Source organism: Streptomyces sp. NPDC002309, assembly GCF_053593375.1.
This window is the reverse complement of the sequence record NZ_JBSFCI010000034.1, coordinates 1-92,950: the sequence shown is the minus strand read 5'-3', so window position 1 is coordinate 92,950 and position 92,950 is coordinate 1. Positions and strand designations below refer to the sequence as shown.

The 92,950-nt window shown below is 72.2% G+C and carries 75 protein-coding genes and 6 pseudogenes; 36 read left to right on the top strand and 45 right to left on the bottom strand.

What is annotated here, in order from left to right:
* The 16 genes from ACWCPM_RS26190 to ACWCPM_RS26115 all read right to left on the bottom strand — a co-directional run.
* On the bottom strand, positions 1 to 276 hold a 276-nt coding region (locus tag ACWCPM_RS26190; protein ID WP_450978710.1), incomplete at its 3' end, for a flavodoxin-dependent (E)-4-hydroxy-3-methylbut-2-enyl-diphosphate synthase.
* Between the two features lie 4 nt (positions 277 to 280).
* Complete coding sequence (gene hpnH, locus ACWCPM_RS26185; RefSeq protein ID WP_450978709.1) at positions 281 to 1,303, bottom strand: adenosyl-hopene transferase HpnH; 1,023 nt, start codon at positions 1,301 to 1,303, stop codon at positions 281 to 283.
* A gap of 5 nt (positions 1,304 to 1,308) precedes the next feature.
* Positions 1,309 to 1,950 carry a phosphorylase family protein gene (locus tag ACWCPM_RS26180; protein WP_450978708.1) on the bottom strand — a complete coding sequence of 214 codons (642 nt, stop codon included), beginning with the start codon at positions 1,948 to 1,950 and terminating at the stop codon, positions 1,309 to 1,311.
* Positions 1,947 to 3,977: a squalene--hopene cyclase gene (gene shc, locus ACWCPM_RS26175; protein WP_450978707.1), complete on the bottom strand. Its 2,031-nt coding sequence runs from the start codon at positions 3,975 to 3,977 to the stop codon at positions 1,947 to 1,949. Before shc ends, ACWCPM_RS26180 begins: the two co-directional genes overlap by 4 nt.
* A gap of 119 nt (positions 3,978 to 4,096) precedes the next feature.
* Positions 4,097 to 5,161 (bottom strand): polyprenyl synthetase family protein, encoded by a 1,065-nt coding sequence (locus ACWCPM_RS26170; protein ID WP_450978715.1) that lies wholly within the window; start codon positions 5,159 to 5,161, stop codon positions 4,097 to 4,099.
* Positions 5,162 to 5,229: 68 nt separating this feature from the next.
* On the bottom strand, positions 5,230 to 6,630 hold the full coding sequence (hpnE, locus tag ACWCPM_RS26165; RefSeq protein ID WP_450978706.1) for a hydroxysqualene dehydroxylase HpnE: 1,401 nt from the start codon (positions 6,628 to 6,630) through the stop codon (positions 5,230 to 5,232).
* On the bottom strand, positions 6,630 to 6,767 hold the full coding sequence (locus tag ACWCPM_RS26160; protein WP_450978705.1) for a DUF6380 family protein: 138 nt from the start codon (positions 6,765 to 6,767) through the stop codon (positions 6,630 to 6,632). The genes hpnE and ACWCPM_RS26160 overlap by 1 nt, the downstream gene beginning before the upstream one ends.
* The gene (gene hpnD / locus ACWCPM_RS26155; RefSeq protein WP_450978704.1) at positions 6,767 to 7,717 is read right to left on the bottom strand and encodes a presqualene diphosphate synthase HpnD; all 951 of its coding nucleotides are present in this window, start codon (positions 7,715 to 7,717) and stop codon (positions 6,767 to 6,769) included. Before hpnD ends, ACWCPM_RS26160 begins: the two co-directional genes overlap by 1 nt.
* Entirely contained in the window at positions 7,714 to 8,646 is a 933-nt protein-coding gene (gene hpnC, locus ACWCPM_RS26150) for a squalene synthase HpnC (RefSeq protein ID WP_450978703.1), read from the bottom strand. The genes hpnD and hpnC overlap by 4 nt, the downstream gene beginning before the upstream one ends.
* Positions 8,647 to 9,009: 363 nt before the next feature.
* Positions 9,010 to 9,789 carry an ABC transporter ATP-binding protein gene (locus ACWCPM_RS26145; protein ID WP_450978702.1) on the bottom strand — a complete coding sequence of 260 codons (780 nt, stop codon included), beginning with the start codon at positions 9,787 to 9,789 and terminating at the stop codon, positions 9,010 to 9,012.
* A complete protein-coding gene (locus ACWCPM_RS26140; protein ID WP_450978701.1) occupies positions 9,782 to 10,711 on the bottom strand; it encodes an ABC transporter permease in 930 nt (309 codons plus the stop codon). The genes ACWCPM_RS26145 and ACWCPM_RS26140 overlap by 8 nt, the downstream gene beginning before the upstream one ends.
* Positions 10,712 to 10,809: 98 nt before the next feature.
* Positions 10,810 to 11,682 carry a glycosyltransferase family 2 protein gene (locus ACWCPM_RS26135; RefSeq protein WP_450978700.1) on the bottom strand — a complete coding sequence of 291 codons (873 nt, stop codon included), beginning with the start codon at positions 11,680 to 11,682 and terminating at the stop codon, positions 10,810 to 10,812.
* Between the two features lie 8 nt (positions 11,683 to 11,690).
* On the bottom strand, positions 11,691 to 12,470 hold the full coding sequence (locus tag ACWCPM_RS26130; RefSeq protein ID WP_450978699.1) for a CDP-alcohol phosphatidyltransferase family protein: 780 nt from the start codon (positions 12,468 to 12,470) through the stop codon (positions 11,691 to 11,693).
* On the bottom strand, positions 12,448 to 13,509 hold the full coding sequence (locus tag ACWCPM_RS26125) for an iron-containing alcohol dehydrogenase family protein (protein ID WP_450978698.1): 1,062 nt from the start codon (positions 13,507 to 13,509) through the stop codon (positions 12,448 to 12,450). The genes ACWCPM_RS26130 and ACWCPM_RS26125 overlap by 23 nt, the downstream gene beginning before the upstream one ends.
* Positions 13,497 to 14,249: a phosphocholine cytidylyltransferase family protein gene (locus tag ACWCPM_RS26120; protein ID WP_450978697.1), complete on the bottom strand. Its 753-nt coding sequence runs from the start codon at positions 14,247 to 14,249 to the stop codon at positions 13,497 to 13,499. The genes ACWCPM_RS26125 and ACWCPM_RS26120 overlap by 13 nt, the downstream gene beginning before the upstream one ends.
* Entirely contained in the window at positions 14,246 to 16,033 is a 1,788-nt protein-coding gene (locus ACWCPM_RS26115; RefSeq protein ID WP_450978696.1) for a DUF5941 domain-containing protein, read from the bottom strand. Before ACWCPM_RS26115 ends, ACWCPM_RS26120 begins: the two co-directional genes overlap by 4 nt.
* Before the next feature lie 293 nt (positions 16,034 to 16,326).
* Between ACWCPM_RS26115 and galE the strand changes: the two genes are divergently transcribed.
* The 3 genes from galE to idi all read left to right on the top strand — a co-directional run bounded on the left by galE (position 16,327) and on the right by idi (position 19,173).
* Complete coding sequence (gene galE, locus ACWCPM_RS26110; RefSeq protein ID WP_450978695.1) at positions 16,327 to 17,298, top strand: UDP-glucose 4-epimerase GalE; 972 nt, start codon at positions 16,327 to 16,329, stop codon at positions 17,296 to 17,298.
* A 147-nt stretch (positions 17,299 to 17,445) separates the two neighbouring features.
* Positions 17,446 to 18,384, top strand: a complete 939-nt coding sequence (locus tag ACWCPM_RS26105) for a cation diffusion facilitator family transporter (protein ID WP_450978694.1) — start codon at positions 17,446 to 17,448, stop codon at positions 18,382 to 18,384.
* A gap of 195 nt (positions 18,385 to 18,579) precedes the next feature.
* Entirely contained in the window at positions 18,580 to 19,173 is a 594-nt protein-coding gene (gene idi, locus ACWCPM_RS26100) for an isopentenyl-diphosphate Delta-isomerase (RefSeq protein WP_450978693.1), read from the top strand.
* Between the two features lie 3 nt (positions 19,174 to 19,176).
* On the opposite strand, the gene ACWCPM_RS26095 is transcribed toward idi, so the two are convergent.
* Positions 19,177 to 19,686, bottom strand: a complete 510-nt coding sequence (locus tag ACWCPM_RS26095) for an ATP-binding protein (RefSeq protein WP_450978714.1) — start codon at positions 19,684 to 19,686, stop codon at positions 19,177 to 19,179.
* A 175-nt stretch (positions 19,687 to 19,861) separates the two neighbouring features.
* A complete protein-coding gene (locus ACWCPM_RS26090) occupies positions 19,862 to 20,491 on the bottom strand; it encodes an HdeD family acid-resistance protein (RefSeq protein WP_450978692.1) in 630 nt (209 codons plus the stop codon).
* Between the two features lie 68 nt (positions 20,492 to 20,559).
* Between ACWCPM_RS26090 and ACWCPM_RS26085 the strand changes: the two genes are divergently transcribed.
* On the top strand, positions 20,560 to 21,309 hold the full coding sequence (locus tag ACWCPM_RS26085) for an enoyl-CoA hydratase/isomerase family protein (protein WP_450978691.1): 750 nt from the start codon (positions 20,560 to 20,562) through the stop codon (positions 21,307 to 21,309).
* On the opposite strand, the gene ACWCPM_RS26080 is transcribed toward ACWCPM_RS26085, so the two are convergent.
* Together ACWCPM_RS26080 and ACWCPM_RS26075 are read right to left on the bottom strand one after the other, a co-directional pair.
* On the bottom strand, positions 21,301 to 21,924 hold the full coding sequence (locus ACWCPM_RS26080; protein ID WP_450978713.1) for a DJ-1/PfpI family protein: 624 nt from the start codon (positions 21,922 to 21,924) through the stop codon (positions 21,301 to 21,303). The two genes, ACWCPM_RS26085 and ACWCPM_RS26080, sit on opposite strands and share 9 nt — an antisense overlap.
* Positions 21,910 to 22,232: pseudogene (locus ACWCPM_RS26075) on the bottom strand (DJ-1/PfpI family protein); the annotation flags it as partial. The gene ACWCPM_RS26080 and the pseudogene ACWCPM_RS26075, both read right to left, overlap by 15 nt.
* 408 nt (positions 22,233 to 22,640) lie before the next feature.
* On the opposite strand from ACWCPM_RS26075, the gene ACWCPM_RS26070 reads away from it, so the two are divergent.
* Positions 22,641 to 25,055 carry a Tex family protein gene (locus ACWCPM_RS26070; RefSeq protein ID WP_450978690.1) on the top strand — a complete coding sequence of 805 codons (2,415 nt, stop codon included), beginning with the start codon at positions 22,641 to 22,643 and terminating at the stop codon, positions 25,053 to 25,055.
* A gap of 297 nt (positions 25,056 to 25,352) precedes the next feature.
* Here ACWCPM_RS26070 and ACWCPM_RS26065 read toward each other — a convergent pair whose 3' ends face one another.
* Positions 25,353 to 26,993 carry an ABC-F family ATP-binding cassette domain-containing protein gene (locus ACWCPM_RS26065; RefSeq protein ID WP_450978689.1) on the bottom strand — a complete coding sequence of 547 codons (1,641 nt, stop codon included), beginning with the start codon at positions 26,991 to 26,993 and terminating at the stop codon, positions 25,353 to 25,355.
* Between the two features lie 49 nt (positions 26,994 to 27,042).
* Positions 27,043 to 27,342, bottom strand: a pseudogene (locus tag ACWCPM_RS26060) (hypothetical protein); the annotation flags it as partial.
* On the opposite strand from ACWCPM_RS26060, the pseudogene ACWCPM_RS26055 reads away from it, so the two are divergent.
* Positions 27,337 to 27,564 (top strand): annotated as a pseudogene (locus tag ACWCPM_RS26055) (FAD-dependent oxidoreductase); the annotation flags it as partial. The pseudogenes ACWCPM_RS26060 and ACWCPM_RS26055 overlap by 6 nt on opposite strands.
* 18 nt (positions 27,565 to 27,582) lie before the next feature.
* On the opposite strand, the gene ACWCPM_RS26050 reads toward ACWCPM_RS26055, so the two are convergent.
* Together ACWCPM_RS26050 and ACWCPM_RS26045 are read right to left on the bottom strand one after the other, a co-directional pair.
* On the bottom strand, positions 27,583 to 29,307 hold the full coding sequence (locus ACWCPM_RS26050; RefSeq protein WP_450978688.1) for a BCCT family transporter: 1,725 nt from the start codon (positions 29,305 to 29,307) through the stop codon (positions 27,583 to 27,585).
* Positions 29,308 to 29,427: 120 nt separating this feature from the next.
* On the bottom strand, positions 29,428 to 31,476 hold the full coding sequence (locus tag ACWCPM_RS26045) for a Xaa-Pro dipeptidyl-peptidase (protein WP_450978687.1): 2,049 nt from the start codon (positions 31,474 to 31,476) through the stop codon (positions 29,428 to 29,430).
* A 215-nt stretch (positions 31,477 to 31,691) separates the two neighbouring features.
* Here ACWCPM_RS26045 and ACWCPM_RS26040 point away from each other — a divergent pair, with 215 nt between their 5' ends.
* Both ACWCPM_RS26040 and ACWCPM_RS26035 read left to right on the top strand, forming a co-directional pair.
* Positions 31,692 to 33,191, top strand: a complete 1,500-nt coding sequence (locus ACWCPM_RS26040) for a M1 family metallopeptidase (RefSeq protein ID WP_450978686.1) — start codon at positions 31,692 to 31,694, stop codon at positions 33,189 to 33,191.
* Between the two features lie 224 nt (positions 33,192 to 33,415).
* A complete protein-coding gene (locus ACWCPM_RS26035; protein WP_450978685.1) occupies positions 33,416 to 34,120 on the top strand; it encodes a MerR family transcriptional regulator in 705 nt (234 codons plus the stop codon).
* Here the strand turns inward: ACWCPM_RS26035 and ACWCPM_RS26030 are convergent.
* From ACWCPM_RS26030 to ACWCPM_RS26015, 4 genes are all read right to left on the bottom strand, one after another.
* Positions 34,106 to 36,289: a 3-hydroxyacyl-CoA dehydrogenase NAD-binding domain-containing protein gene (locus tag ACWCPM_RS26030; RefSeq protein WP_450978684.1), complete on the bottom strand. Its 2,184-nt coding sequence runs from the start codon at positions 36,287 to 36,289 to the stop codon at positions 34,106 to 34,108. The genes ACWCPM_RS26035 and ACWCPM_RS26030 overlap by 15 nt on opposite strands.
* A gap of 34 nt (positions 36,290 to 36,323) precedes the next feature.
* Positions 36,324 to 37,538 (bottom strand): acetyl-CoA C-acetyltransferase, encoded by a 1,215-nt coding sequence (locus ACWCPM_RS26025; RefSeq protein ID WP_450978683.1) that lies wholly within the window; start codon positions 37,536 to 37,538, stop codon positions 36,324 to 36,326.
* Positions 37,535 to 38,713, bottom strand: coding sequence for a CaiB/BaiF CoA transferase family protein (locus tag ACWCPM_RS26020; RefSeq protein ID WP_450978682.1), 1,179 nt, complete (start codon positions 38,711 to 38,713; stop codon positions 37,535 to 37,537). The genes ACWCPM_RS26025 and ACWCPM_RS26020 overlap by 4 nt, the downstream gene beginning before the upstream one ends.
* A 146-nt stretch (positions 38,714 to 38,859) precedes the next feature.
* Positions 38,860 to 39,240 carry an MmcQ/YjbR family DNA-binding protein gene (locus ACWCPM_RS26015; protein ID WP_450978681.1) on the bottom strand — a complete coding sequence of 127 codons (381 nt, stop codon included), beginning with the start codon at positions 39,238 to 39,240 and terminating at the stop codon, positions 38,860 to 38,862.
* A 91-nt stretch (positions 39,241 to 39,331) separates the two neighbouring features.
* Between ACWCPM_RS26015 and ACWCPM_RS26010 the strand changes: the two genes are divergently transcribed.
* Positions 39,332 to 40,522: a saccharopine dehydrogenase family protein gene (locus ACWCPM_RS26010; RefSeq protein WP_450978680.1), complete on the top strand. Its 1,191-nt coding sequence runs from the start codon at positions 39,332 to 39,334 to the stop codon at positions 40,520 to 40,522.
* Positions 40,523 to 40,614: 92 nt separating this feature from the next.
* On the opposite strand, the gene mmpA is transcribed toward ACWCPM_RS26010, so the two are convergent.
* Complete coding sequence (gene mmpA, locus ACWCPM_RS26005; protein WP_450978679.1) at positions 40,615 to 40,749, bottom strand: morphogenic membrane protein MmpA; 135 nt, start codon at positions 40,747 to 40,749, stop codon at positions 40,615 to 40,617.
* 114 nt (positions 40,750 to 40,863) lie between these two features.
* Positions 40,864 to 41,571, bottom strand: a complete 708-nt coding sequence (locus ACWCPM_RS26000; protein WP_450978678.1) for an endonuclease V — start codon at positions 41,569 to 41,571, stop codon at positions 40,864 to 40,866.
* A gap of 363 nt (positions 41,572 to 41,934) precedes the next feature.
* Between ACWCPM_RS26000 and ACWCPM_RS25995 the strand changes: the two genes are divergently transcribed.
* The 4 genes from ACWCPM_RS25995 (at position 41,935) to ACWCPM_RS25980 (ending at position 46,446) form a co-directional block, all read left to right on the top strand.
* On the top strand, positions 41,935 to 42,351 hold the full coding sequence (locus tag ACWCPM_RS25995; protein ID WP_450978677.1) for an SsgA family sporulation/cell division regulator: 417 nt from the start codon (positions 41,935 to 41,937) through the stop codon (positions 42,349 to 42,351).
* Between the two features lie 327 nt (positions 42,352 to 42,678).
* Positions 42,679 to 44,301: an ABC-F family ATP-binding cassette domain-containing protein gene (locus tag ACWCPM_RS25990; protein WP_450978676.1), complete on the top strand. Its 1,623-nt coding sequence runs from the start codon at positions 42,679 to 42,681 to the stop codon at positions 44,299 to 44,301.
* 256 nt (positions 44,302 to 44,557) lie between these two features.
* Positions 44,558 to 45,334, top strand: coding sequence for a dimethylargininase (gene ddaH, locus ACWCPM_RS25985; RefSeq protein ID WP_450978675.1), 777 nt, complete (start codon positions 44,558 to 44,560; stop codon positions 45,332 to 45,334).
* Positions 45,335 to 45,471: 137 nt separating this feature from the next.
* Positions 45,472 to 46,446 carry an acyl-ACP desaturase gene (locus ACWCPM_RS25980; RefSeq protein ID WP_450978674.1) on the top strand — a complete coding sequence of 325 codons (975 nt, stop codon included), beginning with the start codon at positions 45,472 to 45,474 and terminating at the stop codon, positions 46,444 to 46,446.
* A 70-nt stretch (positions 46,447 to 46,516) separates the two neighbouring features.
* Here the strand turns inward: ACWCPM_RS25980 and ACWCPM_RS25975 are convergent, their stop codons facing one another.
* Positions 46,517 to 46,762 carry a WhiB family transcriptional regulator gene (locus ACWCPM_RS25975; RefSeq protein WP_450978673.1) on the bottom strand — a complete coding sequence of 82 codons (246 nt, stop codon included), beginning with the start codon at positions 46,760 to 46,762 and terminating at the stop codon, positions 46,517 to 46,519.
* Between the two features lie 314 nt (positions 46,763 to 47,076).
* Between ACWCPM_RS25975 and ACWCPM_RS25970 the strand changes: the two genes are divergently transcribed.
* Positions 47,077 to 47,862 carry a VOC family protein gene (locus ACWCPM_RS25970; protein ID WP_450978712.1) on the top strand — a complete coding sequence of 262 codons (786 nt, stop codon included), beginning with the start codon at positions 47,077 to 47,079 and terminating at the stop codon, positions 47,860 to 47,862.
* 109 nt (positions 47,863 to 47,971) lie between these two features.
* On the opposite strand, the gene ACWCPM_RS25965 is transcribed toward ACWCPM_RS25970, so the two are convergent.
* Together ACWCPM_RS25965 and ACWCPM_RS25960 are read right to left on the bottom strand one after the other, a co-directional pair.
* Entirely contained in the window at positions 47,972 to 49,009 is a 1,038-nt protein-coding gene (locus tag ACWCPM_RS25965; RefSeq protein ID WP_450978672.1) for a LacI family DNA-binding transcriptional regulator, read from the bottom strand.
* 110 nt (positions 49,010 to 49,119) lie between these two features.
* A complete protein-coding gene (locus ACWCPM_RS25960; protein ID WP_450978671.1) occupies positions 49,120 to 50,199 on the bottom strand; it encodes a multicopper oxidase domain-containing protein in 1,080 nt (359 codons plus the stop codon).
* Between the two features lie 169 nt (positions 50,200 to 50,368).
* Here ACWCPM_RS25960 and ACWCPM_RS25955 point away from each other — a divergent pair, with 169 nt between their 5' ends.
* Positions 50,369 to 52,891: a ThuA domain-containing protein gene (locus ACWCPM_RS25955; RefSeq protein ID WP_450978670.1), complete on the top strand. Its 2,523-nt coding sequence runs from the start codon at positions 50,369 to 50,371 to the stop codon at positions 52,889 to 52,891.
* On the top strand, positions 52,888 to 55,101 hold the full coding sequence (locus ACWCPM_RS25950; RefSeq protein WP_450978669.1) for an OmpL47-type beta-barrel domain-containing protein: 2,214 nt from the start codon (positions 52,888 to 52,890) through the stop codon (positions 55,099 to 55,101). The genes ACWCPM_RS25955 and ACWCPM_RS25950 overlap by 4 nt, the downstream gene beginning before the upstream one ends.
* A 35-nt stretch (positions 55,102 to 55,136) precedes the next feature.
* On the opposite strand, the gene ligD is transcribed toward ACWCPM_RS25950, so the two are convergent.
* Positions 55,137 to 56,159 (bottom strand): non-homologous end-joining DNA ligase, encoded by a 1,023-nt coding sequence (gene ligD / locus ACWCPM_RS25945; protein WP_450978668.1) that lies wholly within the window; start codon positions 56,157 to 56,159, stop codon positions 55,137 to 55,139.
* A gap of 132 nt (positions 56,160 to 56,291) precedes the next feature.
* Between ligD and ACWCPM_RS25940 the strand changes: the two genes are divergently transcribed.
* Positions 56,292 to 57,362, top strand: coding sequence for an ATP-dependent DNA ligase (locus tag ACWCPM_RS25940; RefSeq protein ID WP_450978667.1), 1,071 nt, complete (start codon positions 56,292 to 56,294; stop codon positions 57,360 to 57,362).
* A gap of 63 nt (positions 57,363 to 57,425) precedes the next feature.
* Here the strand turns inward: ACWCPM_RS25940 and ACWCPM_RS25935 are convergent, their stop codons facing one another.
* Positions 57,426 to 58,616, bottom strand: coding sequence for a zinc-dependent alcohol dehydrogenase (locus tag ACWCPM_RS25935; protein WP_450978666.1), 1,191 nt, complete (start codon positions 58,614 to 58,616; stop codon positions 57,426 to 57,428).
* A 240-nt stretch (positions 58,617 to 58,856) separates the two neighbouring features.
* Here ACWCPM_RS25935 and ACWCPM_RS25930 point away from each other — a divergent pair, with 240 nt between their 5' ends.
* Entirely contained in the window at positions 58,857 to 59,834 is a 978-nt protein-coding gene (locus ACWCPM_RS25930; protein ID WP_450978665.1) for a DUF3048 domain-containing protein, read from the top strand.
* A gap of 72 nt (positions 59,835 to 59,906) precedes the next feature.
* Here the strand turns inward: ACWCPM_RS25930 and ACWCPM_RS25925 are convergent, their stop codons facing one another.
* Positions 59,907 to 62,585 (bottom strand): ATP-binding protein, encoded by a 2,679-nt coding sequence (locus ACWCPM_RS25925; RefSeq protein ID WP_450978664.1) that lies wholly within the window; start codon positions 62,583 to 62,585, stop codon positions 59,907 to 59,909.
* Positions 62,586 to 62,782: 197 nt separating this feature from the next.
* On the opposite strand from ACWCPM_RS25925, the gene ACWCPM_RS25920 reads away from it, so the two are divergent.
* The 3 genes from ACWCPM_RS25920 (at position 62,783) to ACWCPM_RS25910 (ending at position 66,407) form a co-directional block, all read left to right on the top strand.
* Positions 62,783 to 64,072, top strand: coding sequence for an MFS transporter (locus tag ACWCPM_RS25920; protein ID WP_450978663.1), 1,290 nt, complete (start codon positions 62,783 to 62,785; stop codon positions 64,070 to 64,072).
* 4 nt (positions 64,073 to 64,076) lie between these two features.
* Entirely contained in the window at positions 64,077 to 65,231 is a 1,155-nt protein-coding gene (locus ACWCPM_RS25915) for an anhydro-N-acetylmuramic acid kinase (RefSeq protein WP_450978662.1), read from the top strand.
* A gap of 114 nt (positions 65,232 to 65,345) precedes the next feature.
* Positions 65,346 to 66,407, top strand: a complete 1,062-nt coding sequence (locus ACWCPM_RS25910) for a DUF2510 domain-containing protein (protein ID WP_450978661.1) — start codon at positions 65,346 to 65,348, stop codon at positions 66,405 to 66,407.
* A gap of 148 nt (positions 66,408 to 66,555) precedes the next feature.
* On the opposite strand, the gene ACWCPM_RS25905 is transcribed toward ACWCPM_RS25910, so the two are convergent.
* A complete protein-coding gene (locus tag ACWCPM_RS25905) occupies positions 66,556 to 67,170 on the bottom strand; it encodes a TetR/AcrR family transcriptional regulator C-terminal ligand-binding domain-containing protein (RefSeq protein ID WP_450978660.1) in 615 nt (204 codons plus the stop codon).
* Positions 67,171 to 67,348: 178 nt separating this feature from the next.
* Between ACWCPM_RS25905 and ACWCPM_RS25900 the strand changes: the two genes are divergently transcribed.
* Together ACWCPM_RS25900 and ACWCPM_RS25895 are read left to right on the top strand one after the other, a co-directional pair.
* Positions 67,349 to 68,179: a phosphatase PAP2 family protein gene (locus tag ACWCPM_RS25900; RefSeq protein WP_450978659.1), complete on the top strand. Its 831-nt coding sequence runs from the start codon at positions 67,349 to 67,351 to the stop codon at positions 68,177 to 68,179.
* Complete coding sequence (locus ACWCPM_RS25895) at positions 68,176 to 69,063, top strand: hypothetical protein (protein ID WP_450978658.1); 888 nt, start codon at positions 68,176 to 68,178, stop codon at positions 69,061 to 69,063. The genes ACWCPM_RS25900 and ACWCPM_RS25895 overlap by 4 nt, the downstream gene beginning before the upstream one ends.
* A 174-nt stretch (positions 69,064 to 69,237) precedes the next feature.
* On the opposite strand, the gene ACWCPM_RS25890 is transcribed toward ACWCPM_RS25895, so the two are convergent.
* Positions 69,238 to 69,912: an MmyB family transcriptional regulator gene (locus tag ACWCPM_RS25890; protein WP_450978657.1), complete on the bottom strand. Its 675-nt coding sequence runs from the start codon at positions 69,910 to 69,912 to the stop codon at positions 69,238 to 69,240.
* A 223-nt stretch (positions 69,913 to 70,135) separates the two neighbouring features.
* Here ACWCPM_RS25890 and ACWCPM_RS25885 point away from each other — a divergent pair, with 223 nt between their 5' ends.
* The 3 genes from ACWCPM_RS25885 to ACWCPM_RS25875 all read left to right on the top strand — a co-directional run bounded on the left by ACWCPM_RS25885 (position 70,136) and on the right by ACWCPM_RS25875 (position 71,773).
* Positions 70,136 to 70,792: a helix-turn-helix domain-containing protein gene (locus ACWCPM_RS25885; RefSeq protein ID WP_450978656.1), complete on the top strand. Its 657-nt coding sequence runs from the start codon at positions 70,136 to 70,138 to the stop codon at positions 70,790 to 70,792.
* 33 nt (positions 70,793 to 70,825) lie between these two features.
* Entirely contained in the window at positions 70,826 to 71,356 is a 531-nt protein-coding gene (locus ACWCPM_RS25880; RefSeq protein ID WP_450978711.1) for a toxin-antitoxin system, toxin component, read from the top strand.
* 180 nt (positions 71,357 to 71,536) lie between these two features.
* Complete coding sequence (locus ACWCPM_RS25875; protein ID WP_450978655.1) at positions 71,537 to 71,773, top strand: hypothetical protein; 237 nt, start codon at positions 71,537 to 71,539, stop codon at positions 71,771 to 71,773.
* Between the two features lie 26 nt (positions 71,774 to 71,799).
* Here ACWCPM_RS25875 and ACWCPM_RS25870 read toward each other — a convergent pair whose 3' ends face one another.
* Both ACWCPM_RS25870 and ACWCPM_RS25865 read right to left on the bottom strand, forming a co-directional pair.
* On the bottom strand, positions 71,800 to 72,480 hold the full coding sequence (locus tag ACWCPM_RS25870; protein WP_450978654.1) for a 4'-phosphopantetheinyl transferase family protein: 681 nt from the start codon (positions 72,478 to 72,480) through the stop codon (positions 71,800 to 71,802).
* Positions 72,477 to 73,337, bottom strand: coding sequence for a metallophosphoesterase family protein (locus ACWCPM_RS25865; protein WP_450978653.1), 861 nt, complete (start codon positions 73,335 to 73,337; stop codon positions 72,477 to 72,479). Before ACWCPM_RS25865 ends, ACWCPM_RS25870 begins: the two co-directional genes overlap by 4 nt.
* Positions 73,338 to 73,629: 292 nt before the next feature.
* Between ACWCPM_RS25865 and ACWCPM_RS25860 the strand changes: the two genes are divergently transcribed.
* A complete protein-coding gene (locus tag ACWCPM_RS25860; RefSeq protein WP_450978652.1) occupies positions 73,630 to 74,766 on the top strand; it encodes an ATP-grasp domain-containing protein in 1,137 nt (378 codons plus the stop codon).
* Positions 74,767 to 74,852: 86 nt separating this feature from the next.
* Here the strand turns inward: ACWCPM_RS25860 and ACWCPM_RS25855 are convergent, their stop codons facing one another.
* From ACWCPM_RS25855 to ACWCPM_RS25840, 4 genes are all read right to left on the bottom strand, one after another.
* Positions 74,853 to 74,984 (bottom strand): hypothetical protein, encoded by a 132-nt coding sequence (locus ACWCPM_RS25855; RefSeq protein ID WP_450978716.1) that lies wholly within the window; start codon positions 74,982 to 74,984, stop codon positions 74,853 to 74,855.
* Between the two features lie 3 nt (positions 74,985 to 74,987).
* Positions 74,988 to 78,032, bottom strand: coding sequence for an alpha-mannosidase (locus tag ACWCPM_RS25850; protein ID WP_450978651.1), 3,045 nt, complete (start codon positions 78,030 to 78,032; stop codon positions 74,988 to 74,990).
* 63 nt (positions 78,033 to 78,095) lie between these two features.
* On the bottom strand, positions 78,096 to 79,436 hold the full coding sequence (locus tag ACWCPM_RS25845) for a 6-phospho-beta-glucosidase (RefSeq protein ID WP_450978650.1): 1,341 nt from the start codon (positions 79,434 to 79,436) through the stop codon (positions 78,096 to 78,098).
* A complete protein-coding gene (locus ACWCPM_RS25840; RefSeq protein WP_450978649.1) occupies positions 79,433 to 80,197 on the bottom strand; it encodes a DeoR/GlpR family DNA-binding transcription regulator in 765 nt (254 codons plus the stop codon). The genes ACWCPM_RS25845 and ACWCPM_RS25840 overlap by 4 nt, the downstream gene beginning before the upstream one ends.
* A gap of 149 nt (positions 80,198 to 80,346) precedes the next feature.
* On the opposite strand from ACWCPM_RS25840, the pseudogene ACWCPM_RS25835 reads away from it, so the two are divergent.
* The 4 genes and pseudogenes from ACWCPM_RS25835 to ACWCPM_RS25820 all read left to right on the top strand — a co-directional run.
* Positions 80,347 to 80,479, top strand: a pseudogene (locus tag ACWCPM_RS25835) (carbohydrate kinase family protein); the annotation flags it as partial.
* 4 nt (positions 80,480 to 80,483) lie between these two features.
* A pseudogene (locus tag ACWCPM_RS25830) lies at positions 80,484 to 81,905 on the top strand (beta-galactosidase small subunit-related protein); the annotation flags it as partial.
* Positions 81,906 to 82,017: 112 nt separating this feature from the next.
* Entirely contained in the window at positions 82,018 to 83,682 is a 1,665-nt protein-coding gene (locus ACWCPM_RS25825) for a histidinol-phosphatase (protein ID WP_450978648.1), read from the top strand.
* Positions 83,683 to 83,986: 304 nt separating this feature from the next.
* Positions 83,987 to 85,384 (top strand): glycoside hydrolase family 16 protein, encoded by a 1,398-nt coding sequence (locus ACWCPM_RS25820; RefSeq protein ID WP_450978647.1) that lies wholly within the window; start codon positions 83,987 to 83,989, stop codon positions 85,382 to 85,384.
* A gap of 183 nt (positions 85,385 to 85,567) precedes the next feature.
* Here the strand turns inward: ACWCPM_RS25820 and ACWCPM_RS25815 are convergent, their stop codons facing one another.
* On the bottom strand, positions 85,568 to 86,464 hold the full coding sequence (locus ACWCPM_RS25815) for a helix-turn-helix domain-containing protein (protein ID WP_450978646.1): 897 nt from the start codon (positions 86,462 to 86,464) through the stop codon (positions 85,568 to 85,570).
* A gap of 160 nt (positions 86,465 to 86,624) precedes the next feature.
* Between ACWCPM_RS25815 and tkt the strand changes: the two genes are divergently transcribed.
* The 5 genes and pseudogenes from tkt to ACWCPM_RS25790 form a co-directional block, all read left to right on the top strand.
* Positions 86,625 to 88,709 (top strand): transketolase, encoded by a 2,085-nt coding sequence (tkt, locus tag ACWCPM_RS25810; RefSeq protein ID WP_450978645.1) that lies wholly within the window; start codon positions 86,625 to 86,627, stop codon positions 88,707 to 88,709.
* 19 nt (positions 88,710 to 88,728) lie between these two features.
* Positions 88,729 to 89,898 (top strand): transaldolase, encoded by a 1,170-nt coding sequence (gene tal / locus ACWCPM_RS25805; RefSeq protein WP_450978644.1) that lies wholly within the window; start codon positions 88,729 to 88,731, stop codon positions 89,896 to 89,898.
* Positions 89,895 to 91,484 carry a glucose-6-phosphate dehydrogenase gene (gene zwf / locus ACWCPM_RS25800; RefSeq protein WP_450978643.1) on the top strand — a complete coding sequence of 530 codons (1,590 nt, stop codon included), beginning with the start codon at positions 89,895 to 89,897 and terminating at the stop codon, positions 91,482 to 91,484. Before tal ends, zwf begins: the two co-directional genes overlap by 4 nt.
* Entirely contained in the window at positions 91,481 to 92,416 is a 936-nt protein-coding gene (gene opcA, locus ACWCPM_RS25795; protein WP_450978642.1) for a glucose-6-phosphate dehydrogenase assembly protein OpcA, read from the top strand. The genes zwf and opcA overlap by 4 nt, the downstream gene beginning before the upstream one ends.
* Positions 92,409 to 92,950 (top strand): annotated as a pseudogene (locus ACWCPM_RS25790) (glucose-6-phosphate isomerase); the annotation flags it as partial. The gene opcA and the pseudogene ACWCPM_RS25790, both read left to right, overlap by 8 nt.

Sequence of the window (92,950 nt, the reverse complement as noted above, 5' to 3'; positions counted from 1 at the left end):
CGGGATCTGCGACTTGCGGGCGATCGTCGACAACGCGTCCGCGTCGTCCTGCGTCGGACACGCCACCCGCACGATCTGGCAGCCCGACGCCGTCAACTCCGCGATCTGCTGCAACGTCGCCCCGATGTCCGACGTACGCGTCGTCGTCATCGACTGGACGGAGACCGGAGCATCGCCGCCGACCGGCACCGTGCCGACCTGGATCCGCCGTGACACCCGCCGTGCGGCGACCGGCCGCACCGGCACCTCGGGAACGCCCAGAGGAATCGCGGTCATGACATCACTCCCGGTTCCCGGAGACGGTCTCGCGCATGGCGCGCAGCGACTCCTTCAGCGATCCCATGGTGGCGAGGACGGCGGTGGGCTCGTAGCCGCAGTGCGCCATGCAGTTGGCGCAGCGCGGGTCCTTGCCGCGGCCGTACTTGTCCCAGTCGGTCTCCTCGATCAGCTCGCGGTACGTCGGCACGTACCCGTCGCTCATCAGGTAGCAGGGGCGCTGCCAGCCGAACAGCGAGTAGTTCGGGATCGCCCACGCGGTGCACGGGAAGTCGACCTTGCCCTCCAGGAAGTCCAGGAAGAGCGGTGAGTGGTTGAGCCGCCACCGGCGCCGGTTGCCGCCCGAGAACGCCTTCTTGAACAGCTCGCGGGTCTGCTCGACGCCCAGGAAGTGCTCCTGGTCGGGCGCCTTCTCGTAGGCGTAGGCGGGCGAGATCATCATCTCGTCGACCTTGAGCTCGTCGTTGAGGTAGTCGAGCACCTCGACGATGGTCTGGGGGGTGTCGGTGTTGAAGAAGGTGGAGTTGGTGGTGACGCGGAAGCCGCGCCGCTTGGCCTCCTTGATGGCCGCCACCGCCTCGTCGAACACGCCCTCCTTGGCGACCGACTCGTCGTGCCTCTCGCGCAGGCCGTCGATGTGCACGGCGAAGGCGAAGTAGCGAGACGGCGTGAAGTCGTCCATCTTCTTGCGGAGCAGCATCGCGTTGGTGCACAGGAAGACGTACTTCCGCTTGGCCACCAACTGCCGCACGATCTCATGGATCTGAGGGTGCATCAGCGGCTCGCCGCCGGCGATCGACACCATCGGCGCCCCGGACTCCAGCACCGCTCCCACGGCCTGCGCGACCGGCATGCGCTGCTTCAGCACCCCGGCGGGGTGCTGGATCTTGCCGCAGCCCTCGCACTTCAGGTTGCAGGCGAACAGGGGCTCCAGCTCGACGATGAGCGGGAACTTGTCGCGCTTGCGGAGCTTCTGTTCAGCCAGGTATGTAGCGACCTTGATGGACTGGCGCAGCGGCATGGCCATGGGGCTCACCTCCGGGGGAGCAGCACATTACGGTGCCATTCAAAGAATGCGGGAAGAATGGATCGAAGGACGCGGAAAGCCGATATTCCACCGCGCACCGTGCCGATACGGACGAGTTCATGTTCTGGAGCGTCCACGACCACCCGGACGGCCGCAACCGGGCGTGCCCCCGCACGCCCGGCGCTCAGAAGCGTTGCGGCGGACTCCATGTCGACGGCGATTGCGCCGGTGGTCAGCAGATCGGCCCGTTCCTGCCCGCGCACGACGTGGGAGGAGCCGGTGAGGGGACCGGTGTGGACGGTGCCGCCGGGCACCGCACGCAGGAGTTCCTTGACGAGCAGGTCGGTGCCCTCGCAGGGCATGGTGCCGCGCGGGTCCCGGGTCTCCACGGCGACGACCAGGTCACCGGGGTGCATGCCGGGTGCCAGCCCGGCGCAGAAGCCGGTGGCCAGCACGGCGGCTCCGGCGAGCGCCGGGTCGGCCAGCGCCCGTGTGACGGCCCGCTCGGCCGCGGCGGGCCCCATGCCCGTGCGCAGCACGGTCACCGGCGCGCCGGCACCGCTCCGCTCCCCCAGCCGCAGGGCCAGCCGCTCGATGCCGAGCGCACAGGCGATCAGCAGCGGCTCCGGAGCGGAGGGGGCGTTCATCCGCCCCCCTCTGCCCCGGCGAGGCTCCCCCGGGTCCCGGCCGTCGCCGTCCGCGCGAACGGCTCACCGTGCACATAGCGGCCCAGGGCCGTGAGGGGGAAGACCTGCCGGTACAGGTGGTAGTTGATCGAGAAGTCCCACGGGAAGCCGGTCCCGGTGAAGTAGGGCTCGTCCCAGGAGCCGTCCTCCCGCTGTGTCGCGGCGAGCCACTCGACTCCGCGGACGACCGCCGCCGAGTCCCGCTCCCCGGCCGCCAGCAGCGCCATCAGCGCCCACGCGGTCTGCGAGGCGGTGGACGCGCCCCTGCCGCTCCATTCCTTGACGTGACGGTACGACCGCAGGTCCTCGCCCCAGCCGCCGTCCTCGTTCTGGACGCTCTCCAGCCAGGTGACCGACCGCCGGATCGCCGGGTGCGAGACGGGAAGACCGGCGGCGGTCAGCGCCGGCACCACCGATCCGGTTCCGTAGAGGTAGTTGACGCCCCAGCGCCCGAACCACGAACCGTCCGGCTCCTGCGCGGCGAGCAGCCACTCGATGCCGCGCCGGGTGCGCGGGTCCCGGCTGAGACCCTCGACCGCGAGCATCTCCACCACGTGCGCCGTGACGTCCGCGGACGGCGGGTCGATGACCTCGCCGAAGTCGCAGAACGGCAGCCGGTTGGGGAACGGGCTCGTGTTGTCGACGTCGAAGGCGCCCCACGCGCCGTCCCTCGACTGCATGCCGAGGTTCCAGCGCACCCCGCGCGCGACGGCCTTCTCCAACCTCTCCGGGTCGTGATGCCGGACCCTGCGCAGCGCGAGGACGACCTCGGCGGTGTCGTCGATGTCGGGGTAGTTGTCGTTGTGGAACTCGAACGCCCAGCCACCCGGGGGAAGTTGTGGACGGCGGACCGACCAGTCGCCGGGCCGCACGATCTGCTCCCCTAGCATCCAGTCGGCGGCCTTCACCAGTTGCGGATGGTCCGCCGGCAGCCCCGCGTCGAACAGCGCGATGGCCGCCAGACAGGTGTCCCACACCGGTGACTGGCACGCCTCGATCATCCGGGCCCCGTCCTCGCGCCACACGGCGTAGCGGTCGAGGGACTCCAACCCGGCTCGCATCACGGGGTGTTCGAGGTCGTAGCCGAGCAGGTGGAGGGCGATGAGCGAGTACACCGACGGCGGCTGGATGCCGCCCCAGCAGCCGTCGTTCTCCTGCCGCTCGATGATCCAGCGCTCGGCCGAGCGCATCGCCGAGCGGCGCAGCGACCTCGGCACGACCTTGCGCAGGGCGTGCAGGCCCTTGTCCAACCGCTGGAAGGCGCCGTCCCAACTCGCCATCGGAGCCAGGGGTAACGCCGGGTTCGGGTGGGCCGGGTCGGTGTGCAGCTCGTCCAGCGCGAAGGGTGCCGGGCGTACCGGGCGCCGGGCGGAGACGACGGTCAGCGGGACGATCGTCTGCCGGGCCCAGCACCCGAAGTCATAGATGTTCAGCGGCAGCCACTTCGGGAACCAGATGATCTCCGGCGGCAGTTCGGGCAGGTCCTCCCACTTCCACCAGCCGAACAGGGCGAGCCAGATCCGGGTGAAGACACGGGCCGCCGCGATGCCGCCCCGGGAGCGGATCCACTCCGCCGCCCGGGCCATGTGCGGCGCGTCCGGGGCGTCGCCGGCCAGGCGCAGGGCGACGTACGCCTCGATGGTGGCGGAGAGTTCGCCGGGTCCGCCGTGGAAGGTCGCCCAGGTGCCGTCCTCGCGCTGCTCGCCGCGGATGAAGAGGGCGGCCGCCTTCGTCGTGGACTCGTCGCGGATGCCCAGGAACTGACGGAGCAGCAGGTCCTCGGCGTCCATGGTGACGTTGGTCTCCAGGTCGCCCTTCCACCAGCCTTCGGCGTCCTGCCGGGCGAGCAGATGGTCGGTGGCGCGCCGGACGGTGCGTTCGGCGGCTTCGTGGATCCCCGCCGCGAGGGGGGTGGTGCTGTCGGTTTCGCTGGCCGCGGCAGCGCGGGGCGGTACGGCCCCGGTGCTTCCGTCGGTCGTCGCTGTCATGGCTTCCCCTTCGTGCAGTGCTGCAATGTGTGCGTCTGCTGTGGGTCCGCCGTCGGCCGGTGCACGGGAATCCGCGGCACCGGCCGGCGACTAAGCGAGGGCTATTCGGCCGATAGTGATCATCTCTTTCGTACGACGACGAAGTCGGCGAGGGCCACGAACCGCTCCCGCACCTGGTCGGGCATGTCGACGGCGCCGAGGGCCTCGATGGCGACGGTGTGCTGACGGCGTGCCTCTTCGGCGGTCCACTCGCGGCCGCCGGCCTCCTCGATCAGGGCGGCGCGGGCCGCGAACTCCTCCTCGGAGAAGTTCGCGATGTCGCTGCTCTTGGCGTCGGCGGCGAGCAGCTCACCGAGCCGCTCGGAGGCGCTGCCCCCGGCGGCGAGGGCGGCCACGACCGGCAGGGACTTCTTGCGCTGGCGCAGATCGCTCCAGGTCTGCTTGCCCGTGGACTCCGGGTCGCCCCAGATACCGAGGAGGTCGTCGACGGCCTGGAAGGCCAGGCCGAGGTGGTAGCCGTACTTCTCCAGGGTGTCGGCGGTGCGGTCGTCGGCGCCGCCGAGCACGGCGCCGATGGAGCTGGCGCAGGCCAGCAGCGCGCCGGTCTTGTTGCCCTCCATCACGAGGCACTCCTCGACGCTGACGCGGTCGCGGTGCTCGTACGAGATGTCCTGGGCCTGGCCGTCGATCAGGGCGCGGGTCGCGGTGGTCAGCCGGCGGGTGGCACGGCCGGCCTCGACGGTGCCGAGTTCCAGCAGGACCTCGTTGGCCAGCGCGAACAGGGCGTCGCCGACCAGGATGGCCTGGGCGGGGCCGTGCACCTTCCACACGGTGTCACGGTGGCGGCGCTGCTCGTCGCCGTCCATCAGGTCGTCGTGCAGCAGGGAGAAGTTGTGCACCAGTTCGACGGCGACCGCTCCGGGGACGCCGACCTCGGGCGCGCCCCCGGTGACCTCGGCGGACAGGATGGCGAGAGCGGGGCGCACGGCCTTGCCGCCGTCGCCGTCGGCGGGGTTGCCCGCGGCGTCGATCCAGCCGAAGTGGTAGGCGGCGACCGTGTCCATGGGAGACGCCAGGCGGTCGACGGCCGCCCGCAGTACCGGTGTGGCCAGGGTCCGGCCGCGCTCCAGGAACGCGGACACGTCCACCGCGGTCTCTCGAGCGGCCTTCGAGGCCGGGGGCACAGTGGGCACAGTCTCTCCTCTTGTTGCGGAACCGGAGGTGCGGGGGCCTGCCGCGCGCCGCCTCGTCGTCACGCCGCCTCCTCGACGTCGAAGAGATGGCGGGGGCGCGGCCGGCCGAGGGCTCGCAACGCGGCGTCCGCCGCGCCGATGCCACTGCGGACCGCGCTTTCCATGGTCGCGGGCCACCCGGTGGCGGTCCACGCTCCGGCCAGGTACAGGCCGGACGCCTTGGTACGGGCGCCGGGCCGCAGCTGTCCGACGCCGGGGGTGGGAGCGAAGGTCGCGGTGCGCTCCCTGGTCACGAAGAAGTCCTTCACCTCGGCACCGCGGCTGCGCGGCAGCAGGCGCTCCAGCTCGGGCAGATAGCGCTCGCGCAGTACGGCCACGGGCGCGTCGATCTCGTCCTGCGCGGCCGACTGCGACAGCGCGAGGTACTGGCCGGACTTCAGCCCCGAGGCGTCGGTGCGGTCGAAGACCCACTGCACGGGCGTGCCGAGCGCGGTGAGGAAGGGGGCGTCGACGACCTTGCGGTCGTAGACGACATGGACGTTGAGGATCGGCGCGGTGCCGATCCTCAGCAGGCGTGCCGGATCGTCGAGCGCGCCGTCCGGGAGCAGGTCGTGGGTCTCGCGCTGGGGTACGGCGAGCACGACGGCGTCGGTCTCGATGACCTCGCCGGGAACCTGGACGCTCCAACGCCCGTTGTCGTTCCGGGAGATGGAGGTGGCGCGTGAACGGATCCTGGTGCGGACGCCGGCGGAGTCGAGCGCCCTGCGGGCCAGCCGGTCGTGCAGTTCGCCCAGCGGGACGCGCGCCCAGCCGATGTCGGCCGCGCCCGGCTCGGACAGCAGACCGGTCTTGAACACCATCGCGGCGAGCCCGAGGGAGGTGTCGCCCGCGACCGCGTTGAGAGTGGCGACCCCGACCAGGTCCCACAGGGCCTCGACGGCACGCGCCGACTGACCGTGCGCGGTCAGCCAACTGCCGAAGTCCTGTGCGTCCAGCGCCGGATCGGCGAGGTCGAGACCCTTCAGCGCGAGCGCGGCCCGGCCGACCCTGGCACGCTCGGCGAGCGAGAGATGCGGGTATGTCGCGAGGCTTCGCCCCAGGTGCAGGGGCACCGGCAGCGCGTCACGACGCAGCCTGCCGAGTCGCCGGCCCTCGGGCTTGGTGACGTCCAGGACGGGGACGTCGAGACGTTCCTGCAGCGGGGCCAGTGCCGCGCCGCCGATGCGGTCGAGGAACCAGCGGTAGGCGGTGCAGCAGCGCAGATAGACGTGCTGGCCGTTGTCGACGGTCAGCTCACCGCGCTGGAAGGAGAAGGCCAGGCCGCCCAGTCTCTGCCTGCCTTCGAGCAGGGTGACGCGCACCCCGGCGTCGGCGAGCGCGAGCGCGGCGGTGACGCCGGCGAGCCCTCCGCCGATCACCACCGTGTCCCGTGCGGGCCCGGACCGCATCGCGTCGGTCATCACGCACCCTCCCCTGCGCACCCGCCGCGACGCGTCGCGGCGTCCCGGCGGGCCGTCGCACTCAGGGACGCCGCCCGGACACGGAGGGTTGCGTACCGCTTCTCGCCGCCGGCGCCGGCTTGCCCCGGGCCGTCCATCAGGCACGCCTCCTGACGGCCCGCCTGGTGATGTGCCGGGCGTCCAGACCGGACAGGCCGCGCACGGCGACGTACGCCTTCTCGCGTCCGGGCAGCGAGACCCGGCCGCGCAGTACGGCCTCGGGTTCACGCTCGATGCGGTCGAGGAGCCGGCGGTAGATACCGGCCATGGCGGCGACGCAGGCGCCGCTGCGCCGGTCGAGCATGGGCAGCAACTGGTAGCCCTCGGCGAAGAGGGCGCGGGCCCGCCGCACTTCGTAGTGCACGAGGCCGGCGAAGTCGGCGCCTTCCGGCGGGTTCGGCCCGCTGAACCCGGCCGAGCAGCCGAACTTGGCGAGATCGTTGGCGGGCAGGTAGACGCGCCCGCCCTCGGCGTCCTCACGGACGTCGCGCAGGATGTTGGTGAGCTGGAGCGCGAGCCCGAGCGTGTCGGCGTACTCGGAAGCACGCTCGGCGCCGCGCGCGCCCGGTTCCGTGCCGAAGACACCGAGCGAGAGCCGGCCGATGGCCCCGGCCACACAGCGGCAGTAGACCTTCAGGTCGTCCCAGGTCTCGTAGGTCTCCCCGCGGACGTCCATCAGGACGCCGTCGATGAGCTCGTCGAGGCCGTCCAGCGGGATCGGGAAGTGCCGGGCGGCGTGGGCCAGGGCGACGCCGACCGGGTCGGTGTCGTCCTCGCCGATCTCCTCGCCGCGGATCCGGGCGAGCAGCGAGCGGGTCTCCTGGAGCCGGTCGAACTTGACGTCGTCGGCGAGATCTCCGTCGCCGATGTCGTCGACGCGGCGGGAGAACGCGTACAGCGCCGACATCGCGCGGCGCTTGGGCGTCGGCAGCAGCCTGATCCCGTAGGCGAAGTTACGTGCCTGCTGTCCGGTGACGGCCTCGCAGTAGCTGTAGGCGGCGAGTACCGGTGCGGACACGTGCGGTGCGTGCTCCACGGTCCGGATCACCCCTCTCCTCGCAGGGTCACGCCCACCTCACGCAGCAACCGCAGCTTGCCGGGCTTGGGCGGGCCGGGAAGTACGTCGTAGCGGGCGGCGGCGATCGCCTGGACGGCCGCCCTTCCTCCCGCCACGAACCCCGCGAGCAGCAACCTCAGTCTTCCGCGCACGCTGCCCACGAGGGGGGCGCCTTCGTCCAGGAGGTCGCGGGCGCGCTGTGCCTCGTAGGCGACCAGTGCGCGCACCGACGCGCCGGCGGTGGCCGCGGCGAGGTCCGCCTCCCGGACATGGAAGCGCGCCATGTCCTCGGCGGGCAGATAGACGCGGTCGCGGCCGAGGTCCTCCGCCACGTCCTGGAGGTGCTCGACGATCTGCAGGGCCGTGCAGATCGCGTCCGAGCGGCGGACGCGCTCGGGGGTGGAGGTGCCCGTGACACCGAGGACGAGCCGGCCCACGGGGTTCGCGGACAGCTCGCAGTAGGCCAGCAGGTCGTCGTAGGTCTCGTACCGGCTGACGAGCTGGTCCTGGCGGTTGGCGGCGATCAGGCCGAGGAAGGGCTCGGGGGGCAGGGCGCAGCGGCGGACGGTCGGCTGGAGGCGGCGCAGCAGGGGGTGGGCGGGAGCCGAGTCGAAGACGCGGTGGAGATCGGCTTCGAAGGCGTCCAGCAGGGCCATGCGGTCACCGGCCCGCTCGGGCGGCACACCGAGGAGACGGGCGTCGGCGCCACCGGGGGCGAGGTCGCCGTCGCCGATGTCGTCGACGAGGCGGGCGAAGCCGTACACGGCCATGAGGTCGGTGCGCCAGGCCCGGGGCAGGAAGAAGGGGGCCACGGGGAAGTTCTCTGCCGTGGCCTTGTCCAGCGTCGCGCGCTCCGTGATGTCCGTGCGCGTCGTCGCGGCTCCCGTCACCGCTCGCTGCCCGGGGCGGGGACGGCACATGCTTCGCGGAGCCGGGGAGTTTCCGTAGCCATTGCCGTCACATCTCCCGTTCTACACTGCTGACCCAATTCACACTATTTCGGACACGCCGCCATGCGTTCAGGCGGCTGCCACCTTGGAGGATGTCGCGCATTATGGCCCTACTTGCCGTGTTTCGGCACCGGTACAGCTTACGTTGTACAACGCGGCGCGGACCGAGGGGGTGTCCTGCGCATCACAAGAGCACACCGATTGGCTTCAAGCCCCCTGCGGCCGAACGGAGTTGACGCTTCCTTTGCGCTCGGCACCGGGAGCCCCCACCGGCGACACGCCGACGTCACGGGGCCCCGCCGGAGCGGTTCCGGCGGGGCCCCGAACGGCTGTCTACTTACCCGTGAACTTCTCGTACTCCTTGAGGACCTCGTCGGTGGGTCCGTCCATGCGCAGCTCACCGCGCTCCAGCCACAGCACACGGTCGCAGGTGTCCCTGATCGACTTGTTGTTGTGGCTGACCAGGAACACCGTACCCGCCTGCTTGCGCAGCTCGCGGATGCGCTCCTCGGAGCGCTTCTGGAAGGAGCGGTCGCCCGTGGCCAGCGCCTCGTCGATCATCAGGACGTCGTGGTCCTTGGCGGCCGCGATGGAGAACCGCAGGCGGGCGGCCATGCCGGAGGAGTACGTCCGCATGGGCAGCGTGATGAAGTCGCCCTTCTCGTTGATGCCCGAGAAGTCGACGATCTGCTGGTAGCGCTCCTTGATCTGCTCACGGGTCATGCCCATGGCGAGACCGCCCAGTATGACGTTGCGCTCACCGGTCAGGTCGTTCATCAGGGCCGCGTTCACCCCGAGCAGCGAGGGCTGGCCGTCGGTGTAGACCTTGCCGCTCTCCGCGGGCAGCAGTCCGGCGATGGCCCGCAGCAGCGTCGACTTGCCGGAGCCGTTGGAGCCGATCAGGCCGACGGCCTCGCCCCGGTAGGCGACGAAGGAGACACCGCGCACGGCGTGCACCTTGCGCACCCCCCGGTCCTCGCGGCGCTTGACGATGCGGCTGAGGGCGGCGGTGGCGCTGCCCTTGCCCGTCTTCGCGCCGTTGACGCGGTAGACGATGTGCAGCTCGTCCGCGATGACGGTGGGGATGCGTTCCTCGCTCGTGCGGTCAGCCACGGCCGTACCTCTCCTCCGCCTTCCAGAAGTACACGAAGCCGCCGAGGACGAACAGCACCGCCCAGCCGCAGGCGATCGCCCAGACATGGTCGGGGAGGTTCTCGGAGCCGTAGCCGTCGATCATCGCGAAGCGCATCAGGTCCATGTAGACCGCGGCCGGGTTCCACTGGAGGATGTTGGCGATCCAGGACGGCTTGTCGGCCAGCATGATCGGGATGGAGTACATGACGCCGGACGCGTACATCCACGTCCTCAGCACGAACGGCATCAACTGCGCGAGGTCCGGTGTCTTGGAGCCGGCCCGGGCCATGATCAGCGCGAGACCGGTGTTGAAGCAGAACTGGAGCGCGAGCGCCGGCACGATCAGCACCCAGGACAGCGTCGGGTAGCTGCCGAAGGCACAGGTCACGGCGAACAGCACGATCATCGAGAAGAGCAGCTGCTGGAGCTGCTGCAGGGCGAAGGAGACCGGCAGCGAGGCACGCGGGAAGTGCAGGGCGCGCACCAGACCGAGGTTGCCGGAGATCGCCCGGACGCCGGCCATCACCGAGCTCTGCGTGAAGGTGAAGACGAACACGCCCGTCACCAGGAAGGGGATGTACACCTCCCGCGGCATGCCCCGGTCGGCCTCCAGGATCACGCCGAAGACGAAGAAGTACACGGCCGCGTTGAGCAGCGGTGTGACGACCTGCCACAGCTGGCCGAGTTTGGCCTGGCTGTACTGGGCGGTCAGCTTCGCCCGCGAGAACGCGAGGATGAAGTGGCGACGGTCCCAGAGCTGGCGGACGTACTCGACGAGGGAGGGGCGGGCGCCGCTCACGGTCAGGCCGTACTTCGCGGCGAGGTCCGCCGCGGCCAGTCCCTCGTCGGATGGCACGGGCGCGGTCACCGCGACTGTGCCGTCGTGCGTGGTCTCACTCACTAGTCGAAACTTTCGTCTTCGAGATGCGCAGCCCCTGCGGGCTGGGCAGCGGCCGGGAGCCGAGCGTTACGCCCCGAATCCTCTCAGGGACGAGCTTGTCAGATGACAGGAGGTCGGCCCAGTCGGGTCAGCCGCCACACCGTACGCCACTTCATGGGCCGGCGGGGCCCGCAGGAGGACCGCCAGCCCTCCCGGAAGCCGCCGAACCATGCCCGCAGGGCCGGCCGCGAGGGGCGGCGCAGCAGCGTCAGGGCGAGCCAGATGCCCAGATAGAACGGGACGAGGGCGGCCGGCAGATTGCGGCGGGCGAGCCAGACGCGGTTGCGGGCGACCATGCGGTGGTAGACCGCGTGCCGCGAGGGCGCGGTCGTCGGGTGGTACAGCACCATGTCCGACCGGTAGTCGATCAGCCAGCCCGCGTCGAGGGCGCGCCAGGCCAGGTCGGTCTCCTCGTGCGCGTAGAAGAACTCGTCGGGCAGGCCGCCGACCTCGGCGAACACCCGGGTGCGCACCGCGTTGGCGCCACCGAGGAAGGTGGTCACGCGCGAGGAACGCAGCGGGTCGGAGGCCCGCAGCCGGGGAACGTGGCGGCGCTGGGTGACGCCGGTGTCGGGGTCGGCTATACGGAAGCTGACGATACCGAGCCCGGGATCGGCCTCGAACGCCTCGCGGCACAGCTCGGCGGTGTCGGCGCGGGCGAGCAGGCCGTCGTCGTCGAGGAACAGCAGTACGTCGACGTCGCGGCCGCCGGGGCCGAAGGCCTCGATGCCGACGTTGCGCCCGCCCGGGATGCCGAGGTTCTCCGGCAGCTCGACGGTGCGCACGCCGGCGGGGACCTCGGGCACCGGTGAGCCGTTGCCGACGACGACCACGTCTATCGGGTCGCCCTCCTGCCCGGCGACCGACTCCAGCAGCGCGCTCAGCTCCGCGGGCCGGTTGCCCATCGTGATGATGACGGCCCCGACGCGCATCCCCGGGCTCACCGGAGCCTGCTCGAGACGAGGACGGACACCAGGTGCAGGAGTGTCTGGAGGAGGGCGATCCCGGCGAGCACGGCGACGCCGAGCCGGGTGAAGAACAGGTCGCCCCGGATCGCGTCCAGGATCGCGAGGACCAGGATCAGCAGCGACGCCTCGATGCCGAGGATCAGCCGGTGGAACTTGAGCGCGGCCGCGGCCCGCCGGGCCAGCGCCATGCCGGAGGAGCGCGGCTCGGAGGCGGTCTCCTTCACCGGCGGCAGCCCGCCCTGGTGCCGGGCCACGCCGACGAGGTCGGTCTCCGCCTTGATCAGGATCGCGCCGAGGGCGGCGAGAGTGCCGAGGAACGCCCAGAGCCAGTCGACCCGGCCGCTGCCCCACAGGTCGGCGGCGCGCAGGCCGAGGCCGACCAGCACGGCCGTGTCGGTGAGGTAGGCGCCGACCCGGTCCAGATAGACGCCGCCCAGCGAGAACTGCTGCTTCCAGCGGGCGATCTCACCGTCGACGCAGTCCAGCAGCAGGTACAGCTGGACCATCACCACGCCGAGCACGGCTCCCGGGATGCCGGGAACCAGCAGGGCGGGGGCCGCGAGCACACCGCACACGGTCATCAGGTACGTGAGCTGGTTGGGGGTGACCTTGGTGTTCACGAGGTAGCGGTCGACCCGCAGCGACACCTCACGCATGTAGAGGCGTCCAGCCCAGTGCTCACCGCTGCGCCTGTCCTTGACCCCGGCGGGGTGGACGACGGGGCGGAGTTCAGCTACCGATGGCCTTGACATAGTCGGCGTAGGTGTCCTTGATCTGGTGGGTTTGCAGGTCGAGGTGTTCGAGGATCGTGTAGCGGCCCGGCCGGGTCCGAGGGGCGTACTCCACGACCCGGACGAATTCGTCCGGGGTGAAGCCGATCTCCTCCGGGAGCACCGGCAGTCCGTGCCGGCGCAGCACCTCGGCCATGTACGCCGACTCCTCGTGAGCGCCGCGCAGATACATCGCGAAGGCCGCGCCCAGTCCGCACTGCTCGCCGTGCGCGGCCGCGCGCTGGGGGAACAGCAGGTCGAAGGCGTGGTTGATCTCGTGGCAGGCGCCGGAGGAGGGGCGGGAGTCGCCGGAGACGGACATGGCGATCCCGCTGAGGACCAGGGCCTCGGCCAGCACCTGGAGGAAGTCGTTGTCGCCGATGCCGCCCGGGTGCCGCAGCACCGCCTCGCCGGCCTGGCGGGCCATCGCCGCGGCGAGTCCGTCGATCTTCTCGCCCTTGACGCGGTTCGCCAGCTCCCAGTCGGCGATCGCGGAGATGTTGGAGACCGCGTCGCCGATGCCGGCCCGCACGTAGCGGACCGGGGCCTCGCGGATGACGTCCAGGTCGATGACGACGGCGATCGGGTTGGGCACGCCGTACGAGCCGCGGCCCGCGTCGTTGTCGAGGGTCGCGACCGGGGAGCACAGGCCGTCGTGCGCGAGGTTCGTCGGGACGGCGACCAGGGGGAGGCCGACTCGGGCCGCGGCGAACTTGGCGCAGTCGATGATCTTGCCGCCGCCGAGCCCGACGAGGGCGTCGAAGTGGCCCGCCTTCATGTCGGCGGCCAGCCGCACGGCGTCGTCCAGCGTGCCGCCGTCCACCTCGTACCAGGTGGCGCCGGGCAGCTGCGGGGCGACGCGGTCGCGCAGCCGGGCGCCGGAGCCGCCGCTGACGGCGACGGCGAGCCTGCCCGAGTGCGATATCCGCTCGTCGGCGAGCACACCGGCGAGGTCGTCGAGGGCACCCGGGCGGATGTCGACGACTACCGGTGTCGGGACGAGCCTGGTCAGTACCGGCACGCGATCTCCCGTCCCCGGGCCAGATCGTCGTGGTTGTCGATCTCGACCCACGGCACGTCGCCGATCGGAGCCACGTCGATCTTGAAGCCTCGGTTCACGAGCTCCTGGTAGCCGTGCTCGTAGAACTGCTGGGGGTCGCTCTCCCAGACGGCGCGCAGGGCGTCCGCCAGTTCGGGAGCGGCGTCGCCCTCGATGAGGGTGACGCCGATGTACTCGCCGGTGGCCTCCGCCGGGTCCATCAGCTTGGTGATCTTCCGGACGCCCCGCTCGGGGTCGACGACGACCTTCATCTCCTCGTCGGCCAGCGACTTCACGGTGTCGACGGCGAGGATGATCCGCCGGCCCTCGCCGCGCGCGGCGAGCAGCGTCCGCTCCACGGAGACCGGGTGCACGGTGTCGCCGTTGGCGAGGATCACACCGTCCTTGAGCGCGTCGCGCCCGCACCACAGGGAGTAGGCGTTGTTCCACTCCTCGGCCTTGTCGTTGTCGATCAGCGTGAGCTTGAGGCCGTACTTCCGCTCCAGCTCGGCCCTGCGGGCGTACACGGCCTCCTTGCGGTAGCCGACGATGATCGCGGCCTCGCTCAGGCCGATCTCGGCGAAGTTGGCCAGGGTGAGGTCGAGCACCGTGGGACCGTCCTCGTCGCCCGCGGGCCCCACCGGCACCAGCGCCTTGGGCAGGGTGTCGGTGTAGGGGCGCAGACGCCGGCCGGCGCCGGCCGCCAGCACGAGGCCGATCATGCGGGTTCTCCTTCGTCGTGTACGGCGGGTGCGCCCTGTCGATGGGCGGACACCCAGAAGCGGATGCTCTCCAGGAGCACGAGCAGGGCGACGGCCACGGCGAGCGCCGTGAGCGCGACCGTGAACTGCGCGGCGCTCAGCGCCACGGCGAGGATCACGACCACCAGCGTCCGGCCCTCGTGCCCCCCGGTCGCCCGCACCAGCCACTGCGGGGGAGCACCCGCGTCGCCACGGATGCGGTAGACCGTGTCGTAGTGATGGTAGGCGACGGCCGCAACCAGTCCGAAAGCCGCGGGAAGTGCTCCGTTCACCTCTGATTCAGCTGCCAGGATCAGCACGGTCCCGTATTCGGCGGCCCGGAAGAAGGGCGGAACCAGCCAGTCCAGCGCGCCTTTCAGGGGGCGTGAGACGGCGGCCGCGGAGAGCGCGACGTACGCGAGCGCGGCGAGCAGCGTCGGCCAGGTCGCGCCCGCGAGTGCGGCGGAGGTCACCAGGAGGAGACCGCCGGCGGCGGCGCAGACCGGGGCCGCGGGCAGGCGCACCTTGCGTGTGAGAAGTTCCACCAGGGGGCCGCTGTCGGCCAGATCGGCCAGCGCCCGGGCCGCGCGGTCGGTCCGGCCGGCCTTGCGGGTCAGGGAGCGCAGGACGCGGCCCGCGGTGGTGTAGGCCGCGGCGAAGGCGCACCCGATGAGCAGCACGGTGAAGGTGACGCGCGGGGTCGTGACGGCAGTGAGCACCGCAATCAGCGCCCAGCGTTCGCCGATCGGCAGGACGATCATCCGGCGCAGCCACACCGTCCAGCCGACCCTGTCCAGTCTGTCGGACAGTGCGGCGGTGGGACTGGTGTCGGCCGTGCCCGCCGGATCTCCGGTGTTCGCCTCGTTGTAGGAGAAGTCGACGACGTGCCGGCAGGTCTGCAGGACCATCGCGCCCAGGGCGAGGGCCCAGACGTCGTCGCCGCCGCGTGCGGCGCCGAGGGCGAGGCCCGCGTAGTAGGCGTACTCCTTGGCGCGGTCGAAGGTGGCGTCCAGCCAGGCGCCGAGGGTGGAGTACTGCAGGGAGTAGCGGGCCAGCTGGCCGTCGGTGCAGTCGAGCACGAAGGACGCGATGAGGAGCACGCCCGCCGCGACGAACCCGCCGCGGGTGCCGGTGGCCGCGCAGCCCGCCGCGGCCAGGGCGGTGAGCAGGGAGGCGGTCGTGACCTGGTTGGGGGTCAGTCCGCGCCGGGCGCACCAGCGCGCTATGTAGCGGGAGTACGGGCTGACGAAGTGGGTGGTGAAGAAGCCGTCGCGTGCCTTGACCGCCGACTTCAGGCGTACGGCCTCGTCGTCGACGGCGGCGACCGCCTGCCTGGCCTCGTTGCGGGCCTGCGGGTCGGCGGGCACGGCCGCGACCAGGGTGCCGAGCTCGGGCCGGTGCACGTCCGTGTCCAGCGTGCCGGTTATCCGGTCGGCGAGGCTGTCGACCAGCAGTGTGCCCTGGGCGGAGGTCTGGCGGGCCAGCGCGCGCGCCAGGGCCTGACGGCCGGCGGGCTGGGCCGTGACGGCGCCGGGGATCGCGGCGAGCGGGAAGCGCGGGTCGGTGAGGCCGAGGCGCAGCGTGTGGAGATGGCCGACGAAACGGGCGTCGACCACGGCGACCCGCTGGTCACCCGGCACCTGGGCGAGAAGGGTCTCGGTCCCGGCCGGGTCGGCGGCTGTGCGCACCTCGAAGCCGAGAGACCGCAGATCGCCCTCGATCGACGATCCGGGGACCGGCTGACCGGTGACGATGGCGGTCGGCAACCGAACTCACTCCCTGGGGGCCGGCGTTTCCACGCCGGTCGCGTGCATGGTGGGGCGTCGTTGGGGGCAGGCGGAGCTGCACCGGCGGACGGCATGTCGGCAGAGGCTATCGGATGACGGGAAGCCGGTGTTCACCGGCCGTTAACGGTCCGGTCGACACCGTCTGCTGTCGCTCATCATCGGTGATGCCGGGTCCGGCGGACAAGATCGGACCGCCGCGGGCGGGCCGGCGGGGCGCACGGGACGCGTCGTCCGGCCGGGTCGGCCACCGGCCGGGACTAGGGTGGGCCACCATGACATGGCTGATCACCGGCGGTGCCGGATACATCGGGGCGCATGTGGCGCGGGTCATGGCGGAGGCCGGGGAGCGCGTCGTCGCACTGGACGACCTCTCGTCCGGGGTGCCCGCGCGGCTCCCGGCGGACGTTCCCCTGGTGCGGGGTTCGTCCGGGGACGCGGAGCTGCTGAAGCGGGTACTGGCCGAGCACGCGGTGACCGGGGTGGTGCATCTCGCGGCGCGCAAGCAGGTCGGCGAGTCCGTCGCCCAGCCGGCCCGCTACTACGAGGAGAACGTCGGCGGTCTCGCGATCCTGCTGGACGCGGTCGCCGGGGCCGGGATCGGGCGTTTCGTCTTCTCCTCCTCCGCGGCCGTCTACGGCAACCCCGATGTGGAACTCATCACGGAGGACACACCGTGCGCGCCGATGAGCCCCTACGGCGAGACGAAGCTCGCCGGTGAGTGGCTGGTGCGGGCGGCCGGGCGGGCGCACGGCATCGCCACGGCGTGCCTGCGCTACTTCAACGTGGCGGGCGCTGCCGCGCCCGAGCTGGCCGACACCGGCGTGTTCAACATCGTCCCCATGGTCTTCGACCGGCTGACGCGCGACGAGGCCCCGCGGATCTTCGGCGACGACTACCCGACGCCGGACGGCACCTGTGTGCGCGACTACATCCACGTGGCCGACCTCGCCGACGCGCACCTCGCGGCGGCCCGGCGGCTCTCGGCGCCCGAGGCGGCGGGCGACCTGACCGTGAACATCGGGCGCGGCGAGGGTGTGTCGGTGCGCGAACTGGTCACCCTGATCGGTGAGGTGACCGGCGACACGCGTGCGCCCGTCGTCGAACCGCGCCGGCCCGGGGACGCGGCGCGCGCCGTCGCCTCCGCCGCCCGGGCCAGGTCGGAGCTGGGCTGGACCGCCCGGCGCCCGGTACCCGAGATGGTGGAAACGGCCTGGCGGGGATGGCGGCTCCACCACGGCCGCTGAGCCCCTCGCCAATCACCGCGACGCCCTGACCTGCCCGTCGTTTCCGCAGGTCAGGGCATATGACAACGGTGTTCAGTGCCGCGTTGCCGGATACCCCCCACCCGTAGTTCACTGGGGTCCGGACCCGATCGCAGGAGGCGGCTTTCCATGGGGGCAGGGCACGATCACGGGCACGCGCACGGCGCGCGGGCCACCGGTACGGCCGCGGCCGCCTACCGCGGCAGGCTGCGGATCGCGCTGGGCATCACGCTCACCGTCATGGTGGTCGAGATCGTCGGCGGTGTGCTCGCGGACTCCCTCGCGCTGATCGCCGACGCCGCGCACATGGCGACCGACGCGCTCGGTCTCGGCATGGCGCTGCTGGCGATCCACTTCGCCAACCTGCCGGCCAGCGCCAACCGGACCTTCGGGTTCGCGCGCGCCGAGATCCTCGCCGCGCTCGCCAACTGTCTGCTGCTGCTCGGGGTCGGCGGCTATGTGCTCTACGAGGCGATCCAGCGGTTCATCACACCGGCCGCCACCGAGGGCGGGCTGACCCTCGTGTTCGGCGCGATCGGTCTGGTCGCGAACATGATCTCTCTCACGCTGCTCATGCGGGGCCAGAAGGAGAGCCTGAACGTGCACGGCGCGTTCCTGGAGGTGGCTGCGGACGCGCTGGGCTCGCTCGCGGTGCTGATCTCGGCCGCGGTGATCCTCACGACCGGCTGGCAGGCCGCCGACCCGATCGCCTCGCTGGCCATCGGCCTGATGATCGTGCCGCGCACGCTGAAGCTGCTGCGCGAGACGCTCGACGTGCTCCTGGAGTCGGCCCCCAAGGGCGTCGACATGGACGAGGTGCGCACCCACATGCTGGAGCTCGACGGCGTCGAGGACGTGCACGACCTGCACGCCTGGACCATCACGTCGGGCATGCCGGTGCTGTCCGCCCACGTCGTCGTCCGCTCCGAGGTCCTGAACGCGATAGGACACGAGAAGATCCTCCACGAGCTGCAGGGCTGCCTGGGCCACCACTTCGACGTGGCGCACTGCACGTTCCAGCTGGAACCGGGCGGTCACGCGGAACACGAGCCGGGACTGTGCCACTGAGCGCCCTGGCGGCGCACGGCGCGCCACCGCGCGCTCCCACCACTTCCCGCACAGCCCGTAGCGGATGGTTCCTTCTGCGTGAGCAGGGCACGATCACCTTCCGGGCCCCCTTCCGGCGCCGACGCGCCGGGAAGTGCCGGGAGTGCCGGATTCGTACGGCAGACTGGGGCGCGAGGAACGAGGCGAAGGATGGGTATGCCGATCACACCTGCCAACGCGACGACCAGCTCGTCGAACGGCACCGCGGAAGCGATCCTGCTGGAACTGGTCGACGAGAACGGCGTGACGATCGGCACCGAGGAGAAGCTCGCCGCCCATCAGCCACCGGGCCGGCTGCACCGGGCGTTCTCCGTGTTCCTGTTCGACGAATACGGCCGGCTGCTGCTCCAGCAGCGCGCCCTCGGCAAGTACCACTCCCCCGGCGTGTGGTCCAACACCTGCTGCGGCCACCCGTACCCCGGCGAGGCCCCCTTCGCGGCGGCGGCCAGGCGGACCTTCGAGGAGCTCGGTGTCTCCCCGTCGCTGCTCGCCGAGGCGGGCACCGTGCGCTACAACCACCCGGACCCCGCCTCGGGCCTGGTGGAGCAGGAGTACAACCACCTCTTCGTGGGTCTGGTGCAGGCACCGCTGCGGCCGGACCCGGAGGAGGTGCACGCCACGGCGTTCGTCACCCCCGCCGAACTGGCGGAGCGGCACGCCGAGGACACCTTCTCGGCCTGGTTCATGACGGTGCTGGACGCGGCCCGTCCGGCGATCAGGGAGCTGACGGGTCCGTCCGAGGGCTGGTGAGCCTCAGATCAGCCGTCCGGGGTCGAGCGGCAGGGCGGCCCAGATCACCTTGCCGCCGCTCGCGGTGTGCTCGACGTCGCACACGCCGCCCACCTCCCGGGTGATCTCCCGCACGAGCAGCAGTCCCCGGCCGCCGGTCCTGCCGTGGTCCGTCTCCAGGGCGATCGGGCGGTAGGGGTGGTTGTCCTCGACGGACACGCGTACCCACTCGGCGCCGACGGCGACCTCCACGGCGAGCATCGGCGAGAGCACCGCCGCGTGCCGCACGGCGTTCGTGACCAGCTCGGAGACGATCAGCAGCAGTCCCTGGAGCACGTCCTCGGTGACCGGCACCCGCTGACGCAGGAGCAGGTCCCGTACGGCGTGCCGGGCCTGCGGGACCGAGGCGTCGACCGCGGGGGCGGTGAACCGCCACACCCCCTCGTAGGGCAGTGGATCGCGCGTCCTCGGCTCGACGGGTGCGCCTGTGTCGCCTTCGGGGCGTGGGGCGTGCCCGCGCCCGTGGTCGTCCATGGTCCGGTCGCCACCCTTGTGCTCGATTGTCACCACACGTCGAGTGTTGGTACCGGACCTCGGCACACCGGAGAACTGAACAGAAGTCAGCGACTATCGAACGCTTCTGACCGTTGGCGTATGACCCCGTCAGATGTGTGACTGCATCCTGTCCCACCGCTGCCGACTTTACGAACTATTCGGCTTGTACGGGTTTCGTGGCCCCGCCCGGGGCGCCCTGGACGCCCCCGCCGTCACCGCCGGCGTCCTCCACCATGCCGACGACCCGGCGGCCGCCGAAGCCGGTGGCGATCAGGCCGAGGCCGTCGAAGAGCAGGGCCAGCGAGATGAACGTGCCGATGACGTACTGGCTGCTGCTCGGCCAGGAGCCCAGCACCGCGATGCCCAGCAGCAGGTCGAAGGCGCCCAGCAGCAGCGTCCAGCCGAACTGCGGGCCGCGCACCACCAGAGAGCCGACCAGCCGGAAGAGCCCGGCGGCGAGGAAGAGCAGGGCGGCGAACATGGCGAGGGCGTCGGCGGCGGCCTCGGGGCTCTTCAGCACCACGACACCCGCGGCGATGTTCAGGGCGGCGACGATCGCAGCGAGCCAGAAGAAGTTGCTGCCGCGTCCCTCGATCGCGTGCAGCAGACCCACCACGCCGCCGATCAGCAGCAGCCAGCCGAACAGCAGCATGGACGTCAGGGTGGCCACGCCGGTGTACACGAGGCCGACCAGGCCGGCGAGGACCAGCGGCACGCCCAGCGCGACCAGCCGGCCGAAGCCGCGCCGCAGCCTCGCCTTCCCGTCCTTCGTGGTCCGCGCCATCGGGCCGCCTCCTCTCACGGGTCCCCTGGTCGATGGTAGTGAGCGGGGTCACGGCTAGCATCCGGCACATGGAGCCCCAGCTGCTGCTCGACGTCGCCGACTCGGTCGCGACCGTGGTCATCGCCCATCCCGCCAAGCGGAACGCCATGACCGCCGCGATGTGGCGGGCGCTGCCCCCGCTGCTCGACACCCTGGCGGCCGACCCCGGGGTACGGGCCCTGGTGCTGACGGGCGAGGGAGACACGTTCTGCGCGGGCGCCGACATCTCCACCCTGCGGGCCTCCCCCGCCGAGGCGCAAGGGCTGTCCGTGCTGGCCGAGGAGGCGCTCGCCGCGTTCCCGAAGCCGACGCTGGCGGCGGTCCGCGGGCACTGCGTGGGCGGTGGGGCGCAGCTCGCGGCGGCCTGTGACCTGCGGTTCGCGGAGGAGGGCGCGCTGTTCGGGGTGACACCGGCGAAGCTGGGGATCGTGTATCCGTCCTCGGCGACCCGGCGGCTGGTGTCGCTGGTCGGTCCGGCGACGACCAAGTACCTGCTGTACTCCGGCGAGTTGATCGACACCGGCCGGGCGCTGCGCACCGGACTGGTCGACGAGGTACTGCCCGAGGGCGAACTCGGCAAGCGCGTCGCCGAGTTCACCCGCGTCCTGGTCTCCCGCTCGCAGCTGACCCAGGCGTCGGCCAAGGAGTTCGCCGACGGGCACACCGACCGGGACGCCCACTGGGCCGAGCACGCGCGCGGCAACGCCGACACGGCGGAGGGCGTCACCGCGTTCCTGGAGCGGCGGCAGCCGCGCTTCACCTGGACCGCGTCAGGCTGACGCGGCCTGCCCCCGGAACATCTCGACGAGGTGCGCGGGCGCCTTCAGCGGGGAGCCCGCGTCGTAGGGCGGCTGCGGGTCGTACTCCGTCATCAGCTGGACGGCCTGGGCGTGTTCGTCGCCGGCGATCCTGCCGAGCAGCGTCAGGCCCATGTCGATGCCCGAGGAGACACCGGCGGCGGTGACGTACTTGCCGTCGAGGACGACCCGCTCGCCCGTGGGTTCCACACCGAAGGGCCTCAGTTCGTCCAGGGTCAGCCAGTGGGAGGTCGCCCGGCGGCCCCGGAGGAGTCCGGCGGCGGCCAGGATCAGGGAGCCGGTGCACACGGACGTCGTCCAGGTGGTGCGGGTGTCGACGGTGCGCACCCAGTCCAGCAGGGTGCCGTTCGCCATCCGGGGTGCCGGTTCGGGGCCACCGGGCACCACCACGACGTCGGGGCTCGGCACGTCGGCCGGCGTCCGGTCGGCGGTGAGGGCGAGGTTGCCGGTGTCGGTGCGGACGGGGCCGGTGCGTTCGGCCACGAAGACCGTCTCCGCGTCCGGGAGCCGGCCGAGGGTCTCGTAGGGGCCCACGGCGTCCAGGGCCGTGAAACCCTCGTACGATCCCGTGCACACCGAGACGAGACGGGGGCGCGTGGCCCGTGCGCGCGCAGCCAGTCGGTCAGACGAGGCTCCGGCGCACGGGTGCCCTCGCCGCCGGGGACGACCAGGGTGTGCGGCTCGGGCGCGCCGGCAAGGGGCCCGTCCGGCACCAGGGTCAGTCCGCTGGAGGTGCGGACCGGGCCGCCGTCGAGGGAGGCGGTGCGTATCCGGTACGTCCCCGGCGTGTGGTGCTCGGCGCCCGCGAAGACCTCCGCGGGACCGGTGAGATCGAGGCTCCGCACGCCGTCGAAGAGGACGAACAGGACGGTTCGCTGCTCCATGGAGGCGATTCTTCGCCTGTCCTCGGGACGGCCGCAATGACGAGCTCCCCACCTTTCCTGCCATCGGCTCGACCGGCATGGGCCGCGACGGGCGAGGTACTCGGGGGCGAGGGACGGGCAAGGCCACCGACGAAAAGGGGACGGGTGACACCACCGGCGGAAGGGGAACGACGCGTTCCGCGCCCCCGGCGGATGTGCTGCGCCGGAGCTGCGGCGCCGTCGCCACGGTCGTGACGCCGCCGTTCCGGGCGGGGGCCGGCTCCTGGGCGGCGCCTGCGGGGCCGGACGGCCCGGCGCGCGCGGGGCCTGAGAACCGCCGCCCCGCCACTACCCGCCCTGCTCCCCTGTTGTCGGTGCCACCTGCCACAATTGCCGCGCAACCCGAAGTGGAGAAGGCGGTACGGGATCGTGACGACACCCCTCGTAGGGTCCATCGAAGGCAGGATCGCCGAGGAGCTCGGCGTACGGGAGCGGCAGGTCAAGGCTGCCGTGGAGCTGCTCGACGGCGGTTCCACGGTGCCCTTCATCGCCCGCTACCGCAAGGAAGCGACCGAGATGCTCGACGACGCGCAGCTGCGCACGCTCGAGGAGCGGCTGCGCTATCTGAGGGAGCTGGAGGAGCGGCGGACGGCGATCCTGGAGTCGGTGCGCGAGCAGGGCAAGCTCACCGATGAACTGCAGGCGCAGATCCGGGCCGCGGAGACCAAGGCGCGCCTGGAGGACATCTACCTGCCGTACAAGCCCAAGCGGCGCACCAAGGCGCAGATCGCCCGCGAGGCCGGTCTGGAGCCGCTGGCCGAGGGGCTGCTGGGCGACGCGTCCGTCGAGCCCCTCGCGGCGGCGGCCGCGTTCGTGGACGCGGACAAGGGCGTGGCCGACCCGCAGGCCGCCCTGGACGGCGCCCGGGCGATCCTCACCGAGCGGTTCTCGGAGGACGCCGACCTGATCGGTGAGCTGCGTGAGCGCATGTGGGTGCGCGGGCGGCTGGCCGCGAAGGTACGGGAGGGCAAGGAGGAGGCCGGCGCCAAGTTCGCGGACTACTTCGACTTCGCCGAGCCGTTCACCGAGCTGCCCTCGCACCGGATCCTCGCGATGCTGCGCGGCGAGAAGGAGGAGGTCCTCGATCTCGTCCTGGAGCCGGAGGAGGCGACGGAGGGGCCCTCGTCGTACGAGGGGATCATCGCCGGCCGGTTCGCGATCGCCGACCGCGGGCGCCCCGGCGACAAGTGGCTGACGGACACCGTCCGCTGGGCCTGGCGGACCCGTGTCCTGGTCCACCTCGGCATCGACCTGCGGCTGCGGCTGCGCACGGCCGCCGAGGACGAGGCGGTCGGCGTGTTCGCCGCGAACCTGCGGGACCTGCTGCTCGCCGCGCCGGCCGGTACGCGCGCCACGCTGGGCCTGGACCCCGGTTTCCGGACCGGCGTCAAGGTGGCCGTCGTGGACGCCACCGGCAAGGTCGTCGCGACCGACGTCATCCACCCGCACGTCCCGGCCAACAGGTGGGACGAGGCGATCGCCAAGCTGGCCCGGCTCGCCGCGGAGCACGCGGTCGAGCTGGTCGCGATCGGCAACGGCACGGCGTCCCGCGAGACCGACAAGCTCGCCGGTGAACTCATCACCAGGCACCCGGAGTTGAACCTCACCAAGGTGATGGTGTCCGAGGCGGGCGCGTCCGTGTACTCGGCCTCCGCCTTCGCCTCGCAGGAGCTGCCCGACATGGACGTGTCGCTGCGCGGCGCCGTGTCGATCGCGCGCCGGCTGCAGGACCCGCTCGCCGAGCTGGTGAAGATCGACCCGAAGTCGATCGGGGTCGGCCAGTACCAGCACGACCTGTCCGAGGTGAAGCTGTCGCGGTCGCTGGACGCGGTGGTCGAGGACTGTGTGAACGGCGTCGGTGTCGACGTCAACACCGCGTCCGCGCCGCTGCTCTCGCGCGTGTCGGGCATCTCGTCCGGGCTCGCGGAGAACATCGTGGCCCACCGGGACGCCAACGGCCCGTTCACGTCCCGCCCCGAGCTGAAGAAGGTGGCGCGGCTCGGGCCGAAGGCGTACGAGCAGTGCGCGGGCTTCCTGCGTATCCGGGGCGCCGACCCGCTGGACGCGTCCAGCGTGCACCCCGAGGCCTACCCCGTCGTCCGGCGGATGGTGAAGAGCACCGGACAGGAGGTGGCCGCGCTCGTCGGCAACACGAGTGTGCTGCGGTCGCTGAAGCCGCAGGACTTCGTGGACGAGACGTTCGGTCTGCCCACGGTCGGCGACATCCTCAGGGAGCTGGAGAAGCCGGGGCGTGACCCGCGCCCGGCGTTCAAGACGGCCACCTTCAAGGAGGGCGTCGAGAAGCTCGGCGACCTGGAGTCGGGCATGGTCCTGGAGGGCGTGGTCACCAACGTGGCCGCGTTCGGGGCGTTCGTGGACGTCGGCGTCCACCAGGACGGTCTGGTGCACGTGTCCGCGATGTCGAAGACGTTCGTCAAGGACCCGCGGGACGTCGTCAAGCCGGGTGACATCGTGAAGGTGAAGGTCCTCGACGTCGACATCCCGCGCAAGCGGATCTCCCTCACCCTGCGGCTGGACGACGAGGCGGCGCCCCAGGAGCGGGGCTCCGGCGAGCGCCGCCCGCAGCGGGGCGGCGGGCGCCCGCCGCAGCAGCGGCAGGGCGGTGGCAGTGGCGGCGGTGGCGGTGGCAGTGGCGGCGGTGGCGGTGGCGGTCGCCAGGGGGGCGGTGGTGCCCGCCAGGCACCGGCTCCGGCGAACAGTGCGATGGCCGACGCCCTGCGCCGCGCGGGCCTGCTCGACCCGAAGAAGGGCGGCCGGGGCTGAGCCGGGCGGCCCGGGCCCTCGCGCGTGCGCGGGCCCGGGCCGGGCCGGCCGCACGGTGGGTGCCGGCAGGACCACGGCGCCGACGCTGACCCTGGGACCTCGTGGCGAGGCATGGGGGGACCGATCCCGTCACTCCCGGGCGGCCGTCCGTCGGCGGGCGCCACCGCGGTCGCGAGGGGGCGGGCGGCCGGGCGGCATCCGGTCCGAACGGGGGCAGTGCGAGGGCGATCCGCGGCGGGTGCGTGCCCGGGAGCTCCCGTGGGTGGCGGACGCCGCACGAGGTCCCGGACGGAACAGCTAGCGCTCGCTCACCTTTCCGTCCGCGACCTCCAGCCGGCGGGTGACGTGGACCGCGTCCAGCATCCGACGGTCGTGGGTGACCAGCAGCAGCGTGCCCGTGTAGGCGTCGAGGGCCGACTCCAGTTGCTCGATGGCGGGCAGATCGAGGTGGTTGGTCGGCTCGTCGAGGACCAGCAGGTTGACGCCCCGGCCCTGGAGCAGGGCGAGGCCGGCGCGGGTGCGCTCGCCGGGCGAGAGGGTGGCCGCCGGACGGAGCACATGGTCCGCCTTCAGCCCGAACTTGGCCAGGAGGGTGCGCACTTCGGCCGGTTCGGTGTCGGGCACCGCCCGCTGGAACGCGTCGAGCAGGGACTCCGGGCCGTGGAACAGCTTGCGCGCCTGGTCGACCTCGCCGACCAGCACGCCCGAGCCGAGCACGGTGTGCCCCGCGTCGAGCGGGACGCGGCCGAGCAGCGCCCCGAGCAGCGTCGACTTGCCCGCTCCGTTCGCGCCGGTGACCGCGACCCGGTCCGCCCAGTCGATCTGGAGGGACACCGGTCCGAACGTGAAGTCGCCACGCCGGACCTCCGCGTCGCGCAGGGTCGCCACGACCGCGCCGGAGCGGGGCGCCGAGGCGATCTCCATGCGCAGCTCCCACTCCTTGCGGGGCTCCTCGACCACGTCCAGCCGCTCGATCATGCGCTGGGTCTGGCGGGCCTTCGCCGCCTGCTTCTCGCTGGCCTCGCTGCGGAACTTGCGGCCGATCTTGTCGTTGTCGTTGCCCGCCTTGCGCCGGGCGTTCTTCACGCCCTTGTCCATCCAGGACCGCTGCATCAGCGCCCGGTCCTGGAGGGCGGACTTCTTGTCGGCGTACTCCTCGTAGTCCTCGCGGGCGTGCCGGCGGGCGACGTCGCGCTCCTCCAGATAGGCCGCGTAGCCGCCGCCGTAGAGGTTGATCTGCTGCTGGGCGAGGTCGAGTTCGAGGACCTTGGTGACCGTGCGGGTCAGGAACTCGCGGTCGTGGCTGACGACGACCGTGCCGGCGCGCAGTCCGCCGACGAAGCGTTCGAGGCGCTCCAGGCCGTCGAGGTCGAGGTCGTTGGTGGGCTCGTCGAGCAGGAAGACGTCGTAGCGGGAGAGCAGTAGCGAGGCGAGGCCGGCGCGGGCCGCCTGGCCGCCGGAGAGGGACGTCATGGGCTGGTCGAGGCCGACGGCGAGGCCGAGCGTGTCGGCGACGTCCTCGGCGCGTTCGTCGAGGTCGGCGCCGCCGAGGCCGAGCCAGCGCTCCAGGGCGTCGGCGTAGGCGTCGTCCGCGCCGGGGGCTCCGTCGACCAGGGCCTGGGTGGCGGCGTCCATGGCGCGCTGGGCCTCGGCGACGCCGGTGCGGCGGGCCAGGAACTCGCGTACCGACTCACCGGGCCGCCGTTCCGGTTCCTGCGGCAGATGCCCGACGGTGGCGGTGGGCGGGGACAGGCGCAGCTCGCCCTGCTCCGGGGCGGCGAGTCCGGCGAGCATCCGCAGCAGCGTGGACTTGCCCGCTCCGTTGGCACCGACCAGTCCGATCACGTCGCCGGGCGCGACGACCAGGTCGAGGCCGGTGAAGAGCGCGCGGTCACCGTGGCCGGCGGCGAGGTTCTTGGCGACGAGGGTGGCAGTCATCAGACCGCCGATTCTAGTGCGCCGGAGCGGCACGTCCGCTCCTCGGTTCTCAGCGGGCCATCGCCTCCACCAGCACGCCTCCCGACGTCCTGGCCACCAGGTACGACTCGCCCTTCACGGCCTTCGCGGGGAGCGGGATGCGGTGCCGGCCCGGTTCCAGGACGCCGTCGAAGACCTCGTGGGTGCGGGTGCGGGAGAGCCGGTCGAGGCGGTACGCGGTGAGGCGGACCCGGCAGGCCGAGGTGACCTCGACTCCCGCCTCGACACCCGCCTCGACACCCGCCTCGACTCCCGCCTCGGCGTCGGCCACGGCCAGGTGGGTCAGGCGGCGCAGTGCCAGGGGGCCGCGGCGATCGTGCGGCGGTGCGCGGCGCTGCGGCCGGAGATCGCGGGGGCGAGGGTGCTGGAGCACCGGGTGGGGCTGCGGCCGGTGCGGGACGCCGTGCGGCTGGAGCGCGAAACGCTGCCGGACGGACGGGTGCTCGTGCACCACTACGGGCACGGGGGTGCGGGCGTCACCGTGGCGTGGGGGTGCGCGGAGGAGGCGGCCGGGCTGACCGCCTCCCCGTGACGCGGGACCGGACGGACGTCAGTGCTTGCCGATCGGGTCACCCTCCACGTCGGGGCCGCGTCCCGGGCCGATGCGGAGCTCGAACTCGCCGTCGTACTTCTTGTGGCCCTCGATGACGGCCAGTTCGATGGCCTCCGAACCCATCTCGTTGCGGACGATGACGGGGTCGCGGCGCAGGTCCCGCATGAGCGCGACACACATGAAGACCATCACGACGACGAACGGGGCCGCCGCGAGGATCGTCAGGTTCTGCAGCCCGGTCAGCGCGTCGCCCTGGCCGCTGCCGACCAGGAGCATGACGGCGGCCACCGCCCCGGTGAGCACACCCCAGAACACCACGACCGGGCGCGTCGGTTCGAGGGCTCCCTTCTGCGAGAGGCTGCCCATGACGATCGAGGCCGCGTCGGCGCCGGAGACGAAGAAGACGCCGACGAGGACCATCACCAGCAGACTGGTGACGGTGGCGAGGGGGAACTCCCGCAGGAGCGCGAAGAGCTGGCCCTCAGGGGTGGACTCGTCGCCGAGCCGCCCCTGCTGCTCCGTCCTCATCGCCGAGCCGCCGAAGACGGCGAACCAGACGAGGCTGACCGAGCTGGGCACGAGGATGACGCCGCCGACGAACTGCCGGATCGTACGGCCCCGGCTGATCCGGGCGATGAACATACCGACGAACGGCGTCCAGGAGATCCACCAGGCCCAGTAGAAGACGGTCCAGCTGCCCAGCCAGTCCGCGACGCCCTCGCCGCCGGCGGCCTCGGTGCGGCCCGCGAGCTGCGGGAGGTCACCGAGGTAGGCGAAGACCGAGGTGGGCAGCAGGTCGAGGACGATGACCGTGGGGCCCGCGACGAACACGAACAGCACGAGCACCAGCGCCAGCACCATGTTGGTGTTGGACAGCCACTGGATGCCCTTCTCCACACCGGAGACGGCCGAGGCGACGAACGCCAGGGTGAGCACCGCGATGATCGCGACGAGCAGCCCGGTGCTCACGTCGTCCATCCAGTCCAGCTCCCGTACGCCGGAACCGATCTGGAGCGCGCCGAGCCCGAGCGAGGCCGCGGAACCGAAGACGGTCGCGACGATCGCGAGGACGTCGATGACCCGGCCGGCGGTGCCGTTCGCGTGCCGACGGCCGATGAGCGGGGTGAAGACCGCGCTGATGGTCTGACGGCGGCGCCTGCGGAAGGTGCTGTAGGCGATGGCGAGACCGACCACTGCGTAGATCGCCCACGGGTGGAGCGTCCAGTGGAACAGGGTCGTGGCCATGGCCGTCTCCATGCGCTGGCCGGAGTCGGCCGGGTCCGTGCCCGGCGGTGGCGTGGTGTAGTGCGCGAGCGGCTCGCTCACGCCGTAGAACATCAGGCCGATGCCCATGCCGGCGCTGAACATCATCGCCACCCAGGACACCGTGCGGAACTCGGGCTCCTCGCCCTCCGCGCCGAGGCGGATCCGGCCGTAGCGGCTTATCGCCAGCCAGAGGGCGAAGACGACGAACCCCGAGGCGGCCAGCATGAACGCCCAGCCGCCGTTGTGGATCAGACCGCTGAGCATGCTGCTGGAGACGCGTTCCAGGGAGTCCGTCGCGGTCGCTCCCCAGATCACGAAGGCCAGCGTGAGCACGGCGGTGACCCCGAACACGATCCGGTCGGTCCGGGGCGGTGCCTGCCCGGGAAGTCCCGCCTCCGCCCCCGGCAGTGGGTCCCCTGCCGGGGGATGGTGGTCGGCGGGTCGGTCGTTCGTCACGGGCGGCACCTTTCGTCAGAGCCACGGAGGGCTCATGTGATCCCTCCCTCCCGCCCCTACCCATGTGGCGGAAAATAGGCCTGTCTCATCGGCCCGTGCGCGGGACACGCCGCGTCGGGATCACCGCCCCCCGTCCGGCAGGCGCGCCGCGTCGCGCGGAGCGCGGACACCGGTCAGTTCGGCGGCCGGACGGGCGGCCTCGGCCCGGACGCCTGCGGTGGCGCGGACGTAGGCGGCCGTTCCGCCGACGACCGGGACACGCGCGGAGGTGCGCGACAGGTCCAGGGTCAGCGCCGGGATGTGGGCCGGGGGCTCGATGAGGTCCCTGTCGGTGCCCGCGACGATCAGGCCCAGCCGGTGTCCGGCCGGGACCACGTGGTCGGTCGCGGCCAGGTCGAGGGTGAGGGTGTACGGCTCGCCCGGGGTGAGCGGGCGGCCGGTGAGGTCCGAGGCGTGGTTGCCGAGGTCGGCCCAGCCGCGGCTGACGATCGTGTAGCCGACGTCGGTCTTCCTGGCCCGGGTCTCCTTGTAGCAGGAACTGTCACCGGCGGTGGACGGGCCCCAGCAGGTGCGTTCGGGCAGGGTGGTGATGCCCTCGGCGGCGTCGGCGTAGTCGCGGACGGTGGCGGGACCGAGGTCCACGAGGACGGCCGAGAGGTGGGCCGTCGAGGTCGTGGGGGTCGCGGTGACGGTGACCTTCGACGAGCCCGCCAGGCGCAGGTCGCGGCCCAGGGGGCGGGTGACGAAGCCGGCCTTGTCCGGGGTGGTCAGGTCGATCCGTGCGGCCCAGTCGGTCTCGCCGCGTCCTGGATCGTCCGTGAACGTCTCGGTGCCGGCGCCGGGGCGCAGGTCCAGGCTGCCGACCCCGGGGCGGGTGCCCTCGGCGGGATTCAGCCGTACGGTCCCCGTGCCGCGCGGCGGCCAGGACTCCGACGTCACCCACTGGTCGGGATGGCGTTCGATGTCGGCCATCGGCTCGCGGTCGATGCCGTTGTCGAGGCCGAGGAGTTCATGGTCGAACCAGCGGTGCAGGGTCTTCACCCAGGCGGCACGGCGGAAGTCGAAGGGGTCGACGTGTCCGGTCTGGGAGAGCCAGATCTTGCGCTGCACACCGTTCTCCGCGAGGGCGTCCCACCACGGGCCGACATGCTGCATGCGCACGTTGAGGTCCTGCATGCCGTGGACCAGGAAGACGCTGGCCCGCACCTTGTCCGCGTCCCGGACGTGGTCGCGCTCGCTCCACAGCGGCGTCCAGTCGCCGGAGCGCGGGGCGCCGTCGGCGAGCCCGCGCTGGACGGCGCCGCAGCGGGCGCGGGCGTCCGGGCTGTTGACGTAGTCGGAGAGCCAGTCGGGGCCGGAGTCGTACAGCGGGGCGCCCTTGGCGAAGTAGTAGTCGTACCAGGAGGAGATCGCGCCGATCGGCACGATGGTCTCCAGGCCCTCGACGCCGGTGGCGGCGACACCGTTGGCGACGGTGCCGTCCCAGCTCTTGCCGATCATCCCCGTTCTGCCGTCGGTCCAGTCGGCCGTGGCCCTGGTGGTGCCGGTGCGGGTGGTCCAGGCCCTGCCGCGCCCGTTCAGCCAGTCGACGACGGCCTTCGCGGAGCGCACGTCGGAGCGGCCGCCGACGTCGACACAGCCGTCGGAGCGGCTGGTGCCCGCGAGGTCGACGGCGACGAACGCGTAGCCGCGCGGTACGAAGTAGTTGTCGTAGTACAGCGGCGTCCCGACGACGTTACCGTCGGCGTCGTAGGTCTTGCGCTGGCTCTCGTTGCCCCGGCCGCAGCACGAGTAGTACGGGCTCGCCTCCATGACGACCGGCACCTTGCGGCCCTGCTGGGCGGGTTCGCGCGGGCGCACGATGTCGACAGCGACGCGGTCGGACCTGCCGTCACCGTCGCCGTCGAGGCCGGTGTCCACCCAGACGGCCTCACGGACGGCCGTGTCGTACGCGTAGACGGGGCGGCTCTCCCGTGGGGCGGTCTTCTGTGAGGCGGTCCCCGGTAAGGCGGTCTCCGGTGAGGCGGTCTCTCTCGACGTGGTCTCCCGTGGGGTGCTCCCGCCCGGCGCGCCCTGTGCGGCGGCGGGGCTGAGCAACGTGGCCGTCAGCGCGGCGACGGCCGCCGTCGCGAGCGGTCTCCAGGTCATGAAGCGCGTACGTGTCGGCATGCGCCGGACGGTACCGCCGTCAACTGCTGTGCAGAAGGGGGCGGCTGACGACGCGCCGGAGCGCACGCGGGTGACGGGGGACCGGCATTGGGGCGTCCGGGTGTATGTCGGCCGAATGGCGTTCATGTGACGGCATTTGTTGTGGGCAAGCCCGTTCCGCCCGGGCATGCATAGGCTCCGGACAGTCCTCCGGCCCCCCACGACTTGGAGCTTCAGTGCACCGCAGAACCACGACGCCGGGCGCGCTCGCGGCGGCGTCCCTGTTGCTGGCGATCCCGGCGTCGGCCGCGAACCACTCCCCCGGCGCCCCGGGCATCGGCGACCCCTACTATCCGGCGTACGGCAACGGCGGCTACGACGTCTCCCACTACGACCTGCGGCTGAAGTACCGGCCCGCGGACGACCGGCTGGAGGGCACGGCGACCCTGCTGGCCCGGACCACGCAGGACCTGACCCGGTTCAACCTGGACTTCCTGCTGGACGTCGGCGAGGTGCGGGTCGACGGCGCGAAGGCGGCGTTCAGGACCTCCGGCGAGCACGAACTGGAGATCACGCCGAGCAAGCCACTGGCCAAGGGCGCGTCCGTCACCGTGGTGGTGCGCTACAAGGGAGTGCCGTCGTCCGAGCGGGCGTACGGCTTCACCAGCTGGCTGCGGACGGCGGACGGCGGGGTCGCGGCCGGTGAGCCCGAGTCGGCGTGGTGGTGGTTCCCCAGCAACGACCACCCGCTGGACAAGGCCACCTTCGACGTGTCGGTACAGGTCCCGGACGGCACGCAGGCCATCTCCAACGGCACGCTCAAGTCGACGAGTTCGCGGGCCGGCTGGACCCGCTGGTCGTGGCGGTCCAACAAGCCGCAGGCCACCTACCTCGCCACCCTCGCGGTCGGCAGGTTCGACATCACGACGGGGACGTCGGAGAGCGGCATCCCCGTGATCAACGCGTACTCCAAGGATCTGGGCGACCTCGGCGGAGCGGCACGGGCCAGTGTCGAGCGGACCGGTGAGATCGCGGACTGGCTCACCGGCTACTTCGGGCCGTATCCGTACGACGCGCTCGGCGGCTACGTCCCGGACACCGACACCGGCTACGCGCTGGAGACGCAGACCCGGCCCTTCTACAGCCCTCGTCAGTTCTCGAACGGATCGAACACGTCCGTGGTCGTGCACGAGCTGGCCCACCAGTGGTACGGCGACCTGGTGTCGGTGTCCCGGTGGAAGGACATCTGGGTCAACGAGGGCTTCGCGCGGTACGCCCAGTGGCTGTGGTCCGAGAGCGAGGGCGAGGGAACGGCACAGGAGCTCGCGGACCACGTGTACGCGTCGCATCCGGCGGACGATCCGTTCTGGACCGTCCGTCCCGGTGACCCCGGGCCGGAGAACCAGTTCCATCTGGCCGTCTACGACCGGGGCGCGCTGGCCCTGCAGGCACTGCGCAACGAGATCGGCGACGAGGACTTCTTCGCCGTTCTCAAGGGCTGGCCACGGGAGTACGCCCATGGCAACGCCTCGGTGGCCGACTTCCGCCGGTACGCCGAACGGGTCTCCGGGCAGCGGCTGGGCGGGCTGTTCGACACCTGGCTGTTCCAGCCGTCGAAGCCGGGAGCGCCCGCGGCGCGGGACGCGGCGCTCTCTCCCCGGGCGAAGGCGGAGCCGAAGTCATGGAAGAAGATCGCCGCGACCAACGGGGTGCACGACCAGGAGCACGGCCGGTAGGACCCGCGCGGGTGCGTCCCGGAGTCGATCAGGTGGCTGTCGGCGTACGGCAGGGGCACGGTGAACCGGATACTCGCCCCGGACCCACCGGGCGGTGGGTGGCCGCGGGTCGTCCGGGGCCGGTCGCGCGGTTCCCCGCGCCCCTTCCCATCGTGCTCCCGACCATGGGGACACCGGTGTGCGTGAGGTTTCACAGCACTGGTGAGACAGCGATACTGCTGCGCATGACGACCGACGCCGAGGAGCCGACCCTCACGATCGACGAGCTGGCCGCGCGGGCGGGCGTCACGGTGCGCACCGTGCGCTTCTACGGCACCAAGGGCCTGCTGCCGCCGCCGGAGATCGGCCCGCGGCGCGTGGGGCACTACGGGAGGGAACACCTGGCCCGGCTGGAACTCATCGAGGAGTTGCAGGAGCGGGGGATGACGCTGGCCGCGATCGAGCGCTATCTGCGGCAGCTGCCGCCGGATCTCAGCGCGCACGACCTGGCGATCCACCGGGCGGTGGTGGCCTCCTGGGCGCCGGACACGGTGGAGACCATGACACGCGCGGAGCTGGAGCGGCGGGCGGGGCGGCCCCTGGCCGACAGCGACATCGAGCGCCTCACGGCGATGGACGTCGTCCGCCCCGGAGGCGACTCCTACGACGTCGACCTCGGGCTGCTGCGGCTGGGCATCCGCCTGCTGGACGTGCCGCTCTCGCAGGAGGCGATCCTGGCGGCGCGCGAGGTGCTCATCGCACACTCGCGCGCCGCGGCGCACGAACTCGCCCAGCTCTTCCGCGGTGAGGTCGCGGAGCAAAGGCCGCGGGACGTGAAGTCCCTGTCGGCCCATATGCACCCGTTGGTGGTGCAGGCGCTCCTGACCACCTTCCAGCGGTCGCTGAAGGAGGAGCTGGGCGAGTGGGTCGCGGGGTCAGGAACGGGCTGAGTCGCTGAAGCGCTCGCCCTTCTCCGCCTTCTCCACGAGCAGCGCCGGCGGCTGGAAGCGGTCGCCGTAACGCTCGGCGAGCTCCCGCGCGCGTGCCACGAAGCCGGGCAGGCCGCCCTCGTAGCCGTTGACGTACTGCAGGACGCCGCCGGTCCAGCCGGGGAAGCCGATGCCGAAGACGGAGCCGATGTTGGCGTCGGCGACCGACGTCAGCACGCCCTCCTCCAGCAGCCGGACCGTGTCGAGCGCCTCGGAGAAGAGCATGCGCTCCTGCATGTCCCGGAAGGGGATCTCGGTGCCGGGGCGCGTGAAGTGCTCCCGCAGGCCCGGCCACAGGCCGGCGCGCTTCCCGTCCTCGCCGTACTCGTAGAAGCCGGCGCCGCCGCTGCGGCCGGTGCGGCCGAACTCGTCGACCATGCGGTCGATGACGGCGTCCGCCGGGTGCGGGGTCCAGGTGCCGCCCGCCTCCTCGACGGCGCGCCGCGTCTCGCCGCGGATCTTGCGCGGGAGGGTGAGCGTCAGCTCGTCCATCAGGGAGAGCACCTTGGCCGGGTAGCCCGCCTGGGCCGCCGCCTGCTCGACGGAGGCGGGCTCGACGCCCTCGCCGACCATCGCCACTCCCTCGTTGATGAAGTGGCCGATGACACGGGAGGTGAAGAAGCCGCGCGAGTCGTTGACGACGATCGGTGTCTTGTTGATCTGCCTGACCAGGTCGAAGGCGCGCGCGAGCGCCTCGTCACCGGTCCGCTCGCCCTTGATGATCTCGACGAGCGGCATCTTGTCGACCGGTGAGAAGAAGTGCAGCCCGATGAAGTCGCCCTGGCGCTCGACGCCCTCGGCGAGGGCGGTGATGGGGAGCGTGGAGGTGTTGGAGCACAGCAGCGCGTCCGGCGCGAGGACCTGCTCGATCTCCTGGAACACCTTGTGCTTGAGCGCGGTGTCCTCGAAGACGGCCTCGATCACCGCGTCGCAGCCGGCGAGGTCCTGGGCCTCCGCGGTGGGGGTGATGCGGGCCAGCAGCGCGTCGGCCTTCTCCCGCGTCGTACGGCCCTTGGCGACGGCCTTGGCGCACAGCTTCTCGGAGTACTCCTTGCCCTTGAGGGCGGCCTCCAGGGAGACGTCCTTCAGCACGACGTCGATGCCGGCGCGGGCGCAGGAGTAGGCGATGCCGGCGCCCATCATCCCGGCGCCCAGGACGGCGACCCGGGCGACCTGACGGCGCTCGACGTCCTTGGGCCGGTTGGCGCCGGAGTTGACGGCCTGGAGGTCGAAGAAGAACGCCTGGATCATGTTCTTCGAGGTCTGACCGGCGGCGAGCTCGACGAAGTAGCGGGCCTCGATGACCTGGGCGGTCTCGAAGTCGACCTGGGAGCCCTCGAGGGCCGCCGCGAGGATGCTGCGCGGGGCCGGGTAGGGGGCGCCGTTCGTCTGCTTGCGCAGGCTGGCGGGGAAGGCGGGCAGGTTGGCCGCGAACTTGGGGTTGGCGGGGGTGCCGCCGGGGATGCGGTAGCCGGGCTTGTCCCAGGGCTGGCGCGACTCGGGGTTCGCGTCGATGAACGCGCGGGCCTTGGCGAGCATCTCCTCCGGGGTCTCGGCGACGTCGTCGACCAGGCCGTTCTCCAGGGCGCGCCGCGGGCTGTACTGGGTGCCCTGGAGCAGCACCTTCAGCAGGGCGTCGGTGATGCCCAGCAGGCGCACGGTGCGGACCACTCCGCCGCCTCCGGGCAGCAGACCGAGGGTGACCTCGGGGCAGCCGATCTTCGAGCCGGGCGCGTCCAGGGCGACACGGTGGTGGCAGGCCAGGGCGATCTCGTAACCGCCGCCCAGCGCCGCGCCGTTCATCGCGGCGACGACCGGCTTGCCGAGGGTCTCGATGCGGCGCAGGTCACGCTTGATGGCCAGGCCGCCGTCGAACAGCTGCTGGGCGGTCTCGGGGGTGACCCGGATCAGGTCGCGCAGGTCGCCGCCGGCGAAGAAGGTCTTCTTGGCGGAGGTGAAGACGATGCCGCGGATGGAGTCCCGCTCGGCCTCCAGCCGGTCGGTGATCGCGGCGAGGGAGTCGCGGAACGCCTGGTTCATGGTGTTCGCGGACTGGCCCGGGTCGTCGAGAACGAGGGTGACGACGCCGGTCTCGTCCTGCTCCCAGCGGATGGTGGTGCTCTCGGTCATTGCTGCTCCGTATCGGGATGTGGGACGGACCGGGTCAGATGCGCTCGACGATCGTGGCGATGCCCATGCCGCCGCCGACGCACAGCGTGGCGAGGCCGAACCGCTTGTCCTGGCGCTCGAGTTCGTCGACGAGGGTGCCGAGGATCATCGCGCCGGTGGCGCCGAGCGGATGGCCGAGGGCGATGGCGCCGCCGTTGACGTTGACCTTGTCCAGGGACAGGCCCATGTCCTTCACGAAGCGCAGGACGACCGCGGCGAAGGCCTCGTTGATCTCGACGAGGTCGATGTCGTCGATGGTGAGCCCGGCCTTGGCGAGGGCCTTGCGGGTGGCGGGGGCGGGGCCGGTGAGCATGATGGTGGGCTCGGAGCCGGAGACCGCGACGGAGACGATCCGCGCGCGGGGGGTGAGCCCGAAGCGCTCGCCGACCTCCTTGGAGCCGATCGCGACGAGGGCGGCGCCGTCCACGATGCCGGAGGAGTTGCCCGCGTGGTGCACGTGGTCGATCTTCTCGACCCAGTGGTACTTCTGCAGCGCCACGGCGTCGAAGCCGCCGAGGTCGCCGATGTCCGCGAACGACGGCTTCAGCTTGGCGAGCGAGTCTGCGGTGGTGCCGGGACGGGGGTGCTCGTCGTGGTCGAGGACGACCAGGCCGGCGCGGTCCTTCACGGGCACGACCGAGCGCGCGAAGCGGCCCTCCTTCCAGGCGGTCGCCGCGCGCTCCTGCGACAGGGCCGCGTACTCGTCGACGTCGCGGCGGGAGAAGCCCTCGATGGTGGCGATCAGGTCGGCGCCGATGCCCTGCGGGACGAAATTGGTCGCGAGGTTGGTCATCGGGTCGTTGAACCAGGCGCCGCCGTCCGAGGCCATCGGCACCCGGGACATCGACTCGACGCCGCCCGCGAGGACGAGGTCCTCCCAGCCGGAACGGACCTTCATCGCGGCCATGTTGACGGCTTCGAGGCCGGACGCGCAGAAGCGGTTCTCCTGCACGCCCGCGACCGTGTCCGGCAGCCCGGCGGCGACGGCTGCGATCCTGGCGATGTCGGAGCCCTGATCGCCGACGGGCCCGACGACACCGAGCACGACGTCGTCGATCGCGGCGGGGTCGAGGCCCGGGAAGCGGTCGCGGAGTTCGTGGATGAGCCCGACGACCAGGTCGATGGGCTTGGTGCCGTGCAGGGCGCCGTTCGCCTTGCCACGTCCGCGCGGGGTGCGGATCGCGTCGTACACGTACGCTTCGGTGGTCACTGGGGGGCCTTTCGGTGAGGGGCTTTCACAGGTGCTGGGGACGTGAGCGGCCCGTCCTGCGTCAGGCTCGGTACGTCCCAGTCGCGGGCCACGTCCGCGGTGGCGGCGCCGGGCTGTGCCGGGCCGCCGCGGACGGCGGTCGGGGTGGCGGAGAAGCGGGGTGCGGGGGCGGGCTGGGTGATGCCGCCGTGGTCGGTGAAGGTGCCCCGCGCGGCGAGGTGCGGGTGGTGCGGGGCCTCGCGCAGCGACAGCACGGGCGCCACGCAGGCGTCGGTGCCCTCGAAGTGGGCGGTCCACTCGTCCCTGGTCCGCGTCTTGAAGCGGGCGGCGACGGCCTCGCGCAGTGCGTCCCAGCGGGTGACGTCCTTGCGGGCGGGGGCCTGGTCGGCGATGCCGAGCAGGGTGACGAACTCGTCGTAGAACTGCTGTTCCAGCGCGCCCACCGCCATGTACTGGCCGTCGGCCGTCTCGTAGGTGCCGTAGAAGGGGCAGCCGCCGTCGAGGAGGTTGGCCCCGCGCCGGTCCTGCCAGCCGCCCGCGGCGAGCATGCCGTGGATCATCGCGGTGAGGTGTGCGGTGCCGTCGACGATGGCGGCGTCCACGACCTGGCCGGTTCCCGTGGCGCGGGCGTGGTGCAGGGCGGCGAGGACGCCGACGACCAGGTAGAGGGAGCCGCCCGCGTAGTCGCCGAGCAGGTTGGCCGGGACGGCCGGGGGCTCACCGGGGCGGCCGATCATGCCGAGGGTGCCGGTGGGCGCGATGTAGGCGATGTCGTGGCCGGCGCGCGGGGCGAGCGGGCCGTCCTGGCCCCAGCCGGTCATCCGGCCGTAGACCAGCGCCGGGTTGCGGGCGTGGCATGCCTCCGGGCCGACACCGAGGCGCTCGGCGACGCCGGGGCGGTTGCCCTCGATCAGGACGTCGGCGCGGGCCGCGAGGTCCAGGACGCGGGCGGGGCCGTCCGGGGACTTCAGGTCGACGATCACGGAGCGCTTGTTGCGGTTGGTGATGTCGTGGCGGGGGTCGATCGCGAGGCCGCCGCCACCGGGTCGGTCCACGCGGACCACGTCGGCGCCGAGGTCGGCGAGGAGCATGGCGGCGAAGGGGCCGGGGCCGATGCCGGCCAGCTCGACCACGCGTACGCCGGTGAGCGGACCGTGCGGTGGCGTGTTCGCCATGGTCTTCAGCCCCTGTCGCTATGACACAACTGATGTAACACCGGTGATGTTAGGAACGTGCCGCGAGCGGCACAAGGCCTGAACGAGCAAGCGCTTAGACATCCAGGGTGCCAGGTCGTCGGCGGTACCACCACGCCGGTGCGGCGTCAGCGTGCGTCGAGCTCCGCCGTCAGGCGCTTGGGGGCGATCGTCCGGTAGCTCTCCTCGACCCAGTCGCAGAGGAGCTCCGCGGCGGGGGCACCCTCCGGCTGGACCGGGACGCGCACCCAGCCGGACCTCCCCAGTCCGTAGCCGGCGGGCTCGGCACCGGGGGCGGACAGGGCGTGGGCGTGGCTGGTGTCGTCCTTGAGCTTGAGGGTGACACCCAGCGGGTGACTGCCGTCGGCCACGCCGAGGAACACGAACACCTTCTTGTCGACCTTGGCCACGGAGTCACCCCAGGGGAACTCCTCGACCGCGCCGGGCAGCCCGAGCGCGAACTCGCGCACTTTTTCCCACTTCTTCAGGGCGTTCCTGGGCACGGTCACCGTCCACCTCCGGGCTCGTCGTCGCGCTCCGCTCCGCTCACGCTAGCCTCAGCCACCGACAGCGGCGCGGGCTGCGGAAGCGAGGGGTGTCATGAGCAAGCCTTCCAGGGCCGACCGGCCGTACGACATCGTGCTCTTCGGAGCCACGGGCTTCGTGGGGACGCTGACGGCCGAGTACCTCGCCGAGCACGCGCCGAAGGATCTGCGCTGGGCCGTCGCCGGGCGCGGTGAACTCCCCCTGGCGCGGCTGCGGGAGCGGCTGCGGGAGCGGTCGCCCGACGGCCCGGAGATCGGGGTGCTGCGGGCCGACGTGACCGACCCCGCGTCGCTGCGCCGCCTCGCCGAGCAGGCCCGCGTGGTGGCCACGACGGTGGGCCCGTACGTGACGTACGGCGAGGAACTGGTGGCGGCCTGCGCGGACAACGGGACCGACTATCTGGACCTGTCGGGTGAACCCGAGTTCGTCGACCTGACGTACGTCCGCCACGACGCCCGGGCCCGGGAGACCGGCGCCCGGCTGGTGCACGCGGCCGGGTTCGACTCGGTGCCGCACGACCTGGGCGCGTACTACACCGTCCAGCAGCTCCCCGAGGGTGTGCCGCTGACGGTGGACGGGTTCGTCACGGTGGACGCGGCGTTCTCGGGCGGGACGTTCGCCTCCGCCCTGAACCAGTTCGCGCGGCCCCGTCGGATGGCCGCCGCCGCACGGGACCGGCACCGGCACGAGCCGAGGCTGGTGGGGCGGCGGGCGACCGCGCCGTCCGGGGCACCGCGGTTCGTCCCCGAGGTGCGCGCCTGGGCGCTGCCGCTGCCGACGATCGATCCGCAGATCGTGCGCCGGTCGGCGAAGGCGCTGGAGCGGTACGGCCCCGACTTCCGCTACCGCCACTACGCGGCCGTCCGGCGGCTGCCGGTCGCGGTGGGCGGGGTCGCGGCGGTCGGCGCACTGGCGACCGCGGCCCAACTGCCACCCGCCCGAAGGTGGTTGTCCGACCGGCTCAAGCCCGGACAGGGGCCGAGCGCGGAGAGGCGGGCGAAGAGCTGGTTCTCCGTGCGCTTCGTGGGCGAGGGCGGCGGCCGGAAGGTGTTCACCGAGGTCGCGGGCGGTGATCCCGGCTACGGCGAGACGGCGAAGATGTTCGCGGAGGGCGCCCTGTCCCTGGCCTTCGACACCCTGCCGCCCACCGCCGGACAGGTCACCACGGCGGTGGCGATGGGCGACGCGCTCCTGGACCGCCTCCGCGCGGCGGGCATCACGTTCCGCCTGGCGGCGAGCAGGTAGCGCGCGGCGCCACGACGGCCGCGCTCCCGTCACCGCGCCCGCCCGGGAGCACCGGCTCGCCGGGGGCAGCCGTACCGCCGCCTGTCGCGGTGTCACATGGTCCACCGGGCCAAGGTCCAGATCATCGCGCCGAGCCATGCCAGTCCCGCCGGTACGGCGCAGGCCAGTGCCGCCGCCAAGGGGCGGCTCGGGCGGGCGGCGGGCTCGGGGCCACGGTGTGTCGTCATGCGGCCCAGCCTGCGGATCACGGCCGCGCCCCGGCATCCGTACGGGTACTCATACGGGCCCGGACCCGCGCGGCGGCGTACTCAGACGGGCCCCGTCCCGCGCGGCGTACTCGGTCAGGCGTCCGCGGTGCCGGCCGTCGCCTCGCGCAGGGCGCGGCGGCACAGGGAGTCGGCGAGGCGGGTCGTCTCGGGCAGGCGGTAGCGCGGGCTGAGGCGCAGTACGTGCGCGCAGGCCGGGTCCAGCGAGACGCGGTGCCCGACGGACACGTAGACCGGCTTGACGCCCTGCTGGGTGCGCAGGGCGCGGCCCACCTCCTCCTCCCCCGCCAGCAGCGGGGAGGACGACCCGCGCGCGGGTGCGGGGTCGGTGTGGGTGAAGGCGAACGGGTTCTTGGCGACGCCGATCGTGGGCAGGCCCGTGAGGACGCCGAGGTGGCTGGCGAGCCCGAAGCGGCGCGGGTGCGCGAGGCCGTAGCCGTCGCAGACCACCAGGCCGGGCGCGACGGGCAGCGCGTCCAGGGCCGCGAGGACGGTGGGGATCTCACGGAAGGCGAGCAGTCCGGGCACGTACGGGAAGGAGATCCGCCCGACGGCCGTGGCCTCGGCGACGACGCCGAGGGTGGCCGCGTCCAGCACGACGGCCGCCGCCGCCACCACGTCGCGGTCGTCGTCGTAGGCCACGTCGACGCCGGTGACGTGGCCCGTGCCGGGCGGCGGCCCCGGCTCGTCGAGCACGACCCCGCGGCGCAACTCGTCCTGGACGGCACGGGCCTGCTCGTCGGTGCTGGGCCAGCCTTCGGGGATGGGGACCGTCGTCGTCATGGTGAGGACGAGCGTACGGGGCCCGGCGGGCACCCCGGGACGCGCCGCGGCCGCCGTCCACTCGTGTCCGAAGGGCCGTGGAGGGGCGCCGCGCGGCCGCCTGGTGGAGCCGCTCACGGAACCCGCCCGGCATGTCCGCCCACTTCCGCCCACGCCGGGCGGACGAGTGCCCCCGTCGTGCCGCGAGGACGACGAACGGGGCGCGAGCAGCGCCGCGCACGGGCGACGCGGCGCCCTCGCCGGCGCCGCGCACGGTGACGCACGTCACTGAGCGCGAGTGCACGGATGCGCGGATTCCGTCGTCTCACCCAGTGCCCGGCCTCACACCGGAAGTCCGTCCGGCCGTCACAAGGGAGCAAGGCGATGTCCACCGTCATCGAGCAGACAGTCGAGGCACGCCTCGTCGCCGCCGCGCCCCGGATGCCCAGCATCCCCGCGACACTCATCTACGACCTGACCGATCCGTTCGCGATCCGGATGACGTTCCCGGCCCAGGCCACGCTGAAGAACGAGGAGGTCTGCTGGACCTTCTCCCGCGAGCTGCTGGCCGCCGGCATGCACGAGCCCGAGGGCCGCGGCGACGTCCGGGTGCGGCCGTACGGCTACGACCGGACGGTGCTGGAGTTCCACGCCAGTGAGGGCACGGCCGTCGTGCACGTCCGCTCGGGCGAGCTGCTCCGGTTCCTGGCGGCGACGCGCGTGCTGGTGCCCGAGGGCCTGGAGCACGCCCACCTCGACCTGGACCACGACCTGGCGGAGCTGATGCGGGACGCCTGCTGACCGGCGTCCTTCCTCCCTCGCCGCCGGTGCGGTCCGGCCGCGGGCGCCCGTTAATCCGTTGACAGGCCCCGGCACCCCTCGTACGTTGAATGCGGTCCTGTTGCCGCCGATTGGAGAAGGACGTTGCTCGTCTGAGGTCCTGAGACACCGCGTCGCACCTGTCAGGTGTGTACGCCGCGTGCGACCTCGGCGTTCGAGCCGTCCTTGCGGAGCGGGGCTTTCCCTGTGCTCCCACACCTCTGGGCCCACGGCCCGCACGGTGGTCGCCGCCTTCCGGTGTCTCGACACGCGTTGCCCCTGAACGCTTCAAGCAACCGCGAGGCCCCTGTGCATACTTCGATCACCTGTACGTCCCTTTCCTTCGCCTGGCCCGACGGCACCTCCGTCTTCGACGGCCTCGATGCCTCCTTCGGTACCGGCCGGACCGGGCTCGTCGGCGTCAACGGATCGGGGAAGTCGACCCTGCTGAAACTGATCGCCGGCGGTCTGGCCCCGGCCGACGGCACCGTGCGTGTCGCGGGCGAGGTGGGCCACCTCCCTCAGAACGTCACCCTGGACACCGCGCTGCGCGTCGACGAGGCCCTCGGCATCGCCGCCCGGCGTGCCGCGCTGCACGCCATCGAGGCCGGTGACCCGGCCGAGGAGCACTTCGAGACCGTCGGCGACGACTGGGACGTCGAGGAGCGCGCCCTGGCCACCCTCGGCGAACTCGGCCTCGGCCATGTCGGGCTGGACCGCACCGTGGGCGAGATCTCCGGCGGTGAGTCCGTCCTGCTGCGGCTGGCCGCGCTGCTCCTGCGCCGCCCGGACATCCTGTTGCTGGACGAGCCCACCAACAACCTCGACGTGTACGCGCGCAGACGGCTGTACACGGCCGTCGCGGACTGGCCGGGCGTCATGCTGGTGGTCAGCCACGACCGCGAACTGCTCGAACTGGTCGACCAGATCGCCGATCTGCGCTCCGGGGAGATCACCTGGTACGGCGGGAACTTCTCGGCGTACGAGGAGGCCCTGGAGGCGGAACAGGAGGCGGCGGAGCGGATGGTGCGCGTCGCCGAGGCCGACTTCCGCAAGCAGAAGCGCGAACTGGCCGACGCCCAGGTCAAACTGGCTCGTCGCAAGCGGTACGGCCAGAAGATGTTCGAGCAGAAGCGCGAGCCGAAGATCGTCATGGGGGCGCGCAAGCGCGCGGCGCAGGAGTCCGCCGGCAAGCACCGCATCCTGCACGAGGAGAAGCTCGCCGACGCCAGGGAGCGGCTCGACGAGGCCGTGGACGCCGTACGGGACGACGACGAGATCCGCGTCGACCTGCCGTACACCGCGGTGCCGCAGGGCCGGAGCGTGCTCACCCTGCGGGACCTGGAACTCGCGTACGGCGCGAGGGTCGAGGGCGGCTTCGATCTGTACGGTCCCGAGCGGATCGCGCTGGTCGGGCGTAACGGCGCGGGCAAGACGACGCTGCTGCGCACCGTCGCCGGGGAGCTGGCGCCGGTGTCCGGCGAGGCGACGGCGCATGTGCCGTTGCGCTTTCTGCCGCAGCGGCTCGACGTGCTGGACGGCGGGCTGACGGTCGCGGAGAACGTGGCCCGGTTCGCGCCGGGCGCCACCAACAACGGGGTCCGGGCGCGGCTGGCCCGCTTCCTGTTCCGGGGCGCGCGGGCGGACCAGCAGGCGGACACACTGTCCGGCGGGGAGCGCTTTCGCGCCACCCTGGCCGCGCTGATGCTGGCGGAGCCCGCCCCGCAGCTGCTGATGCTGGACGAGCCGACGAACAACCTGGACATGGCGAGCGTGCGGCAGCTCACCACGGCACTGGAGTCGTACGAGGGGGCGTTGATCGTGGCCAGTCACGATCTGCCGTTCCTGGAGTCGATCGGCATCACCCGCTGGCTGCTGCTGGCCGGAGAACTCAGGGAGGTCACGCCGGAGGCTGTCGGGGACCCCTCCTAGCGCCCGTGGGGAGGACGCCGGCCCGGGCCGCCCAGGGTCGCGGGGTCCGGACCCGGTTGTTGGTGGCGCCCGGCGCGGGCTCTGGCACGGACGCCTTCCGTGGGGGAACTCCCGCGGAAGACGTCCGCGCGGGGACGGGTCCGGGGGCTGTCCTCTCCCACGATGTCCCTGCATGATGTCGGCCTGCCCCTGCACGTTCCGGCCGGACCCGGGTATCCGGACAGCGACGACGCCCCATCCGATACGGAGACCGCACGTGCCCAGCAGGAAAGCCCTCATCCGTCGCCCCGGCCCGCGCCTCGTGGAAGGCCTGGTGACGCACATCCGGCGGGAGAAGGCCGACGCCGAGCTCGCGGAGCGCCAGTGGGAGGCGTACGTGGAGGCGCTGGGCAGCCACGACTGGGAGACGATCGAGGTCGATCCGGCCGACGACTGCCCGGACGCCGTGTTCGTCGAGGACACCGTCGTCGTGTACCGCAACGTCGCCCTGATCGCGCGCTCCGGTGCCCAGTCCCGGCGGGACGAGACCGGGGGCGTCGAGGAGGCCGTCGCCCGTCTGGGCTGCTCGGTGAACTGGATCTGGGAGCCGGGCACCCTGGACGGCGGTGACGTGCTGAAGGTCGGCGACACGCTCTACGTCGGACGGGGCGGGCGCACCAACGCCGCCGGGCTGCGCCAACTGCGGGCCGTCTTCGAACCGCTCGGGGCACGCGTGGTCGCCGTGCCCGTCAGCAAGGTGCTGCATCTGAAGTCGGCGGTCACGGCGCTGCCCGACGGGACGGTGATCGGGCACATCCCGCTGATGGACACGCCGTCGCTGTTCGCCCGTTTTCTGCATGTGCCGGAGCCCTCCGGCTCCCACGTCGTGCTGCTCGGCGGGAACGAACTGCTCATGGCGGCCAGCGCCCCCAAGACCGCGGAGCTGTTCAGGGACCTCGGCTACACCCCGGTGGTCGTGGACATCAGCGAGTTCGAGAAACTCGAAGGGTGTGTGACATGCCTCTCGGTACGGCTCCGTGAGCTGTATGCCTAGGTGGCCTGAACAGGGGTCTTTACGGCGCACTTAACCTACGTCTTCGTAACCTACGGATTCGTAGCCTACGATCCCGTAGGTTCCCGGCTCCGCTCGCCGGTCCGACCCTCATGGTCCCACGTCCCCCTGGAGTACCCGTGACGATCACCTCTCCGCACCTCGGCAGCCCCTCCGTCTGGACCGACGCCCGGCTGCTGTACGCCCTGGAGGAAGTGGTCGAGAAGGAGCTCAACCGCCACCTGAAGGTCGCCAAGGACTGGATGCCGCACGAGTACGTGCCCTGGACCGACGGCCGCAACTTCCCCGGCCTCTTCGAGGACGGCGAGGCGTGGGAGAAGGGCCAGTCCAAGGTCACCGAGATCGGCCGGATCGCGCTGGTCGTCAACCTGCTGACCGAGGACAACCTCCCCAGCTACCACCACGAGATCGCCTCCCTCTTCGGCCGTGACGGCGCCTGGGGCACCTGGGTGCACCGCTGGACGGCCGAGGAGGGCCGGCACGGCATCGTGATGCGCGACTACCTGCTGGCCTCGCGCGCGGTGGACCCGGACAAGCTGGAGCAGTTCCGGATGTCGCACATGAGCGAGGGCTTCGAGTCGGACAACCGGCACTCCATGCTGCACTCGGTCGCCTACGTCGCCTTCCAGGAGCTCGCCACCCGCATCTCGCACCGCAACACCGGCCACCAGTCGGGTGACCCGGTCTGCGACCGGATGCTGGCGCGCATCGCGACCGACGAGAACCTGCACATGGTCTTCTACCGGAACCTACTGAAGGCGGCCTTCGAGCTGGCGCCCGACCTGACGATGCAGGCGGTGCGGGACGTCGTCGTCAACTTCCGTATGCCCGGCCACGGCATGCCCGGCTTCGAGCGGGCCGCCGCGCAAATGGCCATCGGCGAGGTCTACAACATGCGCATCCACCACGACGACGTGCTCCAGCCGGTGCTGCGCTTCCTGAAGATCCTGGAGATGGACGGGTTCGGACCCGAGGGCCTGAAGGCCCAGGAGGAGCTCGGGCTCTACATGAACGGGCTGGACGCGGAGGCCCTGAAGTTCGACGAGAAGCTGGCGGCGCGCAAGGCGCGGATGGCGGCACGCGGAGCGGTCTGAGCGGTCCGGCCGAGGGGGCGGAGTCCCGCCCCCTCCTGTCGCCGCACCCGCTGAGGACCGGTCAGTCCGGTCAGCAGGAGGTGCGGCGGAGCTGGAGGCGCTCCTTCTCGGACAGGCCGCCCCAGACGCCGAAGCGCTCGTCGTTCGTCAGGGCGTAGTCGAGGCACACGGCGCGCATCTCGCACAGCCCGCAGATGCGCTTCGCCTCACGCACCGAGCTGCCCGGCTCGGGAAAGAAGAAGTCCGACCCCGTCTGTGCGCACAAGGCCTCGGCCTGCCAGGCGGTGTCCGCCTCGGTGCTGGTTTCGAAGTGCATGACACAGAGCCTGCCGCGGCGCGAAAAACGTTCCATCAACGCGTGCTCAACGCGCCCGCACAGAGCCCCCGGCCGCCCCGATGATGCCCGCGCGGCGGGGCGCGACGCACAGCGGCGCGCGGAAACGGCCGCGCGCGGAAACGGCGGCGCTATGGAGCCGCGACGTGATGGAACGGCGGGGGACGACGAAAATCCCGCTCGTCGCGGAAGGTGAGCGTCAAGAACGCGTTCGGCGGGAGGTGTCAGGCACGCGGTTGCCGGTGCGCGGTGCGAGACTCGGCAGTGCAGGCAGCGGGCACGACCGGGAGGCCATGATGCTCACCACCCGTTTCGTCAACGGGGCTCCGAACTGGGTCGATGTCGCCACCCCCGACATCGACGGCGCCCTCCACTTCTACGGCGGTCTCTTCGGCTGGCAGTTCCGGTCGGCGGGACCCGAGGCCGGTGGATACGGCTTCTTCCAGCTCGACGGCAGGACCGTGGCCGGCGGCATGCAGACCACCGGCGAGGAGGGCCCGCCGTCCTGGACGGTGTACTTCCACAGCCCGGACGCGCAGGCCACCGCCGAGGCGGCCGAGCAGGCCCACGGGCGGGTGCTGGTGGCACCCATGGACGTGATGGACCAGGGCCGCATGGCGATCCTGGCGGACCAGCAGCGCGTGCCGTTCGGCATCTGGCAGCCCGGGCTCAACAAGGGCGTGGACGTGCTCGACGAACCCGGCGCGCTGTGCTGGCTGGAGCTGTACACGACGGACATCGCGGCGGCCGCCGGCTACTACAACAGGCTGCTCGGCTGGGAGACGTCGGCGGCGAACTCCCCGGGCGGTTCGTACACCTGCGTCAACCCTGCCGGGCAGGAGGAGGACACCATGTTCGGGGGCCTCGTCCCGCTGGCGGACGACCCCGCGGAGGATGTGCCCTACTGGCTGCCGTACTTCGAGGTCACCGACACGGACGCCGCGGTGGCCAGGGCCCGGGAGCTGGGGGGCACGGTCCGCGTGGAGCCCCTTGACCTGCCCGATGTCGGCCGCATCGCCAAACTGGCCGATCCGTACGGAGCCCGCTTCGCCCTGATCAGGAGCGCCAGGCCGCAATCCTGAGCCTGCCGGCCCCGGCCTCGCGACCCGCCTGCCGTCGCCCGGGCCCCGCGTTCCGGCCGAACCCGACGCGCCGGCCCTCGCGTGGGCCACGGCCTCCGGAGGGGCGCTCCTAGGCCGAGGCGCGGCGTACGAGGGTCGTCGACAGGACGACACCGGGTGCCGCGCCCTCCTCCGGCTCGTCGGGGCCTCCGCGCAGCCTGCCGATGAGGAGGCGGGCCATCAGACGGCCCATCTCCTCTATGTCCTGACGGACCGTGGTGAGCGGTGGGTCGGTCTGCTCGGCGACGGGCAGCATGTCGTCGAAGCCGACCACGGCGACGTCGTCGGGCACCCGCCGCCCCGCTTCGCGCAGCACGCGCAGGGCGCCCGACGCCATGAGGTCGTTGGCGGCGAACACGGCGTCCAGGTCGGGACGGCGCTCCAGGAGCGCTCGCATCGCGCGCTCGCCCCCGGCCGGGGTGAAGTCGCCCTCGGCGATCAGCCGGGGGTCGGTGCCGGACATGACGTCCCGGAAGCCGTCGAGACGGTCCACCGCCGACGTCTGGTCCAGGGCCCCGGCGATGTGCGCGATGCGTCCGCGGCCGAGGCCCACCAGATGCCGTACGGCCTCGCGGGCCCCGCCCCGGTTGTCGCTGTCGACGTACACGGCGCCGCGACCGTCGTCGTCCCGCCAGCCCGGCCGGCCCCCGAACACGGTGGGGATGCCGGCGCGCTGGATCAGGGCGGGCAGGGCGTCGTCGAGGTGCAGCGAGAACACCAGCGCCCCGTCGACGTGTCCGCCCGCCAGATAGCGGCCGACGCGGGCGTGGTCGTCGCGGCCTTCGGTGAGCAGCAGCACGAGTTGGTTGTCGTGCGCGGTCAGCTCCTTGCTGATGCCGCGGAGTTGGAGGGCGAAGAAGGGGTCGGCGAAGACGCGGGTCTCCGGCTCGGCGATGACGACGGCCACGGCGTCATGGCGTCTGGTCACCAGGCTGCGGGCCGCCTGGTTGGGTACGTACCCGAGTTCGTCGACGGCCCGCCGGACCCGCTCGATCAGCGGCTCGCGCACTCCGTCCCCGCCGTTGACCACGCGGGAGACGGTGGCGCGCGACACCCCGGCCCGGGCGGCCACGGCCTCCAGCGTGGGACGTGACACTGCCTCGGACACTTCGGGACTCCTCACCGGCGCTTGCCGATCAGGATAACCGCACGCCAGGGCGTGAGAGGGGGCGCTCAGCACGCGAACGCGCCCCCATCTCCCGGCCGGTGGGCCCCCGTTCAGTGCTGGTGGGCCCCGTGATCGCCCTCGGCTCCGGGCGCCTCGTCGCCGCCCTTCGTCCCTTCGGCGTCCTTCTCCCGCGCGGTGTCCTTCGCGCCGCCCGCCGCGTGGGGCTCGTGCGGGTCGTGCGGCTCGTACCCGGGGATCGTCCCGTCCGTCTTCTTCACCAGGAACAGGCCCACCATCCCCATGTCCGAGTGGCTCTGGACATGGCAGTGGTACATCCACGCCCCGGCGCCCACCCCCTCGCCCGCGATCACCTGGAAGCCGAAGGAGTCGGCCGGACCCACGATCTTGTTGTCGATGACCTGGCTGGGGTCGTCGGGGCCGGTCAGCATGCCGGTGCGGTTGTCGGCCCAGCGGTGACCGTGCATATGGAACGTGTGGTAGTACTCGCCGTGCGTGATCACGACGAACTCCACCCGGTCCCCCACCGTGGCCTCGAAGTCGGGCCCGGTGTGCGGCGCTCTGTTGTTGATGAGCAGGTCGTTGAAGACGATCGTGTGGGTGCGGTCCGGCAGCACATCGCCCTTCCTGCGGACGATCACCGGGCCGTACAGGCCCTTCCTGACCCCGCCGGTGCCATGGTCCGTGCCCACCACGTGGTCGTGGTAGTGCCAGTACCCCGCGCTGCCCGACCGCCAGGTGCCGTCCTTGCGGCGGCCGGGGGCATGGGTGCGCCAGGTGTAGGTGCGGGTCCCGCCCGGCTCCACATGGCTCTTGCTCAGCCGGGTGCCGTCGCTGGTGATCTCGTAGTCCAGGCCGTGCACATGCAGGCTCACGTCCCCGTCCGTGGTGTTCTCGAACTCGATGTGCGCGGTGTCGCCCTCGTTGAGCTCGATCAAGGGCCCCGGGATGCTCGCCGCGCCCTTCTCGAAGCCGTAGCCGAGCTGCCCGTCGGCGAGTTTCTCCGCGTAGAGCTTGATGTGTCTGACCTGGCCTCCGGCCGGGGCCGTCCGCGCCGCCACCTGGCCGGCGCCGGTCGCCTCCGTGCCCAGGGACAACGATGTCGCGACGGCGGCACCGCCGACAGCGGCGCCACCCAGGAGGAACCTCCGGTTGAACCCACGTCTGTCCATGCCGAACTCCCCACTCCGGTACGGGATTCAGGACGCTAGCGGGGACGGAGCCGTTTATCCACACTCAGGACAAAGTTTGACCGAACACGGTCATACCTATTGGCGGAGCGAGCAAAGAGGTCTAGCTTCTAGGCGCTGTCGCTGTGACCGACGAGGGGTGGATGACCACATGCGGTCCACATCGCACCACAGACCTGTCCGATTCATCAGTCCGTCCGGAAGGACGAGTACCGGACGGCGGGCCTGGACGGCCGCCGTGACCGCCGGATTAGTCGCGGCGGGCCTGCTCTCCGGCTCCGCCGCGAGCGCCCGCCCAGCCCCGGATCCGTCCCTGACAACGATGTCCATCAAGTCGCCGCCCGGCGGCTCCAACGTCCGCGTGCTGGTCTTCCACGGCTCCGCGGCAGCCGGCGACGAGTCACCCGTGGTGAACGCCGGTATCGAGGCGATCGAGCAGATCGGCCTGACCGGGCCCGCGAACCAGCGCTTCAGGACCGAGGCCACGGACGACGCCTCGGTCTTCACCAATGAGACCGAGCTGGGTCGCTACAACGCGATCGTGTTCCTTACCGGCGGCGGCGACGTGCTGGAGCCGGAGCAGGAGGCGGGCCTGGAGTCCTACATGGAGGCGGGCGGCGGTTTCGTCGGCGTCCATGACGCGGCCCGCGCCGAGCCGTACTCCGACTGGTTCACGGGCCTGGTGGGCGCCCGCCCGGCGGCGAACAGCCCGGCGAACGTCCAGCGGGCCACCGTCGAGGTGGGCGACCGGAGCCATCCGGCCACCAAGGACCTGCCGGTCCAGTGGAAGCGCCCCGACAAGTGGACGAACTGGGTGAGGAACCCGTCCGGCGAGGTGCACACGGTGGCCCGGGTGCGCGAGTCGACGTACCAGCCCGGCGCGGGCGCCAACGGCTGGGACCACCCGATCAGCTGGTGCCGTGACTACGACGGCGGCCGTTCCTTCTACACCGGTATGGGCGGCACGGTGTCGTCGTACGACGAGACCGACTTCCGCGCCCATCTGCGCGGCGCCCTGCAGTGGACGACCCGTGTCGCGCGGGCCGACTGCAAGGCGACGATCAACGCCCACTACAAGGCCGAGCGGCTGACCAAGGCCAACCAGCCCGGCCAGAACGACCAGATCGGCGAGCCGCACGGACTGGTCACCGCCCCCGACGGCCGCGTCCTCTACATCGGCCGCGGCGGCGCCGACTCCTCCCAGCCGGTGGTCGTCGACTGGAACAACCCGGACATCGGCAAGGGCAAGGGCGAGATCCACGTCTACGACCCGAAGACCGGGCAGGTCACCCTGGCCGGCGCCCTGACCGTCTTCGGCAACAAGGGCGGCGGCGACGAACTGGTCAAGGTCGAGGAGGGGTTGCTCGGCATCGAGCTCGACCCGCGCTTCGCGCAGAACGGCTGGGTGTATCTGCACTACACCCCGCACTCACGGATCGACCGTGACACGCGGATGGCCGAGCGGCGCGTCTCCCGCTTCACCCTGGACCTCGCCACGAACAAGCTCGACCTGGGCAGCGAGAAGGTGCTGCTCTCGTGGCCGGTGCAGATCCACAGCTGCTGCCATTCCGGTGGCGGGATGGCCTGGGACTCCCAGGGCAACCTGTACATCGCGACCGGCGACAACAACTCCAGCCGCTTCAGCGACGGTTACTCGGGCAACAACCCGGAGCCGAACTACAAGGGCGTCTCCTTCGCCGACGCGCGCCGCACCGCCGGCAACACCAACAACCTCAACGGCAAGATCCTGCGCATCCACCCGGAGCCCGACGGGACCTACACGCTCCCGGCCGGCAACCTCTTCACCGGCGAGGAGACCGCCGAGGGCGGCGGGAAGACGCGCGGCGAGATCTATGTGATGGGGGTCAGGAACCCGGCCCGGATCTTCGTCGACAAGAAGACGGACGTCCTCTACGCGGGCTGGGTCGGTCCGGACGCCTCGGCGCCCTCGACGACCTGGGGTCCCGCGAAGTACGACACCTTCGCCGCGATCACCGAGGCGGGCAACCGGGGCTGGCCGTACTGCATGGGCAACAAGCAGCCCTACCGGGACCGCAATCTCCCCGACCCGTCCAAGCCGCTGGGCTGGTACGACTGCGACCGCCCGAAGAACGAGTCCCCGAACAACGACGGTCTCGTCAACATCCCGCCGGTCACCGGGAACAACATCTGGTACTCGCCCCAGGGCGGCGCGCCCGACTTCCCGCGTGACGTAAGCGGTGTCCCCTCCTACAAGGCGGCGGAGGCCACCTACCGGCTGCCCTGGCTGAAGGGCGGCGGGCAGGCCGCGATGAACGGCCCGGTGTACCGGTCCGAGGACGTGGCGGCCGACAGCGCCGTCAAGTGGCCGGCGTACTGGGACGGCAAGTGGTTCGTCGGCGACTTCTACGACGCCGACCAGCCGCGCAACGCCGTGCTGATGGATCCGAAGACCCTGGGTGACGGCGGGCTGCCGGTGCACGCGGAGTCGCTGAAGAAGATCGTGCCGATCGGCAACGACGGCATCAGGAACCTGATGGACTGGAAGTTCGGTCCGGACGGCGCGCTGTACGTCCTCGACTACGGCCGCGGCTTCTTCACCTCGGACCCCAGGTCGGCGCTGTGGCGCGTGACGTACCAGGGCGGCGGCCCGACGCCGGCCGCCGGTCAGCTGGCGAGGGGGACACAGCGGTGACAGGCCGACGAAGAGTATGGGCGGCCCTGCTGGCCGCGCTCCTGACGGTGCTCGGGCTCCAGGCCTCCACGGCGGCCGGACAGTCCGAGCGGTCCGATCGAGCCGATCGCGCGGCCGCCGCACAGGTCCTGACCTGGACGGCCGGCAACGCCATCGACAAGTACGCCTCGGCGCCCACGACGGCGGTGGCGGGCCAGGCCACGATCGTCTTCGAGAACAGCGAGGCGACCGGCAACACCACCGGTATGCCGCACACCCTGACGTTCGTGACCAGCGATCCCGAGTTCAACGACGACGTCGAGTTGAACATCCTGGCCAACCCGAACGACGACCAGAACGGCAGGCACACCGCCGAGGTCACCCTCACCCCGGGCCGGTACTTCTACCACTGCACGATCCCCGGTCACGGCATGATGCAGGGCATCCTGACGGTGACCGAGGGCACCGGCGAGGACACCACCGCGCCCGCGGCGTCCGCGCACGTCAGCGGTACGCAGAACCAGCAGGGCCAGTACGTCGGCTCGGCGAGCGTGGCGGTGCACGCGACCGACGAGTCCGGTGGCTCCGGTGTCGACCGGATCGAGTACGCCGTCGGGGACGCCGGCGCCTGGCAGCCGTACACGGCCCCGGTCGTGGTCGACCAGGTGGGCGATCACAAGGTCCGCTACCGGGCGTTCGACAAGGCGGGGAACGTGTCCGCCGAGAAGAGCGCCGCGTTCACGGTGGTGTCACCGCCGACGGACGACGCGACGGCGCCGGAGACCTCGGCGACCGTGAGCGGTGAGCGGAACCCGGACGGCACCTACATCGACATGGCGACGGTCACCGTCACCGCGTCCGACACCGGCTCCGGCGTCAACACGATCGAGTACGCGATCGGCGCGTCCGGCGCCTGGCAGCCGTACGCGCAGCCGGTGATGGTGCATCAGGCGGGCACCCACACCGTCCGCTACCGCGCCACCGACAAGGCGGGCAACGTCGCGGCCGAGAAGAGCGTGCAGTTCACGGTCGTCGCGGCGCCTCCGCAGGACACGACACCGCCGGTGACGGGGGTGACCGTCGAGGGCACCCGTAACTCGGACGGGGCGTACGTGGCGAGCGCCGAGGTCACCGTCAGTGCCACCGACCACGGCGGTGAGGTCGCGAGCGTCGAGTACTCGCTCGACGGCGGGCCGTACCTCGCGTACGGCGGGCCCGTGATCGTCGACCGGGCCGGTGCGCACACCCTGGCGTACCGGGCGACCGACAAGGCGGGCAACACCTCCGCGGCGCGGACCGTGAGCTTCACGGTGGTCGCGGGCGGCGTGCCCGCGCCGCCCTGCCCGGAGTACGACGAGCGGCTGACGGTCATCGTCGGCACGGTCGACACGGGTGTGCCGAACCGGCTCACCGAGAACCGGTGCCGGATCAACGAGCTGATCGAGGACGAGAAGGAGTGGACGTCCCACGCGCTCTTCCTCAAGCACGTGAAGAAGGTGCTGGACGGGCTCCGCGGTGACGGCGTCATCGACAAGCGTGAGTACAACGCGATCACCAAGGCGGCCCGGCAGTCCGGGATCGGCAAGCCCGGCCAGACCGAGGGCTACCGTCCGCTGTTCGACGGCAGTGCGGGCTCCTTCGCCAAGTGGCAGCACGTGGGCGGCGGTTCGTTCGCGCTGAACGCCGACGGCACGATGACCAGCGGCACCACCAGGGCCGGGCTGGGCATGCTGTGGTTCCCGCAGCGCAAGTACGGCGACTTCTCGCTGAAGCTCCAGTGGCGGGACGACGCTCCCGGCACCGGCAACGCCAACTCCGGGGTCTTCGTGCGGTTCCCGCACGTCCAGGGCCATCCGGAGGAGTCGCGGCCGGAGTGGGTCGCCATCAAGTACGGACACGAGGTGCAGGTGTTCGACTCGCCCGCCGGCGACATGTACAAGACGGGGTCGGTCTACGGCTTCGACCGGGTGGGACTCGCGGGCGCGGGCGTCACCCAGAAGGGCACGTGGAACGACTACGAGATCCGGGTGGTGGACCAGCACTACTCGGTCTACCGCAACGGCAAGCTGATCAACGAGTTCGACAACATCGGTGGCCAGGACTTCACCCCGCCCCGCTCGGACGACCCGGGCACGGACGGGCGGCGGTTCGCCTCCGGCTACATCGGGCTCCAGGTGCACGGGACGACGGACGTGGTCTCCTACCGGGACATCCGGATCAAGGAGCTGTGACCGTCGGGTAGTCGAGCCGGAAGTCGAGGGCGGCCCTACGTCGTGGGGCCGCCCTTCTTCGCCCGGCTCGGCTGCACCCGCTTGGGCTCACCCGGCATCTTCGGGTACTCGGGCGGGTAGGGCAGGTCGCCGAGCCCGTGGTCGCGTTCGTCCTTGTCCGCCAGCTCCAGCAGCGCGTCCAGCGCGTACCGGTGGTCGTCCATGTCCGCGTGCACGTCGCCGAGTTCGGCGAAGCGCGCGGGCATCGTCGCGAGGTCGAAGTCCCGGGGGTGCGCGCTCCCGACCTCCTCCCAGCGCAGCGGCGCCGAGACCGGGGCGTACGGGCGGGGGCGTACGGAGTAGGCGGAGGCGATCGTGCGGTCCCGCGCGGTCTGGTTGTAGTCGACGAAGATCCTCTCGCCCCGCTCCTCCTTCCACCACTTGATCGTGACGTGCTCCGGCATCCTGCGTTCCAGCTCCCGGCCCACGGCGATGGCGGCACGGCGGACCTGGGTGAAGGTCCAGCGGGGCTCGATGGGCACGAAGACGTGCAGTCCACGGCCGCCGGAGGTCTTGGGGAAGCCGCGCAGTCCGCCGAACTCGTCGAGGACGGAACGCAGTTCGTGGGCGGCGCGGACCGCGTCGTCGTAGTCGGTGCCGGGCTGCGGGTCGAGGTCGATGCGGAGTTCGTCGGGGCTGTCGACGTCGTCGCGGCGCACCGGCCACGGGTGGAAGGTGAGCGTGCCGTACTGGGCGGCCCACAGGACGGCGGCCTCCTCGGAGGGGCACATCTCGTCGGCGCTGCGGCCGCTGGGGAAGGTGATGTGGGCGGTGGGGATCCAGTCGGGCATGTTCTTGGGAGCGCGCTTCTGGAAGAAGGACTCGCCGGTCACGCCGTCGGGGTAGCGCTCCAGGGTGGTCGGGCGGTCGCGCAGGGCGCGCAGGATGCCGGGGCCCACGGCGATGTAGTAGCGCGCTAGGTCCAGCTTGGTGAAACCGCGCTCCGGGAAGAACACCTTGCCCGGACTGGACAGCCGCACGGTGCGGCCACCCGCCTCCAGTTCCACCGCTTCACCCATGCGAGCCACGGTAAGCGCGGCGCACCCGTCCCGCACCCGGGCGCCTACCGCCACCGCGCGCCGCCGAACGGTCCGCGGCGGTGCGCCGCCGTCGGCACGGCGCCGCGTCCGGAGTCGGCCTAGAGTCGGGGCATGGACCTGCCGGTGATGCCTCCCGTCAAGCCGATGCTCGCCAAGTCCGTGGCGAAGATCCCGCCGGACATGCAGTACGAGGCGAAGTGGGACGGCTTCCGGGCGATCGTGTTCCGCGACGGCGACGAGGTCGAGCTCGGCAGCCGAACCACCAAGCCGCTGACCAGGTACTTCCCGGAGCTGGTGGAGGCCCTCAGGGAACGGCTGCCGGAGCGCTGTGTGCTGGACGGGGAGATCGTGATCGCCCGTGAGGGGCGGCTGGACTTCGACGCGCTCACCGAGCGGATCCACCCGGCCGCGTCCCGGGTGCGGACGCTCGCCGAGCGGACACCGGCCTCCTTCGTCGCGTTCGACCTGCTGGCGCTGGACGACCGGTCGCTGCTCGACGTGCCGCTCGCCGATCGCCGCGCGCTGCTGGTGACGGCGCTGTCCGGGGTGACGGCCCCGGTGCACGTGGCACCGGCGACGACCGACATCGACGTGGCGCGGCGGTGGTTCGAGCAGTACGAGGGGGCGGGCCTGGACGGAGTGGTGGCCAAGCCGCCGGCACTGGGCTACCGACCGGACGAGCGGGCGATGTTCAAGGTCAAGCACGAGCGCACGGCGGACGTCGTGGTGGCCGGCTACCGGCTGCACAAGAGCGGGCCCGTGGTCGGCTCGCTGCTGCTCGGGCTGTACGACGACGAAGGCGCCCTCCAGCACGTCGGGGTGGCCGCCGCCTTCTCCATGGCGCGGCGCGCGGAGCTGATCGAGGAACTGGAGCCGCTGCGCCCGGACGACGTGACGGGGCATCCGTGGGCGGCCTGGGCCGAGGAGGCGGCGCACGAGACGGCCCGGCTGCCCGGGGCGCCGAGCCGCTGGTCGGGCAAGAAGGACCTCTCCTGGGTACCGCTGAGACCGGAACGGGTGTGCGAGGTGGCGTACGACCACATGGAGAACGGCGCGCGGTTCCGGCACACGGCCCGCTTCCGCCGCTGGCGGCCGGACCGGACCGCGGACAGCTGCACGTACGCCCAGCTCGACGAGCCGGTGCGGTACGACCTCTCGGAGATCCTCGCACCCCGGACGTGAGCCGCGTCCGGGTCTCGCGAGGCGCGGGTGTGTCCCGGGCGGCCCGACGGCGCGGGCCCGGCCTCAGGGCCGCATGACGATCTTCACGGCCCCGTCCCGCTTGTGCTGGAACATCTCGTACGCCTCGGGCGCCTCCTCCAGCGACAGCCGATGGGTGGCGAAGTCGTCGACGCCGAGCGGGTCGTCGTCGCTCAGCCGGGGCAGGATCTCGTCGGCCCAGCGGCGGACGTTCGCCTGGCCCATCCGGATCTGGAGCTGCTTGTCGAACATGGTGAGCATCGGCAACGGGTCGGCCGTGCCGCCGTAGACGCCGGAGAGCGAGAGGGTGCCGCCGCGGCGCACCAGCTCGATGGCGGTGTGCAGGGCGGCGAGCCGGTCGACGCTGAAGCGCTCGGCGAGCGTGGCGCCGAGCCTCCTCGGCAGCAGGGCGGACGCCTGCTGGGCGAGACGGGCGGCGAGGCTGCCGTGGGCCTCGGTGCCGACCGCGTCGATCACGGCGTCGGGGCCGCGCCCGTCGGTCTCGTCCCGGATCGCGGCGATCAGCTCCTTCTCGCTGTCGAAAGCCCGCAGGTCGTACGTCCGCACGCCCCGTGCCGTCGCCCGGCGCAGCCGGTCGGGGACCAGGTCGACGCCGAACACACGTCCGGCACCCAGGATCTGGGCGACCCTGCACGCCATGTCACCGATCGGTCCGAGCCCGAGGACGGCGACGGAACCGCCTGGCGGGATGTCGGCGTACGCGACGGCCTGCCAGGCCGTGGGCAGCACGTCGGACAGATACAGGAACCGTTCGTCGGGCGGGCCCTGCGGCACCTTGATGGGGCCGAACTGGGCCTGCGGGATGCGCAGGTACTCCGCCTGGCCGCCCGGCACCGAGCCGTACAGCCGGGTGTAGCCGAAGATGGCGGCGCCCATGCCCTCGCCGGTCACCTGGGTCGTCTCGCACTGCGTGGGGAGCGATTCGAGGCACATCCAGCAGTTGCCGCACGCGATCTGGAAGGGCACGACGACCCGGTCGCCGACCGCGAGGTCCGGTACGCCGGGGCCGACCTCCTCGACGATGCCCATCGGCTCGTGCCCGAGGATGTCGCCCGGTGTCATGAACGGTGTCAGCACCTCGTACAGATGCAGGTCGGAACCGCAGAGCGCCGTCGAGGTCACGCGGATGACGGCGTCGGTGGGCTCCTCGACCCGCGGGTCGGGCACGGTCTCCACCCGCACGTCACGCTTCCCCTGCCATGTCACAGCCCTCATCACCCGCACTCCCTCCGTCGCACGCCTTCGTCCTCCGGCAACGCCGGGCGGCCCGGGTACCCGGGCCGCCCGGCGCCGAACCGTCGCCGTGTTCCCGGTCCGGCGGCTGGGCCGGGCGGCCCAGCCGGGTTGCGCGATCGGCTCATGTCCCGTAGGGACCGGTGCCGACCGGGTATGGCCATGGATGAACGGACAACCACACCATCGAGGGCAGGGACTGAGCGGGTGGCGGCGGTGGGCATGGGCAGGGGACGCGGAGCGCGCGGAGGGCGGACCGCCCTGACGGCGGTGGCGGTGGTCTCGCTGATGGCGGGCTGCACGAGCGGCGGGGGCGCGCCCGACGACGACGGACGGGCGCCGAGGCCGGGACCCGAGGCGTCACCGACGCGCGCCGCGCCGCCACCGGGCCCGGTACTCGCGGTGAAGATCGACAACGCCCGCCCGGCCCGGCCCCACACCGGACTCGGCGCGGCGGACGTCGTCTACGTCGAGCAGGTCGAGGGCGGGCTCAGCCGGTTGATGGCGGTGTACGCGAGCAGCCTGCCGCGGACGGTGGGGCCGGTGCGCAGCGCCCGGGAGGCGGATCTGGAACTGCTGCGTCAGTTCGACCGCCCCGTCCTCGCCTTCTCCGGCGCGCAGAGCCGGCTGCTGCCCCTCATCGACCGGTCCCCGCTGCGCGCCGAGCCCGCCGACCGCAGCCCCGGCGCCTACGTCCGCGACGGCGGCAGGGCGGCTCCCCACAACCTGTACCTCCGCCCGCACCGGCTGATGTCCTCCGCCCCCGGCAGGGCGGCCCTCGCGCCGGCCGGCCTCACCTTCGGCGCCGCCCCCGAGGGCGGCAGGACGGAACCCACCCGGACCGTCCGCTATCCGGCGGCCCGCTTCACCTTCACCTGGGACGCCGCCCGCGACCGCTACCGGGTCGCGCTGGACGGAACCGCCGCGACCGCGGCCGACGGGCAGCCGCCGACGCCCGCGACGGTCGTCGTGCAGTACGTGCGGATGCGCCCGTCGGACTACTTCGACTCCCGGGGCAGCAACACGCCCTACACGGAGACCGTCGGCTCGGGCACGGCGGAGGTCCTGCGCGACGGGAAGTCCTACGCCGCGCTGTGGAAGCGTCCGGAGCCGGGCGACGGCACCCGGTTCACCACCGCGGACGGTGAACCGCTGAACTTCGCCGAGGGCCAGGTGTGGGTGCTGCTCACGAAGGCGTGAGTCAGGGGCGCCCCGGGCGGGGTTCCGCCGCGCCGCGAGGACCACTCGGCGGCTCCGGGCGGCCCGGCGCGCTCAGGACTCCAGTTCCGCCAGCGCCTCCCGGGCCCGCCGGGCCAGACCGTCCGCGCCGCAGGAACGGGCCAGTGTCAGACCCCGGTTGAGTTCGGTCGTGGAGCGGGCGGCGACGCCGTACTCGACACGGGCGGCGGCGTGCTCGTACTGGCAGGGCGAGGCCTCCAGATAGGTGACCGCCTGCGCGGCGAGGCGCACCTTGCGCCGGCCGGTCTCCAGGCGTGCGGCGCAGCGCAGGGCCTCGCCGATGGCGGTGTCCGTGCCGAACAGCTCGGCCTGGCGCCGGGCGTCGGCCGCGAGCCGGGCCGCGCGGGCCGGGTCCTGGGTGGCGAGGGCGCCGGCGAGGTCGACGGTCCAGGGTGCCAGCACCGGGTTGTGCCCGCCACGGACGGCGGCGGCCTTCTCGGCGGCCTCCAGTTCGTTGACCGCCTCCTCGGTACGGCCCACGGCGAGCAGCAGCCTGCCGCGCACCGAGCGGGCGTCCGGAAGGACGATCGTGGACGGGTAGGGCGGGGCGAAGCCGTACTGCTGGGCGATCGTCCAGGCCTGCTGCACATGCCCGCGGGCCAGCAGGGTGTCGACCAGGCCGCAGGTCGCCGACCAGTACAGCGGCAGCCCGCGGCCGACCCGCTCGGCCAGGCGCAGGGATTCGCGCAGGACGGTCTCGGCGTCCCTCAGACGGCCCTGCCTGCGGAAGGCCAGGCCCAGGTAGGCGTTGGCGAGGGCGAGGTGGCCGCCGCTCCAGCCGGCCGTGGTGTAGGTGCGCAGGGCCTCGGCGAAGAGGTTCTCGGCGCGGTCGAGGCGGTCCGCGTAGGCGTAGGCGCTGCCGAGCATCATCAGCAGTTCGACACCCCACTCGGTGTCGGTCCAGCCGAGGCCGGGCGCGAGCCGCCCGTTGACGAGCGCGCGGTCGCACGACTCCACGACCTCCTCGGCGTTCTCCCCGTGGTTCATCGCGTCGAAGCCGCGCAGGATGAGCAGCGCGCGCTCGGAGTTGTCGCGGCCGGTGCAGGTACGGGCGAGTGCGGCGAGCCGCTCGGAGCGGCCCGGGGACTGCGCCTCACCGGCGTGGACCCCCTCCCACATGTACTGCACGGCCCGCAACCGCAGCCGGGCGGGGCCCTCCTCGAGCCGTGCGGCCTCGGCCTCGACCGTGCGGACGGCCTGTTCGAGCTGGTCGTTGTGGAGCAGTGCCTGGGAAAGGCGGAAGACGGCGTCGACGCGGGTCGGCCCGTCCAGGCCGGGCATGGCGAGCGCGGTCTGGAGGTGGCCGATGGTGCGGGCGGGCGCGGTGAGCAGGGTCGCGCAGCCCAGTTCGTACAGCACGCGCGCGTGCACATCGGGCCGGGGCGGCTCCTGCAGGGCGCGTTCGAGACAGCGGCGGGCCGCGTCGGGCGCGCCGACGGCGAGGTGCTCCCGGGCGGCCTCGCGCAGCTGCTCGACGAGTTCGACGTCGTCGTCCGGGTGGACCTGGAGCAGATGCCGGGACGCGGCGGCGGCGCCGCGGCCGGAGTCGGTGACGATCTGCGCGGCGATGCCGTGCATCGCGGTGCGCAGGGCGTCCGGGATGGAGTGGTAGACGGCGGAGGCGATCAGCGGGTGGACGAACTCCAGGTCGCCGTCGTCGGCCTGGGCGCCCGCCGGGTCGGGGACGGTGAGGATACGGGCCGAGCACAGCAACTCGGCGCAGCGAACGGCCTGTTCACGGCCCATGGTGGTGAGCCGGGCGACCAGGTCGACGGATATGCCGGTGCCGAGTATCGCGGCCGCCCAGGCGAAGCGGGTCGCGTCGATGCCGAGCCCCTCCAGGCGGGCGACGAGTCCGCCGCCGCGCGCCGAGCGGTTCAGCGCGCGCAGTTCACCGGCCGAGGACTCGGTCGGCTCCAGCTCGCTCTCCTGCACCTTCGCGAGCAGCTCGACGGTCTCGTAGGGGTTGCCGCCGGTGACGGCCCAGACCTCGCGGCAGAACGGGGCGTCGGCGTGCCTGCCCAGCGTCGCGCGGGTGAGCCCGGCGGAGGCGTCCGGGGTGAGGGCGCTCAGCATCGTCTCCGGGTGGCCCGCGGCGGCGGCGACCGCGTCGAGGTGGCGGGCGCTCTCGCCGGTCTCCTCGCCGGGTCGGCGAGCCACCACGACCAGCACGGACAGGTCGTCCAGCCGCTCGGCGAACGCGGCGAGCCAGCGCAGTGTCTCCTGATCCGCCCAGTGCGCGTCGTCGATGAGCAGCACCAGCGGCCAGTCGCGCTTGGCGAGTCGGCGCACGGCGACGACGAGTCCGTCGCACACACCCTGCGGGTCGGGCTGCCGCCCGCCGGGGTCGGCGATGCCGAGGGCCGGGCCGGCGACCTCGTACCAGTCCCCCAGGTACTCCCGGGCCTCCTCGGGGAGCAGGGAGACCAGGGCGGGCTGCAGCAGTTGGCGTACGACGTTGAAGGGGACGGAGCGGAGGGTCTCGCCGCCACGCGCCGACCACACCGTGCAGCCGCGCCCCTCGGCCATCCGGCGGGTCTCGGCGAGCAGCGCGGTCTTGCCGAGGCCGGCCTCGCCCCGTAACAGCAGCAGGCCGCCCGACGACGCGCGGTCCACGCACAGGGCGTCGAGCGCGCCGGCGACCGCGGCGATCTCCTCGTCCCGCTCCCACAGGGAGCCCGAGGCGCCCGCCGCCGGCGGTACCACCGTCATCCCGCTGCCTCCCCCGGTCGTCCGACTGGCGTACAGGGCGAGCCTAGCCCTCCGGCAGGCCCGGCGTCGGGTGGTCGGGAGACTGTGGTCGCCACGGGTGAGGCCCTCGTGAAAGTTATTGACAGTCAACGGCGGTGAACTGACGCTTATTTTCGACTGCCGGGGCTCAACAGCGGTGACGGGACGGGAGACACGCCATGAACGCGCCTGCGAAGGTCACCGGCACGAGGCCGGAGCGGTCCCGCCGCGCGCTGGTCGCCGGTTCGGTGGGCAACTTCATCGAGTGGTACGAGTTCGGTGTCTACGGCTACTTCGCCACCGTCATCGCGGCCCGCTTCTTCACCCCCGAGGGCGGCGGCGAGGCCGAGGCCCTGGTGAAGACGTACGCCTCCTTCGCGCTCGCCTTCTTCTTCCGGCCGGTCGGGGCGGCGCTGTTCGGGCGGCTGGGCGACCGCATCGGCCGGCGGCCCGTGCTGATCCTGGTGATCGCGCTGATGACGGGCGCGACGACCCTGATCGGCGCGCTGCCGACGTACGAGACGGCGGGCGCTCTGGCGCCCTGGCTGCTCACGTTCCTGAGGGTTGTTCAGGGGCTGTCGGCGGGAGGAGAGTTCGGGGGCGCGGTCGCGGTCATGACGGAGTTCGCTCCGCCGGGCAGGCGCGGGCTGTACGGCTCGTGGCAGTCGTTCACCGTCGCGCTCGGGCTGCTCGGCGGGGCGGGCGTGGCGGCGCTGCTCGCCACCGTGCTGACGGAGGCCCAGCTCGGGGACTGGGGCTGGCGGCTGCCGTTCCTGCTGACGCTGCCGATGGGGCTGGGCGCGCTGTGGCTGAGGCTGCGGCTCGAGGAGACACCGGCGTTCAGCGAGCGGCGCGAGGCGCGCCGACCGCCCCCGCGCGAGGTGGTGCGGGCGATCGCGCTGGGCGCCGGGCGGATCATGGGCTGGGCGGCGGCCGGGTACACCTTCCTGGTCGTGCTGCCGTCCTACCTCCAGAGCAGTCTGGACGCGAGCTTCCAGCAGGCGCTGACCGCCACCGTGCTGGCCAACCTCGGCTTCGCGGTGACCATCGTCCCGGCGGGGCTGCTCAGCGACCGGTTGGGCCGACGGCCGGTGATGCTGTCCGGGGCGCTGCTGGTGGTGGTCCTCGCGGTGCCGCTGCTGAACCTGCTCCAGGACCCGGGCGCCCCCGAGGCCGTCAAGGGTCTGGCGGTGTTCGCCGCGGGCGCCGTGGTGGGGCTGATGGCCGGGCCGGGGCCGGCGATGCTGTCGGAGATGTTCCCGACCACCGTCCGCTACACGGGCCTGGGACTCGCCTACGCCCTGTCCAATGCGGTGTTCTCGGGCTGTGCCGGGCTCATCATCACGGAGACGATCGAACGGACCGGCGACGTGGACATCCCGGCGTACTACGCGGCGGCCACCTGCGCGGTCAGTGTGCTGGCCCTCGCCACACTCCCGGCGCGGGGAGCTTCGAAGGAGGCGAGGTGAACGGATGCGGGTGATCGGGCTGATGTCCGGCACGTCCTACGACGCCATCGACGCGGCGGCGGCCGAGCTGAGCCTCGTCGGTGACCGTCTCGTGCTGAGGCCGCTCGGGATGGTGAGCGAGCCCTACGACGACACGTTGCGCCCGGCGCTCGCCGCGGCGCTGCCGCCCGGGACGACCACGTTGGCGGAGGTGTGCCGGCTCGACACCCTGATCGGGCGTGCCTTCGCGGCGGCGGCCGTCCGCGCCGACCGTGAACTGTGCGAGGGGCGGGCCGAGTTGGTGGCCTCGCACGGGCAGACGGTGTACCACTGGGTCGACGAGGGCCGGGTGCACGGCACGCTCCAGCTCGGGCAGCCCGCGTGGATCGCCGAGGCGACGGGGCTGCCCGTCGTCGCCGACTTCCGGCCCCGGGACATCGCCGCCGGCGGCCAGGGCGCCCCGCTGGTGAGCCTGGTCGACCTGCTGTGGCTGCGCGGCAGGCCGGGCAGGCCGGCGGCCCTGAACCTCGGCGGGATCGCCAATCTCACGGCGCCCGACGGGACCGCCTTCGACACCGGGCCGGCGTGTGCGCTGATCGACGCGGCGGCACACGGCTTCAGCGGCGGACGGCTGGCGTGCGACGTGGACGGCGCCCTCGCCGCCCGTGGCCGGATCGAGCCGGTGCTGCTGGAGCGGCTGCTGGAGGAGCCGTACTACGCGCTGCCCGCGCCCAAGACGACCGGCAAGGAACTGTTCCACGTCGGGTATCTGCACGAGGCGCTGGCCGGGGTCGGCACGCTGCCCGCCGAGGACGTGATCGCGACGCTGACCCACCTCACGGCCCGCACGGTCGCGGACGCGGTGCGGTCGGTGGGCGCCACCGAGGTGATCGCGTCCGGGGGCGGCACCCGCAATCCGGTGCTGATGCGGATGCTGGGCGAGCTGCTGCCGGGGGTCGCGGTGCGCCGCTCCGACGAGCTCGGGCTCGCCTCGGACGCGAAGGAGGCGTACGCGTTCGCGGTCCTGGGGTTCCTGACGGCGCACGGTCTGCCCGGCACGGTCCCGGCGAGCACGGGGGCCCGGCATCCGAGCGTGCTGGGGTCGGTGACGCCGGGGCGGGACGGACTGCGCCTGCCGCCGGCCGCGACAAAAGCCCCGGTGCGCCTGGTGCTGGACTGACCCGGCGTCGGTCCCTGGTTCCCCGCGACGGGCGTGCGGGCCCCGGTGGCTCCCGCCTCCACGGACCGGCAGCCCTCTCATCCCTCTTTCACCGAGGCCCCCTACGGTGGGGACATGACGCAGCTGACTCCTCCCGGGTGGTACCCCGACCCCGGGCAGACAAGTGACGGTCCCGCGACGGAGCGCTGGTGGGACGGCAAGGCGTGGACGGACCAGACCCGTCCGGCGGGGTCGGCCGCGGGCTGGGGTCCCCCGACGGGGCCGGCGCCGGCCCCGCACGCGCAGCAGACCCAGGCGGCGTTCCCCGCTTATCCGGGGAGCGCCGGGGCTCCCGGTCCGGCGGGGCACCAGGCGTATCCGGGGTATCCCGGACACCTGGGATACCCCGGATATCCGGTCCATCAGCCGGGCGGGCGCCGGCGCGGCCTGCGGATCGGGATAGCCGTCACGGCGGCGGCCGCGGTGCTCGCCTGCATCGGTGTCGGTGTGTACGCGCTGACCGACGACGGCGGCGCGAGCCGCGCCGACTCTCAGCAGGGACAGGACGGGCGGGACGGTGGCCGGGGCGGGCCGTTCGGCGACGAGGGCTCGGGCGGCCGCGACGGCGAGTCCCCCGAACCCGGGCAGCCGCGGGCACCGGAGGTCGAGGGCGGCGGCACGCTGTCCGACCCCGTGAACGGGATCAGCATGCGGGTGCCGGAGGGCTGGACCGGCCAGGCCTTCGCCATGGGCGCGCAGATGACGTCGGACGACGGCTACAAGTGCCCCGGCGACACGTCCAAGTCGTGCACCGAGGGCGGCGCGTACTCGGCGCCCGCCGAGGCCCTCGGCGCCAAGGGCAGCACGCCCGAGCAGGTCGCGAAGGCGGACATCGCGGCGAACGCCGAGGAGTCGTACGGCGGCGACAGCTACGGGGAGATCACCTCGCACCAGGTGCTGGCGTCGAAGGCGGTGACCGTGGCCGGGCAGAAGGGCTATCTGGTCCGCTGGAAGGCGGTCACCAGCAAGGGCGCGGACGGTCTGGTCGAGTCGCTCGCGTTCCGCTCGCCCGGCGGCTCCGGGCGGTTGGTCGTGGTCCGCTTCGGCATCGACGCCGACCAGAAGGAGTCCCTGATCGACGAGATCACCCAGGGGATCGAGGTGTCGTCCGGCGGAGGCGACGGGCAGAGCGTCTGAGAACCGCCCGGTCCTGTTCGGCCGGGCGGGGCACCTCGCCGCTCCGCAGGTGCCCCACCCGGCCGGGGTGTGCGCCGCCCCCGTCCCCACGGTGCGGCGCGAGCAGGCCGGTCGTCCCGTCATCCCTCGGACGACGCGGCCTGGGTCCTCAGGTGAGTCCGAGCGCCGGCAGCACGGCCGACTCCACGAACTCCAGCAGGAAGTCCGGGTCGGCGTCCCGGCCCTCCAGCATGGGCCGCACCCGCAGCACGCCGAAGATCTGCGGGGCCACGTACGGCAGCGCCGGGTGGTCGGCGGCGATCTCCCCGCGTTCAACGCCGCGCCGCAGGATCCTCTCGACCGCGGCGATCTCCGGCTCGACGAGCGTCTCGCGCAGCGCCCGTGCCAGTTCCTGGTCCTCCAGGACCGCGTGACCGAGCGCCTGGACGAGCCGGTGGTCCCGGCCCGACCACTCCCCGAGCACCCGGGCGACGTGCCGCAGGTCCTCGGCCAGTGAGCCGCTGTCGATCCCCTCGAAGCACACCCGGCGTCTGGAGCGCAGGGCCGCGGCCACGAACTGGGGCTTGGTCTTCCACTGCCGGTACAGCGTGGACTTGCTGCACCGCGTGCTGGTGGCGACACCCTCCATCGTCACCGCGTCGTATCCACACTCGCGGATCTGTTCGATCACCGCGTCGAAGAACTCCTGCTCACGCTCCCGCGTCAACTTGGAGCGGCTCGAGGCTCCGACCGTCTCCGGTCGCTCCGCGGCCTGCGACGTCATGGGTCCGTCTCCTCGCTCCGGTCACTTCCGGTCCTGCGGCCAGAGGCCCGTGGTCCAGTGTGTCGTACGCAATCGATACGCCAGTGTACCGGTACAGGTGCGTATCGGTACACTGGCGTACCGGTACGTCACCGTATCGATGAGTTTTCCGCACCACCGTCAGTGAAGGGGCCGGGGGATGAATGCCCGCACCGAGCCTGCAGAGGACGGCACCGCGATAGAGCGGCCGCCTCTCGTCCGGGAGTTCCTGCTGGTCGCAGGGCTCTTCCTCGTCTACAAGTCCGGCCGGCTGCTCGCGACCGAACACACCGACGAGGCATTCCGCAACGCGTATCGGGTGTGGGACCTGGAGCGGGCCGTCCGCCTCCCGGCCGAGGGCGGGGTGCAGTCCCTGCTGTTGCACAGCGACACACTGGTGCGGCTGGCGAACACCTACTACGCCGCCGTCCACTTCCCCGCGACCGCGGCCTTCCTGGTCTGGCTGTACCTGCGGCGCCCCGGCCACTACGTCCGGGCCCGCCGGACGCTCGCCGCCCTCACCGCGGCCGCGCTGGTGCTGCATCTGACGTTCCCGCTCGCCCCGCCGCGGATGCTCGCGGCGACCGGGCTGACGGACACCGCGCAGGTGTACGGGCCGTCCGTGTACGGCTCCCCCGAGACCGACCAGTTGTCGAACCAGTTCGCGGCCATGCCCTCGCTGCACTTCGGCTGGGCGCTGATGCTGGCCGCCGGCCTGATCGTGGCGACCCGGTCGCGGCTGCGCTGGCTGTGGCTGACGCATCCGCTGCTGACCCTGCTGGTGATCGTGGGCACCGCCAACCACTACTGGCTCGACGCGATCGTCGCGGCCGCGCTGCTCGCAGCGGCCTTCGCCCTGGTCCGGCCGGTCGTCCACACGCCCCCGTCCGGCTCCCGGGCCGTCGTACCGGCACAGCGGACGGCGTCACGGCGGACTCCGACCGCGGCGTCACCGGCGCAGGAGCCGGCGTTCATGGAGTCGGGCCGATGAGCGCCACCGTTCTCGCCGTGATCCTGTCCCTGTTCTCCGCGGTCGCCTACGCGGCCGCCGCCGTCGCCCAGGAACGGCTCGCCGCCCGCTCGGGCAAGCTGCGCCTGCTCGGCAGCGCCGTGTGGTGGGTATCGGTGGCACTGAACGCCTCCGGCGCGGTACTGCACGTCGTCGCCCTGAACTACGGACCGCTGACGGTGGTTCAGCCGCTGGGGGCGCTGACGCTGGTCGCCGCGGTGCCGATGGGGGCCTGGCTCGCGGGCCGCCGGGTCAGCGCGGTGGAGTGGCGGGGCACCGCCTTCACGCTGGCCGGTCTGGGCGCGCTGCTCGGCACGGCGTCCGGGTCCGCGCCCGACGACGTGCTCAGCGTGCCCGAGGCGCTGACGGTCGCGGGGTCGGCGTCCGTGCTGATCTGCGTACTGGCCCGGCCCGGCACCCGGCCCGGACTGCGGCACGCCGGCGCGTCCGGGATCGCCTCCGGGGTCGGCTCGGCCCTCACCCAGACGGTGACGGTGGCCGCGACCGACTCCTCCGGTCCGCCGCTCGGTGCCCAGGTGGTGGGCGTGGCCCTGATCGTCGCGGCCTTCGCGAGCGGCGGGCTGCTGCTGTCGCAGACCGCCTACCGGGGCGGGCTCGGCGCCCCGCTCGCCGTGGTGACCCTGAGCAATCCGGTGGCGGCCGCGGTGATCGGCCTGTCCCTGCTGGGCGAGCGGCTCCAGGGCGGGGCGGTCGGTGTGCTGCTGGCCCTCGCGGGCGCGCTGCTGGCGTCCAGGGGCGTGGTGCTGCTGTCCCGGAAGCCGTCCCGCGACCGCGCGGCGATGCCGTCCGGGCCGGAGACGCTGGTGCCCCGACCGTCGCGACCGGGGCACCTCACGCCGCTGTGAGCGGCGGGGCGGACCGGGCTGCTCCGTGACGATCGCCGGGTCGCTGACACCCGGGCGCCCGTTGTCGACGTGTCCGGCGAAGCGCCGCAGGTACGGGCGAGCCGGAGCCGGCGTGTCGTGGCACCCCGGCCCGACCGTGGCGCCGTCGGCGACCTGAACGCCGACGGTGCCCGGTCAGGCCTCGGGGGTGGGCACCACCATGAGATGGCTTGTGGAGCGTCGGTCCTGGGACCGACGGCGGGGGGCGGCGGGTGCGGGGCGACGCGGCTCGCGCAGCACCATGGTGACCCGGGTGCAGCCCATGTCCCTGAGGACCTTCGTCGTCTCGGCGACGATCCGGCAGTCCGTGGCTCCCCAGCGAGGGTCGGGGTGCAGCAGCGGGCGCACCGCCCCGTCGTGCTCCACGGCGGCCTCACCGACGGCGCGCACCCAGTGCGGCAGACCCTGCCGGTAGGCGGCCTCCATGAGGGGGTCCTGCGCGATCTCCCGCCGGATGGCCTGCAGCCCGTGGTCGTGACCGTGGCGCTCCACGGTGTCGGCGAAGTGGGCCAGCATCGGAAGGCACCAGCGCGACTCGTGGTCCCCGAGCACATGGGCGGCGTCCGGGTGGAACAGGACGAACCTCAGGAAGTTGTCGCCCGGCATGGCCGTCGGATGGGGCGCGACCTCACGGAAGAGGGACGCGAACGCGCTGTTGGCCAGAACGACGTCCCAGCGGTGGTCGACGACCACGGAAGGAAAGGGCACGGCCTCCATGAAGGCGGCGTAGTCCTGCAGATACGACTGAGCCTCGGAACCCTCGGGGACGGACCGCAACGCGGACCGCTGCCCTCCTGCCTGGTGTGCCATCGGGAGGTCACCCCTCTTGCCTATGCGGCCTTCACGCGGCGCACCGATCCTGATGCCCCGAAGCTTTCCGTGTCAACTATCGTGGCATTCCATGCCGGTCGACGGCTGAAATTGGCCACAGTTGTGGCGAGACCTGGATGTGAGTTCGAACCAACCGCTACTCTCCGGGAAGTTCACGGCAACCACTCGCGAGAAGTGTGTGAGAGACGTAGGAGACCTGGCGGTGACGGATCGCTACGAGGTTCCGGGCGCCACGGCGACGGCCACCCTGCCGGCCGTGATCTTCCGCGTCACCGCACTCGCCGACCGGCTGGGCGTGCCGCACGCGGAGGTCTTCGACACCGTCCGGCTCTCCGTGGCCTGCGGTGTCTGCGAGCCCGTCGTCCGGGAGCTGCTGCGCGGCCGCCGCGCCGGCGAGCCCGATGTGCAGACCCGTTTCCTGCAACGCCTGGACCTGCTGCGGCGCACACGTCTCAAAAGCAACGGGCGCAGATACACCCAGCAGGAGATCGCCGACGGCGCCGGGATGTCGCGGCAGCAGGCCGGCGCCCTCATCAACGGCGACCGGCGCCCCACGATGGAGCACTGCGACGCCATCCAGCGCTTCTTCCGGGTGCACGCCGGCTTCCTCACGGCCGAGGACCCCGAGGCTCTCGCGGACGCGCTGCAGCGCACCGAGCAGGAGCTGCTCCAGAAACTCGCCGACCGGGAGCGGGAGGCGGCGGGGGCGGCCGAGGACCCGCTGGAGCGGCTGCTCCAGGACCACGGCGTGCGCGGGATCGCCTGGCGGGCCGCCCAACTGCCCACCGACCAGCACCGCGACAAGGTCGCCGAGTGGCTGGACATGCTCTTGGAGAGCGTCAAGCGGCCCGAGTCGTGATCCGGGAGAGAATCTGTGGGCATCGCTAGGGAAATGCGCCGTCTGTGCGGCGAGCTGGTCGCGGAGCTGAACCTGCCCGCGCCGGCGCGTCCGACCGACCTCTACGGCGCGCTGTGCGACGGGATGAGCAGACGCCGCGGCCGCCCCGTCCACTTCCGCACGGCCGCCTTCCCGATCGGCACGGCCAGCGGGCTGTGGCTCGACATGGCCGACCAGGACCTCGTCGTCATCGAGGAACGCACCGCCCCCGACCACCAGTTGGTGATCCTCGGGCACGAGCTGTGGCACATGAAGGCAGGGCACTGCAGCCATCACGTCGAGGGCGCCGCGGTCGCGGCCCGTTTACTCGACGACACCGCCGACCTCCAGGCGACCGTTCTGAAGGTGGCCGCACGCACCCGGTTCGACCTCGACGACGAGAGGGACGCGGAGAGCTTCGGGCTGCTGCTCGCCAGCAAGTGCCGCACCTGGCTGGCGGGTTCGGCGCAGCGCGGACCGGTGCAGCGCGACCATCTGGCGGGGCGGATCGAGGCGTCTCTGGGCTACATGGGACCTCAGCACTAGGTCCGCGGCACGATCCGCCGGACGGGCCCGGTGGCCCGGCCTGCGCCGAGCGGGCGAACCGGGGCGCCGCCGGGCCCGATTGTCAGTGGTGGACGGCAAGCTGGGAGTGCGCCGCCGAGTGCGGGGGCGTACGTGCCGCCGCGGCACGGGTGGCGACGACGAGGCGGGGAGAGCCGACCGATGCCCACTGCCGTACCGACCGACCGGGAACGCACCGCCGTGCAGGCGTATCTGCGTCTGCTGCACACCGTGAGAGCGGCGTTCGACACGGAGACCGGGCCGCCGGACGTCCGCCGGCCGGCCGTCGTCCCGCCCGTCGTCCTCGCCGAGGCGGAGCAGGCGCTGGCGAAGGCCGGCCTGCGGGGCAACGAGGAGGAGTTCTTCCGGCTGCTGCGGAGCTGGTGCCCGGAGCGCTGAGTCCGGGGAGCGGTCACCGCACGCCGTCAGGCGTGCGGCACCGTCACCGAGGTGGCCACCAGCCCCCGCTGGATCGTCCACCGGCCGTCGAAGGCGCCGAGCCGGTGACCGCCGACCACGGGACCGGGCACGAGGAGCTCCGCGCGGAAGCGGCCGTGCAGTACCCCCTCGGGACCGACGGCGAGGTGGATGTCGGCCTCGGAGAAGTCCAGCCACTCCCCGGTCAGCGGGAACCACGCCTTGTAGACGGACTCCTTGGCGCTGAAGAGCAGACGCTCCCAGTGGACCCCCGGGTGGCGCGCGCTCAGCAGACGCAGCCGCTCCTGCTCGCCCGGCAGCGCGACGACCTCCAGCACACCCTCCGGGAGCGGCGCGTGCGGTTCGGCATCTATGCCGAGCGAGGCCAGATCGGTCTCACGGACCAGCGCCGCGGCGCCGTAGCCCTCGCAGTGGGTCATGCTGCCGACCAGCCCGGCCGGCCAGCCCGGGGCGCCGCGCTCGCCGGGCAGGACGGCCTGCGGGGGCACGCCGAGCTTCTCCATGGCACGGCGCGCGCAGGTGCGTACGACGGCGAACTCGCGCCGCCGCCTGCCGACGGCCTGCGCCACGACCGCCGCCTCCTGCGGGTACAGCGGCGCCGGCTCGCTCCCGTCGTCGCCGTGCACCTCGACGGACACGACCGGGTCGGGCAGCAGTTCCTCGATCACGGCGTCGTGTCCTCCTCGGGCAGGATGCGGCGCAGCCGGCCCGGCGGCTCCTCGCGCCCCCGCCACTCGCGCGGATAGCCCACCGAGACCTCCTCGAAGCGGACGCCGTCGTGCCAGGTGGTCCGGGGGATGTGCAGGTGCCCGTAGACCATCGTCTCCACCCGGAACCGGCGGTGCCAGTCGGCCGTCAGCCGGGTGCCGCACCACATGGCGAACTCGGGGTACCACAGGACCTCGGTCGGGTGGCGGTCCAGCGGGTAGTGGTTGACCAGCACGGTGGGCAGCTCTTCGGGGATCTCCGCGAGCCGCCGCTCGGTCTCCTCAACCCGGGCGCGGCACCATGCCTCGCGCGTGGGATAGGGGTCGGGGTGGAGCAGGTGCTCGTCGTTGCAGACGACCCCCGTCGAGTAGGCGTACGCCAGCCCCTCGTCCTTGGTCGTCGAACCGGCCGGCAGGAAGGAGTAGTCGTACAGCAGGAACAGCGGCGCCACGGCCACCGGGCCGCCGGGGCCGTCCCAGACCAGGTAGGGGTCCTCCGGGGTCGTCACCCCCAGCTCGCGGCACATCTCGACCAGGTGCTCGTAGCGCGCGACGCCACGCAGGGTGACGGGGTCGGACGGGTGGGTCCACAGCTCGTGGTTGCCGGGGGCCCAGATCACCTTGCGGAAGCGGCCGGCGAGGAGCTCCAGGGCCCAGCGGACGCGGGACACGCTCTCCGCGACGTCCCCGGCCACCAGCAGCCAGTCGTCGTCGGTGTCGGGCCGCATCTTCTCCACCAGCTCGCGGTTCTCGGCGTACCCGATGTGCAGGTCGCTGATGGCCAGCAGCTGTCCGGCACCGCCGGCCGTCGATGTCACCTGTCTACCCCCTCGCGATCACACGGAGGCACCACGACAACATACGCGCGCCCCGGTCGGCAAGGGCCACCGGAGTGTATTGCGGGTTGTCGGAGACCCCCGGGAGGGGTGGGTGGGAGGGGTCATTCCGTAACCCGCACGTTGCACGCGGCGGCCCCGCGAAGCCGTATGATCGCCCCGACACCAGCGCCCCGGAACCCTTCACGCGAGGGCGGTTCGGTGTCCCTTCCACCACCCCCAGGCCGGGCCGGCCCCGCTCCGCCGTGCCCGCGAACCGTGAAAGGCGGCCTGCATGGTCTCTCGCGTACGCGTCTGGCTCAACCGCACGTACGCGGAGAACGTGTTCTTCATGGATCAGCTGCGGAGAAATCCCAGCGACCGGGCCGTCGACATCCATGCGACCCACGGCGACCCCGATTCCCCCGTCCTCGCCGCCGCCGACACCGCCGAACTGGAGCCGGAGGGGCTCTCCCCCGCTGCGTACGTCGAATTCGCCCTCGACGTGTGCGCGAGGCGCTCGATCGACGTGTTCGTGCCGCGGCTGCACCAGGCGGCGGTCGTGGCGCACCGGGCCGAGTTCGAGGCGGTCGGTACGGCGCTGCTGGCGCCGCCGCCGGAGGCAGTCGCCGTCTTCCACGACAAGGTGATCGCCTACGAGGCCGTCAAGGCGATCGGGGTGCCGGTGCCGCCGTGGTGGCGGGTCCGCAGCGCCGATGAACTCCTCGCGGCCGTCGAGGAGTTGGAGGCCGGCGGCCACAAGGCGTGCTTCAAGCCGGCCTCGGGCGCGGGCGGGGTGGGCTTCCGCATGGTCACGCGTGCCCCCTTCTCGCTGCTGCACCTCAGCGGGTTCCCGACGTCCTACGTCCAGCTCGACATGGTGCTGGAGACGCTGCGGCAGGCGGACGAGCCGGTGGACTGGCTCGTGATGCCCCGGCTGGAGCAGCCGGAGGTGTCCGTCGACTGCCTCACCGGGCGTGACAACGTGGTCCGGCTGGCCATCGGGCGGACGAAGAACGGGCGTCGCCGGGGCTTCACCGTGCACGAGCAGTTCTTGGAGCCGGCGCGACGGATCGCCGAGGGGTTCGGGCTGCACCATCTCTCCAACATCCAGTTCCGGATGTTCGGCGAGCAGCCGGTGCTGATGGACGTCAACACGCGTCCGGCCGGCGGGCTGCACCAGCTGTCGCTGTGCGGGATCAACGCCCCCTGGGCAGCCGTGCGGCTGGCTCTGGGCGACGACCCCGGGGAGATCGTGCCGCCGTTCCTCGGCCAGGACTACACCGTCGTGTCCGCTCCCCGGCAGCTGCGGCCGGTCTCCGTCCCGGCGCAGCGGCGGGCGGGGGAGGAAGCGACGGCGGCCCCGGTGTTGCCGGCCGTTCCCTCGCCTGCGCCGCCGGTCGGGTCGGCGGCGCAGGTGCTGCCGCTGTAGGTGCTGCCGCTTCAGGTGGTGTGCCGGGTGCGGGGCGTGGGGGCTTGGCGCGCAGTTCCCCGCGCCCCTTCACGGCGCTCAGCGGGTCAGAAGCGGTGCTGGCCGCGGTACAGGTCCGGTTCTCCCTCCAGTTCGACGGCCAGGACCGTGGCGTGCGGGTCGAGGTCGGCGGGGGCCGGCGGCTCGATCCACAGCACGCCGGGTGTCGGCGTGGGCACGGTTCAGCGCCTCCGCAGGCGCAGGGTGAGGATCTGGAAGGGCCGCAGCGTGACGGGGACGCCGCCGTCGCCGTCGATCTCCGCGTCCTGGAGCGGGCGCTCCAACAGGTCGGTCACCTGGGCGCCGGCGAGCGGGAACCCGGTGCGCAGGACGCCGGCGGCACGACCGCCGCGGCACTCGTAGAGCCGCACGACGACGTCGCCGGAGCGGTCGTCGGCGAGCTTCACCGCCTCGACGGTCACGCCCTCGCCGGTCACGGAGACGACGGGCTCCGCGGCGCCCGCCGAGTCCGCGACGCGCAGCGGGAGGTTGAGGGCGTAGCCCTCGGCGACCGCGTCCTCGATGCTCGCCCCGGGCAGCAGCGCGTAGGTGAAGCGGTGGCGGCCCTGGTCGGCCTCCGGGTCGGGCACGCGCGGGGCGCGGACCAGGCTGAGGGCGACGGTGGTGGTCGTGCCGCCGTCCTCGCGGACCGTGCGCGTGACGTCGTGTCCGTACGTCGAGTCGTTGAGGACCGCGACGCCGTAGCCGGGCTCGCCGATGTGCACCCAGCGGTGGCCGGAGACCTCGAAGCGCGCCGACTCCCAGCTGGTGTTGGTGTGCGTGGGGCGCTGGACGTGCCCGAACTGGATCTCGGCGGACGAGTGCGAGGCGCGGACGTCCACCGGGAAGGCGGCCTTGAGGATCTTCTCGGCCTCGTGCCAGTCGATCTCGGTCTCGATGTCGACGCGGGGGCTGCCGGAGCGGAGGGTGATCGTCTGGACGATCCGCGAGCCGCGGCCGAAGGCGCGCTCGACCCGCAGGGCGCCGAGCAGGGGGTCCTGCTCCACCACGGTGATCGACTCGGCGTCCAGCAGGTCGGTGTAGCGGTTCTTGTAGTGCTTGTCGATGTCCCAGGCGTCCCAGTAGTTGGGCAGGTCGGTGTGCAGGCGCAGCAGGTTGCCCGGCCCGGCGAGGACCTCGCGGCCGGCGCGGAGGTCGCGGACGGAGGCGAGGGTGCCGTCGTCGGCGAGTTCGACACGGACGAGGCCGTTGTCGAGGACGCGGTCGGTGACGGTCACCGGGGCGTGGACCGGGGTGTCGCCGAGCGGGGCGCTGCCGCCGGCCGGCACGTCGACGACGCGCGTCCGGCCGTCGGCGTCGCGGACCACCTCGTGCCGGTCGAACGGGCTGGTGTTGAACGCCCGTGACTCGCCGGCGCCCAGCGCCTCGATCGCCTCCCGGGTCAGCGTCCGCAGTTCCTCGGCGACGCGCGCGTACTCCGCCTCCGCCTCCCGGTGCACCCACGCGATGGACGAGCCCGGCAGGATGTCGTGGAACTGGTGGAGCAGGACCGTCTTCCAGAGGCGGTCGAGGCGCTCGTAGGGGTAGGCGTGGCCCGGCACGTGCAGAGCGGCCGTCGTCGCCCACAACTCCGCCTCGCGCAGCAGGTGTTCGCTGCGGCGGTTGCCCTGCTTGGTGCGGGCCTGGGTGGTGTACGTGGCGCGGTGCAGTTCCAGGTACAGCTCGCCGGCCCACACCGGGGCGTCCGGGTACTCCTCACGGGCGGCGGCGAAGAACGCGTCCGGGTGCTCGACGCGGACCTTCGCGGAGCCCTCCAGGTCGGCCAGGCGCCGGGCGCGCTCCATCATCTCGCGGGTGGGGCCGCCACCGCCGTCGCCGTGGCCGAAGGGCGCCAGGGACGTCGTACCGCGGCCCTTGTCCTGGTAGTTGCGGACCGCGTGGGCCATCTCCTTGCCGGAGAACTCGGCGTTGTAGGTGTCGACGGGCGGGAAGTGGGTGAAGACGCGGGTGCCGTCGATGCCCTCCCACCAGAAGGTGTGGTGCGGGAACTTGTTGGTCTGGTTCCAGGAGATCTTCTGGGTGAGGAACCAGTCGTTGCCGGCGAGGCGCGCGAGCTGCGGGTAGGCGGCGGTGTAGCCGAAGGAGTCCGGCAGCCACACGCCCTTGGTCTCGATGCCGAAGTGGTCCATGAAGAAGCGCTTGCCGTGGATCAGCTGGCGTGCCATGGCCTCGCCGCCGGGCAGGTTGCCGTCGGCCTCCACCCACATGCCGCCGACCGGCGCCCAACTGCCGTCGACGACGGCCTTCTTGATCCGCTCCCACACCTGGGGGTAGTTGTCGCGCACCCACTCGTACTGCTGGGCCTGCGAGCAGGCGAAGACGAACTCCTCGTACTCCTCGGCGAGCGCGGTGACGTTGGAGAAGGTGCGGGAGGTCTTGCGCTTGGTCTCGCGGATCGGCCACAGCCACGCCGAGTCGATGTGCGCGTGGCCGACCGCGGAGAGGGTGTGCGCGCTGGCGTGCGCCGGCTTGGCGAGGACCGGGCGCAGCACCGTGCGGGCGTCCGCCGCGGTGCCCGCGACGTCGTCCAGGTCGAGAGCGTCCATCGCGCGGTCCAGCGCGTGCGCGATCTCGTGCCGGCGGGGGTCGTGCTCGCCCAGCTCCAGCATCAGTTCGCGCAGCACCTGGACGTCCAGGGAGAGGTGCCAGACCTCCTCGTCGAGGATCGCGAGGTCGGCGCGGCGGAAGGTGTAGAGGGGCGTGTCGCCGGCGGTGAGCACATCGCCGAGGGGGGTCGGGGCCGCGAAGTCGTTCGCGAGGATGTCGGGGTTCGAGGCGGCCTCGACCAGGTAGTCGATCTCCTCCCCGCCCGTCGCGGGGTGCGCGATCGGCACGTACTGGTTCTGCGGGTTGACCGCCTTCAGCGGGGTGCCGTCCACACGGTGGACCAGGGCCTCGGCCTGGTTGCCCGGCCAGTCGCCGACGAAGCCCAGGTCGAAGACGGCCTCGACGCGCCGGCCCGCCCACTCGGCCGGCACCCGCCCGCGCATCCGGAACCAGGTGGTCCCCCACGGCGGTCCCCAGGGGGTGTCCATGGCGAAGGGCTCGTAGGCGGCCTCGGCGGCCTCGGAGAACGGCACCGGCTCGCCCGGCGCCTGCCAGGACTCGACCGTGAGCGGAACGGTGGCGGCGTAGATCGCGGCCTTGATGCGCTGGTTGTGGACGCGCTCGACGCGCTCCTCGATCCGGCGGCGTTCGTCGTGCATGGGACTACCCCTCCTGAGGGTTCTGGTGGAGGACCTGGGGCCCTGGTGGAGGACCCGGGAATTTTACTTGAGGTACGACAGGCCGGGGTGGACGGCCGTGTAGCCGTCGACGAGCCGCCGGGCCACGCCCACGGAGTCGACGAGCGGATGCAGCGCGAAGGCTTTCACGGCCGTCGAGCGGGAGCCGGAACCGGCGGCCGACAGCACCTCGCGTTCGACCGCTTTCACCGCGCAGACCAGGCCGGTGGCGTGGTCCGGCAGCGGGTCCACCGCCACCGGGTGCGCGCCGTTGGCGTCGACCAGGCACGGCACCTCGATCACCGCCTCGCCGTCGAGCACCGAGAGCGTGCCCCGGTTACGGACGTTGAGGATCAGGGTGGTGCGCTCGTCCCGGGCGATGGCCCGCATCAGCGCGAGGGCCACCTTCTCGTAGCCGCCCGAGAGGTCGTCGGCGTCGCGCTCGCCGGCGCCCGCCGTCTCGCGGTTCTCGGCCATGTAGGTGGCCTCGCGTTCGGCGCGGGTCTCGTCCCAGGCGCCCAGCGCGGAGGCGTCGGCGTCGCGCGTCCGCTCGTAGAAGCGGGCCTGCTGGTCGCGGAGGAAGGCGCCGCGGGTCTGCTCGGCCTCCTGGTAGGCGCGGACGGCTTCGCGGTTGAAGTAGTAGTAGTGCAGGTACTCGTTGGGGATCGCGCCCAGCGACCGCAGCCAGTCGGTGCCGAAGAGCTTGCCCTCCTCGAAGGAGCCGAGCAGGCCGGGGTCGGCGAGCAGCCGCGGCAGTTCGTCGCGGCCGGCGACGCGCAGGCCGCGCACCCAGCCGAGGTGGTTGAGGCCGACGTAGTCGATCCACGCCTCGGCCGGGTTCGTCACGCCGAGCACGCGGGCGATGCGGCGGCCGAGGCCGACCGGTGAGTCGCAGATGCCGATGACGCGGTCGCCGAGGTGGCGGGACATGGCCTCGGTGACCAGTCCGGCCGGGTTGGTGAAGTTGATGACCCAGGCGTCGGGGGCGAGGCGGGCGACGCGCCGCGCGATGTCGACCGCCACCGGCACGGTCCGCAGTCCGTAGGCGATGCCGCCCGCGCCGACCGTCTCCTGGCCGAGGACCCCTTCCGCGAGCGCGACCCGCTCGTCGTGGGCGCGGCCCTCCAGGCCGCCGACGCGGATCGCGGAGAACACGAAGTCGGCGCCGCGCAGGGCCTCGTCGAGATCGGTGGTCGCGGTGACCTCGGGCGCGTCGGGCACGCCGGCGGCCTGTTCGGCCAGGACGCGGGTGACCGCGTCCAGCCGGCCGGGGTCGAGGTCGTGGAGCACGACCCGCGTGACCCGGCCCTCGGCGTGGTCGCCGAGGAGGGCCCCGTACACGAGCGGCACCCGGAACCCGCCGCCGCCCAGAATCGTCAGCCTCACGCCTGCACCTCTCCCGCCACGAACACGTCGACTCCGGCCTCCTCCAGGGAGGACCGCGTCGCCGTGTTCACCGGCGCGTTCGTCACCACCACGTCCAGGTCCTCCGGACCGCAGACCTTCGCCATACCCGTACCCGGGAACTTCGCCGCGTCGGCGAGCAGGACGACCTGGTCGCCCGCCTTGATCATGGCGCGTTTGACCGGCACCTCGACGACGGTCGTGTCCATCACCTGCCCGCCGGGCCGCACCCCGCTGGTACCGAGGAAGAGCCAGTCCGCGTGCAGCTGGCGGAGGTTGTCCTCGGTGAGGAAGCCCACCAGGGAGCGGTACTCGCGCCGGACCATGCCGCCGAGCAGCACCAGTTCGATGCCCTCGTCGTCGGCGAGCTCCTCGTACACGACCAGATTGCTGGTGATCACCGTGAGCCGGCGGCCGTGCAGCTGCCGGGCCAGCCGGTAGGCGGTGGTTCCGATGTCGAGCAGCACCGACTGACCGTCCTCGATCACCGCGGCCGCGCGCACCGCTATGGCGTCCTTGGCGGGCACGCGTACCTCGGCGACCTCGGCGAAGGGCTGGTCGCCCTCCTCGGCCACGGCGCCGCCGTGCACACGGGTGAGCAGGCCGTCCTCCTCCAGCTTCACCAGGTCACGGCGGACTGTGGCGGGGCTCACGCCGAGCTGCTCGGAGAGATCGGTCACGGCCGCGGGGCCCCCGGACCGCAGGGCCCGCAGGATGAGTTGGTGTCGTCGTTCAGCCAGCACGCGATGCACAGTAGTCGTCATCTCCGATCACCACCATGCTCATTCCTGCTTGGAAACTGGCCGCTCTTTGAGCTGGAGCGCACTATTCCTGTCACCGAATTGAAGAGTTCTGACGAGAGGGCGTATCCGTCGGCGACGACCGGCCCGATGTGCTGCTGACCGGGCCGCACTTCCACGAACTCGTCCTCACGGGCGTGGAGACCGGCCCCGCGCCGGGAGGCCGGCGTGGGTCGCGGCCCGGGCGGGACCGCCGACCTGGTGGTGGCCGCAACCCCGTTCGGCCAGTGAGTACCCGCACGCCGCCATGGGCGACAGCAACGGCACCCTCGCCGACCACTGGGCGGCCATCGAGGCCACCCCGGGTCTTCAGGGCGGCTTCATCCGGTAGTTCTGGGACCACGGCATCCTCCAGGACGTGAGCGACGGAAGACCGACCGGGCGCGCGGGCGCCGGGCTCTACGTGCGAGGCGTCGCCGCGCCCGGCCACCGCTGGGCGTACGGCGGCGACTTCGGCGAGGTGCCGCACGACGGCGCCTTCATCGCGGACGGCGTGGTCTTCCCGGACCGGGCGCCCAAGCCGGTGCTGTACGAGCACCGGGAGATCGCGGCACCGGTGCGGCTTGAGTGCCTGCGCCACGAGGGGCCGGTGATCCGCAACCACCAGCACTTCCGTGGCCTGGACTGGCTGGCCGCCGAGTGGCGGATGTCCCTCGCGGACGGCCGGACGCTGAGCGCACCGGCCGAGCTGCCCGCGCTGCGGCCGGGCGAGTCGGCGGCGGTGCCGCTGCCGTTCGAGCTGCCGAAGGACGCGGACGAGGCCTGGCTGACGCTGCGGGTGACGACCGCGCGGGACGAGCCGTGGGCGCCCCGCGGGACCCTCGTGTGCCTGCCCCAGGTGAGGCTCCGGGCCGCTCCCGTACGGCGGAACCCGCCGGTGTCCGACCGGACCGTCGAGGTCGACGCGGACGGCCACCTGCTCCACCCCCTGCTGATGGCCGCCCCCACGCTGTCGCTGTGGCGGGCACCCACCGACAACGACGAGCTGGGCGGCATGGCGGACCGCCGGCGGGAGTGGGGGCTCGCCGCGCCCGCCCGCAAGCTGGTCGCCGTGCGCCGGGCGGGCGCGAGCGTCGGCGTACTCGCCGAGTACGTCTGCGAGGGCGGCGTCGTCCGGCACGAGCAGGTGTTCACGGCCGTCGAGGGCGGCATCCGCGTCGAGGAGTCGGCCGAGCTGCCCGCGACGCTGGACGACGTGGCCCGGGTCGGGTCGGTCTTCGAGACGGTGGCCGGGCTGAACCTGCTGGAGTGGTTCGGACAGGGGCCCCGGGAGTCGTACCCGGACCGCGGCTCGGGTGCGCCGGCCGGCCATCACTCGCTGCCCGTGGACGAGTTGTGCACCCCGTATCTGCGACCGCAGGAGAGCGGCGGCCGGCACGGGGTGCGGCACTTCACGCTGTCGGCGCCGGACGCCACGGGACTCGCGGTGGAGCTGGGGAGGCCCAGCCGGATCTCCGTCACCCGGTACCGCGCCGCGGACCTCGCCGCGGCCGCCCACCACGACGAGCTCGTCCCGAGAGAGGGCTGCGTCGTGCACATCGACGCCGCCCACCGGGGCCTGGGCACCGCCTCGTGCGGGCCCGACACCGGGCCGGCGTATCTCGTCCCGACGGGCACCCACCGCTGGGGCTGGACCCTGCGGGTCCTCTGACACGCCCCTGCCTCGATTCGCCCCCGTTTCGCCGCCCACGGCGCGGACGTTCCCGTCCGCGCCGTGGGCGGACCAGTGACCCACCCCCCGCGCCGACCCTTCGAGGAACGTCATGACCGAGCAGCAGCTGCCCGAGTGGGCCGACCCCACGGTTCCGCCCGCGGACCTCGACCCCCAGGGGGTGTCCCGGCGCCAGCTCCTCGCCACCGCCGGCCTGTTCGGCACGACGTTCGCCCTCGGGACCGCCTCCGCGTCGGCCGCCGGTGGCCGCCCGCGGGCCGGCAGCGACCCGCGTCTGGCCTATCTGGTCGGCGACCACCACGTCCACTCCGTCTACAGCCGCGACGCGAAGTACACCTTCTCCCAGCTGGCCGAGGCGGGCGCCCGGTACGGCCTGGACTGGATGGTGTTCACCGAGCACGCCGACGTCGGGCACGCCGGCCTCGGCGCCGCGCTGCAGAACGAGGAGATCCGCAGGGCCCGTGCCGAGAACCCGCGGCGGCTGATCTTCCAGGGCCTGGAGTGGTACGTCCCGGCCGCCGAGCACTGCACGGTCCTGACCGCACCCGGCCCCCACGAGGTCGACCTTCTCACCCGCTTCGAGCGCGCCTTCGACGGCAAGCTGCTCGGGTGGACCGAGGGAGCGCCGGGCCACGCGGACACCGCACGCAACGAGGCGCACGCGGTCAAGGCCCTCCAGTGGCTGGCCGAGCAGCGCCGCACGGGCTACGTCGACGACGTGCTGGTGCTCGCCAACCACCCGATGCGCCTCGGCATCGACTCCCCCCACGAGATACGCGCCTGGCGGGACGCGGCCCCCGAGGTCATGATCGGCATGGAGGGCGCGCCGGGCGCCCAGGGCGCCGCGATCCCCGGGTGGCGGGGTACTACCTCGATCCGCGGCGAGTACGAGAACAGGCCGTCCGCCCAGTCCTGGCCGGGCTACCCGGCGGACGCCTACCTCACCTACGGCGGCTTCGACTGGGCGACCGCGACGGTCGGCGGCCTGTGGGACGCGCTGCTGTCCGAGGGGAAGCTGTTCTCGGTCACCGCCAACTCCGACGCCCACCGGATCGTCTTCGACACCTGGAGGAACGGCGACTGGCAGCCCGGCCAGACCTTCGACACCACCGGCCGGCTGCCCGACCCGGTGAACACCGCCACCCCGCAGCCCGGCAGCGACTTCTGGCCCGGCCAGTTCAGCCGCACCCACGTCGGCGTCACCCGGTACGGCTACCGCGCGGTGACCGCGGGCCTGCGCGCCGGCCGGGTCTGGCTCGACCACGGGCATCTGCTGGACGGCCTGGAGGTGCGCCTGCGGCGGGACCGCGACGACTCACGGGGCGTCACGCTGGGCGGCCGGCTGCGGGTCCGCAAGGGCGAGCGGCTCACCCTGTACGTCACGGTGACCACCGCCTCGCGCCACAACCCCGCCGGCATCCTGCCCCGGCCCGCGCACGTCGACGTCGTCCGGGGCGCGGTGCGCGGCCAGGCCGCCGACCGGGACGACTGGCGTGCGCCCGACACCCGGGTGGTCCACACGAAGGAGGTGGGCGGTCGCAAGGGGACCTACACCCTGCGCTTCCCGCTCACCGCCGGCGACGAGTCGTTCTACGTCCGGCTGCGCGGCAGCGACGGCAGGCGGCACGGCGCCGGGTACCTCGGCGCGTCCGTCGACCCGCACGGACCGATCGCCCACGCGCCGGGCGACGGTGATCCGTGGGCGGACACGTGGTTCTACTCGAGCCCCGTCTTCGTCGACGTGCACGGAAACTGATCGGACGTCACTCGCCCGCGGGGCCTGCGCCGGCGCCTTCCGCCGGAGGGCGCGCCGAGCCGGGCGGCCGCCACGCGCCGAGATGCCGAGCATGTCCGCGTTCATCACTTGAACTCCCCTGCCCCGCAAGCACTTTCTCGGTTGCACCTCTTGACGGTCGCGGTGCCCGGGAGCACATTGTCCGCGCACCCCTAGTCTGAGAGCGCTCTCAAGAACCCCCCACGGGTGCTCTCGGACCGGGCCTGCGCGCACACCCGTTCCCGAACCGACGCGCACACCCAACTCCCGTACCGAGAGGCACCCCATGAGTGAAACCTCCGGCACCCCCCGCAGACGCGGGCCCTACCGGCGGGCCCTGCTCGCCGTCCTGAGCACGCTGGGCCTCGCCGCGCTGGCCGCCACCGCCGTGACGCCGAGCGCGACCGCCGCCGCGCCACCGCCCCCGTCGGGCTGGACGCAGGTCTTCGTCGACGACTTCGACGGGGCCGCAGGCTCCGGCGTGAACACGACCAACTGGCAGTACGCGACCGGGAAGGGCTACCCGGGCGGCCCCACCAACTGGGGCACCGGCGAGATCGAGACCATGACGTCCAGCACCAGCAACGTCTCCCTGGACGGCAGCGGCAACCTCCGCATCACCCCGCGCCGCGACGCCGCCGGCAACTGGACCTCGGGCCGCATCGAGACCAACCGCACCGACTTCCAGCCCCCGGCCGGAGGCGTCCTGCGTGTCGAGTCGCGCATCCAGATGCCCAACGTCACCGGTACCGCCGCCCGCGGCTACTGGCCCGCCTTCTGGATGCTGGGCGCGCCGTTCCGCGGCAACTACTGGAACTGGCCGGGCGTCGGCGAGCTGGACATCCTGGAGAACGTCCAGGGCCTCAACAACGTCTGGGCCACGATGCACTGCGGCACCTCACCCGGCGGCCCGTGCAACGAGACCACCGGCATCGGCGGTTCGACGCCCTGCCCCGGCAGCACCTGCCAGTCCGGCTTCCACACCTACCGCATGGAGTGGGACCGCACGAACAGCGTCGAGGAGATCCGCTTCTACGTCGACAGCACGCACTTCCACACCGTGCGGGAGACCCAGGTCGACGCGACCACCTGGACGAACGCCACGGACCACGGCTTCTTCATCATCCTGAACGTGGCGATGGGCGGCGGCTTCGTGGACGCGTTCGGCGGCGGCCCGGACGCGGCCACGGTGCCGGGTCACCCGATGGTCGTCGACTACGTCCAGGTGCTGTCGTCCGGCGGGGGCGGCACCACGCCTCCCCCCACCGGCGACCGGGACGCCTACAGCGCCGTCCAGGCCGAGTCCCACGACGGGCAGTCCGGCACGATGACCGAGGGGACCACCGACACGGGCGGCGGACAGAACATCGGCGCACTGGCCAACGGTGACTGGGCGCTGTACCGGGGCGTGAACTTCGGCTCCTCGCCGGCCAGGCAGTTCAGTGCCCGGGTCGCCAGCGGCGCCGGATCGGGCGTGAGCGGACTGGTCGAGGTACGCCTGGACAGCCGTACCAGCGCGCCGATCGGGAGCTTCGCGGTCGGCAGCACCGGAGGCTGGCAGTCGTGGCGCACGATCCCCGCCAACATCTCGTCGGTGACGGGCACCCATGACGTCTATCTGACCTTCACCAGCGGCCAGCCGGCCGACTTCGTGAACGTGAACTGGTTCACCTTCGGCCGCTGAGCTGCCGTTCCACCCCCGTTCCACCCCTGATCCACTCCCTTCCGGCCGAGGCGGGGCCCGCGCGCGCGTGGGCCCCGTCGCCGTTCCCGCCCCCGGTCGGTCGCCGGTCAGTCCCCGGCCCGTCCGCCTCGTCCGCCCGCCGCGTCGGAGCGCCTCGCCGGAGCGCCTCGTCCGCCCGCCGCGTCAGCGCAGCTCCGTGCGGAAGACCGCCGGTGTCACGTCCGTGTGCTGCTGGAAGAACTTGGAGAAGTTCGCCGCGTCGGGAAAGCCGACCGCCGCGCCGACGCGGCTGATGGGCAGGTCGGTGTGGGCGAGGAGGCGTTTGGCCTCCAGGACGACGCGTTTGTCGATGTACGCCTTGGGGGTGTCGCCGGTGGCGGCGCGGACCGTGCGCACGAGGGTGCGGCGGGAGTAGCCGAGGGCGTCGGCGTAGGCGCTGACGCTGTGGTTGGTGGCGAAGTCCCGCTCGACCGCCTCCCGGAAGAGCGGGAAGGCGGCGCCCGCCTGCTGCTCCGCCGCCGTCGCGTAGCCGGCCGCCAGATGGGACAGGCGGAGCAGGAACGCGCTGAGCGAGTGGCGCAGCAGCGCGGTGTGCAGGCCGAGAGGGAGCGTCGCCGCGTCCTCGTACTCGCGTCGCAGATGGTCCAGGGAGGCGGAGAGGGCCGCGAACCGGGGGGCGTCGGGACTCAGGAGCGGCGGGAGGTCGTAGCGGTACAGGCCGGTGGCCTCGACCGTGGCCCTGGGGAGGAAGCCGGGCTGCATGGCCAGGACCCTTCCGCGGTAGTCGCTCGCGGCCGTGAAGCGGTGCACCTGCCCCGGGCGTATCCACAGGACGTCCCCGGCGTTCGCCTCGTACTCGGTGAAGTCGACCATGTGCCGTACGGGGCCGTCGCCGAAGACCATCACCAGGTGGAAGTCGATGCGGTGGATGCGGTCCTGCGGGACGTCGGAGTGCCAGTCGACGTCCGGGTCCATCGCGACGACGTGCACGCCGACGCCGCCCACGCTCTGCTCGACCGGGAACGCGAACGTCCGGATGCCGTCCCTCCCGCCACCACCTTGGATAGATCTGTCCGCCATGTCCTTCTCGTGCCGTCTCGATACCGGTGGGCGTGTCCCACTTTCACCACAGGCTGGCACACGACAACCTTCCTGCCAAAAAGTCAGATTTTTAAGGTTGAACACATCCGACCAGTAAGAACGCTGGTTTCGATGATCTTTTGAAGAAGGCAGTTCACAGATGAGCACGCAGACACCCGACGGGCCCGACAGCTTGGACTGGACCGATCTCGACCGGCGTGCCGTCGACACCGCCCGCCTGCTGGCGGCCGATGCCGTGCAGCAGGTCGGGAACGGCCACCCCGGCACCGCGATGAGCCTGGCCCCGGCGGCCTACACGATCTTTCAGAAGTTGATGCGACACGACCCGGCGGACCCGGAGTGGACCGGCCGTGACCGCTTCGTCCTCTCCCCCGGCCACACCTCGCTGACCCTCTACACCCAGCTCTTCCTCGCCGGGTACGAGCTGGGCCTGGACGACCTGAAGGCGTTCCGCACGCACGGCTCGAAGACCCCGGGCCACCCCGAGTACGGCCACACCGCCGGCGTCGAGACCACGACCGGGCCGCTCGGGCAGGGCGCCGCCAACGCCGTGGGCATGGCGATGGCCGCCCGCTACGAGCGCGGCCTGTTCGACCCGGACGCCGCCGAGGGCACCTCCCCCTTCGACCACACCGTCTGGGCGATCGTCTCCGACGGCGACTTGGAGGAGGGCGTCTCCGCGGAGGCCTCCTCCCTGGCGGGCCATCAGAAGCTCGGCAACCTCGTCTTCCTCTACGACGACAACCACATCTCCATCGAGGGCGACACCGCGACCGCGTTCTCCGAGGACGTGCTGAAGCGCTACGAGGCGTACGGCTGGCACACCCAGCGCGTCGAGCCGGCCGAGAACGGCGACATCGACGTCCCCGCGCTGTACGCGGCGCTGCGGGCGGCCCGGGCCGAGACGGAGCGCCCGTCGATCGTCGCGATGCGGACGATCATCGCCTGGCCGGCGCCGAACGCGCGGAACACCGAGGCCTCGCACGGCTCGGCGCTGGGCACGGACGAGATCGCGGCCACCAAGCGGCTGCTCGGCTTCGACCCGGAGAAGACCTTCGAGGTCGCCGACGAGGTACTCGCCCACAGCCGCCGCGCCCTCGACCGGGGCGCCGAGGCGCACGCCGCCTGGGACCGGCGGATCGCCGCCTGGCGGGCGGCCGACCCGCAGCGGGCGGCCGAGTTCGACCGGGTCAGCAAGGGCGAGCTGCCCGTGGGCTGGGAGCAGAAGCTCCCGGTCTTCGAGGCCGGCACGTCGGTCGCCACCCGCGCGGCCTCCGGCAAGGTGCTCCAGGCGCTCGGCCCGGTGATCCCCGAGCTGTGGGGCGGCTCCGCCGACCTGGCCGGCTCGAACAACACCACCATCGACAAGACCTCGTCCTTCCTGCCGAAGGGCAACCCGCTCCCGGAGGCCGACCCGTACGGCCGTACGATCCACTTCGGCATCCGCGAGTTCTCGATGGCCGCGGCGATGAACGGCATCGCCCTGCACGGCAACACCCGCGTCTACGGCGGCACCTTCCTGGTCTTCTCCGACTACATGCGCAACGCCGTGCGCATGTCGGCCCTGATGCAGCTGCCGGTGACCTACGTCTGGACGCACGACTCCATCGGCCTCGGAGAGGACGGGCCGACGCACCAGCCCGTCGAGCACCTCGCCGCCCTGCGCGCGATCCCGGGGCTGAACGTCGTCCGTCCGGCCGACGCCAACGAGACCGCCGTCGCCTGGGCCGAGATCCTGCGCCGGCACACCACGAACCCGGCCCCGCACGGCCTCGCCCTCACCCGGCAGGGTGTACCGGTGTACGAGCCGAACGAGGACGCGGCGCGCGGCGGCTACGTGCTGTTCGAGGCCGACGGCGGCACGCCCCAGGTCGTCCTGATCGCCACCGGTTCCGAGGTGCACCTCGCCGTCGAGGCGCGCGAGCGGCTCCAGGAGGCCGGTGTGCCGACCCGGGTGGTGTCGATGCCGTCCGTGGAGTGGTTCGAGGAGCAGCCCCGCGAGTACCGCGAGAGCGTGCTTCCGCCGTCCGTGAAGGCGCGTGTCGCTGTCGAGGCGGGGGTGGGTCTGACGTGGTACCGCTTCGTAGGTGACGCAGGACGCATCGTCTCCCTCGAACACTTCGGCGCCTCGGCCGACGCCAAGATTTTGTTCTCCGAATTCGGCTTCACCGCCGAGAACGTCGTCGCAGCGGCCAGGGAATCGCTCGCTGCCGCGCGTGGTTGATCCGATCGCCAGAAAGAAGATGATCACTGTGAACGAAGCATCCGCCACCACCGCGGGAGCACTCAAGCGCCTGTCCGACGAGGGCGTGTCGATCTGGCTGGACGACCTGTCGCGCAGCCGGATCACCTCCGGCAACCTCGCCGAACTGATCGCGACGCGGCACGTCGTGGGCGTCACCACCAACCCGTCCATCTTCCAGGCCGCCATCGGCTCCGGCGAGGGGTACGAGGAGCAGCTCGCCGACCTCGCCGTGCGGGACGTCACGGTCGACGAGGCCGTGCGCATGATGACCACCGCCGACGTCCGCGCCGCCGCGGACATCCTGCGGCCGGTGTACGACGCCACCGGCGGCCGGGACGGCCGGGTCTCCATCGAGGTCGACCCGCGCCTCGCGCACGACACCCGCGCCACCGTCGCCGAGGCCCGGCAGCTCGCCTGGCTCGTCGACCGGCCCAACGTCATGATCAAGATCCCGGCGACGAAGGCGGGCCTGCCGGCCATCACCGAGGTGATCGGCGCCGGCATCAGCGTCAACGTCACGCTGATCTTCTCGCTGGAGCGCTACCGCGAGGTCATGGACGCCTATCTGGCGGGCCTGGAGAAGGCGCAGGCCGCCGGGATCGACCTGGCCGGCATCCACTCCGTGGCGTCCTTCTTCGTCTCCCGTGTCGACAGCGAGATCGACAAGCGGCTGACCGTCCTGGGCACGCCCGAGGCACTGGCCCTCAAGGGCCGGGCGGCGCTCGCGAACGCGCGGCTCGCCTACGCGGCGTACGAAGAGGTGTTCGGCCCCGCGGACGCGACCGCGGCGAGTGACCGCTGGACCGCGCTGGCCGGGTCGCGGGCGAACAAGCAGCGCCCGCTGTGGGCCTCGACCGGCGTGAAGGACCCGGCGTACAAGGACACCCTGTACGTGGAGGACCTCGTCGCGCCCGGCACGGTGAACACCATGCCGGAGGCCACGCTGGACGCCACCGCCGACCACGGCCAGATCCACGGCGACACCGTGAGCGGCGGCTACGCGCAGGCGCGGGCCGATCTGGCGGCCGTGGAGCGGCTGGGGATCTCCTACGACGAGGTGGTGCGGCAGCTGGAGGAGGAAGGCGTCGCCAAGTTCGAGGCCGCCTGGCGGGAGCTGCTCGACGCCGTGACGAAGTCGCTGACGGGCAAGGGAGTTGACGGGGAATGAGCACCGAACCGACCACCGTGGAGCAGGTCGCCGTGGAGGCGTCCGCGCCGGGTGGGACGTCCCCCGACTGGAGCAACCCGCTGCGCGACTCGCGTGACCGGCGCCTGCCCCGGATCGCCGGCCCCTCGGGTCTGGTCATCTTCGGCGTCACCGGTGACCTCTCCCGCAAGAAGCTGATGCCGGCGGTGTACGACCTGGCCAACCGGGGCCTGCTGCCGCCGGGCTTCTCGCTCGTCGGGTTCGCCCGCAGGGACTGGGCGGACCAGGACTTCGCGGAGGTCGTGCACGACGCGGTCAAGGAGCACGCGCGCACCCCGTTCCGCGAGGAGGTCTGGCAGCAGCTCGCCGAGGGGATGCGCTTCGTCCCCGGCGACTTCGACGACGACGAGGCGTTCGAGCAGCTGCGCACGGCCGTCGACGAGCTGGACGCCTCCCGGGGCACCAGCGGCAACTACGCGTTCTACCTCTCCGTGCCGCCGAAGTTCTTCCCGAAGGTCGTCCAGCAGCTGAAGAAGCACGGGCTGGCCGACGCTCCGGAGGGCTCCTGGCGGCGGGCGGTGATCGAGAAGCCGTTCGGCCACGACCTGAGGTCGGCCCGGGAGCTCAACACGATCGTGCACGACGTGTTCGACCCGGAGCAGGTGTTCCGGATCGACCACTACCTGGGCAAGGAGACCGTCCAGAACATCCTGGCGCTGCGTTTCGCCAACCAGATGTTCGAGCCGATCTGGAACCGGTCCTATGTCGACCATGTGCAGATCACCATGGCCGAGGACATCGGCATCGGTGGCCGCGCCGGGTACTACGACGGCATCGGCTCGGCCCGTGACGTCATCCAGAACCACCTCCTTCAGCTGATGGCCCTCACCGCGATGGAGGAACCCGCCTCCTTCGACGCGTCCTCCCTGCTGATGGAGAAGCTGAAGGTGCTCAAGGCGGTGAAGCTGCCCGAGGACCTCGGCCGGCACACCGTGCACGCCCAGTACTCGGGGGCCTGGCAGGGCGGCGAGAAGGTGCTCGGCTATCTGGAGGAGGACGGCATCGACCCGGCGTCCACCACCGACACCTTCGCCGCGATCAAGCTGAACGTCGACAACCGCCGCTGGGCGGGCGTCCCCTTCTATCTGCGCACCGGCAAGCGCCTCGGCCGCCGGGTCACGGAGATCGCGGTGGTCTTCCAGCGGGCGCCGCACTCCCCGTTCGACTCCACGGCCACCGAGGAGCTCGGCAAGAACGCGATCGTGATCCGTGTTCAGCCGGACGAGGGCATGACGGTCCGGTTCGGCTCGAAGGTGCCGGGCACGTCGATGGAGATCCGGGACGTGACGATGGACTTCGCGTACGGCGAGTCCTTCACCGAGTCGAGTCCCGAAGCGTACGAGCGGCTCATCCTCGACGTCCTCCTGGGTGACGCCAACTTGTTCCCCCGTCACCAGGAAGTGGAAGAGTCCTGGAAGATCCTCGACCCCATCGAGGGGTACTGGGCCGAGAACGCCAGGCCCGCGCAGTACGTCGCGGGGAGCTGGGGTCCCGCGGAAGCCGACGAGATGCTCGCACGAGACGGACGGAGCTGGCGCAGGCCATGAAGATCGACCTGACCGACACGACGGCAAGCAAGATCAACAAGGCGCTTGTGGAGGGCCGCCGCGCCATCGGCACACCGGCCGTGGGCATGGTCCTGACGATGGTCATCGTCACGGACGAGGAGAACGCCTACGACGCCATCAAGGCGGCCGAGGAGGCCTCGCACGAGCACCCCTCGCGCACCCTGGTCGTCATCAAGCGGCACGCCCGCTCCCCGCGCGAGCGCACGCATTCCCGGCTGGACGCCGAGGTGCGCGTCGGCTCGGAGGCGGGCACCGGCGAGACCGTGGTGCTGCGCACCTACGGCGAGGTGTCCGACCATGCTGACTCCGTGGTGCTGCCGCTGCTGCTGCCGGACGCGCCCGTCGTGGTCTGGTGGCCGGTGGACGCGCCCGAGGTGCCGGCCAAGGACCCGCTCGGCGCCCTCGCCCAGCGCCGGATCACGGACATGTACGCCGTCGAGGGGCCGCTGGCCGCCCTGGAGGCCCGTGCCCGGTCCTACGCGCCCGGCGACACCGACCTCGCCTGGACCCGGCTCACCCCCTGGCGCTCGATGCTGGCGGCGGCCCTCGACCAGGCCCGGCTGGACATCACCTCGGCGGCCGTGGAGAGCGAGGCCGACAACCCCAGCGCCGAGCTGCTGGCCCGCTGGCTGGAGGCGCGGCTGCACGTCACGGTCGACCGGGTGCGCACGGCGGGCCCCGTCGTGACCGGCGTACGGCTGGGCACGGAGAGCGGCGAGATCGTCATCGACCGGCCCGAGGGCCCGCTGGCGACGCTGTCCCTGCCGGGCCAGCCGCCGCGCACCCTCGCCCTCAAGGTGCGCGCCACCTCCGAACTGATCGCCGAGGAGCTGCGGCGCCTCGACGCGGACGAGATGTACGCCGTCGCCCTGCGGGGCGAGGGCACCAAGGAGACGACTTCCCATGTCTGAGACCCCGCTGCTGACGCTGCGGCCCGAGTGGACCGCGCTGGAGGACCATCGCGCCGAGTGGAAGGCGCATCTGCGGGAGCTGTTCGCGGCCGACCCCGGCCGCGCGGAGCGCTACGTCGTCACCGTCGGCGATCTGCGCATCGACTACTCGAAGCACCTGCTCACCGACGAGACCCTGGCCCTGCTCCAGGAGCTGGCGGCCGCGACGGACGTCTTCGGGCTGCGGGACGCCATGTTCCGCGGCGAGAAGATCAACACCACCGAGGGCCGGGCGGTGCTGCACACCGCGCTGCGCGCGCCGCGGGACGCGGTGGTCGAGGTCGACGGTGAGAACGTGGTGCCGGGCGTGCACGCCGTGCTGGACGGGATGGCCGGCTTCGCCGACCGGGTCCGCTCGGGCGAGTGGACCGGGCACACCGGCCGGCGTATCCGCAATGTGGTCAACATCGGCATCGGCGGTTCCGACCTCGGTCCGGCGATGGCCTACGAGGCGCTGCGCGCCTTCACCGACCGCGACCTGACGGTGCGCTTCGT

What these genes read in the sequence shown, in the direction of transcription:
- ACWCPM_RS25925 (WP_450978664.1), bottom strand. Translation starts at nt 62,585, where the DNA reads ATGACGGTGGTACCGCCGGCGGCGGGCGCCTCGGGCTCCCTGTGGGAG.
- opcA (WP_450978642.1), top strand. Translation starts at nt 91,481, where the DNA reads ATGAAGATCGACCTGACCGACACGACGGCAAGCAAGATCAACAAGGCG.
- ACWCPM_RS26095 (WP_450978714.1), bottom strand. Translation starts at nt 19,686, where the DNA reads ATGGACGACCACGGGCGCGGGCACGCCCCACGCCCCGAAGGCGACACA.
- hpnH (WP_450978709.1), bottom strand. Translation starts at nt 1,303, where the DNA reads ATGGCCATGCCGCTGCGCCAGTCCATCAAGGTCGCTACATACCTGGCT.
- zwf (WP_450978643.1), top strand. Translation starts at nt 89,895, where the DNA reads ATGAGCACCGAACCGACCACCGTGGAGCAGGTCGCCGTGGAGGCGTCC.
- ACWCPM_RS25935 (WP_450978666.1), bottom strand. Translation starts at nt 58,616, where the DNA reads ATGAGGGCTGTGACATGGCAGGGGAAGCGTGACGTGCGGGTGGAGACC.
- ACWCPM_RS25890 (WP_450978657.1), bottom strand. Translation starts at nt 69,912, where the DNA reads ATGGCACACCAGGCAGGAGGGCAGCGGTCCGCGTTGCGGTCCGTCCCC.
- ACWCPM_RS26020 (WP_450978682.1), bottom strand. Translation starts at nt 38,713, where the DNA reads ATGGCGAACACGCCACCGCACGGTCCGCTCACCGGCGTACGCGTGGTC.
- ACWCPM_RS26065 (WP_450978689.1), bottom strand. Translation starts at nt 26,993, where the DNA reads ATGACTGCCACCCTCGTCGCCAAGAACCTCGCCGCCGGCCACGGTGAC.
- ACWCPM_RS25905 (WP_450978660.1), bottom strand. Translation starts at nt 67,170, where the DNA reads ATGACGTCGCAGGCCGCGGAGCGACCGGAGACGGTCGGAGCCTCGAGC.
- ACWCPM_RS26085 (WP_450978691.1), top strand. Translation starts at nt 20,560, where the DNA reads ATGGAGCCCCAGCTGCTGCTCGACGTCGCCGACTCGGTCGCGACCGTG.
- ACWCPM_RS26130 (WP_450978699.1), bottom strand. Translation starts at nt 12,470, where the DNA reads ATGTCAAGGCCATCGGTAGCTGAACTCCGCCCCGTCGTCCACCCCGCC.
- ACWCPM_RS25975 (WP_450978673.1), bottom strand. Translation starts at nt 46,762, where the DNA reads ATGCACTTCGAAACCAGCACCGAGGCGGACACCGCCTGGCAGGCCGAG.
- ACWCPM_RS25820 (WP_450978647.1), top strand. Translation starts at nt 83,987, where the DNA reads ATGAGTGAAACCTCCGGCACCCCCCGCAGACGCGGGCCCTACCGGCGG.
- ACWCPM_RS25915 (WP_450978662.1), top strand. Translation starts at nt 64,077, where the DNA reads ATGCGGGTGATCGGGCTGATGTCCGGCACGTCCTACGACGCCATCGAC.
- ACWCPM_RS25850 (WP_450978651.1), bottom strand. Translation starts at nt 78,032, where the DNA reads ATGCACGACGAACGCCGCCGGATCGAGGAGCGCGTCGAGCGCGTCCAC.
- ACWCPM_RS25815 (WP_450978646.1), bottom strand. Translation starts at nt 86,464, where the DNA reads ATGGCGGACAGATCTATCCAAGGTGGTGGCGGGAGGGACGGCATCCGG.
- ACWCPM_RS26000 (WP_450978678.1), bottom strand. Translation starts at nt 41,571, where the DNA reads ATGACGACGACGGTCCCCATCCCCGAAGGCTGGCCCAGCACCGACGAG.
- ACWCPM_RS26135 (WP_450978700.1), bottom strand. Translation starts at nt 11,682, where the DNA reads ATGCGCGTCGGGGCCGTCATCATCACGATGGGCAACCGGCCCGCGGAG.
- ACWCPM_RS26090 (WP_450978692.1), bottom strand. Translation starts at nt 20,491, where the DNA reads ATGGCGCGGACCACGAAGGACGGGAAGGCGAGGCTGCGGCGCGGCTTC.
- ACWCPM_RS25995 (WP_450978677.1), top strand. Translation starts at nt 41,935, where the DNA reads ATGTCCACCGTCATCGAGCAGACAGTCGAGGCACGCCTCGTCGCCGCC.
- ACWCPM_RS25910 (WP_450978661.1), top strand. Translation starts at nt 65,346, where the DNA reads ATGACGCAGCTGACTCCTCCCGGGTGGTACCCCGACCCCGGGCAGACA.
- ligD (WP_450978668.1), bottom strand. Translation starts at nt 56,159, where the DNA reads ATGGGTGAAGCGGTGGAACTGGAGGCGGGTGGCCGCACCGTGCGGCTG.
- ACWCPM_RS26030 (WP_450978684.1), bottom strand. Translation starts at nt 36,289, where the DNA reads ATGACCGAGAGCACCACCATCCGCTGGGAGCAGGACGAGACCGGCGTC.
- ACWCPM_RS26120 (WP_450978697.1), bottom strand. Translation starts at nt 14,249, where the DNA reads ATGATCGGCCTCGTGCTGGCGGCCGGCGCCGGCCGGCGTCTGCGCCCC.
- ACWCPM_RS25920 (WP_450978663.1), top strand. Translation starts at nt 62,783, where the DNA reads ATGAACGCGCCTGCGAAGGTCACCGGCACGAGGCCGGAGCGGTCCCGC.
- tal (WP_450978644.1), top strand. Translation starts at nt 88,729, where the DNA reads ATGATCACTGTGAACGAAGCATCCGCCACCACCGCGGGAGCACTCAAG.
- ACWCPM_RS26180 (WP_450978708.1), bottom strand. Translation starts at nt 1,950, where the DNA reads ATGAACGCCCCCTCCGCTCCGGAGCCGCTGCTGATCGCCTGTGCGCTC.
- ACWCPM_RS26045 (WP_450978687.1), bottom strand. Translation starts at nt 31,476, where the DNA reads ATGCCGACACGTACGCGCTTCATGACCTGGAGACCGCTCGCGACGGCG.
- ACWCPM_RS25875 (WP_450978655.1), top strand. Translation starts at nt 71,537, where the DNA reads ATGCCCACTGCCGTACCGACCGACCGGGAACGCACCGCCGTGCAGGCG.
- hpnC (WP_450978703.1), bottom strand. Translation starts at nt 8,646, where the DNA reads ATGTGCCGTCCCCGCCCCGGGCAGCGAGCGGTGACGGGAGCCGCGACG.
- ACWCPM_RS25900 (WP_450978659.1), top strand. Translation starts at nt 67,349, where the DNA reads ATGAATGCCCGCACCGAGCCTGCAGAGGACGGCACCGCGATAGAGCGG.
- ACWCPM_RS25825 (WP_450978648.1), top strand. Translation starts at nt 82,018, where the DNA reads ATGACCGAGCAGCAGCTGCCCGAGTGGGCCGACCCCACGGTTCCGCCC.
- ACWCPM_RS25940 (WP_450978667.1), top strand. Translation starts at nt 56,292, where the DNA reads ATGGACCTGCCGGTGATGCCTCCCGTCAAGCCGATGCTCGCCAAGTCC.
- shc (WP_450978707.1), bottom strand. Translation starts at nt 3,977, where the DNA reads ATGACAGCGACGACCGACGGAAGCACCGGGGCCGTACCGCCCCGCGCT.
- ACWCPM_RS26160 (WP_450978705.1), bottom strand. Translation starts at nt 6,767, where the DNA reads ATGGACGGCCCGGGGCAAGCCGGCGCCGGCGGCGAGAAGCGGTACGCA.
- ACWCPM_RS25930 (WP_450978665.1), top strand. Translation starts at nt 58,857, where the DNA reads ATGGGCAGGGGACGCGGAGCGCGCGGAGGGCGGACCGCCCTGACGGCG.
- ACWCPM_RS25860 (WP_450978652.1), top strand. Translation starts at nt 73,630, where the DNA reads ATGGTCTCTCGCGTACGCGTCTGGCTCAACCGCACGTACGCGGAGAAC.
- ACWCPM_RS25955 (WP_450978670.1), top strand. Translation starts at nt 50,369, where the DNA reads ATGCGGTCCACATCGCACCACAGACCTGTCCGATTCATCAGTCCGTCC.
- mmpA (WP_450978679.1), bottom strand. Translation starts at nt 40,749, where the DNA reads ATGACGACACACCGTGGCCCCGAGCCCGCCGCCCGCCCGAGCCGCCCC.
- galE (WP_450978695.1), top strand. Translation starts at nt 16,327, where the DNA reads ATGACATGGCTGATCACCGGCGGTGCCGGATACATCGGGGCGCATGTG.
- ACWCPM_RS25895 (WP_450978658.1), top strand. Translation starts at nt 68,176, where the DNA reads ATGAGCGCCACCGTTCTCGCCGTGATCCTGTCCCTGTTCTCCGCGGTC.
- hpnE (WP_450978706.1), bottom strand. Translation starts at nt 6,630, where the DNA reads ATGACCGACGCGATGCGGTCCGGGCCCGCACGGGACACGGTGGTGATC.
- tkt (WP_450978645.1), top strand. Translation starts at nt 86,625, where the DNA reads ATGAGCACGCAGACACCCGACGGGCCCGACAGCTTGGACTGGACCGAT.
- idi (WP_450978693.1), top strand. Translation starts at nt 18,580, where the DNA reads ATGCCGATCACACCTGCCAACGCGACGACCAGCTCGTCGAACGGCACC.
- ACWCPM_RS25880 (WP_450978711.1), top strand. Translation starts at nt 70,826, where the DNA reads ATGCGCCGTCTGTGCGGCGAGCTGGTCGCGGAGCTGAACCTGCCCGCG.
- ACWCPM_RS26035 (WP_450978685.1), top strand. Translation starts at nt 33,416, where the DNA reads ATGACGACCGACGCCGAGGAGCCGACCCTCACGATCGACGAGCTGGCC.
- ACWCPM_RS25970 (WP_450978712.1), top strand. Translation starts at nt 47,077, where the DNA reads ATGCTCACCACCCGTTTCGTCAACGGGGCTCCGAACTGGGTCGATGTC.
- ACWCPM_RS25960 (WP_450978671.1), bottom strand. Translation starts at nt 50,199, where the DNA reads ATGGACAGACGTGGGTTCAACCGGAGGTTCCTCCTGGGTGGCGCCGCT.
- ACWCPM_RS26010 (WP_450978680.1), top strand. Translation starts at nt 39,332, where the DNA reads ATGAGCAAGCCTTCCAGGGCCGACCGGCCGTACGACATCGTGCTCTTC.
- ACWCPM_RS26105 (WP_450978694.1), top strand. Translation starts at nt 17,446, where the DNA reads ATGGGGGCAGGGCACGATCACGGGCACGCGCACGGCGCGCGGGCCACC.